Source organism: Flavobacterium ginsengiterrae (assembly GCF_039539785.1).
GTDB classification, from domain to species: Bacteria; Bacteroidota; Bacteroidia; order Flavobacteriales; family Flavobacteriaceae; genus Flavobacterium; species Flavobacterium ginsengiterrae.
In genome coordinates this window covers 831,312-946,654 of record NZ_BAABDU010000003.1, presented here as the reverse complement: position 1 = coordinate 946,654, position 115,343 = coordinate 831,312, and the positions used below count along the sequence as shown (strand labels likewise).

Here is a 115,343-nt window from a genome sequence, read left to right as displayed (position 1 = left end):
TTAATACCAAAGGTGTAATTACGTCTTCAATGAATGAACTTACAATTTTACCAAAAGCAGCTCCTATAATTACAGCAACGGCAAGGTCAACTACGTTGCCTTTCATTGCAAATGCCTTAAATTCTGAAAAAAATCCCATATCTGATTTGTTTAGTTTTACATTAAATGAATATCTAAAATACGTAATTTTCCTTAAAATCCCGTGCTTTATCTAAAAAATACACGTTTTACTCTTTGCGAAATACTAGTCATGATTTCATACGGAATTGTTTTTAAAGCTTCGGCCATTTCAATTACAGTTGGGCTTTCGCCGAAAATAATTACCGAATCTCCTTCTTTACAATCGATATGACTTACATTAACCATAAGCATATCCATACATACACTTCCTACGATTTTTGCTTTTTGGTTTTTAATCATTACATAACCCACTTCATTGCCCCATAATCTAGAAATTCCATCGGCATAACCAATTGGTATTGTAGCAATTTTGGTTTCTTTCTCAGCCATAAAACGACGCCCATAACCTACGCTGTCGCCAGCCGGAATGGTACGAACCTGAGAAATAATAGATTTTAACGTTCCTACATTCTCCAGATATTTTTGTTCTGAAGGATCATTTGAAACACCATATAAACCAATTCCTAATCGCACCATATTGAATTGTGCCTCTGGAAAATTACTAATTCCGGATGTGTTTAAAATATGACGAATTGGGTTTATATTTAGTTCTGACATTAGTTTTGAAGACAGTTTTTCGAATAAAGAAATCTGCTGTCTCACAAAATCAAAATGTTTAGGATCATCGCTTGTTGCCAAATGCGATAAAATACTTTGTACACGAACTGTTGAATTTCCTTTTAGAGTTGCAATTAATTCGTCAATCGTATTGTTTTCAAAACCTAAACGATGCATTCCTGTATCCATTTTAATATGAATTGGATAATCTTTTAAGTTCTTTTCACGTGCAATTTTCAAAAATGCATTTAGTCCTTTTATGCTGTAAATTTCCGGTTCAAGTTTATATTGAATTATCGATGGAAAACTTGTCGATTCTGGATTTAAAACCATTATAGGCAGTTTTATACCGCCGCTTTTTAGTGCAATTCCTTCATCGGCGAAAGCCACGCCTAAATAATTTACTTTATTATGCTCAAGAAGTTTTGCAATTTCCAGCCCGCCGTTTCCGTAACCAAATGCTTTTACCATTACCATGATTTTTACATCATTGGCTAATTTCGATTTATAGTAATTTAAGTTGTGATTAATGGCATCGAGATTAATCTCCAGAACGGTTTCGTGCGTTTTTTCTTCAAGAAGCGAAACAATGTCTTCAAACTGAAATGTTCGTGCTCCTTTTATCAAAATAGTTTCATTATTAAAATCAAACTTTTCTATTTCTCTAATAAAATCGGCAGTATTTTGAAACATTGTGCTATTGGCAAATTTGGCCGCAAAAGAAGAAATTGTTGGCCCAATACCAATTACTCTATTGATTTTGTTATCTGAAATAAGCTGAGCAACTTTAGAATATAATTCTTCGTTAGAAAATCCGCTTTGAAAAATATCTGAAAGAATAACCGTTTTTGAAGCATTTGTTTTTTGGCTTTCCAGAAAATCGAGTGCAATTTTAAGCGATTGAAAATCGGAACTGTAACTATCGTCGATTAAACTGCAATTGTGGATTCCGTTTTTAACTTCAAGACGCATTTCTACCGGATAGAGCATTTTGACACGATTTTGAATTACATCAGAATCATATTTAAACTCCAATAAAACCAACAAACAGGAAATAGCATTTTCTATAGAAGCCGAATCGCTGAACGGAATTTCTAAATTGAAAATTTCATCTTTATACTGATATTTGATTTCTGTTGAATCGTTTTTGGTTTCTTTTTTCAGAATAAAAACGTCAGCAGAAGCATCTGTAAAACTCCAGGAAAATAATGTTCTGTTTTCGAGCGGGAACTCAGCTTTAAAATCGGAAAGACATTTATTTACCAACTCATTTTTTTGATAAATAATAACCGACGACTTTTTAAAAAGCAATAATTTCTCTTTTATTTTTTGTTCGAGATTTTCAAATCCTTCATCATGTGCAGAGCCAATACTGGTTAGAACGCCAATATTTGGTTTGATGATTTTTTCAAGATTTGTCATTTCGTTTACTGTCGAAATACCTGCCTCGAAAATTCCCAGATTATGTTTTTCATTTATAGCAATTACAGAAAGCGGTACGCCAACCTGCGAATTATAACTTTTTGGGCTTCGAATAATGTTGTAATCCGGACTCAGCAAAAAGTTAAGCCATTCTTTTACAATCGTTTTTCCGTTGCTTCCGGTTAAACCAATGATAGGAAAATGGAATAAATCACGATAATACCCTGCTAATTCCTGAAGTGCTTTGAGCGTGTTTTCTACCACTAAAAAATTGGCTTTTCCTTTTACATTTTCGGGAATATACTGCACAACAAAATTCTGAACGCCTTTTTCTATAAGTTCAGAAATGTATAAATGAGCGTCGTTATTGGCTCCGGAAAGGGCAATAAACAAAGTTTCAGATCCGTTTTGTAAAGAACGGCTGTCTATCGAAATATGGTCGACAAAAATATCAGTATCAGAGCCTGTCCATTGTGCATTAAAAACAGGGATCAGGCTTTTTAAATTTATGCTCATTTAGAAAATTCTTTTTGTCAAATTTAAAAAAAGGTTTGCCACGAATGGCAGGAATATTTTGGAATTTATTGTTAAATAAAAAAAGGAGTCTGACGCGAATTACACAAATTATTACATTTAGATTCTAAAAATGACAGAATAAAAATGTACTAAAAATTTGTGAAAGTTTTTTCAATTAATTTCAAAAAGCATTAATTGTTTATATTTGTTTAATACCACAAAAATTACGTTTTGAAAAAAATACTTCCACTATTCTCCTATATTTTTCATCCGATTTTTATATCGATGTACGCGACGTTGTTTTATCTGTTTTATAAGGAAGATATTTTTACTACGCAGGAAAAATATTTTGTTTTGTTTCAGATTTTGGTCATAACGATTATTGTTCCCATTTTGTTCTTTATGCTGCTGCGTTCTACCGGACATGTAAAATCGATGATGCTTCCTGAAAATTCACAACGCAGGATTCCGCTTATTTTACAGTGTTTTTTATATATTCTGCTGGTAAAAAGAAGCATTGTTATTATGCGTTATCCAGAACTTCATTTCTTTTTTCTGGGCGCATTGTTTAGTACCATTCTGGCTTTGGTATGTTCACTTTTTAAAATAAAAGCAAGTCTTCACATGGTCGCAATCAGTGGTTTTACAATTTTTGCAGTGGGCTTAAATATGCATTTGCAAATGCATAATCCGTATTGGGGAGCATTTTTAATTTTAATGAGTGGTATTATCGCTTCATCCCGATTAGAAATGAATGCGCATACACCAAGAGAACTCCTTATTGGACTGTTTATAGGTGTTTTACCACAGGTTTTGTTTTTATATTTGTGGTTATAAAATATAAAAAATCAATCCGGCGTTTAGCGTTTTCATACTCACTTTTTCACCGTTTAATGTAGTGGTGCCGTCTTTAAACAGCGGACTTAATCCGTAATATAAGTACAAATTCCAGGTATTGTATCCGGCAGAAAGATACGGTCCGTATTGAAATTTATTAATTGCATCGTTATTATTTATCCTGTAAGTCGTTTCTCCATCGTCTAAAATAGAAGTATTTGAGAACAGATAGCTCAATTTTACACCTGCGTAAATCCTCCAGAATTTGGTGCTTTCGTAAGTAGAATTACGCCATCTAAATTCGATTGGCAGATCGACAGAATATTGTCGGTAACGATTTGAAACAATTTCTCCGGCATCGACAACATTATATACTACGTTTCCGGTTCCGTCTTTTGAAACCGCAAAATTTTGATAATAGTTTTGATAACTTAATCCTAAACCTGCAGCAATAGCAACAGTTCTTGATTTATTGACAGGCATATCTCGCAGAATTCCTCCCGAAAGTCCAAGAGAAAATTTGTTTTGCTTAAATTTTTGCGGAATATCAGTAAACATATTATAAGTTACAGAGAAATAAAACTGGTCTTCTCTATACAAAGAATCTATTTTAATTATAGGCGGTTTCACTTCTGTTTTTACATCCTGCTGAGCAAAAGCATTCAAAAACGAAACTAAAAACAAACAGCTAAAAAGTAATCGCATATATTTTTTTGGTTTTAAAAGAGATGAATAAAATAAACGTTTATGAGAATCAATTTATTTCACATACAAATATAATATAATGCCAGTTCTGGATGCGATTAGAAAACAATTATTCTTTTTTTGATTATGAATAATTGGTTTTACTGCGCTTTTTTCAAAGATTATGCAGCAGAATTGAAAAAACAGGTTTGTATTTGTGTGATCTTTTATACCTTTGCTGTTCATGAAGAAAAAACAGCTCATATTAAGTTTTTCATTTGCTGTAACAGTATTGTTCTCAATATTGTTTCAGTCAATACACAGTTATGAGCATATTTTAAAACAGCTTTCAGAAAAACAATGTCATCACGATTATAAAGATCCTAATGGCGAAATCACGCATCAGCATCATAATTACGATGTTTGTTTTGTATGTAATTTTGCTTTTGAAAGTTTCATTGTTCCAGATAGTTTTTCTTTTCAATTTCATTCTTTAGACAGCCATATTCCTTATTTTTTACCGCTGTCTGAAAAAATTTACTCTATTTCAAAACCTTCGTATCTGTTACGGGGTCCGCCTGCAGCTATAGTTTCGTAAGCACCATTAAAAAATCCAATTTCTTTTTAAACTAAAATTCAAAACCACATTGAGTTTCCTAATCCTATTTTTTATATTTAGGATCAGAATGCTTTGCTGTTGGTTTTATATTTTCATTTAAAAGGGAAAAAATCAAAATTTAACTATAGCATTTTTCAAATGAAAAAATACATAATTGCCCTAATTTTAGGGTTTTCGGGCATACTTTCTGCTCAAAATTCGGTTTCAGGAACAGTAACCGATAATCAAAACAATGCACTACCGGGCGTTTCTGTTTATGCCCCTGAATTACACAAAGGAACGACAACAGATGCCAACGGAAAATATGAATTAAACAATCTTCCAAACGGAAGCCTTCGTATTGCTTTTACGTATGTTGGATATGCCAATCAAAATAAAACTATCGCAAAATTATTAAAGCAGAACGTTTTAGATATTACTCTTGAAGAATCGATTTTAGAAATGGACGAGGTAGTGGTTTCTACTCCGTTTAACAAACTGCAATCGCAAAACGTAATGAAAATTGAGCATGAAAGCATTAAAACATTACAGCAAAAAGGAACTTCAACTTTAATTGAAGGTTTAGCAACGATTCCCGGAGTTTCGCAGATTTCTACCGGAACTTCTATTGGAAAACCGGTAATCCGCGGACTTAGCGGCAATCGTGTTTTGGTTTATTCACAAGGAGTTCGTATCGAAAATCAGCAGTTTGGAGACGAACATGGTTTGGGTTTAAACGATGCAGGAATTGAAAGCGTAGAAGTTATTAAAGGTCCGGCTTCATTATTATATGGTTCTGATGCTTTGGGAGGGGTTTTGTATTTTAATCCTGAAAAATTTGCCGATGCAGGAACTTTTAAAGCCAATTTCAGTCAAAAATATTTTACCAATACACAAGGAAGTAATTCTTCTATTGGTTTAAAAACATCTACAGATAACTGGAAATTCTTAGCCCGCGGAAGCTACAATACACATTCTGATTACAAAATTGCCGATGGTGATCGTGTAACAAATTCACGCTACAACGAAACTGATTTTAAAACCGGAATTGGATACAGCAACTCAACTTTTTCAAGCGTTTTAAGATACAACTACAACAAACTGGATATTGGAATTCCGGAAGATGGAATCGCTGAACAATCATCAAGTAAAGACACGCAATTTCCAAGACAGGGAATTTTTAATCATTTATTGAGTTTAAACAATACCGTATTTTTTGAAAACTCAAAACTTGATGTTGATTTAGGATATATTTCTAATGACCGAAGTGAGTTTGAAGACAGCAATGAAGCTTCTTTACACATGAAACTGAACACTTTTAATTATAACGCAAAATATCATTTTCCTAAATTCGGAAAAATCGAAACTATTTTGGGAGTTCAGGGAATGCACCAAACGAATAAAAATTCTGGTGAAGAATACTTGATTCCAGATGCCACAACGAATGATTTTGGTGTTTTTGGAACTGCCAACTACGAATGGAATAACAGCGTTATTCAGGCAGGATTACGTTTTGATAACAGAAATGTAAATTCTATTGCACACGGAACTGAAGGTGAAGAAGGTTATTTCCAGGCTTTAGACCGATCTTTTGACAGTTTTAATGCTTCCTTAGGATATAAAACAAAATTAGCAGAACCGTTTACGCTTCGTTTAAATGTAGCGACCGGATTTAGAGCGCCAAACTTAGCAGAGTTAACTTCAAACGGAGTTCACGAAGGAACAAATCGTTACGAAATTGGAAATGCTAATTTAAAAACAGAACAAAATGTTCAAACAGATTTGAACTTAGAATACAAAAACACACATTTTGAATTCTTTGTTAACGGATTCTACAATCACGTAAACAATTATATCTACACTTCGCCAACCGGAGAAGTTCTTGAAGATAATGATGTTTTTGCTTATGTTCAGGATAACGCACAATTGTATGGTGGTGAAGTTGGTCTTCATTTTCACCCTCACCCATTAGACTGGTTACATTTTGAAACTAGTTTTGAAACCGTTACAGGGAAAAAAGACAATAAAGATTATCTGCCGCTGATTCCCGCAAACAACTGGAATAATACATTAAGAACTGAATTTAATATCAAAAACTGGTTAAGCGAAGGTTTTGCTTCTTTAAATGTTTCGTCAACTTTCAGCCAGGATAACGTAAGCGGTTTTGAAACGGCTTCTAAAGGTTATACTTTGGTAAATCTTGGTTTTGGCGGTACTGTAAAACTAGGGAAACATGCGTTTGATGTAAACTTGAACGGAAACAATCTATTCGATAAAAAATACATTGCCCACCTTTCAAGATTAAAAACAGACGGTATTCCAAATATTGGAAGAAATATCGTTTTGGGAGTTAATTTCAACTTATAAGATTTTTGTTTAACCGCAAAGAACGCAAGGATTTTTCGCAAAGTTCGCAAAGGTTTATTCAGTCTTGTGATCATGAAATATCTATAATTTAAAAATCTCGCAAAGGCTCAGAGACGCAAAGTTTTTTTAAATTTCTTTGCGACTTCGCGTCTTTGCGAGATTAAAACTTTACGAGCCTTGCGTTCTTTGCGGTTAAATTCTCAGATCTCACAAAAAGTACTATTTTTGTTACACACAGAATATAAACTAACTATGAAAAAAACATTTTTATTAATGGCCATTACAACTGCAGGAATTTCTTTTGGACAAAATAAAATTCAATACCCGCAAACCAAAAAAGGTGAAACTGTTGACACTTATTTTGAAACTAAAGTAAACGATCCCTACCGTTGGTTAGAAGATGATAAATCTGCCGAAACTGGTGCGTGGGTAAAAGCAGAAAACGAAGTTACATATGCTTATTTAGATAAAATTCCGTTTCGTGAAGAACTTAAAAAGCGAATGGAAAAACTTTGGAACTACGAAAAAATTGGTGCTCCGCATAAAGAAGGAAATTACACTTACTATTCTAAAAACAACGGACTACAAAATCAGTCTGTGGTTTACAGAAAAGATCAAAATGGAAAAGAAGAGGTTTTTCTTGATCCCAACACATTTTCTAAAGACGGAACGACTTCTCTTGGCGGATTAGATTTTTCTAAAGATGGAAACAAAGCAGCTTATGCAATTTCTGAAGGCGGAAGCGACTGGAGAAAAGTTATTATTATTGATGCTGTTTCTAAAAAGGTTTTAGAAGATACTCTTGTTGATGTAAAATTCAGCGGGATTTCATGGCACGGAAATGAAGGTTTTTATTACTCTAGTTATGACAAACCAAAAGGAAGCGAACTATCTGCTAAAACAGATCAGCACAAATTGTATTTCCACAAACTGGGAACTTCTCAAAAAGATGATAAAGTAATTTTTGGTGCCGATCAAAAAAGAAGATATGTGGGCGGTTATGTAACCGAAGACAACAAGTATCTTGTAATTACAGCTGCAAATTCGACTTATGGAAATGAGCTTTATATTAAAGACTTAACAAAACCTAACAGCCCGATTGTTACTATTGTTGACAATTTTAATACAGCAAATAATATTATCAAAAACGAAGGAAGCAAACTGTTTATCGAAACAGATTATAATGCTCCAAACGGACGCGTGGTTACTGTAGATGCTGCAAATCCTAAACCTGAAAACTGGAAAGATTTTATTAAAGAAACAGCAAATGTTTTATCTCCTTCTACCGGTGCAGGTTACTTTTTTGCCAATTATACTAAAGATGCCGTTTCGCTGGTACAACAATATGATTACAACGGAAAATTAGTTCGTGAAATCAAACTTCCGGCTGTTGGAACTGCTGGCGGATTTGGCGGAAAAAAGAACGAAAAAATTCTATATTACAGCTTTACCAACTATACAACTCCTGGAAGTATTTATTCTTTTGAGCCAAAATCCGGCAAATCAGAAATTTATCAAAAACCAAAAGTTGATTTTAAAAGTGAAGATTACGAGTCTAAACAAGTTTTCTATACTTCAAAAGACGGAACAAAAATCCCAATGATTATTACGTATAAAAAAGGAACTAAACTAGACGGTAAAAACCCAACAATCCTTTACGGTTACGGCGGATTCAATATCAGTTTAACTCCTGCTTTCAGCATTGCAAATGCAGTTTGGTTAGAAAATGGCGGTGTTTATGCTGTTGCCAATCTTAGAGGAGGCGGTGAATACGGAAAAAAATGGCATGATGCAGGAACAAAACTTCAAAAACAAAATGTATTTGATGATTTTATCGCCGCTGCAGAATATTTAATCGCTCAAAAATATACTTCATCTGATTATTTAGCTATTCGCGGAGGATCGAACGGAGGTTTATTAGTAGGTGCAACTATGACACAGCGTCCTGATTTAATGAAAGTAGCTTTACCTGCTGTTGGTGTAATGGACATGCTGCGTTACCATACTTTTACAGCTGGCGCAGGATGGGCTTACGATTACGGAACTGCTCAGGACAGCAAAGAAATGTTTGAATACTTAAAAGGATATTCGCCGGTTCAAAACGTTAAAAAAGGAACAAGTTATCCAGCGACAATGGTAACTACAGGTGATCATGATGACCGTGTTGTTCCTGCTCACAGTTTTAAATTTGCTGCAGAATTACAAGACAAACAAGCAGGAGAAAATCCGGTTTTAATTAGAATTGACGTAAAAGCAGGTCATGGCGCAGGAAAATCTGTCGCTGCGACAATACAAGAAAACGTAGACATTCAAGCGTTTACACTTTACAATATGGGTTTTAAAGCTTTACCTTCGAAGTAAGACTTTAAACTAATTTTTTTAGCCGCGAATTCACGAATTATTTTTGTGAATTCGCGGCTATATTTTTTTTCACGCAGATTGAGCTGATTTAATTAAAAAATCTGCGCGCATCTGCTTAAATCTTTTTAAATCTGCGTGAAACAAATTAGTGCAATTTGTGTAATTCGTGGCAAACCTTTTTTAAATTTGAGAAACCTAAAACTTAAACCATGAAAATTATTAAATGGGGAATTATTGGCTGCGGAAATGTTACCGAAGTTAAAAGCGGACCTGCTTTTCAGAAGATTCCAAACTCTGCTTTAGTTGCTGTAATGCGCAGAGACGCGACTCTTGCCGAAGATTATGCCAAACGTCACAACGTTCCGAAATGGTATTCAAAAGCCGAAGATTTAATTAATGATCCCGAAGTTGACGCTGTTTATATTGCTACTCCTCCATCTTCTCATAAAGAATATACGATTTTATGTGCCAAAGCAGGAAAGCCAGTTTATGTTGAAAAACCAATGGCTTTGACTTTTGAAGAATGCAACGAGATGATCAGTGCCTGCAAAGAGCACAATGTTCCATTGTTTGTGGCTTATTACAGAAGAGCTTTACCTCGTTTTTTAAAAATAAAAGAAATAATAGACGAGGGTAAATTAGGAAATATTCGACATGTAAACTGTGTTTTATACCATCCTTTTGAAGAGCGTTATGATGACGAAATTAATCTTCCTTGGACTGTTTTACCTCATATTTCCGGAGGCGGTATTTTTGTTGATTTAGCCTGTCATACTTTGGATTTCCTTGATTTTGTTCTAGGCCCTATAAAGTCTGTCCGAGGACATGCTACTTCTCAATTATTGGCTTATCCTGCCGAAGATTCGGTTTCAATGTCATTTCTTTTTGAAAACGGAATTCACGGATCTGGAATTTGGAATTTTGCAAGTTTTGAGCGTTATGACAATACCGAAATTGTTGGCGATAAAGGAAAAATATCTTTTTCAACTTTTGGAAATGATCCAATTCATGTTCAATATGCAAATGGAGAAAAAGAAAGTATTGCTATAGAGAATCCATTACATATTCAACAGCCTTTTATTGAAACTGTTGTTGCTGAACTTTTAGGACAAGAGGGCGTGTCGCCATCAAAAGGAACTTCCGGAGCAAGAACAACCTGGGTTATTGATGAAGTTTTAAAAGAGTTTAGAAATTCTAAATCTTAATATTGTTATTTTTCCTTTAACTGGAATCCCACATAAAAAAAAGAGAATATTCATTATGAATATTCTCTTTCTAAAAAAACTAAAAAACTTCTATTAAAATTATAGGCTGTATTTAATACCTAATGTTAAACCTAAACCAGAAATTCCAACATAAGAGCTTAATTCATCCATTGGTTTTGAAGAATCAACCCCATTAGGATTTGTTGCTGCATTGTTTGAAGAAGTATTTAAACCATCTCTGTAGTTAGTATGAATTTGAGCAGTAGTTCTAGTTGCTAAAGCATCATTTCCATTTACTTTAAATTCAGTTGTTTCTTTTGTTTTACCATGTACGGTAAAGTTTCTGTATTCTAACTCGGCAAAAGCAGAAAGATGTGAAGTAAGCTTATAAGTTGTACCTAAAGCTGCTGTAAATCCAATAGTAGGATTTGGTTTTACTTTATCAACACTATGAACATTTCCAAAAGCAGTTGGAGTTCCAGTTGGACTGAAAGCGATTGGAGCGTATGCATCAGAAGTGATTTCTAAATCTCCATGAATTGGAACTAAAACACCTACTTTAGTGTAAGGTTCAAATCCTTTATGTTCTCCTAAAAACATTACTACAGCCGGAGCAACATCAAAAGCAGTAATCTGACCTACTGATTTAAAGCTATAAACTCCACTTGGTGTAATAGGCACATCAGAAGTAGTCTGCGCCATTTTCTTGTCATTACTAGTGTAATAATTAACTCCTAACTCAAAACCAATACGTGTAGAAAAACGGTAACCAGCAGTAATACCAGTTCTAAATCCTTGTCCAAAAGAACCAGTAACGCTTTTTTCAGATACTAATTTTCCTCCAACGTAAGTTCTATCCATTGCATCATGTCCTCCAACAGTTGGAAATTCAGTTGAAGCAGTTTGATTAAAATATGATCCACCTAATTTAAAATACCAGCTTTCTGGTTTGTCCGCACTTCCTGTTTGCGCCATAGCTGTCATAGAGCAAACTAATAATCCTAATAAAAATAGGTTCTTTTTCATAATTCTGATTTAATTGATTTATACAAATTTAGAATATCTTAACATATTCTATAATTTGTATTGGTTAGACTTGGTACGAAATCGTTGTAATTTCAAGCAATATTACTAAAAAAGTATTATGCATGCATATTTTTAACATTAAAAAAATACATTATGCGAAATTTTAACTGTTAAAATTTAATTCAATTTAAAATTTATCTGCATTTTTTCCAATTCCTGCAGCAACTCGGCGGAAATTCTTACTTTTAGTCTTCGGCTTGGCATTGTAAGCTTGGTTACTACTTTAATTTCTTCCACTTCATTTACTTCCTGGATTTTTGTATTTTCAGGTCCATCATCTTCATTTTCGGTTTCATCTTCAAAAACGGCATCTTCAGCCTCAAAATCTGTTGGGGTTTCTACCTCAACCAATTTTTTAACTTTTTCTAATTCCATGATTTCAAAAGTCACTGAATTATCTCCCTTATTCTCGTTAAACAAATGACTCAGTTTATGAATAAATTCAGCTTGAATATCTTTAATATTTAAAAGAACAATTAGCTTTTTAGCAAATGCCTCTAAAATATCCTGCAATTGGCGTATCTCAACAAACTGCATTCTTGGATCTGATTTTTTTCCTGTATCGTGATTTACCCAGCCGTCTTTTATTAAAATTTTTAGGAACGCAAAGTTGTTCTGAATCAGGAAATGACGAAATTTTAAATATTCTTCACCAAAAATCTTAAATTCATAACTTTCATCATATCCTTCTAAATTGAAAACTGCCCAGCCTTTTCCATTTTTTGCCACACGATGCTGTACGTTATTAATGATTCCCGCAAAATTTAGATTTTTACCCACATATTCGTTCATGCTTTTCAAGGCTTCTAAACGCGCATTGCAGAAGTATTTCATTTCAAATCTAAAATCATCCAGCGGATGTCCTGAAATATAGATTCCAACAACCTCTTTTTCTTTCGCCAGTTTTTCCATTGTACTCCAGTCTTCACATGGCGGTACAACCGGTTCAGCGATTTGGACTTCACTGGTTTCTCCAAACAAACTTACCTGAGATGAATTTTCGTTTTCCTGAAACTTATTTCCGTAACGCATGGCTTTTTCGTAGAATGTAATTCCGTCTCCATCGTCATGGAAATACTGCGCTCTGGTTGTTCCTTCAAAAGAATCAAAACCTCCGGCAAGTGCTAAGTTTTCAATCGCTTTTTTGTTGGCTGCACGAAGATCAATTCGCTTCGCCAAATCAAAAATCGACTTATATCTTCCGTCTTTTCTGTTTTCTACAATCGTTTCTACCGCACCAGAGCCTACTCCTTTAATCGCTCCCATTCCGAAACGAACAGCGTAATCGTCGTTTACCGTAAATTTATAATACGATTCGTTTACGTCTGGACCTAAAACCTGTAATCCCATACGTTTACATTCTTCCATAAAGAACGAAACCTGTTTGATATCGTTCATATTATTCGAAAGTACCGCTGCCATATATTCTGCAGGATAATGCGCTTTCAAATACGCCGTTTGATACGCAATCCAGGCATAACAAGTCGAGTGCGATTTGTTGAAGGCGTAACTCGCAAAGGCTTCCCAGTCTTTCCAGATTTTCTCCAGAACTTTGGCATCGTGACCTTTTGCTGCCGCTTGTTCAACAAATTTCGGCTTCATTTTATCCAGTACGTCTTTTTGTTTCTTACCCATCGCTTTACGAAGTACGTCGGCCTCACCCTTTGTAAATCCTGCCAAAGACTGAGACAAAAGCATTACCTGCTCTTGGTAAACGGTAATTCCGTAAGTTTCAGACAAATATTCCGCACAGGCATCTAAGTCGTATTTAATTTCCTCGTCACCATTTTTTCTTCGAACGAAAGACGGAATATACTCCAAAGGTCCCGGACGATACAAGGCGTTCATGGCAATTAAATCCCCGAAAACCGTCGGTTTTAGATCTTTCATGTATTTCTGCATTCCAGGCGACTCGTATTGGAAGATTCCAACCGTTTCACCTCTTTGGAACAATGCATACGTTTCTTCATCATCAATTGGGAAAGTATCCGGATCAAGATCAATTCCTGTTCTGTATTTTACCAGTTTTACGGTATCTTTTATCAGCGTAAGGGTCTTCAGACCCAAGAAGTCCATTTTCAGCAATCCGGCACTTTCTGCAACTGAGTTATCGAACTGCGTTACATATAAATCCGAATCCTTCGCAGTCGTTACGGGAACATAATTCGTAATATCCGACGGCGTAATGATTACCCCACAGGCGTGGATACCTGTGTTACGCATCGATCCTTCCAGAATTTTTGCCTGCTGAATGGTTTCTCCTGCCAAATCATCTTCATTGGCAATGGCAATTAATTCTTTTACGTTGTCAAATTCGTCTGAACGAAGGGCTTTTTTAACCTCATCTTCACTCTCTGAAATAAAACGCGCCAGATTCCATTTTGAAGGCATCATTCCCGGAATCAGCTTCGCAATTCTATCGGCTTCAAATAATGGTAAATCCAATACACGCGCCGTATCACGAATTGCCGATTTGGTCGCCATTTTACCATAAGTGATAATCTGCGCCACCTGTTTTTGACCGTATTTATTGATTACATATTCCATTACACGTCCACGACCCTCATCATCAAAGTCGATATCAATATCGGGCATCGATACACGGTCAGGATTTAGGAAACGCTCAAAAAGTAAATCGTATTTAATCGGGTCAATATTGGTAATTCCGAGACAATAGGCAACGGCAGAACCCGCTGCAGAACCACGTCCAGGTCCTACCGAAACGTCCATTTTTCTTGCCTCGGCAATGAAATCCTGTACAATCAGGAAGTAACCCGGATATCCTGAATTCGAAATTGTCATTAATTCAAAATCCAAACGTTCCTGAATCGATTCGGTAATTTCGCCATATCTTCTTTTCGCACCTTCCATGGTAAGATGACGCAGGTATTTATTTTCTCCACGAACACCACCATCTTCCTCATCTTCAGGCACCATAAATTCGTCTGGAATTTCGAATTTCGGAAGCAATACATCTCGATAAAGCGAATATCCTTCCACTTTATCAACAATTTCCTGAATGTTGATAATCGCTTCTGGCAGATCGGCGAAGAGTTTTTTCATCTCTTCCTGCGACTTATAATAGTATTCCTGATTCGGAAGTCCGTAACGGTAACCACGGCCACGACCAATTGGCGTTGCTTGTTTTTCTCCGTCTTTTACACACAATAAAATGTCGTGTGCATTGGCATCTTCTTTATTTAAATAATAAGTATTGTTGGTTGCAATCAGTTTTACATTGTGCTTTTGCGAAAACTCAATCAGGGTTTTGTTGACACGATTTTCGTCTTCCTGATTGTGGCGCATCACTTCTAAGTAGAAATCTTCGCCAAATTGTTCTTTCCACCAAATTAAAGCTTCTTCGGCTTGGTTCTCACCAATATTCAATATTTTACTCGGAATTTCTCCATATAAATTCCCAGACAAAACCATGATATCTCCTTTATATTGCTCGACAATTTTTCGGTCAATTCTCGGAACATAGTAGAATCCATCCGTATAGGCAATCGATGCCATTTTAGCCAAATTGTGGTAACCCGCTTTATTTTTAGCCATTAAAACAACCTGATAACCGTTGTCCTTTTTAGATTTATCTAAATGATTTTCACAAATATTAAATTCACACCCTACAATTGGTTTAATTTCGGTTTCTGTTGGTTCTTCGCCAGCTTCAACTAAAGCTTTATTTTTAGCAGAAGCACCTTTATTGTGGTTCATAACAGCACTCACAAAGTGGAAAGCTCCCATCATGTTTCCAGTGTCGGTCATTGCCACGGCTGGCATTCCGTTTTTAGCTGTAGCTGCTACGATATTCCCAATTCCGATTGTAGATTGAAGAACCGAGAACTGTGTATGATTGTGTAAATGCGCAAATTTCGCTGCTTTAAAATCAGCTTTGGCAGATTCAGAAACTTCAGTTGGTGTATCATCAACTTGTAAAGCTTTTATTTGCTCTCTGATTTTATCAGAAGCCGCTTTTAAATTGATGTGTTTAAGACCTATTAAAGGAAATTCCTGTGGATTTCTTTCTTTAAATTCTTTGAAATATTCTTTCGGAACATCCAGTTCTTCTTTAGTAAAAACCTCTCTTCTCACCAATTCTAAGAAACAACGCGTAGTTGCCTCAACGTCGGCAGTTGCGTTGTGCGCTTCAGCAAAAGGAACGCTGAATAAATATTCGTGAAGTTCGGTCAAAGTCGGAAGTTTGAATTTTCCTCCACGACCTCCAGGAAGCTGTAATAATGAAGCGGTAACTTCGGTACACGTGTCTAAAACCGGCATCGAACTCATTTGAGACTCTACGCCCATTCTATGGAATTCGGCACCCATAATATTAACGTCGAAACCTAAATTCTGACCAACAATAAATTTGGTTTTGCTTAATGCAATATTGAATTTCTCCAAAACTTCGGCCAGCGTGATTCCGTCGGCTTCTGCCAATTCGGTAGAAATTCCGTGAATACGTTCGGCATCATACGGAATATTAAATCCTTCTGGTTTTACCAAATAATCCTGATGTTCGATAAGCTGTCCCATTTCGTCGTGCAATTGCCACGCGATTTGTATACAGCGAGGCCAGTTATCAGAATCGGTAATTGGTGCATCCCAGCGTTTTGGTAATCCGGTTGTTTCGGTATCGAATACTAAATACATATATTTTTATGGAAAAGTCAATTTTTAAAAGCTCCAAATTTCATTTTTTCATATTGTAAATATTTGACAATATGAAACATAACTAAATGCGAAATGAAAAATGGAAGGAAGTCAAATTTACGCTTTTTTTATAGAAATAACGAAATGAAAGTTGTTAACAAAAGCACTTTTAACATCTTGACAAATGTAATTCTTAACAAATTCTACACATAGATTTCAACGCGGATGACACGGATTTGAGATGCAAAAACGCGGATTTAAACGGATTTTTTATTGTATCTCAAAAATCCGTTTAAATCCGCGTCTTCGTGATAACGAATCCGTGTCATCCGCGTTATATTTTTACGTAAAAATCTTCGATTATTCATTTTGGATACTCATTGCACCAAAATGAACACTTTTAAGCTGTAGTGTATCCTGAACTTTGCTTCATCAAATTATAACAATTAAAAAAATAATAATCATGAAAACAATTTTTATCACAGGAGCATCATCAGGTTTAGGAAAAGCAACAGCAAAATTATTTCAGGCAAAAGGCTGGAATGTAATCGCAACAATGAGAACTCCAGAGAAAGAAACAGAACTTTCTAATTTAGCAAACGTAACGCTTTTACCTTTAGACGTTACCAATTACGAACAAATTCAAAGCACCGTTAAAAAAGCGCTTGAAATCAGCGATATTGATATCGTTTACAATAATGCCGGTTATGGCTTAATTGGGCCTTTGGAAAGTTTTAATGACGACCAAATCACCAAACAACTTGATACTAATTTATTAGGCGTAATCAGAGTTACAAATGCTTTTATTCCGTATTTCAGAGAAAGAAAAAGCGGGTTATTTATCTCTACAACTTCTATTGGCGGATTGATTGCTTTTCCTTTAGGATCAGTTTACCATGCTACAAAATGGGGATTAGAAGGCTGGAGCGAAAGTATGGCTTACGAATTGAATCCGTTTGGCGTACACATTAAAACAGTTTCTCCAGGCGGTATTAAAACAGAATTTTTGCACGGTTCTCTAGATACTGGAGCAAAACCTGAATACGAAGCCATGACAAAGACAATGTTTGAAAATGTAGATGCAATGTTTGAAATGGCTTCGACTCCAGAACAAATTGCAGATGTTGTTTACGAAGCCGCAACCGACGGAAAAAATCAACTAAGATATGTAGCTGGCGAAGATGCTAAAGCACTGTACAAACAAAGACTGGAACAAGGCGACGAAATTTTCCGTGAAGCTTTTGGAAAACAGTTTTTAGGCGCATAATAATTTCTAATTACGAATACCTGAAAAGTATTAAACATTTTATTAAGCTCCAGCGGAGCAGAATATTTATAGAAATTCAATCATCCAGATGCAAAAGAGCTCCAGCGGAGCGAAATATTCATTACAATACAAGTATATTTCGCTCCGCTGGAGCTTCTCTCAATAATAAATACGATTTCTATAAATATTTAGCTTCTCCGAAGCTGGTCTTTAAAAATCAAGAAGCCTGCTCAATACTTTTTGGAAAACCTAATTAATCTTTTAATTTTAATACATTTATATCATGGAAAAGAAAAACAATAATCCTGCAAAAATTTCCTCTATCTCACAGTTTCACAGCTTATTGAATCTGCCAAAACCTTTAAATCCGATGATTAGTCTGGTAGATAATACGCAATTGGTTATAAATGAAGATTTAGACAATACCGCTTTTGTGCTTGAATTTTATAAGATCTCTTATAAATTTTCAACTACAGGAAAAATGGGTTATGGTCAGGGTTATTATGATTTTAATGAAGGCGGTATGATGTTTTCTTCTCCCAATCAGCTGATTTATACCGAAAACGAAGAAGGTTCAGAATATGGTGGTTTTACACTGCTTTTTCATCCTGATTTTATCCGCAATTATCCTTTGGGAAAAACCATCAAAAAATATGGTTTCTTTTCTTATGATACGAATGAAGCTCTGCATCTTTCAGATAGTGAAAAATCGATTATTATTGGATTATTAAAAAGCATTGACAACGAACTTCACACTGCGATTGACGAAATGAGTCAGGACGTAATTGTTTCTTATATTGATGTTTTACTCAATTATAGCAATCGTTTTTACAAACGCCAATTTATAACCCGAAAAACCATCAGCCACAATTTATTATTGAAGGTTGAAGAAACTCTCGATAATTACTTTAATAACGCCGAAAGCCTAAAAAGAGGTTTGCCAACAGTTGATTTTCTGGCTTCGAAAATCAATGTTTCTACACATTATTTAAGCGATATGCTCCGCAATTTAACGGGACAAAATGCGCAACAACACATTCATTCTAAACTAATCGAGAAATCAAAAGATTTCCTGATTACAACAAATCTTTCGGTGGCAGAAATCGCCTATCAATTGGGTTTTGAATATCCACAGTCTTTTAGTAAATTATTCAAAAAGAAAACTAATTTAACGCCTTTGGAGTTTAAAAATTCTTTGAATTAATTTTCAAAAAACCAATCAATTTTCTTCTTAAAATTCATAAAAAAACACAAAAATTCACTTCTTGGATGTCGTAGTATTTTAGTCTTTTTTTGATGACATAGAATCATTCTAAAAAGCCTTTTTCGATTAAAAAAAAGCAAAGAAGTGTCTATTTTACAAATTTCCAAAACTGTCAATTATTACTATTTTTATTCATTTTGTTACATATTTTCAAAACAAACACGCTATTTTATAGTGATTTTGAGATAAATTTGCAAACTATTAAAACAAAGAACAATTAAGCAGAATCAAATCTGAAAAAGAAAAACAAAATCAGTTTCTCCATCATTTTTCTGTCAAATTTAAAGTTACAAAAGCCAATTTGCAATTTGTAATTTAGTTTGGGTATCGTATATAATGAAATATTGAAATTGACGCTTTTTGATCTTTTTTTACTTTTGTTTTGCTATTATAATGAACAGGAAGGCTGTAGTTATAAAATTACAATTAAAAAAAAATAAAAATGAGTAAGACATTATTTGACAAAGTATGGGATTCACATGTTGTGCGTAAAATTGAAGATGGGCCAGATGTGTTTTTTATTGACCGCCATTTCATTCATGAAGTTACGAGTCCTGTTGCTTTTTTAGGATTAAAATCAAGAGGGGTTAATGTTTTATACCCTGAAAGAACTTTTGCAACTGCCGACCACAATACACCAACTATAAACCAACATTTACCAGTACAAGATCCTTTATCTGCAAACCAGCTTCAGGCACTTGAAGACAATGCAAACGAATACGGAATTTCGCACTGGGGATTAGGTCACCAAAAAAATGGTATTGTACACGTAGTTGGTCCTGAAAACGGAATTACTTTGCCAGGTGCTACTATTGTATGCGGAGATTCACATACGTCTACTCACGGTGCTTTTGGAGCTATTGCTTTTGGTATCGGAACGTCTGAGGTTGAAATGGTGCTTTCTACTCAATGTATTATGCAGCCAAAACCAAAGAAAATGCGTATTAACGTAAACGGACAACTTAGTAAAGGTGTTGGTCCAAAAGACGTTGCGCTTTATATTATTGCTCAATTAACTACTTCTGGAGGCACAGGATATTTTGTTGAATATGCTGGTGATGTTTTTGAAAACATGACTATGGAAGGTCGTATGACAGTTTGTAACTTAAGTATCGAAATGGGTGCTCGTGGAGGAATGATTGCTCCTGACCAGACTACTTTCGATTTCCTTGAAGGTCGTTTATACGCTCCAAAAGGAGAAGCTTGGACAAAAGCTGTTGAATATTGGAAAACTTTAAAAACGGATGCTGATGCTGTTTTTGATGCTGAATTAAACATCAAAGCGTCTGATATTGAACCAATGATTACTTATGGTACAAACCCTGGAATGGGAATTGGTATCACAAAACATATTCCGAACGCTAAAGAAGTTGAAGGCGGTGAGGAAACTTACAAGAAATCTTTAGCTTATATGGGCTTCAACGAAGATGACGTAATGATTGGAAAACAAATCGATTACGTTTTCTTAGGAAGCTGTACAAACGGACGTATTGAAGATTTTAGAGCTTTTGCTGAAATTGTAAAAGGAAGAAAAAAAGCGGATAACGTTACAGCTTGGTTAGTTCCGGGTTCTCACGTTGTTGAAGCGCAAATTAAAGAAGAAGGAATTTTAGATATTTTGACAGAAGCTGGTTTCGTTTTACGTCAGCCTGGGTGTTCTGCTTGTTTAGCAATGAACGACGATAAAGTTCCTGCTGGTAAATACGCAGTAAGTACTTCAAACAGAAACTTTGAAGGTCGTCAAGGTCCAGGTTCAAGAACGCTTTTAGCAAGTCCGATTATGGCTGCTGCCGCTGCGGTAACAGGAAAATTAACAGATCCGAGAGAGTTATTTTAGATTGAAGATTTTAGATTTTAGATTGCTGTTGTGATCGAATATCTAATCTTCAAATAAAATTCTAACATTATTTAAAACAAAACATTTTAGATTCTATGTTTTAGTTTTCAAAAGAAAATCTAAAATCTAAAATCTAAAATCTAAAATTCCAAAAAATGGCATACGATAAATTTAATATACTTACTAGCAGCGGTGTTCCGTTGCCAATTGAGAACGTAGATACAGATCAAATTATTCCGGCTCGTTTCTTAAAAGCTACAAAACGTGAAGGTTTTGGAGACAATCTTTTTAGAGACTGGAGATATAACGGAGACGATACTCCAAAAGCAGATTTCGTTTTAAACAACCCAACTTACAGCGGAAAAATTCTTGTAGGAGGAAAAAACTTCGGTTCTGGATCTTCTAGAGAACACGCTGCATGGGCAGTTTACGATTACGGATTCCGCGCTGTAGTTTCTTCATTCTTTGCTGATATTTTCAAAGGAAACTGTTTGAATATTGGTGTTTTACCAGTACAAATCAGCCCAGAATTTTTAGCGAACATTTTCGCAGCAATTGAAGCTGATCCTAAAACAGAATTAGAAATCAATCTTCCAAACCAAACCATTACTCTATTGTCAACTGGCGAGCAAGAATCATTTGCTATTAACGGTTACAAAAAGAACAACTTAATTAATGGTTTTGATGACATTGATTATTTACAAGATATGAAAGAGGATATTAAAGCTTTCGCTGATAAACTTCCTTACTAATAGCAATATCATTCAGTCTATTAGACCCGAAAGGCTTCAAAACCTCTCGGGTCTTTCTAGAATATATAGAACGCGGATGACGCAGATTTGCTACCGCAAAAACGCGGATTGACGCGGATTTTTTATTTATCATATATTAAAAATCCGTTTTTATCAGCGTCTTCGCGAAAGCGAATCCGTAAAATCAGCGTCAAATATGCGCAATGAAATATATTTAGCAATTGCGCCAAAACACTAAGAAATTAGAATATCAATATGGAAAAAAGAAAAATTGAAATAATGGATACGACGCTTCGTGACGGCGAACAAACGTCTGGAGTATCTTTTTCTGCTGCAGAAAAATTAACCATTGCGCAATTGTTGTTGGAGGAATTAAATATTGATAGAATCGAAATTGCTTCTGCCCGCGTAAGCGAAGGCGAATTTCAAGCCGTAAAAGGCATTACAACCTGGGCTGAAGAAAAAGGATATATTGACAGAATCGAAGTGCTAACGTTTGTAGATGGCGGTGTTTCGATTGAATGGATGAAAAAAGCGGGTGCGAAAGTGCAGAATTTATTGACCAAAGGTTCAATGAATCACTTAACGCATCAATTGAAAAAAACTCCAGAACAGCATTTTGCTGAAATTGCTCAAATTATCGCTTCCGCTAAAGAAAATGACATTGAGACGAATGTTTACTTGGAAGACTGGAGCAACGGAATGCGAAATTCACCAGATTATGTTTTTCAATTCTTGGATTTCTTGTCAACTCAGCCAGTTAAAAGAATTTTACTTCCTGATACTTTAGGTGTTTTAATTCCGTCTTTGACTTTTGAATTTATTTCAAAAATAAAAGTAAAATATCCGCAGATTCATTTTGATTTCCATGCGCATAACGACTACGATTTAAGTGTTGCCAATGTCATGGAAGCCATAAGAGCAGGAATTGACGGACTTCATGTTACGGTAAACGGAATGGGAGAACGCGCCGGAAATGCACCCCTCGAAAGCACTGTTGCAGTTATAAATGATTACATGCCAGAAGTAAAAATTGGCATAAAAGAAACTTCTTTGTATTCTGTAAGCAAATTGGTTGAAACTTTTACAGGCTACAGAATTCCTGCAAATAAACCCATTGTAGGTGATAACGTTTTTACACAAACTGCCGGAATTCATGCTGATGGCGACAACAAAAACAATCTTTATTTTAATGATTTACTTCCAGAACGTTTTGGAAGAAAAAGAAAATACGCTCTAGGAAAAACTTCTGGAAAAGCCAATATCGAAAAGAATCTTCAGGAATTAGGTTTAAAATTAAACAACGAAGATTTGAAATTGGTTACCCAAAGAATTATCGAATTGGGCGACAAAAAAGAAACGGTTACTAAAGAAGATCTTCCATACATTATTTCTGATGTTTTGGACAGTCATACGTACGAAGAAAAAATCACTATCAATTCTTATATGCTGGTTCATTCTAAAGGAATGCGCCCTTCAACGACTTTGTCTCTAAATTTAAACGGAGAAATCATCGAAGAAAACGCTCAGGGAGACGGTCAGTTTGATGCTTTTATGAATGCTTTATCGAAGATTTACAAAAGCAAAAAATTAACGCTTCCAAAACTGATTGATTATGCTGTAAGAATCCCGCCCGGAAGTAGTTCTGACGCTTTGTGTGAAACGATCATTACCTGGGTAAATAATGGAAAAGAATTTAAAACAAGAGGTTTAGATTCGGATCAAACTGTTGCAGCGATAATTGCAACGCAGAAAATGCTTAACATAATAACTTAATATAGTGACAAAGGTTCAGAGTTGCAAAGTGACAAAGGTTTATACATCACTTTTAAACTTTGAACCTTTGTTACTCTGTCACTTTGAACCTTAAAATAATAAATACTACAAAATGAAATTAAACATAGCCCTTTTAGCCGGTGATGGAATCGGACCAGAAGTAATAAATGAAGCTGTAAAAGTATCTGATGCTATTGCACAAAAATTTGGACATGAAATTACTTGGAAACCTGCTTTAACCGGTGCTGCTGCTATTGATGCAGTAGGCGAACCTTATCCAGATGCAACACACGAAGTTTGTAAAAATGCTGACGCTGTTCTTTTCGGAGCAATCGGACACCCAAAATATGATAATGATCCTTCTGCACCAGTTCGTCCGGAACAAGGTTTGTTAAAAATGCGTAAAGCATTAGGTTTGTTCGCAAACGTAAGACCAACTTTTACATTCCCTTCTTTATTAGATAAATCTCCATTAAAAAGAGAAAGAATCGAAGGAACTGATTTAGTTTTCTTAAGAGAATTAACTGGAGGGATTTACTTCGGAGAAAAAGGAAGAAAAGACGGTGGAGACACTGCTTACGATAACTGTGTTTACACAAGAGCTGAAGTACAGCGTTTAGCTAAAAAAGGTTTCGAATTGGCAATGACGCGTTCTAAAAAATTATGTTGCGTGGATAAAGCTAACGTTTTGGAAACTTCACGTTTGTGGAGAGAAACAGTTCAGGCAATGGAAAAAGATTATCCAGAAGTTGAAGTAAGCTACGAATTTGTTGATGCTGTTGCAATGCGTTTGGTACAATGGCCAAACTCTTATGATGTATTGATTACAGAGAACTTATTTGGAGATATTTTAACAGATGAAGCTTCTGTAATTTCTGGCTCAATGGGATTAATGCCTTCTGCATCTATGGGAGCTGAAGTTTCTTTATTTGAACCAATTCACGGTTCTTACCCACAAGCTACAGGATTGAATATTGCTAACCCAATGGCGACTATTTTATCTGCCGCTATGATGTTCGAAAACTTCGGATTAATGGAAGAAGGAAAAGCAATGAGAGATGCTGTAAACAAAGCTCTAGAAGCTGGAGTAGTTACTGAAGATTTAGCTAACGGAGGAAAAGCATACGGAACAAAAGAAGTTGGTGACTGGTTAGCTGCGAATGTATAATTAGTTCATTTTTGTTTCAGGTTTCAAGTTTCAGGTTGTTGGAACGTGAAACCTGAAACTTGAAACAAAAAAAGGGATCAACGTAAATTGATCCCTTTTATATTTTAGAAAAAAACTTTTAGTAATCTCCTCTGTTACCGCGATCTCCGCCACGGTTGTTTCCGTAACCTCCGCGGTTGTTTCCACCACGGTTGTTATTAAAACTTCTTCTTTCACCTTCTGGTTTTGGTTCAGATTTGTTTACCACAATTGTACGACCAGAAACAACTGCACCGTTCAATTCATCGATTGCTTTTTGAGCTTCGCTATCATTTGGCATTTCAACAAAACCAAAGCCTTTACTTCTTCCAGTAAATTTATCAGTAATAATTTTAACAGAGTCAACTGTTCCATAAGCCTCAAAAGACTCTCTTAAATCTGCTTCCTCAATACTGAATGGAAGGCTTCCAACGAAAATATTCATAGATACTTTTTTATAATAACAACAAATGTAGTCTTATTTTTCTGTAATCTACTATATATTAGTTTATTTATGTTTTTATTTAGATTTTAAAGCTCTTCTCAATAAAATCAGTCTTTGATATAAAAAATTAGTTATGCAAAACGATATCATTCCCTTCAATTGGAACTTTATAAAAAACTCCTTCTGTAAAATTAATCTTATCATTTCCTGCATCTGTATCATCGTTATTTACTGCCGTAAATTTAAATGTACCTGATATAGTATTGTTATCTGCATCGTAATCTGTAATCGTAATCTGCCCATTTCCTATATTCGTTCCTGTAGAAAAAGAAGCCATTTCTGCCGGAAGTGCATTTTCATAAGAAGCTTTAGAATCATCATTAACTCCTAAAGCAAAAGTTTGCTCTGTTGAAGATGCAGCCTGCAAAATGATTTTTTCATACCCTAAAGAACCTTCAATTATAATTGATCCATTTGCGCCAAAATAAGCTTTATATGTTTGTGCTCTCCAAAAGACATTATTTTTTAAAGTTTGAAAAGCCGGATTATTAAATTTTACGTCTTCTGTACAAGACACCAAAAGAAATAAAAACGTCAAAAAATAAAATATTTTTTTCATAAAGGAAATTTGGTACAAAAATATTGCATTAAGAGATAAGTGGTTAAGAAATAAAAGTCAAAAAAATGCTAAAAAACAACTCTTAAATATATTTAATGTCTTTAAAACGAATAATTCACAAAAAAATTATATCTTTGCGCCCTTAATTAACAGAGGTCGAGTACCTCAAAATTTAATCATTAGATTATGTCAGTAAAAATTAGATTACAAAGACACGGTAAAAAAGGAAAACCTTTTTACTGGGTTGTAGCTGCAGATGCACGCTCAAAAAGAGATGGTAAATACTTAGAGAAAATTGGTACTTACAATCCAAACACTAACCCAGCAACTGTTGAGCTAGATCTTGACAGCGCAGTTAAATGGTTACACAATGGTGCACAACCAACTGATACTGCAAGAGCTATCCTTTCTTACAAAGGTGCTTTATTGAAACACCACCTTGATGGAGGTATCCGCAAAGGAGCTTTAACTCAAGAGCAGGCAGACGCTAAATTAGCAGCTTGGTTAGAGTCTAAAGCAGGAAAAGTTGATGCTAAAAAAGATGGTTTATCTAAAGCAAAAGCAGATGTTAAAGCTAACGCTTTAAAAGCTGAAAAAGAAGTAAACGCTAAACGTGTTGCTGCTGCTGCTCAAGCACAGGCTGACGCTGAAGCTGCTGCTACGGCTACAGAAGCTACAGAAGAGGTTGCTGAAGCAACTGAAGAAGCTCCTGCTGCTGAAGAGAATAACGAAACAACTGAAGCATAATAATTTTACTTAGCGAGAATGCGTAAAGAAGAATGTTTTTATTTAGGTAAAATCGCTAAAAAATTTAGTTTCAAAGGTGAAGTCTTAATCTATTTAGATACGGATGAACCTGAGTTATACGAAAACTTGGAATCAGTGTTTGTTGAACACAACAAACACTTGGTTCCTTTTTTTATTGAAACAAGCTCTTTACACAAAAACGACTTTCTAAGAGTTCGTTTTGAAGATGTAAATACCGAAGAAGAAGCTGACGCTATTGTTGGAAATGGCATTTATCTTCCTCTAACCATGTTACCAAAACTTAGCGGTAACAAATTTTATTTTCACGAAGTTATTGGTTTTGAAATCGAAGACAAACGTTTGGGTGTGTTCGGGAAAATAACTTCTATTAATGATTCTTCTGCGCAACCTCTTTTTGAAGTTCTAAATGGCGAGGTTGAAATCCTGGTACCGATGATTGATCATTTCCTTGTAAAAATTGATCGTGAGAATAAAAAAGTCATCATGGATCTTCCAGAAGGTCTTGTTGAAATGTACCTTTAGATTTAAAATTCCAATTTTTTAAATCCCAAATTCCAACTTTAAAAAAAATCCAATCTTGAAATTCCAAATTCCAAGATCAACATTCTTATTTGTTTTATTTGAAAGAAAAAACTTATTTTCATTAAGCAATTTATTCTATTTTTATCATTCGAAATTGGAACTTGGAATTTATTAATTGGAATTTAAAATATGAGTAAACCTTTTGATTTAGAAGAACGAACTTTTTTGTTTGCCAAAGAATGTAGAAAATACATTAAAGCGCTCCCTAAAACAACTTCAAACATTGAAGACAGCAAACAACTTGTAAGATCTTCTGGTTCTGTCGGAGCAAATTATATTGAAGCAAATGAAAAATTAGGCGAAAAAGATCTAATCTTCCGACTTAAAATAGCCAGAAAAGAAGCTAAAGAATCTAAATTTTGGATTCGATTATTACACGAATTAAATCCCGAACAAAAAACAATATCAGAAGCTCTTTTATTCGAAATTGAAGAGTTAAGAAAAATTTTATCTGCAATAATTACCAAAACATCAAAGTAATAATCCCTATTTTAATATTATTTTTGCATCTCAATCCAATTGGAATTTGGAATTTCTTTATTGAAACTTCTTTTAAATGTTGGAATTTGGGATTTAAAAAATTTGGAATTTTATTTTATGTTTACATTCAAACAATTTTCTGTTAACCAGGATAAAACTGCTATGAAAGTTGGAACAGACGGCGTTTTACTTGGTGCTTGGACTCCTGTTTCTCACAATCCATTCAGTGTTTTAGATATTGGTGCAGGAACCGGAATTATTGCTTTAATGATCGCACAGCGTTCTGGCGCAGAACAGATTGACGCATTAGAAATTGATGAAGATGCCTATGAACAAGCGGTAGAAAATTTCGAAAATTCGCCTTGGGGAGATCGTTTATTTTGTTTTCACGCCGGCTTAGATGAATTTATAGAAGAACCTGAAGATGAATATGATTTAATTGTTTCAAATCCGCCGTTTTATGCGGAAGATTATAAAAGCTCAAACGAACAGCGCGATTTAGCTCGTTTTCAGGATGCAATGCCTTTTGACGAAATAGTTGAAGCTGCAGATTTATTGCTTTCTGAAAATGGAATATTAGCTATTATTATTCCTTTTAGAGAAGAAGAAAAATTCATCGCTTTAGCTAAAGAATCAGAATTATATCCCATAAAAATTACACGCGTAAAAGGCACTCCTTCTTCTGAAATCAAACGTAGTTTGTTGGCTTTCAGCCGAAATGAAAATACTCAAACTGAAATCGATGAATTAATTATCGAAATCGAAAGACATATTTACACTCCTGAATATATTAATCTGACTAAAGATTTTTATTTGAAGATGTAAGCTGTATGCTTTCTAATTTGTTTTTCAAGCCTTTAATTTATTCAGTTTTCGAATTATTTTTGAATACTGCAGTTTAAAAAAACTATTTTTATTTATCCCTTTTATATTAAAATAAAAAATATCGGGAATTGGGTAAATTGCTTTTTTGTTTTCACATTTAACTTTATAATCGATCATATCATAAAACAAGCATTCAAACTGGTTTTTAAATATTATTAATCCGTTGTCCCATTTTATTTCATCAGACACTCCCTGAGCAATTATATGATCGAAAAAAACTCTGAAATCACCTTCCATTTCTCCTTTTACAGCCAAATAGGTCATACTCTGAATATTATCCGGATAATCTAAAATAGAGTTTCCCATTTCAATTTCATGGAATAAGAAATTACATTCGTCAAAAGAAAGATATTCATCATTTGTAAAAACATGTTTATAATCTCGGCTTTTCATAAACAGCTTATTCATTTTTTCTATATTTCGATATAAACAAAATGTACCAGTTATAAAATCTACACGGCTGTTTATAATATCATATTCTTCTAACAACTCATTAGTCATAAATCCTCTAATATTGCCATAAACCATATCAATATCTCCGTGTCCCCAAAAATCATAAGAATCAAGAATTTCAGAAAATAAAAACCCATACGCAGGTTTAAAATCACATAATTTATAGGGTTGGTTTACAACAACTTCAAAACCTAATTTTTTACCGGCATTAACTTTAAAATCACCAAGTGTTTTATAGATCACTTTAATATTTTCAGGTTTTTCAGGTATCTCATCTGTATTATCTGTAACGATAATAAAATCAATCGAAGGATTGTATTTACAAGATTTTACAAAATACGGAAAATACCACGGATAGTCTCCATACCAGCAAGTCATTATGGCAATAGAAGGTAAATTTTTCACTTAATAAGACATTTAATTTGATAGACTAAACTTGTTCGAAAATATTTTTAAACTGATAAAGAATTCTTTCAATTAACCTAAGGTCTTCAGTTACGATTTCAGCACTTCCTTTCATTTCCTGCTGAAATAGAATTTGTTTTTTATACGACGTTTCCAATCCGTTTGGAAGCGCCACATCTATAAGCAGATTTCCATCTTTATCCGGAACCAGAGAAATATTCTGAATTTTGCCTTTAAGAACACCAAATTCTTTATCAGGGAAATTTGCCAGACGGATGTTTACTCTTTGTCCTACTTTTATTTTTCCTGAATTTAAGGCAGGTGCTTTTACTTTGCCAATAAAACCATTTTTTGCATCTGGAATTATTGAAAAAACATTATCACCAATATTTATGGTTTGATTTTCTGTCCAAATCTGCAAGAAAGTAACTTTTCCGCTTATTGAAGATTTTAATGCATAGGCTAATTCCCAGTCTTTTATTACCTTTTTAAGCTGAAAAAATGACTGCGCCATATTTCTCCCAAGATTAACTTCTTCTTTAGTACTGTTTACCTGCGAATTCTGGCTCGATTTTGTATTATCTATAAGTGAGGACTTTAATTGCGAAATCGACGATAAAAGACTTCTGTAATTCTTTTGCGCCTGAAGAAAGCCTAGTTTTTTTGCTTCCATTTCCTGAGCCGAAATAATTCCTTTATTAAATAAAACTTCAAAACGGGCAATTTCATTTTTTTGAAGCTGCAATTCACTTTCATTAATTACTTTTTGCTGCTGTAAAATCTCCAGTCTTTCCTTTATCTGAATTTTTTCTGAAACTTGCGCGCGGTTTTCTATCGCAAAGGGCTTTAAATCATGATTGAGTTCCTGAGCCTGATAATCTTTCTGAAAAACGGCATAAGCACTTTCTATTTCTCCTAATTGCGTGTTTTTTAACTTTGAAAACGGAAATTCTGCTTTTGGATCATTAATATTATAATTGTCTGTAATGCTTTTCAGTAAAAAAACATCATTATAATTTGCTGTATTTTCTATAATAGCAAGCGTACTGTTCTTAGGAACTATTGATTTATTTTTTATCAAAATGGCTTCAATTCTTCCTGAGGATTTTGATACAATTTTCTCTGGCGGAATATTGGTTGTAATTACAATTTCGGTATTTACAACATCAGGATATTTTATAAACCATGAAACAAAAAACAACATTACAATAATGGCAAAAATCATTACCGTTCCCCAGCGTATCATCCAGTGAGGTACTTTAGTGAGAATGTCCTGAACTTCTTCACTTCTTAATTCAAATGTATCGTTATTTTCTGCCATAATTAATTCCCAAGCTGTAATTGATTCTTAACCAGTTCGAAGTAGTTTCCTTTTTGTTCCACCAAAGCGGCATGACTTCCAATTTCTATAATTTTTCCTTTATTCAAAACCACGATCTGATCTGCATTCATTACAGTACTCAATCGATGCGCTATTACAATTACGGTTTTATTTTTAAAGAAAATATCCAGTTTTTGCATAATTTCTTTCTCATTATTTGCATCCAGTGCCGATGTAGCTTCATCAAAAAATAATATTTCAGGGTTTTTGTAAACTGCTCTCGCAATTAACAAGCGTTGTTTTTGCCCTGTACTCATTCCTAATCCTTCGGCACCAATTTTAGTGTTATATCCTAATGGAAGTTCGCTGATATATTGCTTTATATTCGCCACATTTGATGCATAAACTAACCGTTCTTTATCAATTTTATCTACTCCAAAAGCTATATTATTGGCAATGGTATCGCTAAAAATAAAACCTTCCTGCATTACGGCTCCAATATTATTTCGCCAGGCTTTTTGCGAAATATTTTTAAGCTGTGAATTCCCAATATTAATTTCTCCTTTTTCTGGTTCATAAAATTTAAGAAGCAGCTTCATAAGCGTTGTTTTTCCGCTTCCGCTTACTCCTACAATTGCTGTTACTTTATTCGCCGGAATAATTAAATTCAAATTATCTAAAACAGGAATATCTGATCCTAAATATCGAAAAGAAACATTTTTTAATTCAATATCTGAATCGTAAGGAACATCATTTGACTGATGAATTTCTTGTTGTACCTCATCTTCTTTTTCATGAATTTCAGATAATCTTGCCAGCGAAATTTTAGCATCCTGAAGTTCTCTCACAAACTGAATGAGCTGCGTAATTGGTCCATTTAAACTTCCTACAATTGAGCTTATAGCAAGCATCATACCGAGTGTTATTGAACCATCGATCACTAATTTTGCTGATAAAAATGTAATAAAAATATTTTTTAACTCATTAATTACAGAAGATCCAATAGTTTGTGACTGTTCTAAAACCAAACCTTTTATTGAAACCCTGAATAATCTTGCCTGAACATATTCCCAACCCCATCGTTTTTGTTTTTCGGCATTATGAAGTTTTATTTCCTGCATTCCGTTAATAAGTTCCATAACTTTTCCCTGCTCGTTTGAAACTTCGGCAAAACGTTTGTAATCTAAAATTCCTCTTCGTTTTAAAAACAGTGTAATCCAGCCAAAATAAAGAAGACTTCCGGCAAAAAAAACAAAGAATATCTTTAGATTAAAATAGGCCAAAACAGCGCCCATTACAAACATATTAATAACCGAGAATAAAACGTTTAGAGATGATGTAGTCAGAATTTTTTCGATTCTGCTGTGATCATTTATACGCTGCATGATATCTCCCGTCATTCTTACATCAAAAAAGGAAATAGGTAGGTTCATTAATTTAATGAAAAAATCTGAAATTAACGAGATATTGATTCGGGTTGAAAGATGCAATAATATCCAGCTTCTAATAAGTTCTAAACCTGTTCTTCCGGCAAATAGAAATAACTGTGCAAAAAGAATCAGATAAATAAAATGGATATTTTGATTTTGTATTCCGACATCGACAATACTTTGGGTTAAAAACGGAAATATCAGCTGTAACAAACTGCTGGCTAACAAACCAATACTTAACTGGAAAAGGTATGATTTATAACGAATTACATACTGTGCCAATAAACCAAATCCTAATCCTTTGTTATCTTCTTTATCAAAATCAGACTGAAAGAATTTTGGTGTCGCATCTAGTAATAATGCTACTCCTTCTTTAGTCAATTCGTCGGCATTGTTGCCAATCCAGAATTTTAAAAAATCTGTTTTATTGTACTGAATCAATCCAAAAGCGGGATCTGAAATATAATAAGTCCCTTTCCTGATTTTATAAAGTACAACGTAATGATTTTTATTCCAGTGCAGAATGCAAGGCAAAGGAGCTTCTTCCAGCCTTTCCAGACTTAATTTTACCCCTAAAGTTCTAAAACCGATTTTCTCTGCGGCATCACTTAAAAAAAGCAAATTACTTCCTTCACGAGTAGTTTCACTGTTATCTCGTAATTCCTGAATTTTGATTGTTTTACCGTAATGTTTTGCAACGATTTTTAAACATGTAGGTCCGCAATCTTTAAAATCTGCCTGTTTATAATTAGGGAATTTTTTCAATTCTAATATTTGGGTTAGTTTACAGCAATATTATACAAAAATTCTTAAAAAATTAAAAAATCCATTTAAATATCTTACCAAAATTTAACTTCTTACTTTCTTATTTTTATGATGTGTTCTTTATTAATTTCTTTTGTTTGTATAAAAAAGAAAGCCCTGCTAAATAAATAGCAAAGCTTTCTATAAAACTATTCAAATTATTTAATCTTTATGATTCTAATGGGCAGTTCTCTTCAATAACTGATGCACAAGTTTCTCCTTCACCAGGATGTATAATACCTGCGAAGATACCTGTACCTGGGCAATAACACGCTTCAATACCTGGTCCGCCTCCGGTAATACTTTTCTTTTCCTGAATGCTTAAAACTTCAACTCCTTCTAGACTTTTTAATTTTTTCATAATTTGATTTTTGTTTGAGGTTAATATAAAATATAGGGTGTTTTACTAATGATAAATTATTCTAGGATACTGCTTTATAATAGTCTGTTGCAGAAGTTTTAATTCATTTTATTATACTTTTTAAATTCTTAACAAAAAAAGAGAGAACCATAATCCTCTCTTCAATATATAATATTTTTAGTAATATCAATTTCTCTAGGAGATGGCACTTGATCAGTCCTAACCAAATAAAACTAATCCAAGTGACCAATTTTCCTGAGAATCCCGACACCAATCATCAATGTTGGGATAAAATGCTCAATGTTCCACGATCGAGCGCCTACAAATTAAAAAAAACATGACTAAATTTTAAAAAGGCTTTATTGTATATTACTTTAAATAATTTTCTAAAAATTAACAGCAAAGACGATTTGTATCGCAAATTCCTGCTTCTGTATTAACCGGACAAACACCTCCGGCTGGTATTAGCACACATCCTGCTTCAATGGCATAAATCCAGCATTCTGGAATTCCTCCTTTTATATTTTTTTGTTCGCTCTTGCTAATGTGCTGTGCGTGTTCCAGATTTAAAATTTCTTTTAACATTACAATCTGTGTATTATAATAATCTCTTTAATTCGTTTTGAATTAATTTTAGTTTGCATTAGCATACGTTAACTCTGGGTAATATTCAGTACAATCTTCATATAACATAGAGTTCCATGAATCACATTTTGATGTTATTTCATTAACATTGGTGCTAAGTATAGTTTTTTGCTCGCTTGCACTTATTTCTTGTGATCCTTCCAGACTTAAAATATTTTTTAACATAACTGTTGTTTTTAGTTTTGGGGATTCCTTTTCAAAAATATTTACTTCATAAAGAATGTAAATATTAGGCCGTCTTTTCGAGAATTGTTGTTTCTTTTTCTTCTACAAAATCATTTAAGAAATATTTCAATTCGCTTAACTCATATTCATTTGGAAACAATTTTTCATTTACAATTTTAACGGGTGTATAATTAAAATCATTTTTAGAACACCACTCATATTGTTTATTGATTTCCTGATTAATCATAATACTTACTGAATCAATAGACCATTTTTTAAGCCATTTTTTCAAACTCATTTTTTTAATATGCCAGTCAGAAATTGCTTCAACCGTTTTTCCTGGAGTCGATCTGTTTATAATTAATAAACGTTCTACAACTGCTTTATAAGGATTATCAACGTTTTCCGGGTTTATATTAAATAAAACATTTAAAAATATTTTATCAGGGAATTTTAAAACTAAATCAAAAGCTTCCTGAAATGTTTTGTGACAATGTTCACAGCTTGGACTTATAATTATTGAAAGTTTTACTACTGCATTTCTGTTACCAAAATTTAAACCTCTTAAATCTTCGAACCCGTTTGTAATTGGCACTTTTTTAGATAAGAAATTAAGCAGAGAATAGTTTCTTTTAAATTTTTTCAATTCTTTTAGAGAATTTTCATTTTCCAGAACATTTTTTGCCGCCGATTTTACCACATACCATATTGGCACAAGCAATAACAGTGAAAATAAGAACGGAAACATGGCATTGAAACTAAAACTTAATGTGAATAGGTCTGATGAAAACCAAATTAAGCTTTGGGTAAAAATCAAAAACGAAACCATTAAACACATAACACACCATTTTTGAAGTTCAAATTTTTGAATCCATATTGAGGATACAATAACAGGTATAGCCAATAAACTCAAAAACCCAACAAAAATGGAAGAACTTAAAGGCTGTACTAGAACTGCGATAAAACTTGCTCCAAAAAATAATAATGGCAAATCAGAGAAACCAATCCATTTGTTTTCGTAATTTCCGCTAAAGTTAATTACTGAACTGCATGATGAATTAGTACTTAAACTGCAAAATTTTGAAATAATACTGTTTTTAAAACCAAGTTTTTCCTGAACAATTAAAATACTCACAACTAAACCAAGCGAAGTAGTTAGTAAAAATGTAAAACTAAACAGATTGAAAGAATGGTAAAAAATAGACAAACCGCCTAAAAGTAAAAATGGAACAAGGTATTTTAACCAGCTCAACTCAACTTTTAAATTTTCTCTTGCCACAACATTATTTGGTTCGATTGCCACAATAACACCGTTCCAGTCTAAAAGAAACTTTTCGTATGATATTTTTTGTGAACCTTTTTTAATTGTGGTGATTCTAACAAATTCTTTTGCTCTTTCAACTAACACTAATTCATCTTTGAAATAAGCAAGAAAATTTGACGGTAAATCTACAATTTGTTCTTTCGGAACTCTTATCGCTGCATTCTCAATTGACAACAAATCGAATGAATCTGTTATCGCAAATAAACTAGGAAAATTCGGGTGAGAAAGAAACAAGTCTTTGAACTCGTTTTTCACTTCCGAATATCGATTTATTTGAAGAAATTTTTGAATAAGTTTTAACATTTTTGGGACCGTTTTAAATCATATTTCCAATGCAAAGATTATTGTTTTTATTCAAAAAATAATCGCAGACGCATACATTTTATTAATTATACTACATACAATTTATAAATTATAGCAGTCACTATTAAAACATAAAATATTGATTTACAATTTATTATCTTTGAAATAAATTCACAAGAAGCTCTAAAACCCAATTCTCGATCAAGGGCATGTCATTTTATTTAGTTTTGACATGTCAGTAACCTTAACACACAAAATGATGGGAAATATTAAATTAAAATTCGAAGATTTTGAGGCAGAAAAATTATCAAAAAATGAAAGAAAAATGGTACGAGGAGGAGAAGAGCCAGGACCTGATAAAGACCCAATTAGAACCGGAGGAGGAACTGTGGGATAATAAATAAAAAATCAATTTCAGCACATAAAATTAACATTAAAATATAAAATTATGACAAGTAAAAAATTAAATATAGAGGATTTTATTTCAGAAAAAATAGATAGAAATAAGCAAAAATCAGTTCGTGGTGGAGATGATCCTGCAACTCCGCCAATTGATGGCAACAAAGATCCTATTAAAGGTGGTGGTGGAACACTTGGATAAAACTCAAATTAAATATTACTCGCAAATTGAGCTGGAGATACTCCAGTTCTTTTGCGAAATGATTTAGCAAACGATACAGCATTTTTAAATCCAACACTTTCTGCAATTGCCTGAGTAGAATACTTTCTATACATGTGGTTTGTTATCATTTCGTTGATAACATAATTGATTTTAAGTTCGTTAGAATATTCTCCAAAAGATTTTCCAAACCGTTTGTTTACCACATAAGACAAATAAGTTGTATTTGTTTTAATCTTTTTAGCAACATAAGACAAAGTAAAATCAGCATTTAAAAATTCTTGTTTACTTTCGAGTGCCAATAATTTTTCTACAATTTTGTTTTCTTTAGCTTCATCAATACTCAAAGGCATATTTTCTTTTTTGAAATGAACTTCTTCATTTTCAAAAACTTCTGCCTCATTTTGCTCAATTACTTCGTTTTCAGCATTATTTTTCTTTTCGATATTAGCTTTAAATTCTTCAATTAAAGCGTTCATTTTTTTATGAGCCTTATTTTTATCTCTTATATTTTTAATAAGCAAAAATACAATTCCAACAACAAGCAGTACATAAAACACCTTAAGAGCTTTATTTAACAATACATCATTTTCATATTTTTTTTGAATCGTGACCATTTCATCGCTAAGGTCACCTGTTCCCAACTTATAATTTACTTCTAAAGCTTCATTATTTAACTTTGCTTCAGATTTTTCATAATTATCAAGATATATTTTTGAATGTTTAAAAGCTTCTTGCGGCTCTTTGTATATATTATATATTTTTGCCTGATAATAGTTTGATTTTAAAAAACTTTCATCTCTCAAATTATCTATCTCTGAAACCGAATCGACTTTCTTGAAAAACACCAGTGCTTTATCATACTTTTTAGTTTCAAAATATAAATTCCCTAAATTATAATTAGCAATTTTATATTCTCTTTTTAAATTATTCTGTTTGGCATAAAACACAATATTATAATACGTTTTTTCAGCATTCGTATAGTCATTCTTCATATAATAAACATTACCCAGACTAATTTTTGCCTTAATATTGTTAATAGGTAAGTTTTGAGAATATGAAACTGTCTTTTTATAAAAAAATGCAGCAGAATCTAAGAGTTTTGTTGATGACTGGTTTTTCATGTACCAGCCTTCATACGATGCAGCCAATGTCAAATTATTACTGCTTTTAACCGTATTAAATTGTTCTTTAGTAAAATAACTCTCGTTATTATCAATAAAGACATTTAATTGTTTAAGATTTTTAATTGCTAACTGATAATTCCCTATTGCTTCATTTATAAAAGCTATGTTACTTTTAAATTTTACAATTTGAATGACATCTCCAATATTTGTAGAGATTTTCATTCCGGTTTGATAATTTTCAAGTGCTTTACTGTAGTTTCCTCTCGCACCTTCAATCAAACCTCCATAATTATATAAATATGCTTTAAGCTGATCTTTATCTTTTGATTCCGGCATTTTTTCCAAATATTGAAATGCCTGCTCATATTTTTCTTTAGATTTTGCCGTATTATCTTTTAGTTGAAGTAAATATGCCTGTGCGACATTTGCAAAAGCCTTATGTTTGTAATTGCCGGACTTAGCCATTTTATTAGCATATACTGTCGCGCTGTCTCTGTCTGCATTCAAATTTAATCGAATCTTATCCTGCAAGAGTAAATATTCCTGCTCTGTCAATTCTTTATTTTGCTGAGAAAAAGAAACATTTAGAACAAAAAAAAGTAAAAAAGAGATGATCAGCCTCATTCAATATATGTTTTTTTGGAATCTCAAAATTAGTTTATATATTATCAATAAACTAAAATTAATTCACCTTATTTGTGATTATTTTTCAACCAACTTATATAAATATAACAATAATGCTTTGTTTTGTTATATTTTTATTGCGTAAATTTGTTTTGCAAAAAACTATCAAAAATGAAACCAGACTTATTTCAGGCCCCGGATTATTACAACCTTGACGATTTATTAACTGATGAACATAAATTAGTTCGCGAATCTGCACGTGCATGGGTTAAAAGAGAAGTTTCTCCTATCATAGAAGAATATGCTCAAAAAGCTGAATTTCCAAAACAAATTATTAAAGGACTTGGAGAAATTGGCGGTTTTGGACCTTATATTCCTGTTGAATATGGAGGTGCAGGATTAGATCAAATTTCATATGGCTTAATTATGCAGGAAATCGAACGCGGAGATTCTGGCGTAAGATCTACTTCATCTGTACAGTCTTCATTAGTAATGTATCCTATTTGGAAATATGGAAATGAAGAACAACGAATGAAATATCTGCCAAAACTGGCAACCGGAGAATATATGGGATGTTTTGGTTTAACAGAACCAGATCATGGCTCTGATCCCGGAAGCATGATTACGAATTTTAAAGATATGGGCGATCATTATCTTTTAAATGGTGCTAAAATGTGGATTTCCAACGCTCCTTTTGCTGATATCGCCGTAGTTTGGGCAAAAAATGAAGAAGGAAGAATTCACGGTTTGATCGTAGAACGCGGTATGGAAGGTTTTACAACTCCAGAAACACATAATAAATGGTCGCTTCGTGCATCTGCAACCGGAGAATTAATTTTTGATAATGTAAAAGTGCCAAAGGAAAATCTTTTGCCAAATAAATCAGGGCTTGGAGCTCCGCTGGGTTGTTTAGATTCTGCTCGTTACGGGATTGCCTGGGGTGCAATTGGTGCCGCTATGGATTGTTACGATATGGCGTTGCGTTATGCTAAAGAAAGAATTCAGTTTGGAAAACCAATTGGAGGAACGCAATTACAACAGAAAAAATTGGCTGAAATGATTACCGAAATCACAAAAGCGCAATTATTAACCTGGCGTTTAGGTGTTTTAAGAAACGAAGGAAAAGCAACGACTGCTCAAATTTCTATGGCAAAACGTAATAATGTCGACATGGCAATTCACATTGCACGCGAAGCAAGACAAATGCTGGGTGGCATGGGGATTACCGGAGAATACTCAATTATGAGACATATGATGAATCTCGAAAGTGTTATTACTTATGAAGGAACGCACGACATACATTTATTGATTACAGGAATGGATGTAACTGGAATTCCAGCATTTAAATCGTAAACAACTATTAAATTATATACAAAAACTATGTAAAAAGCTTCTTCTAACCGAGAAGCTTTTTATCTTTGCACCAAAATTTACCTTAAATGAATATTGAAACTATAAACAATAGCATTCAACCTCAAAAAGATCAGCTTTTAAACCATTCACTTTACAAAAAAATTCAAAGTATAGACGACTTACATAGTTTTGTACAAAATCATGTTTTTGCCGTTTGGGATTTTATGTCCTTATTAAAAGCTTTACAAGCCAAACTTACCTGTACAACAACGCCATGGTTTGCCACTAAAAATCCGGAAACAAGATATTTAATTAATGAAATTGTTCTTGCCGAAGAAACAGATTTAGCAATAGACGGAAGAAGACAAAGTCATTACGAAATGTATCTTGAAGCAATGGAAGACTGTGGTGCAGACACTACAGAAATCAATAAGTTTTTAGCCGAAGTACAATCACTTCACAATATTTTTGTTGCCATTAAACAAAGTTCGCTTCACCCGGAAATCAAAGCTTTTTTAGATTTTACTTTTAGAGTGATTGAAGAAGGAAAACCGCATCAAATTGCAGCCGCTTTTACTTTTGGAAGAGAAGATTTAATTCCTAGTATGTTTACCGAAATTCTGAAAAACTTTCAAAAAAACCTTCCAGATACTGATTTAACGAAATTATTGTATTATTTCGAAAGACACATTGAACTTGATGCCGATGAGCACGGACCAATGGCTATGCAAATGATTACTGATTTATGTGAAGATGATGCTCAAAAATGGAAAGAAGTTGAAGAAGTTTCAATTTTAGCACTTGAAAAACGTATTGGACTTTGGAATGCTATTGAAGAAGAAATTATCTTAAAAGCAGAAATGGTTTAAAAAACCAAAACAATATTTTTAACGTAACTATTTGTTTAAACACGCCAAATTTAAACAAATTATGAAGCCTCAATTTAAACAAGTAGTTACTGTTATTCTTTCCATATTTCTTTTAAGCTGTAATACAGACGAATCCGGCTCTGCCAAAACTATAACGCCGCCTGTAACACCTGCTCCCAATATTCCCATTTCAAAATCTGTAAACTATCTTGCATTGGGCGATAGTTATACAATTGGACAAAGTGTATGCGAAACCTGCCGTTTTCCGGAACAGCTCAAAACTGGTCTTAAAGCACTTTATCCTCAAACCGATTTTTCTTTAAAAATAATTGCTACAACCGGCTGGACAACTTCCAATTTACTTTTAGCAATTAATAACCAAAATCCAGAGCCTAATTATGATTTGGTTACGCTTTTAATTGGCGTTAACAATCAATATCAGCATAAAAACTTTTCTGTCTACGAAAAAGAATTTCCAGAATTGGTCAACAAAGCTATTATGCTGGCAAAAGGCGATCGCAAGAATGTAGTTGTAATTTCCATCCCGGATTATGCTTACACCCCTTTTGGAAAAAATGTTACTTCCAGTCAAAACGCGGCAATTTCAGCAGAAATCGATCAATACAACAGCTTTGCCGAGAATTATTGTACTAATAACAATGTTACTTTTGTTTCTATTACAGATATTACACGACAAGGATTAAACAATCCGAGTCTTGTTGCCTCAGACGGACTTCACCCTTCTGAATCTGCTTATAAAATGTTTGTAGATCGTATGATGCCGAAAGTAAAAATGGCTTTGCAAGATTAATTTTTAAAAATTGAAAATTATTGTCATCCTGTTTTAAAATCTATTTATATCTTTCAAAATCAACCTCAACTTTTGTAAACATTTCTGAGTTTTCTAAAATAGAATTAATCTTCAACAAACCTTTCTGATTATGTTCTGCCGTAATAAAAGCCAATCCCCAAATATCTTTAGAAAGTGTAAACGATCCTATTTCAGAATCGAAACTCATCAATACTTCGTCGTTCATCCACAAATCGAGAATGTCTGTCATTGTGGGATTTAAAACAGCAATCGCATTTAGAAAATCAGAAATAAAATTTTCATTTTCTGCCCCGCCAAAAATGTCAATTAAAAGCTCTTCTGATTTATAGGCCGGACGAAAATAATATTGGTACATTTTTCAATTTATTAAAATCTTATACTAAAATACGTAAGCTTTTAAAACATATAAAATAAAAAAACCGCAATTTCATTTTAAATGAATTGCGGTTTCTTATTTTGCAGAAAGGAAGGGATTCGAACCCTCGATATAGTTACCCATATACTAGCTTTCCAGGCTAGCTCCTTCAACCACTCGGACACCTTTCTATTTTGGTCTGCAAAGAACACAAAAAAAATCGAGTTTACAAAAGTAAATTTAAGATTACTTAAATGCTCTTTTTAAATTCTTCCATAAATAGTTTTACGGCTTTTTTTTGATAACTGCCAATGGTTAACATATATGCTTCTCTTTTAGTTGCAACGCCTGTAATTTGTATAGCTCTCAGATTATCCCAGCCTTTCAGGGCTTTTTCGGCAACTATAGTCGACCAATCGCTGGTTTCAACCATTTGCAATAAAGCATGAATAGAATGTAGTTCGATTGAGATCTTAGGTTTCATATTGAACTTTTGAAATAATTCTTCGACAAATTCTCTTGAATTCGAACCTTTTCCGGGTAGTATCAACGGAATGTCTTCTACTTTCTTAAAAGCTATTTTATCTAAACCCGCCAAAGCATGATTTTTAGAAACTGCCATTACCATATTTGAAGTAAACAAAGGAACTTTTTGAATAGGCAGATCGATAGAATGTGATGGAATTACCAATACAACATCAACATCATTATTAATCAATTTTTGTTCGAGAGATTCTGTAGTACCGTATTCTACAATGATTTTCAGATTTTTATATTGTTTTGCAAATGTGTTGACAACGGGCAGAATCAAAAGTCCAAAAATATACGTAACACCTATTCGAAGTTCACCGCCAATCATTTCGTTTAAATCTACAATGGCTTGTTTTCCGTTTTCGATATTCTCTACAACTTTTTTGGCATGAATTAAAAAAACAGAACCTGCTTCTGTCAATTGTACTTTCTTGCCAATTCGCTTAAACAAAGGCATACCGAGTTCTTCTTCGAGTTTTTTTATTTGCTGCGAAAGTCCCGATTGGGTTACAAAACACAATTCGGCAGCTTTTGTAAAATGCAAAACCTCAGCAGTTTTAATAAAATATTGTAATTGATAAATTTCCATATTGATAAGTTTAAATACTTATTATCAGTAAAATTATTAATTTTTCTAATGAAATCATAATCCCGAACTTTGTATTCAAATAGTATGAGTTATGTTTAAAGCCTTAAAATCAAAAAACTTCAAGTTATTTTTCTACGGACAATCTGTTTCGGTTATTGGAACCTGGATGCAAAAAACAGCCGTGAGCTGGATGGTTTACAGCATAACGGGTTCTGTATTTTTATTAGGGCTGGCTACGTTTTTAAGTATGATTCCGTCCTTATTTCTGGCGCCTTTGGCCGGAAGTATTATTGGTCGTTATGATCGACACAGAGCGATAATTGTTTTACAATCTTTAGCCATGCTTCAGGCAGGAATTCTGGCTCTTCTGATTTATTTTAAAATCTACAATATCAACTTTATTCTGGCGCTGAGTTTAATGCAGGGAATTATTAATGCTTTTGATATGACCTGCCGACAAACTATGATGATTGATATTGTTGACAATAAAGAAGATCTTCCAAATGCTGTCGCTCTAAATTCGACTATGAATAATTTTGCCCGAATTGCGGGTCCGGCAGTCGCAGGAATTATTTTGCATGAATATGGTGAAGATATTTGTTTTATAGGAAACTTTATTAGTTACGTTCCCGTTTTGATTTCGTTGTTTATGATGAAAATCACACCGCACATTAAAGCTGAGAACAAACTAAACATGGTCGACGACTTACTGGAAGGTCTTGATTATGTAAAAAAAGAAACAGAAATGGCAAGAATGCTGTTAATGCTTACCTGCAGCAGTTTGTTTGTGATTTCGTTTAATACTCTAATGCCGGTTTTTGCCAAAGATATTTTTAGAGGAAATGCCGAAACTTTCAGCTGGTTCGAAAGTGCTGCTGGAATTGGTTCTGTTTTATCTGCGGTTTATCTTGCTAACTTAAAATCAGCTGAGAATATGAATAAACTAATGATTGCCGCGAGTTTGCTTTTGGGTTTCAGCATTATTATTCTAGCGGTTTCCAACAGTATGATGATTGCATTAATATGTATGACATTAAGTGGTATTGGAATGATGGGACAAACTTCGTCTATCAACATTTATATTCAAACCCACAGTACCGTTAATATGCGTTCTAGAAGTATTAGTTATTATATGATGGCCTATCAGGGAATGATTCCTGTGGGAAGTTTAATTATTGGTTACGTTTCTCACTCGCTTGGAGTTCGAGCTACGGTTGCCATTCAGGGAATTATTTGTATTCTTTCTGTTTTGGTTTATGTGTATTATAAAAAACATAAAGCAGAAGAAGAATTGGAGACTTGTCCTGTTCCTTATGGAAATTCCAAAAAATAAATTCCAAATTCCAACTTGTTTGAACCATATAAGTTATATAAGTTCATTTAATTAAGCTGGTTGTGTCCGAACAGTTTGTCATTTCGAGGAACGAGAAATCTCCGCGAGAAACTCGACAAAGATTGGATTTTCATTGCGGAGCTACTTGGGGAGATTTCTCGTTCCTCGAAATGACAAACTAGATTAAAATATTAAAAAGAAAAATTCCAAATTCCAATTTTTGTTCGACACAAAGTTTTGGAATTTGGACCCGAGCGATAGCGAACAGGCGAAGCAATTTTTATTATTGGAATTTAAATTTAAGAAATTTCCCCACGCAGAGCAGTTTCAAAAATATCTTTAAACTCATTTTGCGGAATATTATGTCCAAGTAAGTACATTAGTTTTGTAATTGCTGCTTCTGTAGTAATGTCTTTTCCAGAAATAACTCCCAGAGACTTTAAAGCTGTACTGGTTTCGTATTGTCCCATATTCACGCTTCCGCCAGAACATTGGGTTACGTTTACGATATGCATTCCGGATTTAATGGCTTTTTCGATTAAGTTTAAAAACCAATCTTCGGTTGGAGCATTTCCAGAACCGTAAGTTTCCAGAACAATGCCGCGCAAACCAGAAGTTGCCAAGATTGAAGCCAAAACAATTTCGCTCATTCCTGGGAACATTTTTATAATTGCTACGTGATTGTCTAAGTTTTTGTGAACGATTAGTTTAGCGTCTTTATTTACAGGAAGAAATAAATGTTTATTTAGTTTTAAATGAACACCAGATTCTACCAATTCAGGATAATTTGGCGCTGTAAATGCTCTAAAATGTTCTGCATTTACTTTAGACGTTCGGTTGCCTCGGTATAATTTGTATTCAAAATACAAACAAACTTCGGTAATAACTGGTTTTCCGTTTTCTAAAAGTGATGCTATTTGAATAGCTGTAATCAGGTTTTCTTTGGCATCGGTACGCAAATCTCCAATTGGCAATTGCGAACCTGTAAACACAACTGGTTTTGCTAAATTTTCGAGCATAAAACTCAATGCCGAAGCTGAATAAGACATCGTATCTGATCCGTGCAACACTACAAAACCGTCGTAAGATGCGTAGTTTTCCTCAATAATTGCGGCAATTTTGGTCCACATTTGAGGATTCATATTAGAAGAATCAATAGGATGTTCAAATGAAATCGATTCGATTTCGCAGTCCAATTGTTTAATTTCTGGAATCTTCTGAATTAATTTACCAAAATTGAAGGCCTTAAGCGCTCCGGTTTCAAAGTCTTTACTCATACCGATAGTTCCTCCGGTATAAATCAGCAGTATTTTAGCTTTAGATGACATCTTGGTATTTTAATTTATTGACAACAGGATTTGCATACATGGCCAAAAACCCTTGTCTTGTAACAGGATTATCACTTCCGATGCGCATCTCTAAACGACGCTCAAACAATGATTTTTCACTTTCCTTATACTTATCGGCAAAACGGTCTGTTTCGTTCAAAATATCGTACGCAATGAAGTTTGTAGGCCATAATTGATAGTTTTTCAGAATCACATCATCAATAGTTTGAGCCAAAGCCTGAACTTGTTTATTAGCGTTATCATTTTCTGCCACAATCTGGTCGATTTCTGTATCTAAAACATCGCCTACAGAAATGTGTATTCTTTTCTTAGTTCCCATGATACCACTTAAAATGGTCATGAAATCCTCGTTTTTGTCTTTTACGTAAACTTCGTTATTTGCTTCTGCCATTAATTGCGGCATTTTTAGAACATCAGTCGGATCATATTCATAAGAAATAGAAACCGGAACGATTTTTAATTTCTTAAAATAATTCATTAAATCAGTTTCGTCAGAAGCCATTCCAATCATTTTTAAAACTCCCGGATTGGTTTCGTCGTTTCCGTCTTTTGTTCTTCCTTCACGCTGTGCAATCCAAACCGAACGATTTTCTCGAAGCAGTAATTGTCCCATATATTCAGACAATAATTTAGAACTTTGCAGCATTTCGCGAGGTGTTAATCCTCTTAAAACCAAAAAGTTTCTGTTTAGTTTTGCCAAAGTTGCCAGAAAAGCTTTCTTTACCAGATTATCTCCAATTGCCGAAGCTGTCATTACCAAACCATGTTCGAACAAACAAACATTTAATAATGTTGTATCTAAAAGAATATCTCTATGATTGGAGATAAACAAATAAGAAGTATTAGGTTCTAGTTTTTCAAAACCTGAAGTCGTTAAGCCTTCTGAGCTTTTTTCCAGGACTTTTTGAATCGTGTTATAAATAAAATTGCATTGAAAATCACGAATAGAATGTGTTTTCTTTAATTGTTCCTTCCAAACCTCATCTTCTACTTCCGGAAAAGTAAAGTTCATCATGGTTTTCATCATTGGGTGATTTACAACATCATGAAGTGCTTCATTTATTTCGGAATCATAAAAAGGTCGAATGGCATCAAATCTCTGCATTATTTATATCGGTTTTAAGTGGGCAAAAGAACAAAAAAAAAATTAAAGTTTTGTAAGGCTCAGGTTAAATCCCAAAAACGTCTTTTGAATTTTGGGTTGTAATTACTGCTATTTCTTCTGCAGAAACACCATATACATCGCTTAATTTAGCTATTACATTGATTAGATAGCTGCTTTCGTTTCTTTTTCCTCTGTAAGGAATTGGCGCTAAATATGGAGAATCTGTTTCAAGAACGATGTGTTTTAAATCAATTTGATTTAAAAACTGATCGATTTTTCCGTTCTTAAAAGTCACAACACCTCCAATTCCCAATTTCATATTGTAAGAAATAGCTTGTAATGCCTGTTCTAAAGTTCCGGAAAAACAATGAAAAATCCCAAACAAATCTTCAGATTTTTCTTCTTCCAGCACTTCAAAAATTTCATCAAAAGCTTCACGACAATGAATTACGATTGGCAGTTTGTATTGTTTTGCCAATTGAATTTGTCTTTTAAAAGCAATCTGCTGTTCTTTTAAATGGGTTTTATCCCAATACAAATCGATCCCAATTTCGCCTACTGCGTAGAATTTTCGTTTTGATAATTCGGTTTCTACGTGTTTTAGTTCGTCTTCGTAATTATCTTTCACGTAAGTGGGATGCAACCCCATCATTAGAAATACATTATCCGGATAATTTTTTTCTAAATCATACATTGACTGCGTTGCTGCAGCGTCGATTGCAGGAATAAAAAAACGAGTAACTCCAGCGTCTATGGCACGTTGAATCATTTCGTCGCGATCCTGATCAAATTCTTCAGAATATAAATGGGTATGTGTATCGGTGATTGTTATAGTAGGTTCCAACTGTCTTAATTTTTATAGCTGCCAAAATTACGACAATAATAAAAGAATAGCAATTTCCTATTTAAATGCCAATAAAATGAACTTGTTCTGTTTCTCATTATTTTATTTAAAAAGAAAAAAACCTTTGCCAAGCTTTGAACTTGATAAAGGTTTATTGCTTTATATTTTTTGTGAAAAAAATTAATCTAATTGATGCAAAAGTTCTTGTACCTGATCATAACCTTCGTAATCTTCAGAAATGCTTTCTAAAATTTGTTTACAGGCTTCGTAATCTTTTTGTTTTAGTTTAGATAAAGCTAAATACCAGACTGCTTTTTCTTTGTAAACAGAAACTCCGTTTTTAAGCTCGTTAAAAACAGCTTCTGCTTTTAAATAATGACTTTCTTCGAGTAAAGAAACGCCGTAAAAAAACTGAATTTCTGCTGTTTTTTGTTTTTGTAAAACGGTTTCAAAAAGCGGAATTGCTTTATTATATCTTTTCGCATTATACATTTCCTCGGCTTGTTTTAAGCTTTCATTAACCGTTCCTCTTACTGTAAAAGAGGCTTGTTCCGGATTATTGTAATCTGCAAAAACAGGATTTTGGTTATAATTAAAAAAGAACAGCCCAAACAATACAGCAACCGAAGCGGCAACCGCCAGATACCAGGGTTTTAAACCAATTACTTTTGTATTTTTATCAAAATGGTGTTCAGATATATGAGTCAGGTTTTGTTTAAAAGCTTCTCTTTCTGCTTCAATTCCAAACTTATTAGCCAGCTGAAACTGCACCTCTTTAAAAGTTTCAAATTCTGATGCAAATTCTGGATCTTCTAACAATTGTTTTTCAAATTCATTTTTAGCATCAATCGTTAATTCGCCTTGAAGATATTGATCAAATAATATGTAACGTTCTTCATTCATGACTAATTGTTTTTTAAAGATTTAAAGTTTTTTGCTTCCTGAATCCACTGTGTAAGCTGACCTACGCAAAGTGATTTTTTCTTGCGTACATAACCATACGTCACATTTAATTTTTCGGCCACTTCTTCCATAGATTTAATTTCAAAACTCAGTTTTAATAACTCTTTGCATTTGTCTCCCAATTTCTGGAACATAGTATCGAAGAGCTGTTGTTTTTCATCAAATTCTTCGGTGTGGCCAATTAATTCGTGTGCAGATTCATTAATAGATAAAACATCTTCAATAATTGTTACCTCTTTGTTTGATGTTTTTTTGAGTTCGTTAAGCCATTTTCTTTTACACAATAAAAAGAAGTAAGCATCAAACGGACAGGTTAGTTTTAATGAATTGGCTTTGGCCTGATTAAAAAGCAAAATCAAAATTTCCTGAACGATATCCTGAGCCTGATCTCTGTCGCCGGAATTGTTCATAATAAACATGACCACTTTAGGAACAAACTTTTTATAGATAGACTGAATAATTACCGAGTTGTTTTCGGCAAGGCCATCGATATATTTTTGGTCAGGATGTATTTTGTTTTTATCCATAAAAAAACTTTTAATCAGATAAAGTTAAAAAAGAATCTCAAATAAATTTCTACTAATAGGGTAACAATTAACAATTTCAGTTGATATAAGTAAACAAAAATCTTTTAAAACAGTTAAAAATTAAGAGAAAATGGAAACTTATCAATTTACAAACCCAAAGACTTTAGATAAATTCTACAAAATGATTTCGGCTAAAACACGAAATGGTTTTGTAATCGTTGAGCATAACGAAAAACTGCCTTATGTAGTTTTATCGAAGGAAAAAAAAGTGGTCAAACATACTTTTCACCTATTTCTTACCTGTATCACTTTTGGTCTTTGGTCTGTTGTATGGGTCTATTTAATTATTAAGCTTTCGCAGAAGAAAAGCATTCTTGTAGCTGTTGACGAAGACGGAAATCTGTTTGAAGACAAATGTATTTTGGCATGAATAAAAAAAAATTAAAAAACAGGGTAACAAAATTCTAACCCGGAACATCTATCTATATAATAATCATTAAAACCAGAAATTATGAACACAAATTTTAAAACAATCGGACTTTTATTCCTTTTAATATTCTCTTTTGTAAGCTGTGATAACAGCGATGTAGATAACGGCGGCGATATTGTACTGCCTCCAACTTCGGGTGCATTTAAAAGCATCAGCGAAAAAGGAGTAAAAAGAAATACTCAAAATTTTACCATCACAGCAGGAGATGGTGTTGTAACATTAACTTCGGCAAAAGGAGTTAAACTATATATTAACGGAAACTGTCTTACCAAAAACGGAAATCCTGTAACGGGACAGGTTGATATTGAATATATCGAACTTTTTGATAAAGGAAATATGCTGGTAACAAACAAACCAACAATGGGAATTACTGCTGATGGAAAGAAAAATCTTTTAATTTCAGGAGGAGAATTTTTTATCAAAGCAACACAAGGCGGAGTTGAATTACAAACTTCTTGTACTATGAATATGATTGTGCCAACTGCTTTGACAAATGGTTATGACAACTTAATGACGCTATGGACTGGAGTAATCGACGACAAAGGCGAACTTGCCTGGCAGGAAGCTAAAGCAAATGCTGACGGAACCAACGGTAAAGGCGGTGTTCAAGGTGAAGGTGCTAACTATTATGTAACTTTTGGCAACTTTGGATGGACAAATGTTGACCGTTTTTACAGCGATCCAAGACCTAAAACCACTATTTTAGCAAAAGCGCCAGACGGATATGATAACAATAACAGTGCTGTTTATCTTTCTTATGATGGTGAAGGAACAAACGCTCTGGCAAAATTAGATACTTACACGCCTGCAGGATTATTCAGCGAACATTATGGCCAGATTCCTATTGGATTAAAATGCCACGTGATTTTTGTAACAGAATCAAATGGCCAGTGGAGATATGCCATTAAAGCTGTAACCGTTGCTGCCAACGACGTTTACACTTTTACCCTTGCCGAAACAACAGTCGGTACCGAAGCTCAGCTTGTTGCTGCAATTAATGCCATACAGTAACTTAGAAATGCTTTTTTTAAGAGAAAGTGATGATTTGCTCATCACTTTTTTTTACATTTAATCTGTTTTAAAATTGATTTCTAAGATTTTAGAACCCAAAACTATCTAGTTATGAAACCACAACTGTCTATTTTCTTTATTCTATTTTCGATTTTTTCAATAGGACAAACCAAAGTAAAAGACACCATAACCCGAAGAGCCAATATCAGTTTTATTCAAAACGGAAATGCCGTAACGTATAAACCTGAAACACCGCCGTTGATTCCTATTGCCGGTGCGCCCAAACCAAGTTATTCGTATTTATGGGAATTGGGCGATGGACATTACAGTAAAGAAGCTGAACCTAAACATGTTTACAAAAAGAAGGGAAATTACACCACAAGACTTGCTGTAACGAACAATTATGACAACGGAAAACCTCCGGCAACACGCCCGAAAAAAGTCGCCGTAAATGACATTACAGACAATAATTATAAAGACATAGCTTCAATTGCAGATCAAAACGGTTTTGCGATTATTAAAAACTGCGATCCTATTCCAGATCAGGAAATGGTAGTCGTAGTAAGTTATCAAAATCTTGAAAATTATGTTGCAGCCGGTAAGCTTTATTTATTTTATAACGAGAAACAATTTAAACACAATAACTTCGAATTAAGCGATTTTAGAACTTATGCAGAAGAACGTGAGGTAAAAGAAAATTTGGTTGCTTCGGTTAACGATCTCAACGATTCGAATAATTTTGTGGCTTCCGCCGAAGGAAATTTCAAACCTAAAAAATACCGAAATACTACTACTGAAGAAGATTTAGATGCTTCGCTTTTAGACGCTCATAAAACCTATCATAATGTTTCGGTTTTAGAATTTGACAATGCTGATCCGGGCGAAACACGCAATATTTTCTACACGTTTAAAACCACGCCCGAAATGATAAAAGATACCAGCGCAACGGTTACCATGCGCGGAATTTTTGTTCCAAACCGAAGCTACAAAAACCATAAAATTAAAAATCTTGAAATGGAAATTGTAACTTCTCATGACCCAAACAAAATGGGTTCTAACGGAAGTTTTATGAATTACAGATTGGTTCGCTTTAAAAGAGTCAATTTTAAAACCCGTTTTCAGAATAACGGCGAAGGTCCAGCCAGAAAAATCCGTTTAGAAACTGATATTCCGGATATGTTCGACAAAAAAACTTTTCAGATCGAAAGTATGTATCCGGAATGTCCAATTTGTCCAAAAGGCGAAGAACCAACCGTAAGCTGTCTGGATACAATTATCAAGCAAAAGCAGATTATTTTTACGTTTAAAAATATTTATCTGCCGGGAACAGAGCAGAAAAATGTAAAAGAAAAAGACAGTACAAAAGGTTTTGTAAAATATTCGATGAAGTTTGGCGAAGATTTTCATAAAGTAAAAACCAGAAGCCGAACATCGATTATTTTCGACAAAAACGAACCCATTATTACCAACTACGCCACAACTAGATTTCTTCCCGGAATTTCGGTTGGTGTAAAAGCCGGTTACAATTTTTATCCTGATTTAGATAAATCAACCAGTTACTTTTTGGGCGCTACCCTTTCTCCATTTAAATCGTATCGTTTTTACTGGCAGGTAGAATGGGAAAATGCTTTTAATCAATATAACAGCGCTGTTAAGATTGTTGATCAGATAAATACAAATGCAAACGGAACGAGGCAGTTAATTAGAACTACAACTTCAACAGAAAATAAAAATATTAATTGGGAAGTTCCTGTTTTAATTCGGTATAATATTAATAATTATATTGGAGTCGGCGCTGGAATTCAGGCTAATATTAATGTATCTTCAGAGCAGCATCAAAGCATAAAAACAGATACGTATGAGGGCGACAAAGGGAATTTTTTAATTGACACAAGTACTTCATCAAATAAAATAAAAAACACTTTTACAGATGTTAAAACAGGACTTTTATTTGATTTAACAGCTGGTTTTGCCAGAATTGGTCCAAGTTTGGGAGCGCGTTATGTGATGAATTTTGAGCAGAATTTTAATTATTTTCAGGTTTACGGCATCTGGAAGTTTTAAGATTATTCCACAGAGATACGCAGAAGTTTCGCAGAGATGCACAAAACTTTTATCCTTTGCGAATCTTTGTGAATAAACTTTGTAAATCTCTGTGAAATTAAAACAACATAATATGAACTTACATCACTTATATGGTTTAATCTTTCTTTTGATAAATCTGACTCTTTCGGGGCAAAATCAGGAAGATAAAATCTATCATGCGATTGATGTATTCACCGCTCATCCTTCCGCGAAAGCGATACACGATTTATCGAATGCTGAGGCCGATTTCTGGAAAAGTCAAAAACCAAAAACGAAAGATGAATTTTTAGCCATTGTGGTTTTAAACTGCAATAAAGCGTATTATGAAAATTTGTTTGGACGGTCACAAAATGCGGTTTCGAGTTACGAAAAAGCGTGGCAGATTTATCAGAAACACAAACTGAGTGACTATGATATTGTTGAATTCTGCTTAAAACCTCTGGGGAATTTATATACTGTTTTGGGCGATTATGACAGTGCCGAAAATACCATAAAACAATACTTTTTTATTGTTAATACTTCTAAAAATTATCCTGATTCTACAAGGCAGAAATTTGCTGCGATTTTAAATTTATCGAATGTTTATCAAAATTCAGGCAAGATTTCACTAGCGATTGAAGTATTAGAAAATACTTTAAAAACCGACAAATTATCAGATGTTCAAAAAGGTATTTTATTGAACAATCTGGGCAATAATTACTGGCTGGGATCTCAGCCTTTCTTAATGCTTAAAAATGCTCCCCATAATGCAGAAAAAGCTTTTAAAGCTTCGATAAAATATCTGGAGAAAGAGAAAAATCAATTCGAAACTTTGTCTAATTCTTATCGCAATCTGGCTTCAATGCACAGACAATGGCAGCAATTTGATACAGCCAATTTGTATATGCAAAAGGCTGAAGAATTGTTTGTAAAATCAATGAATAAACAGCCTAGAAAAATTGCGAAATTGTATTATGAAAAAGCACTTCTACTTTTTGATGAAAGAAAATATGATGAAAGCACAAAACAGATTTCTTCGGTTTTTAAAACACTGATTCCAAATTATAATTCAAAAATTATTCTGCCGGACGAAAATCAATTGTATGCCGAAACGGTTCTGGTTGATGCTCTCGATTTACAGGCTGAAATTTTAAAAATAAACGATCCTAAAAAAGCACTTAAAGCTTTTGAACTTTCTTTTTACATTGAAGATGTTTTGATGAATGCTCTGGTTTATGAAAATTCTAAAATCCTGATGCAGTTACGATCACGAAACCGTACAGAAAAATGCATTTCGATTTACGATCAATTATTTAAAAAAGAAGGCCGGACTCAGTACATTGAAGAAGCTTTTCAACTCTCTGAAAAAACAAAATCTGGTATTTTAAAAAGCTACAGATCGAATATTAAAAATGCTTCGGCAGGAGAAAAACAGCTTTTACAAGAACTGCAGAATTTAAATAACAGTATTTTAAAAGAACAGCAAAAAGGTGATTCGGCCAATATTTCAAAGATCAATCAGTTTATTAAAAAACAGCATGAACTGCTTATTTCACTGAAAAAAATACAATCTCAAAATCCTGATTTTCTTCCTGAAAAATGCGATATAAAAGCTTTGTTTTCTCAATTAGAAAATGACAAAGCAATGATGGTATATTATTTTATGGGATCTGAAAAGCTGTATTTTTTTGTTTTACAGGATAATAAAATTGTTTTAAACAAAATTAATATTACGCATCTTGGTATTCCTAGAATTGCTCAGTTTATTGATTATTTTAATAGTCCAGATGCTATTACAAATGATATTTCGGGCTATAATCATTATGGAAAAGATGTTTATGATTTGCTGAAATTTCCAAATAATTCGACTTATCAAAATCTTATAATTGTTCCTGACGGAATTTTAAATTTTATTCCTTTTGAGGCTTTAATTACAAAAGAATCCAAGACAACAAATTTTGCCAAAATGCATTATTTGCTGAACGATTTTAAAATTGCGTATAATACTTCAGCTAGTATTTACCTAAACTCAAAACCAATTTCTAAATCTGAAAAAAATGTTTTGGGTGTTTTTCCGGTTTTCGAAAAAACAGCTTTTGAATTGAGTTATTCCAAAAAAGAACTGGAATCTATTCGAAGAAATTTTAAAGGGAAATATTTAGAAAATGCCAAAGCGGGATTTTCAGATTTTAAAAATAATGCGTCTCAATATTCTATTCTTCATTTGAGTACACACGCTTCGTCTGGCGATATTGAAACTCCGGCAAGCATTAAATTTTACGATCAGGAAGTTCTGTATTCTGAATTGTATAACCTGCATATTAATCCTGATTTGGTGGTTTTAAGTGCGTGCGAAACCGGAATTGGCAAATTATACAAAGCCGAAGGCGCTATGAGCATTGCCAGAGGTTTTCAGTTTGCGGGAGCGCAGAATTTATTGTTTTCGTTATGGAAGGTGAACGACTTTACAACTTCGGTTTTTATGTCGGATTTTTATAAAAACATTAAAAATGATGTTTTGTATTTTGAAGCTAATACAAATGCTAAACGCGAATATTTAAATGACAAATCAATTACAAATGCTAAGAAATCTCCATATTACTGGAGTTCGTTTGTGTATTATGGTTCTATTTCGTCAGAAAAAAAATCAGTAAATTATATCTATTACGGGATTAGCTTTTTGATTGTAATTGGCTTATTTTTGGGTTTCAATCATTACCGAAATGGAAAATCTTCACGAAATTCTCAAAAAAGAGAATTATAAAAAAATAAAATTCAAGGTTACTAAAACACAGCATCTTCAAATAAAAGCAAAAATTAACGGCGTTTCCGGAAGTTTTATTCTCGATACGGGTGCATCTAATACCTGCGTTGGTTTTGAAAGCATTGAACGTTTTGAACTAAATGCTAAAAAATCAAAAACAAAAGCTTCGGGTGCAGGCGGGACTGGAATGTTAACGCAGATTTCTTCTAAAAATACGTTACAGTTAGGAAGCTGGAAAAACAAAGATTTCAGCATTGTAATTTTTGATCTTTCTCATGTTAATGAAGCTCTGGAATCGTATAAAGCAAAACCGGTTGACGGCATTATTGGCGCTGATGTTTTACTGGAAGGAAAAGCAATTATTGATTATTTTAACCATTATTTGTATTTAAAGTAATAGAATCTAGTTTTTTAGATATATTTGTTAAGCCATTTTAACAAATTTATACCTATGAAAAAAACTCTACTTTGTTTTCTTTTTTTGTTATTTACCCATTTATTTTATGCTCAGGTCAGCGGTATTGAGCACTGCTATGGAGATACTTCATTTGATTTAACTTCTAAAAACTCTCTTTTGCTGGGAAATTTAAATCCTGCAGAAACTACAATTACTTTTCATTTAAGCGCTGATGATGCTAATAATAATGTAAATGCAATTGCAAATCCATTAAACTATTCCAGTTCTGCTTCTTCTAAAACTATTTATGCCAGAATAGATAACAATGGTACAATTACAACGAACTTTTTTGATATAAAAATATATGAACAGCTTGGGGTTACACCTCTTACAATGCCTGTTCGCTGTAAGGGAATGAACGATGGCCACATAACTGTTATAACATCAGGTGGTAAAGCTCCCTATGCATATCAAATAAATGGAAGTCCTTATACTGTTTATAACGGCGGCTTTAATCCTCTACAATTAGATAATCTACCTCCGGGAGCTTACAATATTCAAGCAAAGGATGCATTGGGATGTCTCAGCGCATTTTATACAGTACAAATAACAGAACCTAATGTTTTGAGTGCAAATATTACAGTTGAAAATCAAAATGTAATAATTGTTCATGCGACAGGAGGATCTGAGGATTATCAATATTCTTTGAATGGTTTAGATTTTCAAAACAGCCCTGTTTTTACAACCGTAAGTCCAGGCAATTACACCGTTAATGTGAGAGATACTTTTGGGTGTATATTTCAAATTCCAGTCGTTATTTATCCGCCGCTAACTTTAGCTGCCAATACAACAACAATTAATTGTAATAATTCAACGGGAACCATTACTGCAATAGCGGCTGGAGGTAAACCTTCTTATACTTATTCTATTAATGGAACTAATTTTTCTGCTTCAAATGTCTTTAATGGCTTAGCAGCAGGAACTTATACCGTAAAGGTTCGAGACGGCCAAAATGCAGAAGCTTCAGTTGTAATTGTAGTTCCTGTTGCTCCTCCAATTTCATATACTTATGAACTTCGAAATGTAACTTGTGTGGGAGCAAGCGATGGTTCTATAACAATTAAAGTATCTGGCGGGCAAGGCCAATATTTATATTCTCTTAACGGTGGAAATTTCCAGCTTAGTAATACTTTTAACGGTTTGAGTGCTGGTACATATCATGCAGTAATCAAGGATGAAAATAATTGTTTATCTGCTCCTTTTAACTTTACAATACAGGAGCCTAATCCAATTACATCTACTGTAGTTGTAAACAATCAAACTATAACTGTAAATGCAGCTGGCGGCACTGGAGATTATTTATATTCTTTGAATTTTTTAAATTTTCAGGACAGCAATATATTTCAGAATGTACCAAAAGGAACTCATGAAGTATACGTTAAAGATTCGAACGGCTGCATAGTTTCAAAATCAGGTATTAATGTAAATCCGCTTACTGTAGTGGCAACGGCAACAGCGATAAACTGCAACATGCCGGCAATGATTACTGTAACAGCAGAAGGCGGCAGTGGTTCTTACCAATATTCATTTAACAACGGTCAGACATTTACAAATTTGAATGTTTATAATACTGCAAATCCAGGGATGTATAACATTATAGTTAAAGATTCTCAAAATAATACAGCCAATGCTTATGTAGAAGTGCATCAGACGCCAGCTCTGGTAATTACAGCTGAGAAGCAAAACATAAGATGTAAAGGAGATTATACCGGAGTTATTAAAGTGAATGCAACCGGAGGCCAGCTCCCTTATAAATATTCTATTAATGGCAGCGTATTTTCAGTACCAGATACTTTTAATAACCTGAGTGCCGGTACATATAATATAATAGCCAAAGATGCTTTTGGTTGTGACGTAATGATAACAGTAATGATAACAGAACCTGCAATGCCTCTTATGGCAAATGTTATAGTTCAGGATCAAACTATAAAAATTGAAACTCAAGGAGGAACAGGAAAAATCGTGTATGCTATTTCTCCAAATTTGGCCGAATTTTCAACTAATAATGTATTTTCAAATTTATCACCGGGAGATTATCAGGTAATTGCGCAGGATGAAAATGGTTGTTTGGTGATGCTTTATGTTACTGTTGATGTTCCAGCTCCATTATTTGAAGGTAAAGAAGAAGTTGTTTTAGAATTTAAATCAGGACAAACATTAGGCGATTTAGTTTTGAATATTCCTAATGTTAAATGGTACAGTTCTCCAGGTTCTGTATCTGGCAAAACACGTAAAAGTGCAGAAACTACTTTGCCATTGTCTACGGTTTTAGTTGATGGTGTTACGTATTATGCTTCGCAGACTATAAACGGAGTTGAAAGCAAAGAACGTTTAGCTGTAACTGCAAAATTAAACGGCTCTCTTTCTACAGACGATTTTGTACTGCCAAATTTCAGATATTTTCCAAATCCTGTACAACATACTTTAAGCCTTAGTAATGCATCAAAAATTGATGAAGTTGAGGTAATTTCGGTTTCAGGAAAATCAATTTTTGCTAAACAAATTAACAATACACACTCTGAAATTGATTTATCAAATATTTCTTCGGGACTTTATTTCTTAAAGGTTAAAGCAGAAGGAAAAATCAAAACAGTTAAAATTGTAAAGAAATAAAGAATAGAATCTCAATAACGAAATCCCAAATTCTCAACTAGGATAAATTTCTTTGAGATAGAACTAATCTCAAATAAAAAATCCCAAACTCCTTTCGGAATTTGGGATTTTTTCGTCTAAAATTAAATCAATTAATGGGTATGTTTAGGATTAAAACCGTCTTCGCTTAATTCTGTATGCTCATAATCAGCAACCATTTCAGCTTCGTAATCGATTTTTTCTCCTTTAGAGAATTTACGCATGATTTTCTCCATAATATCATAAATAACCGGCACCACGATCAAAGTAAGGAATAATGAAGAGATCAAACCTCCAATAATTACCCATGCCAATCCGTTTTTCCACTCAGCTCCTGCTCCAGATGCTAATGCAATTGGGAACATACCAAATACCATCGCAATTGTTGTCATCAAGATCGGACGTAAACGCGCGTGGTTTGCCTGAATTAATGCTTTTCTAATCGATTCTCCAGCCGCTCTTCGCTGATTGGTATAATCGACAAGCATGATCGCATTCTTACACACCAGACCAATCAACATGATGACCCCTAAAATGGTAAAGATATTTAATGTGTTGTTTGTTAATGCCAGTGCAAATAAAACCCCGATAAACGAAAGCGGAATGGCAAACAATACCACAAACGGGTGAACAAAACTATCATAAAGACCAACCATTACAAGGTAAACCAAAATAATAGCCGCTAATAATGCAATTCCTAAAGTACCAAAACCTTCTGATTGGTTCTCTTGGTCACCACCCCAGATGTAATTAACTCCGGTAGGTTTTTGCAATTTGTCTAGTTTTTCCTGCCATTGCGTAACGATTGTTCCCGCCGGCACCCCAACGTTCTGACCTTGTACGGTTACAGAAGCTGTTTTATCTCTACGCTCTAATTTACTTGGTCCTGAACCTTCAGAAATTGTTGCGAATTGGTTTAATTTAATCTGTTGTCCAGCGTTGTTGATGAAAATCAAATTACTAACATCGGTAATGTTTTTTCTATCAAATTCGTTGTATTTGATGTTGATGTCGTATTCGTATTCACCAGCTCTAAATTTACCGTCTGTATTACCACTATAAGCTGTTTGCATGGTTAAACCAACAGTTTGAAGTGTTAATCCTAAAGCAGCCATTTTATCTCTGTCTACCTGAACGTTGATCTCTGGGTTTCCGTCTTCAACTGTTAATTTAATCTCAGTTGTTCCAGGAATTGTACGTAATTCAGCTTCTGCCATTTTAGCAAATTTCATAGCGCTTTCTACATTTGGACCTGTTACAATCAAACCTAAAGTCGCATCTTCTGCTGTACCTAAGATACCTACAGGAACTGTTTTAACTTTTGCTCCAACTAATATTTTTTCAAGTTTACGTTTTGTTTTAGCTGCGTAAACGTTAGCATCGTCTGTACGATCTTTTTGTTCGATCATTTTAACGTCGATCTCTGCTTTGTAAGCTGTTGCCTGCGCCGCTCCTAAACCTTCACTTGTTTGTCCTACCGTTGTAATCTGACTGAAAACATATTTCTCTCCTTTTAAGAAAGCTTCTGCTTTTTGCGTCATAAAGTTAGTCTGCTCTAATGAAGCATCTTTTGGCATTTCGATTTGTACTAAGAACTCACCACTATCAGATGATGCAAAGAATTCTCCTCCAATATATCCACCTCCCATTAACCAGAAGATTGTACCAAAGAACATTACTAATACAACTCCGATAGTTTTAATGTAGTGATCTAAACACCAGTTCAATAAATTAGAAATCCAATCTGTAAAACGAGTTAAATAGCTTTCAAATCCAAGGATAACTCTTCCGAAAAGATTTTTTCCTTCAATATGCTCCAATTTTCCAAAACGTGAAGACAACCACGGAATAATTGTAAATGAAGCTAATAATGAGAACATGGTAGAAATAATTACCGTAACACAGAATTGTGTAATAATATTAGATACCAAACCTGTACTCATTGCAATTGGTAAGAACACCACCACAATTACTAATGTAATGGAAGTTACTGTACCACCAATTTCTGCAGTACCATCGTACGATGCACGAATTCGGCTTTTACCCATCTCCATGTGTCGGTAAATATTCTCCAATACCACAATCGCGTCATCCACAAGAATACCAACAACAAGAGATAAACCAAGTAAAGACATCAAGTTAAGCGTATAACCTAATAAATAGATACCAATAAATGTTGCAATTAAAGATGCAGGAATAGAAACCATTACGATCAACGAGTTTCTAATACTGTGCAAGAAGAACAACATTACGAATGCTACCAGAATAACCGCAATTAATAAATCGTGCACAACAGAATCTGCCGCTTCAAGCGTAAAGACTGTACTGTCTTTCGCAACTTCTAATTTTAATTGAGATGCTTTGTAATCATTCTCTAATGTTTTAATTGTTTTAATCAACTGCTCACTTACCGCTACGGCATTGGCATCTGATTGTTTTACAATTTGAAGTACAATTGCACTTTTTTGATCTACACGCGCAATTTTCTCCGCGATTTTTTGAGTATCCTGAACATCAGCAATATCTCCTAAACGTACTTGAATTCCGTTTTGAGAAGACACTACTAAGTTTCTTAATTCTTCAACATTTTTATATTTACCCGCTAAACGGATTAAGATTTTTTGATTTCTAGTCTGAATGTTTCCTGTTGGGAAATCCAAGTTCGAAGTCAAAATAGTTTGTTGTACTTGCGGAACAGAAAGTCCGTAACCTTGCATTTTTACAGCATCAAGATTCACTTGAATCTCACGCTCCTGACCACCAATAATGTTTACCTGCGCCACACCTTGTACACGAGATAATACGGGTGCAATCTTTTTATCGATCAAATCGTAAAAAGCAGCTTCGTCCATTTTACCATTCGCACCAAGCGTCATAATTGGTAAATCACTCAAAGAGAATTTAGTCAAAGACGGCGGATCGGCATCATCTGGAAGATCACTTAAAATCGCATTAATTTTACGTTGTGCATCGTTCATCGAAATATCTACGTTAGCGGTAGAAAGCAATGTAATCGATACTACAGAAAGTGATTCGTAAGATTTCGAGTCAATTTTCTTGATATTTTCTAATGACGCAATCGCATCTTCAATCTTTTTTGTTACTGTATTTTCAACCTCACTTGGCGAAGCTCCAGGATATACAGTAGAAACCGTAATAACGTTGGTTTCAAATTTCGGGATCAGCTCATAACCTAACTGGCTGTAGCTGAACAATCCACCTAAAATTAGAATTGTAAACAATACAATTACTAACGACGGACGTTTAATGGATATTTCGGCTAATTTCATATATGCTGTTTATTGATTTTACAATCAATTATTTAATAATTTCTACTGTATTTCCGTCTTGTAAGTTGATTTGACCTGTTACAATCACAACTTCTCCATCATTTAAACCATTGATGATTTCAACTTTATCACCTAAAATTCTACCAGCTACAACTTTTTTCAATTTAGCTACATTGTTTTCAACTACGAAAATTTCGTTGCTGCTCACACTTCCTACAAAAGCGTTTCTTGGAACTACTTTTAAGTTTTGTTTTTGGTTGTTAGAACCAAAGTTTGCTGTTCCGTACATACCTGCTTTTAGGTCGTTATTAGCATTGTTTGTAATTTCGATTTCAACAGGAAAATTCAAAGACGCATCTGCTTTTGCAGCGATAAAAGTAATTTTTCCAGAAAATGTTTTATCAGGATAAACACTTGCAGTAATATTTACTTGGTTTCCTAATTTTAAACTTGCAACCTGGCTTTCGTTAACAGTAACTGTCAATTTTAATTTAGAAACATTTACGATATCAAATAAAGCAGTTGCAGGCATTCCAGCTAAAATAGAACCCGGTTCAATGTATTTTTTGTTGATGTAACCATTAATTGGAGCTTTTACTTTAGTATCACCAACATTAATGTTAGCTTGTTTTAAATTTGATTCAGCATTTGTTAAAGCTAATTTTGCCTGATCTAATTGTTGTTTTGTAACACCACCTGTTTTAAATGCATTTTCGTAACGGCTGTAATCTGATTTTGCATTTTGGTAAGCAGCCTGAGCTTGTTGTGCACTTACATTAATAACGTCTCCTCTCACTGTTAATAATGTCTGGCCTACTCTTACATAATCTCCTTCTTTAGCCAAAACACTAATTACTTTTCCAGATTTTTCAGCAGAGAAAGTTAATTCCTGAATTGGAGCAAAGTTTCCGTTTGCAGTAAAACCTAAGTTTACATCTTCTGTTTTTACTGTAGCAACTTTTACAGAAACTGCTGCATTTTTTTCTGCTACAATTGCAGTCTTACCTTCGTTTTCTGCCTTGTTTTTATTTAAAATGTAGTTAATCCCGACAAAAGCCACGATTATGATTACGATCGTTATAATTATTTTCTTCATTGTAATAAGTTTATTTAGTAAGAGATTTTAGTTCGCCTTTTGATTTAATTAGAGATATTTCGGCAATTTTATAATTTAAAACTGCTCTGGTATAGTTATTTTGAGCTTCAAGTGATGCATTTTCTGCGTCAAGCAAATCGGTTAAAGATGCCAATCCCTGAAGATAATTGTTTTTTGTATTGCTTAAGATTTCTGTTGCCAGACGCATATTTTCTTTTTGATTCTCGATAGTAACAAGGTTATTGTTTATTTGAGTAATTGCATTTCTGTAATCTAAATCAAGAGAAAGTTTTGTGTCTTTAATATCTTCCTGAAGCGATCTGATTTCAACATCGGCTTGTCTTACTTTAGCACGAGTTCCGAATCCTGTAAAAATCGGTATATGTAAGTTTAATCCAATTGCCGAGAAATCTGACCAGTAAACTCCTTTTTCTGGTTTTGCAAACCAAGGAAATTCAGGTCCCTGACCAATATAGTTATACCCCGCTGTTAATGAAAGTGTTGGATAATATCCTGCGATAACAGCTTTTTTGTTATATACTAAAAGCTCTTCTTGTTTTTTCAAAAGCAGATATTCCGTTCTGTTTTCAATATTTGGTTCCTGAGTAAGGGCAACTGGAGAAACTTCAAATTCTTCTTTAGGCAATACAATTTGAGATTCAATTGGCATTCCCATATAAAATTTTAAAGCATTTTCCTGTAAAGCAATCTGGTTTTTAATTTGCTGACGTTCTGTATCAATGTTTGACATTTTTACGATAATACGATCAAGATCAATTTTTTTAGCAAGACCATTATCAAATTGTCCTTGTACGATATCACGAACTTTTGTTGTATTTACATAGTTACTGTCTAATAAAACCAATCTTTCTTGTTGTACATAAACAGAATAATAGTTGTTTGCTACTCTTTCTATAACCTGTTCTTCTGTTAACTGGTCGTTGATTTGATAAAATTCGCGAGTTGATTTTGCTGCTTTTAATCCTGTAAAAACAGACTGATCAAATATGGCCTGTGTTAAAGAAACTCCTGCAGTTGAGGTCCATTTTTGACCAAAAGCAGCCTGAATTGCAGTTCCCGGCGCACCAAATGCAGCTCCGTCAATAACGGTAGTCTGAATTATTGGATTATACGTTAAATTTCCGTTAGCACTAATTTGAGGCAATGCTCTTGATCGTACTTCCTGAATTTTATATTCGCTGTTTTCAACCTGAAGTTTCGCTTTTTTAGCATCGGCTTTATTTTGAAGCGCATAGTTGACTGCGTCTTTCAGGGTTAAGGTTGTTTGTGCGTTGACCGACAGGCCAATTGTGCACAAAAATATAAGAAGGATTCTTTTCATAAGTAGTTAAATATTTATTTTTAAATTTTGAGATAGCTTCATCACTCTTCTTAAACTCCCACAGAAGAATGATGATTAATATTTGGATTGATGATTAATAAATAGTCCTTTTAAGTTGTTTTTCTAATTCCTGAACTCCTTTTTCTGTAGCCATTGCACGAGTATGATACTCTAAAGCTTCTAATTCGATTCTTTGTGCTTCACTTTCAGAAACCGTATTTTCATTTATATGAAAAATAAGCGTATAATAAAACTTAACATAAGTCTCTACATTTAAGTCACTTCTGTAAAGTCCTTCTTGAATTCCTTTTTCTATATTATCTCTAAAACATTGTGTACACTGGTCAATTTCATGAGACAAAATGTTTTGATAAATTTCCGGATAATGCTTTTTTAACTGATAAATTGGAGAAGTATCTGTGTTGTTCTTAAACATATCACGAAACATTTCTCTAATCTCAAAATTTTCATGAATCGCATTGTAATTTTTGGCTACAATACTGTCCATAATTTCATGAACCTGTCTATGAACCATTGAGGTGCTTTCTTCGATTAAAACCTCTTTGTTACAGAAGTATTTGTAAATCGTTTTTTTTGAAATACACATTTCTCCAGCAATATCGTCCATTGTAACACTCTTAAAACCAAGTCTTAAAAACAACTCACTTGCTTTTGATATAATTTTCTCTTTCATTTTAATTATCCCGATTGTATTACAAATATAGAAAGGAAACTAAAATCTAAAAAATAGTTTCCATACTATTTGTAATAATTTTACATTAAATTATTCATTATGTAAGATTTATATACTGAATTCTAAATTAGCAATCAGTTTAATGTCTTTTCCAAGAGCTAAACCTCCATTATGATGAAAAGAATTATAGTCCAGACCAAAATCCTGACGTTTAATATCTCCCTTAATTTCAAAAGCAACTTTTTTCTCTCCATTGTAAGTATTAACGCCAATAAACTCAGCATCAAGCTCTACTACTTTAGTCACATCTTTTATCGTTAAATCGCCTTTAAAGAAATTGATATTATTATTTATCTTTTGAAATGAAGTTGATTTAAAACTTATAATTGGATGCTCATCTACATCAAAAAAGTCCTGAAGCTGCAAATTGGTATCAATTTGCTGAAAGCTTTCATTCTTATTATTAATATCCAGTGAAAACTCAACCGAGGCATCTTCAATTTCATTATCTTCAATATTCACATAACCGCCAAATTTGTTTGTTGTTCCTCCCAAATAAGCAATTATCGAATGTCTCATTTTTATTAAAACATCTGATTGAGTAGAATCTAGGGTCCATGTTGTTTTCATAAATAACTGTTTTAGTGGAGTTTAAAATTCTAAAAAACTCTTACGGAAACTTTTTTAGTGTTCTTAGTTTCCGAATAACGGTGCAAATATAGACAGGAAACTATAAATACCAAAAAAGTTTCCAAGTTTTTTAGAAAATATTTTAACATTTTAATTCTGAGTCAGTTTTATGCCCAATTTGAAATGTTTCTTGAGCAATTAAAATTTTGAATCTAATAATTCATAATTGAATTGTATCTTTGAGGCTCGCAAATCAGAATTTCATTATGCACGATATTAGCCAGTACCAGGATTTTTTTATTGATTATTTAAAAAATCAAAACATACACAAGGAACCCAAAAATCTTTACGAACCTATTGAATATATTTTAGGACTTGGCGGAAAACGTATGCGTCCGGTACTTACTTTAATGGCTGCAGAAGTTTTTGACACCAATTATAAAGTGGCTCTTCCGGCGGCAATGGCTGTAGAGGTTTTTCATAACTTCTCTCTGGTTCATGATGATATTATGGATGACGCACCTTTGCGAAGAGGTCAGGTTACGGTCCATGAAAAATGGAATTTAAATACCGGAATTCTTTCCGGAGATGCCATGCTTATCTTAGCTTATCAATATTTTGAACAATATGAGCCTGAGGTTTTCAGGAATTTAGCGAAGCTATTCAGTAAAACTGCTCTTGAGGTTTGTGAAGGACAACAGTGGGATGTTGATTTTGAACAAAGAAACAACGTAACTATTCCTGAATATTTAAAAATGATCGAATATAAAACAGCCGTTTTGGTTGCCGCTGCCATGAAAATGGGTGCAATTGTGGCTAAAACTTCTGAAAAAGAAAGCGATTTAATTTATGATTTTGGATTAAATTTAGGACTTGCTTTTCAGCTTCAGGATGATTATTTAGATGCTTTTGGAGATCCGGAAACTTTTGGAAAACAAGTTGGCGGCGATATTATCGAAAACAAAAAAACATATTTATACTTAAAAGCTTTAGAATTTTCTGCTTCTGAAAAAGCTTCAGAATTACAAAAATTATTCAGCTTACAATTAGAGGATAATTCAGAAAAAATAGAAACTGCAAAAGCAATTTTTAATGAATCAGGAGCTTCTAAAGCAACTCAGGAAGCTATTGAAATGTACACTTTTAAAGCTTTTGAAACTTTAGATAAAATGGATATCAGCACTGAAAAGAAAGATATTCTTAGAACTTTCGGCGAGAATTTAATGGGAAGAAAGGTTTAAGTTTTTTGCCACAGATTAAAAAGATTTTAAGGATTAAATCTGTGAAAATCCTTTTAATCTGTGGTATATTATATATTAGTAAACCCGACAGGTTTTAAAAACTGTCGGGTTTATTATTTTTAGAACTTTAGAATAAATCATCAGGATCAACTAAATCAGATAATTTTTGTTTTAAATCCTCTTTTAAGATTGTTAAACCAAACTGATACGAAGCGTTCATCCATCCAAAACCTTCTTCGGTTATGTAATTAAATTCGGTTCCTACGTTTCCGTATTCTGCGAAAATTTTATGTGAACTTATCGATAAATCAAACTTTTCCGGAATGGTTCCGTTATAATCGACCGCGTTTCTGGTTATAAGCCAAAGCCAGCGATAGACCATTTCCTGCGCTTCATCATTAAAATTATAATTTAATAAACCTTCCCACAAAAGCATTTGATGCGGTGCCCAGCCAAAAGGATAATCCCATTGTCGTATAGGTGCATTTTCATCAACACCTGAAATTGATTCTTTGGTACATCCGGCAATTCCGCCTTTCATTTTAAATTTTGGAAGTGTCTTTTTTATCAAAATTTCCGCTTGTTCCTGCGTACTTATTTTTGCCCAAAGCGGATAAAAAGTTGTCGCTGCTTCAAAAACATGTTGTTTCTCATTCACAAAATTATAATCGTAATAAATTCCATTTACAGAATTCCATAACAATTTGTTTATTTTTTCTTTTCTGGCAGAAGCTTTTAACAGCCAATAATCGCTTGTAAAAGATTTATCTTCAAAAAACTGAAATTCATTTTTAAAGTATTTCTTAATCAAAAAAGCAATATCGGTTTCATATTTATAAAGTAAACTGTTAATAGCGACCGTATTTAAATTGGCGCAAACTCCAACTAATCTGTTGGTTGTATCGTGGCCGCTTTCGCGCATGCTTCGATCGTGAATAAAATATTTGTCGAGTTCTTCATCAACCACTTCTCTTTCCAGATATTTCTTTTCGAATTCGCGTGTCGACAAATTGTATTTGGGAGCATATTGTTCCAGAATATCGTCAAAATGTCCTTCTTCAACTTCAAACGGAAGTCCGATTCCTTCTGCTTTATAACGATTTAAACCGTTTGCCGTAAGTCGTTTTCCTTCTTCCATCCAAACCGTCAGATATTCTTTTATAGCGGTTTTTAAATGTCTTTCAATCCAAAAAATATCAGGATTTGACTTTTCTAAAACATCCATAATCAGCGATGTGTATAACGGCGGCTGTGTGCGGGTTAAATAATAACTTCGGTTGGCGTTTAGAATTTTTCCGTAATGATCGATCTGATATTTAAAATTTTCGGCAATGCCCAGAGCAAGTTCAATTTTGTCATCGATCAAAAGTCCTTTAGCAATAAAATAACTGTCCCAGCCGTACATTTCATTAAATCTTCCGCCAGGAACCACAAACGGAACGCCAGAGATTTCATTGTTTTTAATTTGAAGTGCCAAAGCCAGAATACCGGGTTTTTTATTCAGCGATAAAACATATTTCGGAGAAATATTTTTAGGCAATTGCACCACTTTTAATTTGGGTGTTACGGCTTCTAATTTTTTGAAATAATCAAAAACAATTTCGTCTCCAAATGGTACATATAAATAAGCAAATTCGTTTTCGATTTTATCGTCTTCGAGAATTTTCTTTACACCGGCAGCGTCAATCGTTCGCGTAAGACCTTTCCAATACAAATCTTTAATTTTTCTTGAAATTCTTTTTACAGGATCTTCCGTGATTTCATTTAAGTCTATTACAGCAAATTCGGTATTATTTTTCTTCGCCAAAGCCAGTTCCTGCAATAGGTTTGAAAGCTGATATGTTCCTTCAATTATGGCAGTATTTCCGTTTTCATCATTCAATAAAAACTTTTTAGGACCGTTGTCATCAATTGTGATTTTTTTATCGCCGTCAGTATCTTCCTGAAGCAGTAATTTTTCGATGGTTTGGGTTATATGGAGTTTAAATTTCATCTTTTGCAGTAATTTTTTTTAGGATAAAAAAGGAAATCAATAATAATGTCATTGGAATTAAAGTAAAATAAAAAGCCTTTTCCGGTCCTTCATTTTTAAACAGCCAGCCTGTTATTCTGGAACCTAATGTGCCTCCAAGAGCAGAAAAAATAACAATTAATCCGGTCATGGAACTTTGCAGGTTTTTAGGCAGAGCACTCAATACAATGGAGTTTAATAACGGATAAATTGGCGCAATAAAAAGTCCTATTAAAGGAAATGCAAACCCAATTAACGGAATATCTGAAAGGGTTTCGATGTTTTTTACTTCTAATCCAACGGTTTTTGGAAGTACAAATGTGACCAAAAGCATGGCCGAAATGATGCAGAAACTTAATACCCAAATCCAGTTTATTTTTTTGGTTACAATGCCGGCAATTAATCTTCCAACAGCTAATGAAACTGCCAGAATACTTGCCATCATAATACTGATATTTTCAGGCAGATGAAGCACTTTTGTGTTAAATGTAGGAAGCCACGAAAGTATTCCCTGCTCGATCATTACGAATAAAAACACGCTGATAACAAAAATAATGGTGAGCAGTTTTGCCATTAATTTGAACATCTGCAAAAAGTCATCTTTGAGATTTACTCCGGCCGAAATTTCTGTTTCTTCAAATTTTACAAAGAACAAAAACAGAAAGGATAAAAACGATAATCCTGCCAATAACCAATATACATTGAGCCATGAATTTGGATCGTTTTCGTTATTAAAAGCTGGAAAGAGAAAATAAGCCAATGCAATTCCTACCATAAAAAAACCTTCAATACTGCTCATTAAGGCGTTGTGTTCTTTTTTGGTTTCGGTAACGGTTCCTATTAACGAATAAACGGAAACTTTTATTAAAGCAAATGAAACTCCGACGGTGGCAAAAAGGATTTTAGCATTGTCGAATGAGTTTCCAAAATACATAGAAATACAGGCTAAAGTAACCAAAGCTAATCCTGTAAGCATTGCTTTTTTATAGCCTATTCGGGGCAAAAAAGAGGCTATAAAAAAGGATACTATGGCAATAGGCATATCTTTAAAAGCCTCTAAAATACTCGCCTGAACTTCATCGACTCCATAATTTTTCTGCGATTTTAAAATCACAATTCCTACGCTGTTTAATAAAATGGCGAAGACAAAATAATTGAGATAAAGAGAGATTTTAATTCCTATGTTTTTCATTTTTTTCTATGCTTTGTGGTTACTGTGTGGGAGACGCACTGCTGTGTGTCTCTACAGTGCTGTACGTTTCCTCTACCTGAATTATGTAAAGACGCACTGCAGTGCGTCTCTACTATAAATTTAGAAATTAATCGCTACAGAAAATCTAAAGGCACGTCCCAAAATAGGTCTCGCCATAAATACATCGCTCGCTGCAGATGTCGTTTGTCTTGGATCTCCTTCTGTTAAACCAATTTCATTGAATAAATTCGAAGCATCGACTGCAAAACGAAGATTGTTATACGTATAATTTAAACCTGCTCCCACTTCTTTGTAAGCCGGTAAAACTTGTTTGTTATCCTGATTCGTGTATTTTTTATCGTAATAAGAAAACTGAACGTATGCGGTAAAATCTTTTGTAATATCAACTTCTGGTCTTAAGTTGCAGAAAAATTTAGGGATTCTTCGTGCTGTATTTCCGTTAAAATCAAAAGTAGAACCATCTGCATTTGTTCCTGTAAAGTTGTCGTATTCTGGTTTTTGAACCGTGAATGTAAAGTTTAGTTTTGCAAATTTATATCTCGCATTGGTTTCTACTTCCAGACCAATATTGTTTACATCGGCAAATTTATTTTCTGAAGATCCGTCAGATAAAATATCAGTAAAAGCAACATTCTTTAAATTCATGTGGAATAAGTTCGCATTTACAGAGAAGAAAGAACTTGAATATTTATAACCTAATTCAAACTGATTTACTTCTGTATTCTCTAATTTGCTCAAATCGGCTGCATTATCATAAAATGATTCTTCAATTGGCGATCTAAAACCGTGGCTGTAACGCACGTAAGAAGCCATATTACCATTAAATTTATAATTCCCCGCTGCTGTATATGACCATTCGCTTACATCATATCTCCAGTATGTGTATGGATTTCCTTTTACGGTTGTTACCGCATCATCAGCTGTATTATTGTCTAGAATTCCTAAGTTTTCGGCAAAAAATCTGGCGTTGTCTCTGTATCCCGAATATTTGTCTTTATTGTATCGTAAACCGGCATTAAAAGTCAGTTTATCTGATGCTTTAATTTCCGCGTCAGCGTAAATATCATTCAAAAGACCTTTTGTCTGCGCGTCTCTTTCTAACCATGTAATTCTTTCTACACCATTCCAAGTATGCTCAACTCCAGTTGTATTATCGGTTACATTTAATAATCTCGGATTGTCTGAAACACTTACTAAATACGAATTCCAGTTCCAGTATTGATTTGATTTCCAGTTCGAATAGTAGTAACCCGCTGTTAGTTTTACAGGATCTAAATCAAAAGAAAAAGAGAAATTATTAGCAAAATTGCTCATCTTTTTCTCAATATGCCAAAGATCTGCTCTCATAATCAAAGCGTTTGGATCTAGAGTCTCTCCGTTGTCTACGTAGCTGTAGGTTAAATTACTTGCTGTTGTATTTTGAACTCCTGTTGCGTAAGCTTCTTGCGTCCAAGGTCCCCCATTAGGGAAAATAGCATTGTAATTTAAATCGATACTGGTTTGTTTGAATGCGTTTTTGAAAGTAACTTTTTCTGAAATTTTCTTTTTAAACTCAGCTCCAATTGAATTGATAATCGGATGTGAACCATCTTCTAAATCAGCGCTGAAAGTTCCTCCGCCATATTGAGGAACATTTAAATGACTTAAATTTACTGAAGTCAATGTTCCGTAATTTGGATTAAATCCTGGAATTCCCTCTACTTTTCCGTTGTTGCTTTTTAACGGAATTGGTAAATAGAACGTATTTCTGTCGTCAAGATGTTTAAAGTTTACTCTTAAATAATCGTTGTCGTCAAATTTATACGTGATGTTTCCTTTAATCTGTCCGCCTTTATTGGCTGTAAAACCTGTGTTTCTTACTCCGTTATCGGTTCTGTAAAATCCGCCTACGTTAAAAAACAATTTATCCTGAACCAAAGCACCAGATAAATTAAGGTCGGTTCTGAACATTCCGTAATCAGAAGTCGTGAATTTTGCTCTTCCCTGAAAATCATTTTGACCCGTTTTAGAAATAAAGTTGATGATTCCACCCGGAGCATTGTTGGCAAAAATTGACGCCGAACCTCCACGAACTGCTTCCATTTTACTTACTGTTTCGTCAAGTCGGTAAAAAGTATCGGCATTGGCAAATTGTAAAGCACCATCTTCAAAAACCGGTAATCCGTCTTCCTGAATTTGTACATATTCGTAAGCTCCCGCAGACGGAATACCTCTTGCGAAAAGGTTGTTTCCAATTTCTCCTCCAGATGCTTCAACCACAAATCCCGGAATCGTCTGCAATAATGCTGCAGTACTCGACGGCGCTCTGTCTTCGATTGCTTTGGCTCCCATTGTAGTAATGGCAACACTCGATTCTAATTTTGATCTTGGCGCAGATGAACCCGTTACAACCACTTCTTTTAAACTCTGCGATTCGGTTTCTAAAAGTAAATCTACGGTTACTGATTCTCCTTCTTTTACTGAAATTTCTTTTCGGTACGTTTTGTATCCCACATTTGTGGCTTCTACAAAATAGTTTCCGGCAATTACATCAGTAAAAATATAATGCCCGTTTTCATCTGTTATGGTATTTTTTCCCGTGTCTTTTAAAGATACGTTAGCCCCCGGAATCGATTGTCCGGTTTCATCTACTACTTTTCCCGATACTGTGTTTTTTGCCTGCGCAAATGCTTTATTTTGAGCAGTAATCAGGCATATTATCAAAAATAATAGCTGTAAATAATAATGCTGTTTTTTCATTTTGGTTTGGTTTCGTTAGTAAAACTTTCATTTCATAGATGTAAACTTAAAGACTAATTAATTTTGAATTTAAGAATTAAAAATCGAAAACGTTTTCGAAATCACCTAAAACGTTTTCGAAAATTTATTTTTAGATTATGAAATTTATTTTTTAGTACATTTATTTTATGAATGACACTAAACTAATAGATATAGCTTCGGCATTAGGAATATCGGTTACGACTGTTTCAAAGGCTCTTAAAGGGTATACAGACATTAGCAAATCGACTCGTGCTAAGGTTCTTGAAATGGCCGAGACAATGAATTATACTCCGAATTCTGTTGCGGTTAATCTTCGAACCAACGAAACAAAAACTATTGGGGTCATTATTCCGGCAACGGTTCATCACTTTTTTTCGAGTGTTTTAAACGGCATTTTAGAAGAAGCCGAAAAAAGAGGTTATCTGGTTATTATTCTGCAGTCGAATGAGAAATACGAACTCGAGAAAAAACAGCTTGCTTTATTAATTCAAAAACGTGTTGACGGCGTTTTAATGTCTCTTTCTAATGAAACGGATGATTTCTCACATATCAATGATGCAATCCGAAAAAATACTCCGGTTGTTCTTTTTGATAAAATTGCCAAACGAGTAGACTGCTCTAAAGTGGTTATTAATGATGCTAAAGCGGCTTTTGATGCAGTTTCTTACCTTATTAATAAAGGTTATAAAAAAATCGCTCATTTTAGAGGTTCGTATGTTCCTCAAAATTCAATTGACCGTTTTTTAGGTTATAAAAGAGCGCTGGAAGCTCACGGATTTGAATATGATTCGAAACTCGTTTACGTGTGCGACAATAATACCGATTTTGAAGACGGCTACGAGAATGCACAAAAAATCATGACTGAACATCCTGATATCGATGCCATTTTTGCCATTACCGATTTGGTTGCCATTGGTATTATTAAATATTTTAATGAAGCGGGAATAAAAACGCCCGATCAGGTAGCGGTTTTTGGTTTTAGCAACTGGTTTATGAGTACCGTAATTTCGCCTAAATTAACGACAATTGACCAGCCCGGATTTGAAATGGGGCACACGGCAGTTTCTATTTTAATTGATGAAATTGCCGATATAAAAGAAAACAGAAAAGTAGAACATCAAATTATAGAACTTCCAACGAGAATCATAGAACGAGAATCGACTGTTAAATGATTTTTTAGTTTTAACTTTGCGCAAATTCTTAAAAAGCATCAATGTTTCCGATTCCTGAAAATACCGATTTTTTATTGGCTGATGCCGAAAAAGAAAATTTATATTTAAGCTTGATTGAGCAGATTAATAAAGATTTTAATCTGGCAAATGAAGGCATCGATTTCCCGTTAAGTATTTCGCCAAATGAATTAAAAATTCAGCTGCACGAAAAAATCTACCGCATGATTCAGTACAAATTTGCTGAATATTTAAACCTGCTTTACATTATTGATGTTCCAGAAAACGAAATCAAAAGTCTAGACGGTTCTGATTTGGTAATTCTTGCTGAGCAAGTTGCCTTTTTGATTCTAAAAAGAGAATGGCAGAAGGTTTGGTTTCGAAATTATTACAAATAAGTTTCTGAGATACTAAGATGCTAAGCTTCTAAGGTTTTTTCTTTTTGATTAACAAAAAGGTCTCTCATAAAAACACTTATTTTAAAACAATCCTGTATATCTTGAGTATCAAAACAAGACCAATAGTAAATTGTATATTCATGAATCTGAAAGTCTTGTTTTAATAATTCTTGTACAATTAACCAATATTTCAAAAATTGTTCTTGTTGCTTTTGATCTTCGGCAGCTTGTATAATAGCCTGCATTAGAACGAATTTTTCATCATCGTCTGTTACTTTTCGATAATGGCTAATGTACTTTTCAATTTCTTCTGAATTGGCAACTTCATAAGGCCAATCCTGCATCCATTCATCAAAAGGCATATTTAATTCTGTTGCCAGCTTATTTATTGCTTCTCTTGTGCCGCACCTAAATTTTGGCTCTATCATCATCATAAAAACATTTAAGAAACTTAGAAATATACTCTCACGAAAGGCATAAATCCAGAGCCATACAGACTTTTATCAGGATCGTATAAAACATCGTATCGGGCGCCAATTGTAACGTTTCCGGTTCTGTAACCGGCTCCAAGATACAAGGCTGTATTCCAATAACTATCAGAAAAAGCCGGCCTGTTGATATTAGCATCATATCTTGTATCAACCCTTACCTGCTCTAGTTCTGCAGATAACTGAACTTCTCTAATTGGGTTTACGAGTGCGATTAAACTACCTCCGTAAACATAGGATTCATAATAGTTTTTAGATGATAAATAGCCAAATTGCAAACCAACTCCGGCAGCAAAAATTTCGTTAACATTATAAATTGCACTTGGCATAACTGAGATATCGGTATATCCTGAGCCAATACCCAGTCCTAAACCACCTCCAAACTGAACTTTATCCCAAAAATGATTGCTGTTGTCTATGACATATTTTTGTTGTGCAATAGAATAACTTGAGAATAAGACTGTCAAAATCACAAAATAATATTTGCAATCGATTGAAAATTGAATTTTATTCATAGTTAACGTTTATTTTAACAAATTTTTACGTAAAAGTACGTAAAAAAAAGATTTAAATAAATGTGATTGTTGTACTTTTGCCTTTCTATATAACAAAAAGTATATTCACTCATATTATGGATAGGTTTTCATTTTTAAACGCAGCGCATACCGAGTTTTTTGCACAATTATACGATCAATATTTAGTAAACCCAGACAGCGTAGAGCCTAGCTGGAGAAGTTTCTTTCAAGGTTTTGACTTTGGACAAACGACTTATAACGACGAAAACCCTGTGCAAACGATCGTTGAGTACGTGACTAGCGACAACACAGATTATAGTCAGGTTTCAGAAAAACTAAAAAAAGAATTCAGCGTTCTTAAATTAATTGACGGATACCGTACGCGCGGGCATTTATTCACGAAAACAAATCCTGTTCGTGACCGTAGAACTTCTTCTCCAACTTTGGATATTGAAAACTTCGGATTATCTTCAGCAGATCTTAATACTGTTTTTGATGCTGCACAAACAATAGGAATGACGCCTTCTTCTCTTGAAGCAATTGTAAATCGTCTTAAAGCAATTTACTGTCAGCATATTGGTATTGAATATATGTATATTAGAAATCCTGGCGTTGTAAAATGGATTCAGGATAAATTGGCTGTAAATGTTAACCAGCCTAATTTCTCTACAGAAGAAAAGAAAACAATCTTAAATAAACTTAACGAAGCTGTATCTTTTGAAAACTTCCTTCATACTAAATATGTGGGTCAAAAACGTTTCTCATTAGAAGGTGGAGAATCAATCATCCCGGCTCTTGATGCTTTAATTGAGCAAGCTGCAGAAAAAGGTGTTGAACAATTCGTAATGGGAATGGCTCACCGTGGTCGTTTGAACGTTTTAGCAAACATCTTCGGAAAATCTACTCAGGATATTTTTGGTGAGTTTGACGGTAAAGATTACGATCAGGAATATTTTGATGGTGACGTAAAATACCACTTAGGTCTTACTGCCGACAAAAAAACAAGAACTGGAAAAAGCATCAATATCAATTTAGCGCCAAACCCTTCTCACTTAGAAACTGTTGGAGCTGTTATTGAAGGTATTACCAGAGCAAAACAAGATAAATATTATGCTGACGATTTCTCTAAAGTTTTACCAATCGCTGTTCACGGTGATGCTGCAATTGCAGGACAAGGTATTCTTTACGAAATCATTCAGATGGCACAGCTTGACGGTTACAAAACTGGAGGAACTATCCACATTGTAATCAACAACCAGGTTGGATTTACAACAAACTATTTGGATGCTCGTTCTTCTACATATTGTACAGACGTTGCAAAAGTGACGCTTTCACCAGTATTACACGTAAATGCTGATGATGCTGAAGCTGTTGTACATGCTGTATCTTTTGCATTAGATTACAGAATGCAATTTGGACGTGACGTATTTATTGACCTTTTAGGATATAGAAAATACGGACACAACGAAGGTGACGAACCTCGTTTTACGCAGCCAGTTTTATATAAAATCATTGCTAAACACAAAAACCCAAGAGACATTTATGCTGAGAAATTACTTTCTGACGGCGTAATCGATGCTTCTTATGTTAACGGTTTAGAAAAAGAATACAAATCTAGACTTGAAGAAAACTTAGAAGCTTCTCGTAAAAAAGATTTGACTATCATTACTCCATTCATGAAAAACGAATGGGAAGGATTTGTTCAGGTTACTGATACACAAATGCTTCAAAAAGTAGATACAACTTTTGACAAAAAAGGATTGGATTCTATCATCAATACAATCTCAACTTTACCAGAAGACAAAAAATTCATCAACAAAATCACTAAAATTGTATCTGACAGAAAAGCAGGTTATGATAACAATACTGTTGATTGGGGAACTGCAGAAGCTCTGGCTTACGGCTCACTTTTAACAGAAGGATTTGATGTTCGTATTTCTGGTCAGGACGTAGAAAGAGGAACTTTCTCTCACCGTCATGCAGTTGTAAAAGTTGAAGATTCTGAAGAAGAAGTAATTTTATTAGACGCAATCGAAAACAAAAAAGGTAAATTTGGAGTATTCAACTCTCTTTTATCTGAATATGGTGTTCTAGGTTTTGATTACGGATATGCTTTAGCAAATCCAAAAGCCTTGACAATCTGGGAAGCACAATTTGGAGATTTCTCTAACGGAGCTCAAATTATGATTGACCAGTATATTTCTTGTGGAGAAGATAAATGGAACAACCAAAATGGTATCGTGATGTTATTGCCTCATGGATATGAAGGTCAAGGTGCTGAGCACTCTTCTGCAAGAATGGAGCGTTACTTACAACTTTGCGCAAGACATAATATGTATGTTGCAGATTGTACAACGCCGGCAAACTTCTTCCACTTATTGAGAAGACAAATGAAAACGAATTTCCGTAAACCTTTGGTAGTTTTCTCTCCAAAAAGTTTATTGCGTGATCCAAGATGTGTATCAACAGTTGAAGAAATCGCAACAGGAAGTTTCCAAGAAACAATTGACGACAATACTGTAGATAAAAAGAAAGTTAAAACTTTAGTTTTCTGTACAGGTAAATTCTATTACGATATTGTTGCTGAAAGAGAAAACAACGGAAGAAATGATGTTGCAGTTGTTCGTATCGAGCAATTATTCCCTTTCCCAGCAGAACAAATCAAAGAAATCATTGCAAAATATCCAAATGCAGATGATTATGTTTGGGCGCAAGAAGAGCCTAAAAACATGGGAGCTTACAGCTTTATGTTAATGAACTTTGATTTCATCAAATGGAGATTAGCTTCGTTAAAAGCATATTCTGCTCCAGCATCAGGAAGTTATACACGTGCAAAACGCCGTCATGCTGATGCTATTAGAATGGTATTCGATAAAAATTTATTTAGATAATTAAAAATATGTTTCAAGTTTCAATCCCGATAGCTATCGGGATTGAAACCATAAAAACCTTAAACAAAAACAAGATGATTTTAGAAATGAAAGTCCCATCACCAGGGGAATCAATAAAAGAAGTTGAAATTGCAACTTGGTTAGTAAAAGACGGTGATTATGTAGAAAAAGATCAGGCTATTGCTGAAGTTGATTCAGATAAAGCTACTCTTGAATTGCCTGCTGAAATGAGCGGTGTAATTACACTAAAAGCTGAAGAAGGCGATACAGTAGCAGTAGGCGCTGTAGTTTGTTTAATCGATACAGATGCTGCTAAACCAGCAGGAGGATCTGCTCCAGCAGCTGAAGCTCCTAAAGCAGAAGCGCCAAAAGCGGAGGCTCCAAAGGCAGAAGCACCGAAAACTGAAGCACCAAAAGCAGCTCCGGCAGCTACAAGTTATGCAGCAGGAACTCCATCTCCAGCAGCAAGAAAAATTTTAGACGAGAAAAATATTGCTCCTGCATCAGTTTCTGGAACTGGTAAAGGTGGTAGAATTACTAAAGATGATGCTGTAAATGCAGTACCGTCTATGGGAACTCCAACTGGTGGAAGCCGTGGAACTGAGCGTACTAAATTATCTATGTTACGTCGTAAAGTAGCTGAAAGATTAGTTTCTGCTAAAAACGAAACAGCGATGTTGACTACTTTCAACGAAGTAAACATGACGCCAATCAACCAAATCCGTAACGAATACAAAGATGCTTTCAAAGCAAAACATGGCGGATTAGGTTTAGGATTTATGTCATTCTTTACAAAAGCAGTTACAAGAGCTTTACAATTATATCCAGATGTTAACTCTATGATGGATGGTGATTACAAAATCGCTTACGATTTTGCTGATATCTCTATCGCAGTTTCTGGACCAAAAGGTTTGATGGTTCCTGTTGTTCGTAATGCTGAATTGTTAACTTTCCGTGGAATTGAAGCTGAAATCAAAAGATTGGCTTTAAGAGCTCGTGACGGTCAAATTACAGTTGACGATATGACTGGAGGAACTTTCACAATCACTAACGGTGGTGTTTTTGGAAGTATGTTATCTACTCCAATTATCAACCCTCCACAATCTGGAATCTTAGGAATGCACAACATCATCGAGCGTCCTATTGCAGTAAACGGAAAAGTTGAAATTCACCCAATGATGTACGTTGCTCTTTCTTATGACCACAGAATCATTGACGGACGTGAGTCTGTTGGTTTCTTAGTGGCTGTTAAAGAAGCTTTAGAAAACCCAGTTGAATTATTAATGAATGGCGATGCTAAACGTGCTTTAGAATTGTAATCAAAATAATTTTCTATACATACACAAACCTGTTCATTTATTTGGACAGGTTTTTTTATTTTTAAAACTAAGAAAATATTTACCATTCTGGTTTTAAAAAAAATATCTGCTGATTTTTTTAAATTATTTATTTAGAATAAATAAGAACAACTTGTTTTGTTTGAGTTCAAAGTATACATTTGCACTATCTAAAATAATTCCAAACAACAAGCTTCTAAATTCTAAAATTATGATTACAATTGCCAGCCTTATCGTCTTTTTAGCTTTTTACACCTTATATTATACTTCAAAAAGAGCGGTTTTATCGTATGATTTAGGTTTTGAAAAATGGATGAAACAAAATCCAAAACAAACCAAAATTACCGGATTAATTTTGCTTTTAACAGCCTATGCTATGTGGCTTTCTACACAATCTTTAGGTTCAGGCACCTTGATGTTTTTTATTCAGCTAATGACAATTGGAAGTTTAATAATCATTCTTATGCCATTAAAAAAAGTAAGCAATAAAGCACTTCTGGCACTTTTTGTAATTACTGCCTTATTAGAATTTTATTATAACTAAATCATATTTGACCAATGCCGGCAAATCCAAAATATTTAAATCCATCTTTCTGGCCTCGTTTTTCCAAGATTACTGCAGCTATTTTAGGCGGTTACTTCGTTTCTGTCTCTTTTCATTTAGCTTTAGCTTCATGGTTTAGCCGCCCGGAAGTATTAATAACGACTGCTTTTACGGGATTTATTTTGTGGGTGGTTTTAATGATTCTTGCATTTCTGGCAAAAAGCGGATGGAAAGTCTGGGGTATCTATATTTTGCTGACTCTGTTTTTTTCACTTCTTATTTATCTTGGTCAAAACTATAATCCTACCGCGTAATACTTATGAATAACCGTCATTACAATATTTATTTTCATACACATACTGTCAGCGGTATAGTTATCAGCGTTGTCCTTTTTGTGATTTTCTTTGCTGGATCCTTTTCTTTTTTTAGAGATGAAATTATCAATTGGGAAAGAAGTGAATCTACTGCCGTTACAAGAGAAATTCAATTAGACTACAATGCAGCTTTAGAAAATCTTGACAAAAAATACGTTTTACACGGAAGAAACATAACCATATCAAAACCATCTGTCGAAAACAGAGTTGCCGTTTACATGGAAGGTTCCAGAGATACTTTGGCTCCAAAAAAACAAAAAGAAGGATCTTTTTTTTACCTTGACAATAAAAATTTTAAATCTTACACCTATGAAGAATCCTATTCTTTAGGTGAACTTTTATACCGTCTGCACTTTTTAGCACAAATTCCTTATCCTGCCGGATATTACCTTTCCGGATTTACAGCTTTATTTTTCCTGTTTGCTATCATTACAGGGCTTTTATTGCATTGGAAAAAAATCGTTTCTAACTTTTATGTTTTCCGCCCGAAGGAAAAATTAAAAACGTTATGGACAGATGCACACACTGCGTTAGGAATGATTGGACTTCCTTTTCAGTTTGTTTATGCAGTAACCGGAGCATTTTTCATGATTAAACTTTTAATTGTAGCTCCAGCGGTTATGGCGTTATACAAAGGCGATCAGGATAAACTTTACAAAGAATTAGAATATAATGATACCGATTATAAATTTGAATATAAAAAACTGGCTGATCCATTTGATGTAAATCAGTTGGTAAATAAAGCAAAAAGCAACTGGTCTGATTTCGAAATCACGCGTGTTATTATTCAAAATTATGGCGATATAAATATGCACCTTTTAATTGAAGGCGAACTGCCAAGTCATCAAAGATTTACCGGAATTGGAAAAGTTGTTTATCGTGTTGCTGACGGAAAAGAAATTGCACGCAAAAATCCGGTAACTCAAAATGGATATCTGGATGTTGTAAAAAATGTTCTATACAGAATTCATTTTGGAGATTACGGTGGTTATGCTCTAAAAATCGTAAGTTTCGTTTTAGGAATAATTACTTGTTTTGTTATTATTTCCGGAGTTATGATTTGGCTTGTGGCAAGACAAAAAAATAATCTGCCTGAAAAGAAAAGACGTTTCAACGCTGCTGTTGTTCGTATTTATCTGGCTATTTGTTTGAGTATGTATCCCATTACAGCACTTGCTTTTATTGGCTCAAAAATATTCTATCCTTTAAGTAAATCGAATTTGTTTGCCCTTTATTTTGGCGGATGGCTTTTGCTGACGATATTTTTTATCATTAAAAAAAATGATGGTTTTACCAATAAATTCTGTTTGATTTCTGGAAGTATTTTAGGTTTTCTAATTCCAATTACAAACGGAATTGTTTCCGGAGATTGGTTTTGGACCTCTTTTATGCACAACAAAATTCAGATTTTCTTTATTGATGTATTCTGGATTTTCCTGGCATCAATATCACTTTATACGGCTTATCATTTAAAACCTAAAAAAGCGGTTTCTTAAAAATTAGCTTAAATAATTTGCCCTCTATTGATTTTGCGTATACTTTTACGCTTTTTATCAAGAATGAGCTTCAAAACAAAAATACGTTTCCTGCATAAATGGCTCGGATTAATTTCCGGGCTTATTGTTTTTATTGTGTGTATTACCGGATGTATATTTTGTTTTCACGACGAAATAAAAGACATTACCCGCAAAGAATGGCGTTTGGTCGAACCTCAAAATAAAGCTTTTCTTCCGCCATCTGTATTAGAAGAAAAAGCAAAAGAAATTGTTCCAAAGAACAAAGTCAGCATGGTTGCTTATTATGGCAAAAAACGTTCGGCAATTGTTTATACGTATTCAGACACCGAAAATTTATACCTATACTTTAATCCATATTCCGGACAATATCTAAAAACCGAAAATCCCGAAACTGATTTTTTCATTATAGTCGAATACATTCATTTGTATTTACTCCTTCCTGATTATATAGGAAAACATATTATTGGCGGGGCAACCATAATCTTTATTCTGCTTCTGATTTCAGGAATTATTCAATGGTGGCCAAAGCGTAAAAGTGATATTAAAAGAAGTTTTACCATTAAGTGGAATGCTAAATGGCGTCGCGTAAATTATGACTGGCACAACACCTCTGGATTTTATATTGCTTTAATTGCAATTATTCTGGCAATAACGGGTTTAACTTTTACATATGAATGGGTTGGCGACGGCATTTACAAGACTTTTAATTTTGGAGGAGATAAAGCTGCCGAAACAAAAACACCCGTAATCGACACTACAACATTTAAAACAAACTCAATTACCGCAGTTGACAAAGCTTTTGTGCAAACCATGAAACTACAGCCAAAAGCCGAAATGTTTTTTGTAATGATACCGCAGCAAAAAGGCGACATTGTAAGCACAGGTGCTTATCCGCATACACTTCGATTTGATCAGCAGAGTAATTATTACTTTCATCCTTATGACGGAAAATTAATCGAGAGCCAGACTTTTGATGAAAAATCATTAGGACTGCAGGTTGTCGAAATGAATTACGGCATTCATACAGGACAAGTTTTAGATTTACCCGGAAAAGTTATTGCTTTTACAGTTAGTCTTCTAGCGTCTGCACTTCCCGTAACCGGTTTTATAATTTGGTTTGGAAGAAGAAATAAATCTAAAAAGAAGAAATAAAAAAAACCGCCCCAAAGTATTGGGACGGTTTTTTTATAATTGTCGAAACTTAGTTAGTTTCTGTTTGCTAAAGCATTTTTCTGTAAACTTTTAACTGAAGCAACTTTATTGTCAACATAAGCAACTTCACTTAAATTCTTTTCATTAAAATAAATCCAATTTCCGGTTTTAATTCCGTTTGTGTATTCTCCAACAGCTTTTTTATTTCCTTTTTCGTCATAAGATACCCAAACACCATCTAATTTACCATCCTTAAAAAAGCCTTCCTGCTGTACATTTCCATTTTCATAATAATAAGTAGCTTTTACTTTGTTTCCAACAGCTTCTAATTCAGGTTTTACTTCTTGTGCAGCTAATATTCCAGAGAACAATACCGCTGCTAAAATTACACTCTTTTTCATATCTTTAGGTATTAATGTTAAGAAATCATTATCAAATATAGTTAATTGTTTACATTAAAAAAACTTTTGCTTAACAATTTGGTAACATTGAGTAAAAACTTAACATTGGAAATTTTCCTAAAACAAAAAAACCAGCGCTCAGGCACTGGTTTTACTGATATTTTGATAAAAAATACAATCTACGATATCGTTTTCAATTTTCGTAAATAATTTAATTCAATAATGTATCTAATTGCTTTTGGAGCTCTGGCGAAGAAGGTCTTTCCGCATCAGAATTTAAAATATTTCCTTTCGGGTCAATTAAAATAAATCTAGGAATTCCGGTAACGCCGTAATTAACAACAAATTCTGATTCCCAGTCTTTATCTGCAAACAACTGAACACCGCCAAGATTTTTATCGGTTACAAATTTTTTCCATTTAGCATTATCCTTTGCTTTATCAATAGAAATACTCACAAACTCAATATTTTTTCCGTGATATTTTTCTTCAATCTTTTGTAAATAAGGAATTTCAGCTCTGCAAGGTGCGCACCACGTTGCCCAAAGATCAATATAAATATATTTTCCTTTTAAATCAGAAAGCTTTGTTTTTCCTCCTTTAAAATTTTCGTAATCAAATTGAGGCGAAGCTTTTCCAATCATTTTTCTGGCTTTTGAAGTTCTTTCATATTCCTGAGCCGCATATTGGTTAAAACTTTCGAAACTCATTTTTAGACCCGTTTTAAATTCTGGATCATAATCTCCTTTTTCAAGGCTTTCTAAATCTGTTTTTTTCTTTGTTTCTAAAAGCGTCGCAAACTCGGCAGATTCTTTAGCAAAAGCTTCATTTTGGAACTTTTCATCTTTTAAGGCCTGCTGCGCCAAAAAGTTGCTTTCATTTACACCTTTACCCTTATAAACAATAGTTTCGTCAAATTCTTTGGCGTTCATTGTTAAGTTAATTTCAGAATCTGGTTTTAAATAAATATTAGAAGATTCTACACCATCAGAAAACATATAAAATCCTTTTGGAGCTTCAAATGAAGCTGCAAAAACTCCGTTTTTATCAATTGGAATTACTTGCTTAAAATTATTTCTTCCTTTAATTACTAAAGTATCGCTGTTTCTATTCTCAATTTTAGCTGTAAATTTTATTTGATTTTTGGCTTGACCTATAACATTCAAGGCGCTAAAAATCAACAGACCCGTAACAAAAAGTTTTTTCATACTATTAAAGTTTGTTTTTAGTGATTCAAATCTAAAGAAATAACGGCTTTGAAATTTCAGAATTAACAAAATATTTAAAATTATATACATCAAGTTTATCACTTTACTATATTATCTTGAATTTTGTATTTACTTTTGCAGTCTAAAATTGAGATTATGTATAGAAGTCATAATTGCGGCGAATTAAACGCTTCAAATATTAATACCGAAGTTACACTTGCGGGCTGGGTTCAAAAATCACGTGATAAAGGATTTATGAATTGGGTCGATTTACGCGACCGTTATGGAATTACACAACTTATTTTCGACGAAAGCCGTACCGATAAAACCGTTTTTGAATTGGCTAAAACTCTAGGAAGAGAATTTGTAATTCAGGTAAAAGGAACTGTTATTGAGCGTGAAGCTAAAAACAAAAATATTCCAACGGGTGAAATCGAAATTTTAGTTTCTGAATTAACAATTTTAAACACTGCTCTTACTCCTCCATTTACAATTGAAGACGAAACTGACGGCGGAGAAGATATCAGAATGAAATACCGTTACCTGGACATTCGTAGAAATCCGGTAAAAAACAGTTTATTATTCCGTCACAAAGTGGCAATGGAAGTGCGTAAATATCTTTCTGATTTAGATTTCTGCGAAGTTGAAACTCCTTATTTAATTAAATCTACTCCAGAAGGAGCGAGAGATTTCGTCGTGCCAAGCCGTATGAACGAAGGACAGTTTTATGCTTTACCACAATCTCCGCAGACTTTCAAACAGCTTTTGATGGTTGGAGGTATGGATAAATATTTCCAAATCGTGAAATGTTTCCGTGACGAAGATTTACGTGCAGACCGTCAGCCTGAGTTTACTCAAATTGACTGCGAAATGGCATTTGTTGAGCAAGAAGATATTTTAAATGTTTTTGAAGGATTGACAAGACATTTACTAAAAGAAATTAAAGGCATTGAAGTAGAGAAATTCCCAAGAATTACTTACGACTATGCTATGAAAACATACGGAAATGACAAACCGGACATTCGTTTCGGAATGAAGTTTGGAGAATTAAACGAATTTGCACAACACAAAGAATTTCCTGTATTTAATGCAGCAGAATTAGTTGTGGGAATCGCTGTTCCCGGAGCTGGAAATTACACTCGTAAAGAAATCGACGGATTGATTGACTGGGTTAAACGTCCTCAGGTTGGTGCATCTGGAATGGTTTACGTAAAATGCAACGAAGACGGAACATACAAATCATCTGTAGATAAATTCTATGACAACGACGATTTGGCAAAATGGGCAAAAGCTACAGAAGCAAATCCTGGCGATATGATTTTTGTACTTTCTGGTCCGGCAAACAAAACTCGTGCGCAGCTTTCTGCTTTACGTATGGAATTAGCTACTCGTTTAGGATTACGTAATCCTGAGGAATTTGCACCTCTTTGGGTTGTAGATTTCCCTTTACTAGAACTTGACGAAGAAAGCGGTCGTTACCACGCTATGCACCACCCATTTACTTCTCCAAAACCAGAAGATATGGCTTTGTTAGAAACAGAACCAGGAAAAGTTCGTGCCAATGCATACGATATGGTTTTAAACGGAAACGAAATTGGCGGTGGATCTATTCGTATTCATGACAAGGCTACACAACAGTTAATGTTTAAATATTTAGGATTTACCGAAGAAGAAGCAAAAGCACAATTTGGTTTCTTAATGGATGCTTTCCAATTTGGAGCGCCGCCACACGGAGGTCTTGCTTTTGGTCTTGACAGACTTGTTGCAATTCTTGGCGGACAGGAAACAATTAGAGATTTTATTGCTTTCCCTAAAAATAATTCTGGACGTGATGTTATGATTGATGCTCCGGCAGCAATTGATGACGCACAATTAAAAGAATTACATATTAAAGTTGACTCTATATAATTCATAGAATTGAAATATTAAAAAAGCAGCTGATATCTTTCAGCTGCTTTTTTATTTTATTGAAATCTGTAAAAATAATCCTAAAACAGTTTTTTTTGATTTATCAAATTCTTACAACTGGCTCTTTTTTATATTCTTACAATTAATGATTCTCAAATATTGGTGTTTTATAAACAAATTGACGCAATAAACCACGTAAAAACACTGTAAATCAATAATTTTTACAAAATTTTAACAGGTATATGTCTTTTGTATGAATTTAAATATTACATTTGTTTCATTATAAATTATTATTACAATTACAATGCGTACAGGTACAGTAAAATTTTTCAATGAATCTAAAGGTTATGGATTCATTACAGACGAAGAAACAGGAAAGGACATCTTCGTTCACGCTTCAGGAATTAACGCGGAAGAATTACGCGAAGGTGACCGTGTAAGCTATGAAGAAGAAGAAGGAAGAAAAGGGAAAGTTGCTGCTAAAGTAGCAGTAATCTAAGAAAAATATAGCAATTTATTTTTTTTGCCTCTGAATGGTTTTAAAAACGTTTCGATTAATTTCGAGACGTTTTTTTTTGCCCATTTCTTAAAAAAATATTAAAAAAACCGAATGTTATTTATAATCAATAAAAATTACATATAAACACGGTTTCATCTACTACTTATCTCCCCCTTTAGTTTGTATTTACGTCGTTGAAAGTTATCTTTGTGGCTTATTCTTTAAGTAAAAAAGTTAAGCTTATGCAATCTGATCAATACAGTTACATTCCTATCTTAATGCAGCTTATTCTGGCTGTTGGTTTTGTGGTAGGAACAATCATTATTTCTGGAAAATTAGGCCCAAAAAGAAACTCAGAAGTTAAAGATAAAAACTTTGAGTGCGGTATCGAATCTGTTGGTAATGCCCGTATTCCTTTTTCTGTAAAATATTTCCTTGTAGCGATCTTGTTTGTGCTTTTTGATGTAGAGGTTATTTTCCTTTACCCTTGGGCAATAAACTTTAAAGATCTTGGCGTAGAAGGAATGTTAAAGATGATTGTTTTTATGTCATTGCTTTTAGTTGGATTCTTTTACATTATCAAAAAGAAAGCATTAGAGTGGGAATAAGAAATTTTAGATTTTAGATTGTTAATTTTAGATTTATCTAATTGCTGCGATTTAAAACTTGAAATTAAAATTAAACTGATTTAAAAAATTGATTTTACTTTTTACGATTTCAAAAATCTAAAATCTAAAATCAGAAATCTAAAATAAAAATGAGCGATTCAAAAGTAAATATGGTGTCTCCTCCAGAAGGTCTTACTGGCGAAGGTTTCTTCGCTACAAAACTAAATGATGTAGTAGGTTTGGCACGCGCGAATTCTCTTTGGCCTTTACCATTTGCAACTTCTTGCTGCGGAATTGAGTTTATGGCAACAATGGCGGCACATTACGATTTAGCACGATTTGGTTCTGAGCGTGTAAGTTTCTCTCCTCGTCAGGCAGATATGTTACTTGTAATGGGAACTATTTCTAAAAAAATGGCGCCGATTTTAAGACAAGTTTACGAACAAATGTCTGAACCACGCTGGGTAATTGCTGTAGGAGCCTGTGCTTCTTCAGGTGGTGTTTTCGACACTTACTCAGTTCTTCAGGGAATTGATAAAGTTATTCCGGTAGACGTTTACGTTCCTGGATGCCCTCCTAGACCAGAACAAATTGTTGATGGAGTAATGAGATTACAAGAGTTGGTAAAAAGCGAATCTGTTAGACGCAGAAGCTCACCAGAATACCAGGAATTATTAGCTTCCTATAATATTTCATAAGATGGCTTTAGAAAATACCCAGATTCAAAATAAACTTACGGAGACATTTAATAATGATGTTTTCAACTTTCACGAAGAAAGAGATATTTTTACTTTAGAAGCTTCTGCTGATAAAATTACAGCATTAATTCTATTCTTAAAAAATGATCCTGAACTGCAATTTCACTTTTTAACAGATTTATGCGGTATTCATTACCCAGACAATGAATCAGAACGTCAGTTTGCAGTTGTTTACCACTTACATAACTGGTTTGAAAACAAACGTATCAGAATCAAAGTTTATCTAAACGGAGAAAAACCTGAAATTAAAACTATTTCAAATATTTTCTTGAGTTCAAACTGGATGGAAAGAGAGACATACGATTTCTACGGAATCGATTTTATCGGTCACCCACAATTGAAACGTATTTTAAATATGGATGAAATGGTGTCTTTCCCAATGAGAAAAGAATTCCCAATGGAAGACAGCGGAAGAACTGACAAAGACGACAGATTCTTCGGAAGAACAGTATCAAATTGCTAAATAATTCAACATTATAAAATGTCAGAACTATTACTACCACCAGAGCATCGTTATGCTAAAATAATTAAGGAGCGACACAATGAAGACGGAAGCGAGCTTTCGGTTCTTAATTTAGGTCCAACTCACCCTGCTACTCACGGTATTTTCCAAAATATCTTATTGATGGATGGTGAAAGAATTTTAGAAGCTGAACCAACTATTGGTTACATTCACAGAGCTTTTGAAAAAATCGCCGAAAATCGTCCCTTCTATCAAATTACACCTCTTACAGACCGTATGAACTATTGTTCATCTCCTATCAATAATATGGGATGGTGGATGACATTAGAAAAACTATTAGGTATTGAAGTTCCAAAAAGAGCGCAATATTTAAGAGTTATCGTAATGGAGCTGGCTCGTATTACAGACCACATTATCTGTAACTCAATCTTAGGGGTAGATACAGGTGCGTATACTGGTTTCTTATACGTTTTTCAATTTAGAGAAAAAATTTACGAAATCTACGAAGAAATTTGTGGAGCTCGTTTAACTACAAATATGGGAAGAATTGGTGGTTTTGAAAGAGACTGGTCTCCAGAAGCTTTTAGAAAACTAGACAAATTCCTTGAAGAATTCCCACCAGCTTGGAAAGAATTCGAAAACTTATTCGAAAGAAACAGAATTTTCCTTGACAGAACTGTAAACGTAGGTGGAATCACTGCCGAAAAAGCAATGGCTTACGGATTTACAGGACCAAACTTACGTGCGGCCGGAGTTGATTACGACGTTCGTGTGGCACATCCTTACTCATCTTACGAAGATTTCGATTTTATTGTTCCAGTTGGAAAATCAGGAGATACTTACGATCGTTTCTGTGTTCGTAATGCCGAAGTTTGGGAAAGTTTAAGCATTATTCGTCAGGCATTAGAAAAAATGCCGGAAGGAAACGAATATCATGCAGAAGTTCCTGATTATTACCTTCCTCCAAAAGAAGATGTATATAACTCAATGGAATCTTTAATCTACCACTTTAAAATTGTTATGGGTGAAGTTCCGGTTCCGGTTTCAGAGATTTACCATGCAGTTGAAGGAGGAAACGGAGAACTTGGTTTCTATTTAAGCACAGACGGAAGCAGAACTCCATACAGATTACATTTCAGAAGACCTTGTTTTATTTACTATCAGGCATTCCCTGAAATGATTAAAGGAGCATTACTTTCTGATGCAATTATTATTTTATCAAGTTTAAATGTAATTGCGGGAGAATTAGACGCGTAAAAATTGTAGATTTTAGAATTTAGATTTTAGATTGCTTTGCAGATTTTAGAATTTAGATTTATAAATCTCTCCACAAATAAAGATTGAAGAATCTAAAACTTAGAATTAAGGATTGAAGAATATAGATGAGGACAAAGATTTAAAAAATCTAAAATCTAAAATCTAAAATCTAAAATAAAAAATGGAACGTAAACATTACAAACAAGAAATAAACATGACTGAGGCATTGATCGCTCGTATCAATGAATTAATCAGTCATTATCCGGAAGGCAAACAAAAATCAGCTTTACTGCCTGTTCTGCACGAAGTACAGGATGCGCACAACAACTGGCTCAGCATTGAACTGCAGGACAAAGTTGCTGAGATTCTTCAGATAAAACCAATTGAGGTTTATGAAGTGGTAACTTTTTATACCATGTTCAACCAAAAGCCTATTGGGAAATATATGTTTGAGTTTTGCCAGACGTCTTGTTGTTGTTTAAATGGTGCCGAAAATATAATGGATTATACTTCTGAAAAATTAGGCATTAAAATGGGTGAAACAACTCCAGACGGAATGTTTACCATTGCTGGTGTAGAATGTTTAGGCGCCTGCGGATACGCTCCGATGATGCAGTTAGGTGATTTCTACAAAGAGAAATTGACAGAAGAGAAAATCGATCAGATTATTGCTGATTGTAGAGATGATAAAATAATATTACACGATAAATAAGATGTCACAAAAAATATTATTAGATAAAATCAATATTCCTGGAATTAAAACCTACGAAGTATATCGTCAAAACGGCGGTTATGCATCTGTAGAAAAAGCTTTAAAAACACTAACTCCGGACGAAGTTACTGAAGAAGTAAAAAAATCAGGTCTTCGCGGACGTGGTGGTGCAGGTTTCCCTGCTGGAATGAAATGGAGCTTTATTGACAAAAAATCAGGAAGACCAAGACACTTAGTTTGTAATGCCGACGAATCTGAGCCGGGAACATTCAAAGACCGATTTTTGATGGAATATATTCCTCACTTATTGATCGAAGGAATGATTACTTCCAGCTACGCTCTAGGCGCTAACCTTTCGTATATCTACATTCGTGGAGAATATATGTGGGTTTTCAAAATTTTAGAAAGAGCAATCGCCGAAGCAAAAGCTGCGGGATGGTTAGGAAAAAATATATTAGGATCAGGTTATGATTTAGAACTTCACGTACACTGTGGAGCTGGAGCATATATCTGTGGAGAAGAAACAGCATTAATTGAATCATTAGAAGGAAAAAGAGGAAATCCTCGTATTAAACCGCCTTTCCCTGCAGTTTCTGGTCTTTGGGCAAACCCAACAGTAGTTAACAATGTAGAAACTATTGCAACGGTGCCTTGGATTGTAAACAATTCTGGTGATGATTATGCTAAAATTGGTATTGGACGTTCTACGGGAACTAAATTAATTTCTGCTTCTGGACACATTAAAAATCCTGGTGTTTACGAAATTGAATTAGGTTTAAGTGTAGACGAATTCATGAATTCTGATGAGTATTTAGGAGGAATGTCTTCAAGCCGACCTTTGAAAGCATTTGTACCAGGAGGTTCTTCTGTGCCAATTTTACCAGCTGAATTGATTTTCAAAACAGCAAATGGTGAAGATCGTTTAATGACTTACGAATCTCTTAGTGACGGTGGTTTTGCAACCGGATCTATGTTAGGTTCTGGAGGATTTATAGTTTACAACGATACGGCTTGTGTTGTAAGAAACACTTGGAACTTTGCTCGTTTTTACCACCACGAATCTTGCGGACAATGTACACCATGTCGTGAAGGAACAGGATGGTTAGAAAAAATCTTATGGAGAATCGAAAACGGCCAAGGTCGTGAAGAAGATATCGAATTATTGTGGAGCATTCAAAGTAAAATTGAAGGAAACACAATTTGTCCGCTAGGTGACGCCGCTTCTTGGCCTGTGGCTGCAGCAATACGTCACTTTAGAGATGAATTTGAATATCACGTTCGTTTCCCTGAAAAAATTAAAAACAGAGATCACTTTGTTGCTGAACCTTTTTCACAAGTTAAGCATTTAGTTGGCGGTAAAGTAATCGTATAATAATAAAAAGCAGAAAGTTATAAAGTTCATAATGTTAAAAAGGACAGCAATTCTTTTCAATATTTCGACTTTCAACATTCAAATCATATAGAGATGAAAGTAACGATAGACGGTCAAAGTATAGACGTAGAGCCAGGAACAACAATCCTTCAGGCTGCACGTATGATTGGCGGAGATTTGGTTCCTCCAGCCATGTGCTATTACTCAAAATTAAAAGGCAGCGGCGGAAAATGCCGTTGTTGTTTAGTCGAAGTTTCGAAAGGAAGCGAAGCTGACCCAAGACCAATGCCAAAACTAATGGCATCTTGTGTAACAGGATGTATGGACGGTATGGAAGTTAACAGTAAATCTTCTGCCAGAGTTATGGAAGCCCGTAAATCTGTAACAGAATTTTTATTAATCAACCACCCATTAGACTGCCCTATCTGTGATCAGGCTGGTGAATGTGATCTTCAAAATTTAAGTTTTGAACACGGAAACCCAAAATCACGTTATATTGAAGAAAAAAGAACATTTGAACCAGAAGATATTGGTCCAAATATTCAACTGCATATGAACCGTTGTATTTTATGCCAAAGATGTGTACAAGTTGCAGATCAATTAACAGACAACCGAGTTCACGGAGTATTAGACCGTGGTGACCACGCTAATATTTCTACCGGAATTTCTAAAGCAATCGACAATGAGTTTTCTGGAAACATGATTGACGTTTGTCCGGTAGGAGCTTTAACAGATAAAACTTTCCGTTTTAAATCAAGAGTTTGGTTTAACAAACCTTATAACGCACACAGAGAATGTACAACTCCAGGATGTTGCGGTAAAACTACTGTTTGGATGTTTGGTGGTGAAATTCAGCGTGTAACTGGTCGTAAAGACGAGTATCATGAAGTAGAAGAATTCATCTGCAACAGCTGTCGTTTTGATCACAAAAATGTGAATGACTGGGTTATTGAAGGTCCTAGAGAATTTGAAAAAGATTCTGTAATCAACCAAAACAATTACACTCAAAAACTAGAGAAAGTAACTATCGATACTGAAAAGAACATTCTTTTAGGCCGTGATATTGACCGTAAAAAAATTAGTATGGCAGCAATTCCATTAACTGATAAAGATAAAAAATAGTAAGAAATGGAAAGTGCATTTATTATAGAAAAGAGTGTTGTTATTGTTGTCGTTTTTGCGGTAACAATGATTATGGCAATGTATTCTACTTGGGCAGAACGTAAAGTTGCTGCTTTCCTTCAGGATCGTGTTGGTCCAAACCGTGCCGGATGGGGAGGTTTATTACAACCGCTTGCTGATGGTATGAAATTATTTTCTAAAGAAGAATTTTTTCCAAATACACCAAATAGATTTTTATTCGTTGTAGGTCCGGCTATTGCCATGAGTACAGCTTTAATGACAAGTGCTGTAATTCCGTGGGGAGACAGATTACATCTTTTTGGAAAAGACATAATTCTTCAGGCAACAGATGTTAATATTGCTTTATTATACATTTTTGGAGTTCTTTCTGTTGGAGTTTACGGAATCATGATTGGTGGATGGGCTTCTAACAACAAATTCTCATTAATGGGAGCTGTTCGTGCCGCATCGCAGATGGTTTCTTATGAAATTGCAATGGGATTGTCAATGATCGCATTATTGATGATGACTGGAACAATGAGCTTAAAAGAAATCTCATTACAGCAGCAAGGAATGAACTGGAATGTTTTCTATCAGCCATTATCATTCTTAATCTTCTTAATTTGTTCTTTCGCAGAAACTAACAGAACACCTTTTGACTTAGCAGAATGTGAAAACGAATTAATTGGAGGTTATCATACGGAATATTCATCAATGAAAATGGGATTCTATTTATTTGCTGAATACGCAAGTATGTTTATCTCTTCTACTATTATCTCTGTTTTATTTTTTGGTGGATACAATTATCCTGGAATGGAATGGATGGTAAATAACGTTGGTGTAAATACCGCTAACTTATTAGGAATTGCAGTATTGTTTGTAAAAATATGTTTCTTCATATTCTTTTACATGTGGGTTCGCTGGACGATTCCAAGATTTAGATATGACCAGTTAATGAACTTGGGCTGGAGAATTTTAATTCCGCTTTCGATTATTAATATCATGATTACAGGTGCTGTTATCTTAAGACACGATATCGCAGCAGCTTTAGGATTCTAAGAACTGTAATTCAGAGAAAATAAAAACAAAATAGATTTGAAATTGATTCATCAAATTTTGAATCATAAACTATAATAGTAAAAATGTCAATAGAAACTATATCATTATCGGGTAGAAAAAAGGTGGTCTCTAACAAGGAGATGACTTTTATTGAGCGATTGTATCTTGTGGCGATTGTAAAAGGTTTGGCAATTACGCTTAAACACCTTTTTAGAAAAAAAATTACCATTCACTATCCAGAGCAGGTTCGTGAAATGAGCCCTGTTTACCGTGGTCAGCACATGCTGAAACGTGATGAGCAAGGCCGTGAAAACTGTACTGCCTGCGGATTATGTGCTTTGTCTTGTCCTGCAGAAGCCATTACAATGAAAGCTGCAGAACGCAAACCAGACGAAAAACATTTATACAGAGAAGAAAAGTATGCTGAAATCTATGAGATTAACATGCTGCGTTGTATTTTCTGCGGATTGTGTGAAGAAGCATGCCCGAAAGATGCGATCTATTTGACAACATCAAAAGTGTTAGTTCCTGCTAATTATGACAGAGAAGATTTCATTTTTGGAAAAGACAAATTAGTGATGCCTTTAGAAATGGCAATTAAAAATACTCAACTTAATAACGCTAACTAATGATACACATTCCAGATTTTGCAAACGCAACTCCTGTAGGAGTGATATTTTGTATTTTAGCGTTTATTACAGTAATCACTGCTTTCCTGACTATTTTTAGTAGAAACCCAATTCACTCAGCAATTTATTTAGTGATTTGTTTCTTCTCAATTGCCGGTCATTATTTATTATTGAATTCTCAATTTTTAGCTGTCGTACATATTATTGTTTACTCTGGAGCAATCATGATTTTGTTCCTGTTTACGATTATGCTTATGAACCTAAACGAACAAAAGGACGTTCACCGACCAAGAATTACACGTTTAGGAGCTATTGTATCTTTCTGTTTAATTGTTATTGTTTTAATTGCAATCTTCATTAATTCTAAACCAATAGTGGGAGATTATGATTCAACAGGAGAAGATTTCCAGTCTATTGAAGTATTGGGTAAAATATTATTAAACGAATATATGGTGCCGTTTGAATTTGCTTCGATCTTACTTTTAGTAGCAATGATTGGAACTGTATTATTGTCTAAAAAAGAAAAATTAAATAAGTAATGGGTAATATATTAAATCAAATAGGTATTGAAAATTACATCTTTTTAAGCGTTGTACTTTTTTGTATTGGTGTTTTTGGTGTGTTATACAGACGAAATTCTATCATCGTTTTTATGTCAATCGAGATCATGTTAAATGCAGTAAACCTTTTATTCGTTGCTTTTTCAACTTATCATCAGGATGCGCAAGGACAGGTATTTGTATTCTTCTCGATGGCTGTTGCCGCCGCAGAAGTTGCAGTTGGATTAGCGATTCTGGTTTCTATTTTCAGAAACATTGGCTCAATTAGTATCGATAACTTAAAAAATTTAAAAGGATAAAAAGAAATGGATATTAATTTAGCTTTACTTTTAGTATTAACTCCTTTTTTAGGATTTTTAATCAATGTTTTCTTTGGAAAAAGCTTAGGCAAAACTGTTTCAGGAGCAATCGGAACTGTTGCTGTAGCAATTTCTTTCATCGTTACTCTTATTCTTTTTAATCAAATTACTTCAACTGGAAAAGCAATTGAAGTTACTTTATTTGATTGGATTCAAATTAGTAACTTAAAAATTAATCTTGGATTTTTATTAGATCAGTTATCTGTTCTTTGGTTACTTTTCGTAACCGGGATTGGATCACTTATTCACCTATACTCTATCAGTTACATGCATGACGATGAGAATATGCACAAGTTTTTTGCGTATTTAAATCTGTTCGTTTTCTTTATGATTACACTTGTAATTGGAAGCAACTTATTAGTGTTATTTATTGGATGGGAAGGCGTTGGACTTTGCTCTTACTTACTTATTGGTTTCTGGCATAAAAATCAGGATTACAATGATGCGGCAAAAAAAGCTTTCATTATGAACAGAATTGGAGATTTAGGTCTTTTAATTGGTATGTTCATTATTGGATCAATGTTCTCTACTTTAGATTACGCAACATTAAAAACGGCTATTGCCGGAGCAGCAAACTTAGATATATCATTACTTTCACTGGCAGCTTTATGCTTGTTTATTGGAGCTTGTGGTAAATCTGCTCAAATTCCATTATACACTTGGTTACCAGATGCGATGGCAGGACCAACTCCTGTTTCTGCATTAATTCACGCGGCTACAATGGTAACAGCGGGTATTTTTATGGTAACAAGATTAAATTTTGTTTTTGATTTAGCAGTTGATGTACAAACTGTAATTGCAGTTATTGGAGCTATTACTTCATTAGTTGCGGCAACGATTGGTTTAGTACAAAACGATATTAAAAAAGTATTGGCTTACTCTACAGTCTCACAATTAGGATTAATGTTTTTAGCATTAGGATTTGGAGCTTATGAAGTAGCTGTTTTTCACGTAATCACTCACGCTTTCTTTAAAGCTTGTTTATTCTTGGGTTCAGGTTCTGTTATTCACGGATTACATGGCGAGCAGGATATGCGTAATATGGGAGGTCTTCGTAAAGCAATGCCAATCACTTTCTGGACAATGTTAATTTCTTCATTAGCAATTTCAGGAGTTCCGTTTTTCTCTGGATTTTTCTCAAAAGACGAAATCTTATTAACAGCTTTCCACCACAGTATTCCATTATACGTTGTTGGATCTGTTGCTTCAATCATGACGGCTTTCTATATGTTTAGATTAATGTTCTTAACTTTCTTTAAAGAATTTAGAGGAACTGAAGAACAAAAACATCATTTACACGAAAGCGGTTCATTAATTACTATTCCGTTAATCATTTTAGCAATTTTAGCAACTTTTGGAGGATTAATCAGTTTACCAGGAAACAGCTGGTTAAACCAATATTTAGCTCCTTTATTTACTAAAGCAGCTGGTGAAGAACATCATCTAGGTGCAACTGAATATACTTTAATGGGAGTTGCTGTTTTAGGCGGATTATTAGGAATTTTAATTGCTTACATAAAATACTTTAAACAAGATAATGTTCCGGAAGCTGATGAAAACATTACCGGATTAACAAAAGTATTATACAACAAATATTATGTAGATGAAATTTACGATGCGATCTTTGTTGGTCCTGTAAATGCATTGTCAAGATTTTTTAGAGACTATATTGAAACTGGTTTATCTGCTGTTGTTTTTGGATTAGGAAAAGCAGCAAACGAATTAGCTTTTCAAGGTAAAAAACTACAAACCGGAAGTATTGGATTATATCTGTTCGTTTTCGTTTTAGGTCTTTGCGCCATTGTTTCTTATATATTTTTAGCTCAATAATTTTATAACTATGAACGTTTCTCTTATATTAATTATTCTTTTAGTTGGTGCATTTATCACCTATTTTGCCGGTGACAAACTCGCTTCAAAAGTAGCTTTGTTCTTTAGTTTGGCAGCTCTTGGCTGTTCGGTTGTATTGTTAAACCATTTTAATGCTGGAGAAAACATCAGCCTTATAAATGCATGGATCAATCAGCCTAAAATTTCATTTGCGCTTAATGCTGATGGATTAGCTCTTGCAATGCTTTTATTGACAACAGCTTTAACACCGATTATTATATTCTCTTCTTTTGGAAATGAATATAAAAATGCAAAAGCTTTTTATGCTTTAATTTTATTTATGGCCTTTGCAATGACAGGAACTTTTCTTGCTGCAGATGGTTTATTATATTATATTTTCTGGGAGTTAGCTCTTATTCCTATTTACTTTATTGCTCTTATCTGGGGTAATGGTGACGCTGAAGAACGCAGAAAAGCAGTGGTTAAATTCTTTATTTACACACTTGCCGGTTCGTTATTCATGTTAACTGCATTTATTTACTTATACCAAAAAGCAGGAAGCTTCTTAATTGAGGATTTATACAAAGTACAATTATCAGCATGCGAACAGCTTTGGATTTTCCTTGCCTTCTTCCTTGCTTATGCTATTAAGATTCCTATTATTCCTTTCCATACATGGCAGGCAAATGTGTACCAAAAAGCACCAACAGTTGGAACAATGCTTTTATCTGGTATAATGTTGAAAATGGGACTTTATAGTGTTATTAGATGGCAATTGCCAATTGCTCCTCTTGCCGCAAAAGAATACATGAATATTTTCATCGTATTAGGAATTGCCGGAGTTATCTACGGATCTATTGTAGCTTTAAAACAAAAAGATTTGAAGAAATTATTAGCATATTCATCTCTAGCTCACGTTGGATTAATTGCTGCAGGATCTTACACTTTAACTCTTGATGGTTTACGTGGATCTGTTTTACAAATGATCGCTCACGGTTTTGTTGTAGTTGGATTATTCTATGCAGCAGAAATTATCTACAGAAGATTTGAAACAAGAAATATTGCTGAATTAGGCGGAATCCGTACTCAGTCTCCAAAATTTACTTCTATGTTTTTAATTTTGGTTCTGGCTTCTGTGGCGCTTCCAAGCACATTTAACTTTGTTGGAGAGTTTACTGTATTATATAGTTTATCACAAGTTAATATCTGGTTTGCCGTTTTAGGCGGAACAACTATTATTTTAGGAGCTTATTATATGCTTAAAATGTTCCAAAATGTAATGTTAGGCGAAACCAATTCTAAAACTTTTGCAGATGTTTCTGTAAACGAAGGAATTTCTATGGTGGCAATTATTGCTGTTTTAATATTCTTTGGATTCTATCCAAAACCAATTACAGATTTGATTACTCCAAGTTTAGAAACGATTTTAAACGTTATCAATAAAAATTAATATTTTAAATAAAATAAATTAGGGCGTTTTAGATTTCCTAAATCAAAAAAACAAAAATGAATACATTAATAGCTATAACAGGATTGGGTATTTTTTGCCTATTGTTTGAAATTCTAAATTTTAGAAAAGGCATTGTTCCATTTACCATTTTGGGTTTATTGGGTGTCTTAGCACTTAATTTCTGTGAATTTGGAACAACAGCAAGTTATTACAATAATATGATTACAGTAAGTAAATTCTCTACTGCTTTTTCATCATTATTTATTATTCTAACCATTTTCCTTGTAGCATTAAGCCATAATTTTTACGAAAATCATCAGACAAAAATTTCTGATTATGTTGCTATAAAAGTATTTTTATTGGCTGGTGGTGTTGCTATGGTTTCATTTGGAAACTTAGCAATGTTTTTCCTTGGAATCGAAGTTTTATCAATTGCACTTTATGTTCTTGCAGCAAGCGATCGTTTAAATATTAAAAGTAATGAAGCGGGTATGAAATATTTCTTAATGGGATCTTTCGCTTCAGGAATTATTTTATTTGGAATTTGTTTGATTTATGGAGCAATGGGAACTTTTGATATTGCAGAAATCCACGAAAGCTCTTTATCTGCAGAGTTACCAATCTGGTTTCCTATCGGGATGATTTTAATGACTATTGGTATGCTTTTTAAAGTCGCAGCGGTTCCATTTCACTTTTGGGCTCCAGACGTTTACGAAGGTTCTCCTGCTTTAACAACTGCTTTAATGAGCACATTGGCAAAAGTTGTCGCTATTGCTACACTTTACAAATTAGCAGAAGGAATGAATTTAATTCCATCTCTTGAAAACCAAGACCTTTCAAACACATTTGTAAATGTTGTTCTTACTATTTCTATTGCTTCTATGACAGTTGGAAATATAATGGCTTTACGTCAGGTAAATGTAAAACGTATGCTTGCTTTTTCTGGAATCTCTCACGCAGGTTTCATGTTAATGACATTTTTAACGATTGCTTCTTCTGCCGGAGTTCTTTTATATTATACAGCAGCTTATGCTCTAGCAGGTATCGCAGCATTTAGTGTTATTTTATATGTTTGCAAAAATCAGGAAAACGAAGACATTACAAACTTCCACGGTTTAGGAAAAACAAATCCTTTATTAGCGGCAATATTAACTGGTTCATTGTTATCAATGGCTGGTATTCCTGTTTTTTCAGGTTTCTTTGCCAAATTATTCTTGTTCGATCAGGCAATTCACGCTGGTTATGTAGCTATTGTAATTATTGCAGTAATTAACTCTATTATAAGTGTTGGATACTATTTCAAATTAATTTTAGCCATGTATTCTAAAGAGCCAAACGAAGAGCGTACAGGAAAACCATTCCTTATTTATGCCGTTGCTGTAATTTCAATTGGTTTAAACATTGCTTTAGGTTTATTCCCTTCATTAGTACTAGATTTATTGAAATAGAAATACATTAAAATATATTCAAATCCATCAAGAGTTTCTTTTGATGGATTTTTATTTTACGGCATTTTTCAAAAGAAAATTTCATGTTAAAAATTTCAAGTTAACTTATAGACTTCAAAAAAACTCCATATATTTGGGTTCACTAAAAGCATAAAAACTATGGCCTTTAATTCAAAAAATCCATTTTTAAGTAACAAGCGTTTTTCATCTAATGCTGTTTCAAGAGCTGAGGAAGTACACGAAGCAAAGATTATTGATTACAATCAGGAAATGACTTTGTCTGGTACAATAAATAAAACAGCTATTTTATTTTTAATTTTATGCGGATCTGCTATGGTAACATGGTGGATGGCATTTAACGGAATGAATATTATGCTTCCAGCTATAGGAGGTGCAATCGTTGGTTTTATTTTAGTACTTATTTCTGCATTTAAACCACAGGCTTCTCCATATCTTGCACCGGGTTATGCCTTGTTTGAAGGATTATTTATAGGTGGAATTTCAGCTATTTTCGAAGCTATGTATCCAGGAATCGTAATTAATGCTGTTGGAGCAACTTTAGTTACTTTTTTAGTTTGTCTGGCTTTATATAAATTTAGAATCGTAAAAGTTACAGAACAATTCAAATCGGTTGTAATTGCAGCTACTTTAGCAATTGCTACTTATTACTTAATTTCATGGATTGTTTCTATGTTTACAAGCTACACTCCTGTTCATCATGGAAACTCTTTAATGAGTATTGGAATCAGTGTTTTTGTAATCGTTATTGCAGCATTAAATTTATTCTTAGATTTTGATCAAATAGAAAAAGGCGTACAGCAAAGAATGCCAAAATTCATGGAATGGTACGGCGCAATGGGATTAATGATTACTTTAGTCTGGCTGTATATCGAATTTTTAAGATTGTTATCTAAATTCGCAAGCAGAGATTAATTTCCTCTAATATAAAAACTTAAGCCTTTTTGAAATTCAAAAAGGCTTTTTTTATGCTCAAATCTTTATATAGCAGACAATTTTAATCTGTAAAAACCACATGATATTTCAAAATCGAAAAATTTCACAAAAACAAAATAAATAAGTAGAAAAATAACATTTAAGAATTGTTTACTATTTGTAAGTAATAAAACTCAATAAAATCAATAGTTTCGGTTAGATTTTAAATTATGTAATAAATTACAATTCATGCAATTTATTACATTTTAACTAAAATAAATAAAATATTTTTTTCATATATATTTTTTTAGACACTTATTAATGAGAATATGTAAATTTTACATAGTTTTGTGTAATCGATTACAATCAACTTGTATCGACAATCACAAAAAACCACAAAAACTATTATTAATGTCTAACTTAAACAATTATGAAAAAAAACCTACTTTTTCTGACTATGTTTCTACTTGCTTTTCAAACATGGTCACAACAGATTAATGAAGCAAGCGGATGGCTTGAGTCGGTATTTGTAAAATGGCAGCCCGTTAGTAACGCGCAAACCTACAATGTTTATTACACCGGAAACGGAGTCGTAGATCAAAAAATTGACAACGAACTTATTAGAAGCTACGGGACTTACTTTCGTGCCGACATTCCGGGTTTAAAAGCAGGACCATATACTGTAAAAATAAAACCTGTTATTTCCGGCGTAGAAGGAACTGGAACCACAACCAGTTCACTAACCGTTAAAGCCCACGACAGATCTGGATTTGCATTCTCAAATTCTCGTGTTCCCGGAGCTTACAATGCAGATGGAACACCAAAGAGCAATGCCGTAATCCTGTACATTACACAGCAGACAAAAAACACAATTTCCCTTACTGTAACGGGAGCATCAGCAAATCCTTGTGTGGGGCTGCAGACTATTCTTGACGCGTACAAAAAAGGAAAAGATACAAGACCATTAATTATTAGAATGATAGGCCAAATCACTGATTTAAGTTATATGATGAATGGCGATCTTGTTATTGAAAACAACAATAACGCTGCAAGTTATATAACCCTTGAAGGAATTGGAAACGATGCTACTGCTGACGGATGGGGAATTAGAGTAAAAAATGCATCTAATATTGAAATTCGGAATATTGGAATTATGAACTGCGACAGCGGTGAAGGTGACAATATTGGCTTACAGCAGAATAACGATTATGTTTGGGTTCATAACTGTGATTTCTTTTATGGAAAACCGGGAAGTGATGCCGACCAAATAAAAGGTGACGGTGCATTAGACTGCAAAAAATCAACGTATGTTACTTTTTCATACAACCATTTTTGGGATAATGGAAAAAGTAATCTTTTAGGTTTAAGCGAAGGAACTACAGAAGGTTTATATATTACGTATCATCATAACTGGTATGATCATTCAGATTCACGTCATCCAAGAATTCGCTATTATTCTGCTCACGTTTACAACAATTATTATGATGGAAATTCTAAATACGGCGTAGGATCAACATTAGGTTCATCTGTATTTGTTGAAGCTAACTTTTTTAGAAATTGTAAATATCCAATGCTTACGTCAATGCAGGGAACGGATGTCTATAACGGTGCTGCAGGAACTTTTTCAAGTGAAGACGGCGGAACCATTAAAGCTTTTAACAATACAATGAGCGGACAAACCCGTTTTGTGGGATATAATGCCACAACATATCCTGTAGAATTTGATGCGTATGTAGCTTCAACGAGGAGCGAAACCATCAGCAGCAGTATTAAATCAAAAAAAGGAGCGAAAACTTATAACAACTTCGACACAAATTCGAGTGTGATGTATTCGTATACGCCAGAAACTCCGGAAAATGCAAAAACTACCGTAATGCAATATGCAGGACGTGTTTCGGGCGGTGATTTGCAATGGTCTTTCAATAATGCGGTTGACGATACTGCTGATGGTGTAAATACAGGTTTGAAAGCAGCGCTGGATAATTATCAAACGAGTTTAGTTGCTGTACAAGGCGGAACAAACCCTCCTGCCGGAAATCAAACTTTAACCTCAACTTCTAACAATAATCAAACTGTTACAAGCGGAACTGCTATTGGAACAATTGTTTTTACATGGGGAGGCGACGCAACAGATGCAACAGTAACAGGTTTACCTGCATCTGGCTTATCTTTTGTAAAAAATACTTCGGCTAAAACAATTACCATTACAGGAACTCCAACTGCAACAGTAAATTATTCAATTGCTACAACTGGTTCAGCAGGAACTCCCGCAACAGGATCTGGAACCATTACCGTAAATGCTGCAGGAAGCCAAACCCTAACTTCAACAAACAATAACAGCCAGACTGTAACAAGCGGAACTGCGATAAACAGCATTGTATTTACTTGGGGCGGAACTGCCACTGATGCTTCTGTAACAGGATTACCTGCTTCTGGTTTATCTTTTGTAAAAAACACATCGGCTAAAACCATTACAATCAACGGAACACCAACAGCAAATGTTTCGTATTCTGTTACCACAACAGGAACAGGAACTGCAGCAACAGCTTCCGGAACAATTACCGTTACAACTGGTACACCGGCTGGAGATGAAGTGCATAACTTTACAACTTCAGATAAAACAAGTACATTTTATACCATTACAGGAAATCTTTCAGCATCAAAAGGAACAGTTACTTATAATGGTTTAACACTTACACAGTGTTTAAAAATAGAATCTTCTACAAGTATCACTTTTACAACTTCACAGCCAAGTACTTTAACTCTTGTATTTGTTGAATCTGCAGCAACTATAAAAGTTGATAATGTAGATAAAACGGCTTCAAACGGAATTGTTACTGTATCGCTTGCAGCAGGAAATCATACAATCACCAAAAAAGATACTTCGAATTTATTCTACATGGTTACAGCGTATAATACAACAACGCTTAAAACTGTTCAGCCTGATTCGTTGCTTGCTGTAGATAATTCTAAACCATTTTTATATCCAAATCCTGTCTCAGGAACTTTATATGTATCTGATCAAAATCAAAAAGTAGAAAAAATCATGATTTATAATGTTTTAGGAACTTTAGTAAAAACATCTCAAAAAGGAAATGAAACTATTGATTTAAACCACTTATCTGCGGGAACATATCTTGCTAAGATTTTCACTGCAGATGGCTTGATTAATCAGACTATTGTAAAAAAATAAATATTCTATTTTATTTAAAAGAAAGGCTTCCAGATTTTGGAAGCCTTCTCTATTTTTATATTATCTTTTTCTATTTCTAAATTCCTTCTGTTCGCTCAATTTTCCAAATTCTTTAAAAAAGCTTTTAATCGTTTCAAGATTAAACATCACAAACAAAACCATACCAATAAAGATAGCAATCCAGCTGTAAACAATTTTTACTCCCGAAATATCCAAAGCCACAACATAGAAAACAATCGTAGGCAGAATTGATACAAAAAGCGTTAATCCCAAAGACAGCATTAAAGGATTTACAACAAAGCTGTTTATAGTATTTAAACCGATCTTTCTTAACAATATGGCAAGAAAAAGCAATGCCAGAATACCAAAAATTATTCCTGCAAAACCATAAATTAAAACCTGATCCTGTAGGTTGTTAATTTCATTTTCGTAACCAAAAAAAGTATTAAAACTGAATCCCATCATATTTCTTTTCTTCGGGTGAAACATCAAATAAATGCTGGGTTTTATATCCTGCAATTCTAGCTAAAATAAAATTAGGAAACTCCTGAATTCCCACATTATAAAGATTCACGCTGTCATTAAAAAACTCACGTCTGTCTGCAATTTTATCTTCCATCTGCGAAACCCTTTTCTGCAATTCAAGGAAATTTGAATTAGATGAAAGAGCCGGATAATTTTCAGAAATCGCAAATAGATTTTTCATTGTTTTTGAAAATTCATTGGCATTTTCGATTTTTTCATCGACTGTTTTCGAATTCAAAAAATCCGTTCGTAGTTTAGTTAAACTGGTAAGCATTGCTGTTTCATGTTCCATAAATTTAGAAGCCACTTTTACCAGTTCCGGAACTTCATCTGCTCTCTGCATTAAAATAACATCGATATTTCTAAAAGCCTTTTCATAGTTATTTTTAAGCATTACAAGCTTATTATATATTCTGATAAATAAATTGAAAAATATAATCAGTAGCAGAATTCCGGCAATTAGTGCGATATTTTGAACAGTCATAATGTGTTAATTTAAAATGATGTAAATGAGTACAAGTGTTATAAAAAACAAAGTTGTTAGAAAAGAATCTAACAAGGGTTTATATTTATTTCTAAATGAAATATTTCTGGGCAGAGCAACCCCAAAAACAGCATCAGAATCGCCTTTTTTTATTAATACATTTCCATTATCTGAAGAAGCATAACCAATAAGAAGCATATAATCGTTAGTTCTTAAATAAGTTTCCGAATATCTCGTTTTGCCGCCTTGCTGATTATCAACTCTGTCGAAATAATATTCAAGTCCTTCACCGTCTACTATAAGCGATCCCGTCTCATCCTTAATCTTAAATTTACCTGTTTTGCATTCTTCAAATACTGTGCTGTAGGTTGTTCTGCCGTCATCATCTGGTTTGCTTTCTTTTTCGATTTTATAATAATAACCAATGCACGGTTTGCTAAAATAAGGAGAAACTATAGGTTCTATTTCTTCTAAATCTCCAACAACTTCCACTTGTCCCATTGCGGCTGCACTTATTTTTGAAGTCGGCAGAATCGATTGAAGCCTCATAAACTGAGACTTTTTGCTTGGAAAAAAAATATTATTGATTATAATAAAACCCGGAATAATAAGAAATAAAAGTTTGAGATTACCGCTTTGTGCAAGATAAAAGAAAGCACCAATAAGACAAGCTCCAACCAAAAAACCGAGAAGTTTTTTATCTAAAGGTGTTTTTTGAATAGCATGTTTTCTACGGAACTTTTCTCTTTCTTCTTTCTCCTGTTTACGACTTTGAATACCTGAATAAATCATACCAATAATGGCAAAGAAAAAAACAGAACCAAACAAAAGCAATACAACCGCAAAAGGATAATGTGAATCTACAAAAAAACTTCCTCCAATTAAAAGCGGACACAAAACAAAAAAAAGCCAGTTTGGAAATTTTAAATTAAATAAACCCGAAAATATAACGGTTTGAAACAAAGCAATTCCTAAACTAAAAATCATTAGGAATATAACGCCCGCGCCGTCTATTTCGTTTTGAGTAAGAAAATCCAAAAATTCATTCATAATTTAAAGGTTACATTTATTCTATAAAAGAGAAATCTCTAAAATACAATTTCAACTTCGTTTGAAAGTAGTTTACGAATCTTACTTCTTTCAACATCCGAAATAGGATTATTGCTTAAATCGAGACCAATAAGTTTTTGTAGTTTATTAATATCATTCGGAATTTCGCTGATTTCATTATGGCTGAGAATTAGAAATTTTAAATTTTTAAAACTCAGTATTTCTACAGGAAATGCCGTTAATTTCGATTTAGATAAGTCCAATTCTATAACAGATTCCGGCTTTAGTTTGGCATCTTTTAAATTGTAAAAAGTTGTTTTTTGCTTTTTCGTTTCTTCTTTGTTTTTATTTAAAAGACCAAATCCTGCCAGAATAAGGGTTGCAAGGAAAAAGATACAAAGGAGCGCAGGCCATACAGGATCTTCATTTTTCTCAGCTGTAAAAAGTCTTGCGTAAACATAATAAGCCATTCCAAAAACCAATACCAAAAACAAGCCCAGCACTATCAAATAAAAGAAGTATTTAAAAAACGTAAAAATCATTTTCTTTACGCTTGTTGTATCTTTTGCAAATCGAAAATACAAAATCAAAACAATAATTAAAACCCAGAAAACCGCTGCTCCTATTTTAGCGGCTTGATTTCCGTTTTCAATAATTGAAAAGGTAATAAAAGTGGGAAACATCAAGACGAACCAAATTAAAAGAGCCACAAAACCAACTGACAAACAGCCAATTTTTTCTGTTTTCTTAGAAGATTTAAGCCCCAAATAAGCCAGCAGAAAAGACACAATAAGCACTCCTATAAATCCGTATCCAAAAGGTGTAAGTCCGGCTAAAAAAATTAAATTCATTGAGATTATTTTCGTCTAAAGATTCTTTACAAGGGAATTTCTTCAAATTAAAGAAAAATACTATAAACAAAAAAACGCTTTTTCATTATTCTGAAAAAGCGTTTTAATATATAAGATATATTGATCTACAAATCGAATTTAATTCCTTGTGCCAAAGGAAGATTTGTCGTGTAATTAATTGTATTTGTCTGACGTCGCATGTAAATTTTCCATGCATCAGATCCAGATTCGCGTCCGCCTCCGGTTTCTTTTTCACCTCCAAAAGCACCGCCGATTTCTGCTCCAGATGTTCCAATATTTACGTTCGCAATTCCACAATCAGAACCAGTAACCGATAAAAATCTTTCGGCTTCACGCAGATTATTCGTCATAATAGCAGAAGATAATCCCTGAGCAACACCATTTTGAAGATCGATTGCATTATCTACATCTCCAGAATATTTAATTAAATATAAAACCGGAGCAAATGTTTCATGTTGTACAATTTCAAAAGAATTTTCGGCTTCAGCAATCGCCGGTTTCACATAACAGCCGCTTTCATAACCTTCTCCAGAAAGAACACCGCCTTCAACAAGAATTTTACCACCTTCGGCAACAACTCTGTTTAAAGCAACAGCATACATTTCAACCGCATGCGTATCGATAAGTGGTCCAACGTGATTGTTTTCATCAAGCGGATTTCCAATTCGTAATTGTTTGTAAGCCGCCACTAAAGCATCTTTAACTTTGTCGTAAATGCTTTCGTGAATAATTAATCTTCGCGTAGAAGTACAACGCTGTCCTGCTGTTCCCACAGCGCCAAAAACAGCACCAATAACGGTCATTTTAATATCGGCATCCGGAGTTACAATTATGGCATTGTTTCCTCCTAATTCTAATAAAGATTTTCCTAGTCTACCCGCAACGGTCTGCGCAACGATTTTACCCATTCGTGTAGAACCTGTTGCAGAAATTAACGGAATACGTGTATCTTTTGTTAACAGCTCTCCTATTTGGTAGTCTCCGTTTATTAAACAAGAAATTCCTTCCGGAAGATTGTTTTCTTTAATGACCTGAGCAATTATGTTTTGACACGCAATACCGCAAAGTGGTGTTTTTTCAGAAGGCTTCCAAACGCAGACATCACCGGAAATCCAAGCTAAAGCTGTATTCCAAGACCAAACGGCAACCGGGAAATTAAATGCCGAAATGATGCCGACAACTCCTAATGAATGATATTGTTCGTACATTCTGTGTCCCGGTCTTTCAGAATGCATCGTTAATCCGTGTAACTGACGTGACAATCCAACTGCAAAATCGCATATATCGATCATTTCCTGAACTTCGCCGTAACCTTCCTGCAATGATTTTCCCATTTCATAAGAAACCAATTTACCAAGAGCTTCCTTGTTCTGACGTAATTTTTCTCCAAACTGACGTACAATTTCACCGCGCTGAGGCGCAGGAATTAATCTAAACGTTTTAAAAGCTTCTGTTGCCGAACGCATCACTTTTTCGTAATCTTCAAGTGTAGAAGTTTTTACTGATGCAATCAATTTTCCGTCTACCGGAGAAAAACTGTCTAAAATTTCACCCGATGAAAAATTTTCTGTCCCTGTTGAAGTTCCTTCGTTAACCAGTTTAATTCCTAGTTGTTCCAAAGCTTCATTCATGCCAAATTGTGATGCTATTGTTGTCATTGTAACTTTTTTAGTTAAAATTGTTATATTTTTATGTAAAGATATTGTTTTAGAATTAATTTCAAATTGATTTGAATTATTAAAAACAAAGTAAATTTAGCGTTATTTTATAAGTACTAACGCAAACTCAGGGTGATTTATTCAGTAAATTTCATGAAATTTGCATTTCTAAAAATTGATATTATGAGTCATTTCGGCCGTTTTTTACTTTGTTTTATTTTAATTTCATTAAATGCATTTTCGCAAAAAGAACAAAAATCTTCCTTTCAGGTTGTCCCTCTGGGTATAAAAGGCGGTATCGACGAAAAGAATCTTTCGGCTTATTTACTTGCTCCAACTGATACAAAAGATTTTATTTGTTTAGATGCCGGAACTGTAAATGCTGGAATCGAAAAAGCAATTCAAAACAAAGTTTTTAAAGTTTCTACAAGCGAAGTTCTTCGCAAATACATAAAAGGTTATTTGATTTCTCACGCGCATTTAGATCACGTTTCGGGCTTAATTATTAATTCTCCTGCCGATTCTTCAAAAACGGTTTATGCAACTCAAAAATGCATGGAAATGATGGAAAACCATTATTTTAACGACCAAACCTGGGCAAATTTTGGAGATAAGGGTCCTGGATTTCCGTTAAAAAAATATCATTTTCAAACTTTAAATTTAGGTGAAGAAATACCGCTTTCTCATACTTCAATGACGGTGAAAGCTTTTCCTCTAAGTCATGTTAATCCGTTTGAAAGCACTGCTTTTTTAGTTAAAAACGGCGATACTTATGCTTTATATTTAGGAGATACTGGTCCTGATGCTGTAGAAAAAAGCGATAAATTAAATGCTCTATGGACTGCTGTTGCTCCTTTGGTAAAAAACAAACAATTAAAAGGCATTTTTATTGAAGTCTCATTTCCTAATGAACAGCCGGATCAGTTTTTATTTGGTCATTTAACGCCAAATTATTTAATGAAAGAACTTCATGTTCTGGAAGATTTAGCGGGAAAAGGTACTTTAAACAATTTTAAAGTTATTATTACGCATTTAAAACCGCCTGCAAAGAATATTATCAAAATTAAAGAGCAGTTAAAAACCCAAAATGATCTAGGCTTAAATATTATTTATCCTGAACAAGGGAAAAAATTTGAGTTGTAAAAATTCGATTGTTTGTAAGTTTATTTTTATAAATTTGTAAATAATTTGAATTTTTCTGATGAGAATTGTTTGGACAAAAAAAGCTAACCATACGTTTTATAATATTAAAAATTATCTTGAACAATACTGGACTTTATTAATATCTAAAAAATTTATTAATGACGTATTACATATTATTGTTCTATTAGAAAAAAATCCACAATTGGGTAAATATAATGTAGAACTATCATGTCGAGAAATAGTTGTTTCAAAACAGGTTAAACTATATTATGAGATAAAAGAAAATAATTTAATCTTAATTGCTTTTTCAAATAATCGTCAAAAACCGATGAGTTTTATTAATCTACAATCTTAGATGATTTTTTTACTTTTTAATTCTGCAAGCATTTCTTCATGAGTGATGTAATCTCCATTTTCAAAATCACGTTTGCCCTGTTCAATATCCGCTTTTAACTCAAGCATAAAATTTTCCTCTGGAGAAATAATTTTCGCTATTGATAACATCTCGTCTGGTGTAAAAGTCTGTGTTTTTAACTTGCGATAAAATGTCGGGCTTGGAATACCAACCTTCTCAATAATATAGTTTTTTTTATATGGAGAATCATTCATTAATGTCTCCAGATTATTTACAATATTCTTATATGTGATAATTTCAGCTATCATATTTAATACTTTTTTATATCAAAATTGATACAAATATAGGCGTAATTAAAGAAAAAAGCAATATTTGAATGAAAATTCATCGAAAAAACCCGACGAGTTTTTTAAAAACTGTCGGGTTTGATATTTTAATACTAATAAATTATTTCTTAGCTGTAAATCTTGGATCAGTTTCCATTACAGTTCCGCATTTATCGCAGGTTCTTAATTCTTCTGAATTATAAAAATGTTCGAAATGCGGCAGAAAGTCTTTTTCGATATTATGAAGTTCAAAATACACTTCGTATAACTTGTGATTACAGTTGTCACAATGCCAAAGCAACCCGTCTGTATAACCAAGTCCGGCACGTTTACGCTCAATTACCAATCCTATAGAACCTTCTGAACGAACTGGCGAATGAGGAACTTTAGCAGGATGCAGATACATATCACCTGCATTTAATTCCATTTCCTTACGATCGCCATCTTCCTGAATTACCACTTTTATACTTCCTTCTAATTGATAAAAAAGTTCTTCGGTTTCGTTATAATGATAATCTTTTCGTGCGTTTGGACCGGCAACAATCATTACAATATAATCGCCTGAGTCTACATATAAGTTTTTATTTCCAACTGGTGGTTTTAGTAATTGTCGGTTGTCTTCAATCCATTTAGTAAGATTGAAAGGTTTTGCTATAGCCATTTTTTAGAATCTAAATTTATGAAAAGCTAAGGTAGTGAATTTGTAGAGATGCGCTGCAGTGCATCTTATTGGTTTTGATTATAGAAGCGCAGACGCACTTTCTTCTCTACCTCGAAAATTCTTTTATTAGATAAACATAAACTGCAAAATGATCACTGAATCCAGCTTCTGCAATTGTATTTCGTAACGGATACCCCTTGTATCTTCCAGAAGTCTGAATTAGATAAGGCGGATTAAAAATTCCGGCTTTCCAAAATTTAAAACTTGAAAAATCAGGATCAATAAACGATTTCGTCATTATAATTTGATCAAATATATCCCAGGAATCCCTAAAAGCTAATGTCCCTAATCCTTTTTGAGCCATTTCTTCAAACGGATTATAAACTCCAAAATCTGGAACTTCTGTCTTTTTAGACTTTGCACCTAAAGCTGTTTTTACACTTTTATTAAAAGGTCCGTCATTTAAATCTCCCATTGTTAACACTTTAGCCTGTGGATTAATTTGCTGGAGCGAGTCGATTATTTTTCGGTTTAATCTTCCGGCAGCTTCACGAAACGGACTGCTGGCTTTTTCTCCGCCAGATCTCGAAGGCCAATGATTAACAATAATATGAATTTCTTCATTTTCAAGAAAACCAGTTACCAAAAGCTGATCTCTCGTAAAAACTCTGTTTTTATTTTCTGCCTTAATTTCAACATCCCCTAAATCTTCATTTCTATTTTCCTCAGGAACGGTTTTGTTTTTATAGATTAATAGAGGAATGTTCGAATATGATGTGGGTCTGAAATATTTCTTTTGATACAAAAGCGCAACATCAATTCCACGTTGATCGGGCGAATCAAAATGAATGATTCCATAATCATAACCTGCGATTTTTTCTTGTTTAATTAGATCTTCGAGCACTCCTCTATTTTCAACTTCAGAGCAGCCAATTAAAGTTGGCGCATTTGAATTTTCCGGTGTTCCAATTTCTGAAATTACACGCGAAAGATTTTTAAGTTTTTGTTCGAATTTTTCTTTTGTCCATCGTTGTGTACCACTTGGTGTCCACTCGTCATCATTTTTACTAGCATCATCATAAATATCAAACAAATTTTCGAAGTTGTAAAAAGCAACGGTATGTACAACATATTTTTTTGATTGTGCGTTTGAATTAAAAACACAAAAAACGAGAAGATAAAAACTAAAAATAAGGCGCATAACATTCATAAAATTTAAAAAGCCAATTTATAAAAACTTATCTATTTGTAAGAATTTTCTAAAATATTTATTATCTGTTTTCTTTTTTATTTTCAAATTGTCATGTAACTTGCTGACTCAATCTGCCACATCATAAAAATGAAAAAAATTCTTTTATACGTTGTCTTCACTTTATTCTTCAATATTATTTACTCACAAAAAAACAGCAGATTTGTTGACAGTATCAGAATAAAATACAATATTCCGGAAGTGGCTTATGCAGTAGTTTCTTCTGATTCTGTTTTAGAAATAAATGCATTAGGAAATAAAAGAATTGGTTCTGATTTAAGAGCTGATTTATCAGATAAATTTCGTTTGGGTTCAATTACTAAAACTATAACAAGTTATATCGCTGCAGTTTTAGTTAAAGAAGGAAAAATAAACTGGGACACAAAATTTTTTGACTTGTATCCGGAGTTGAAAGCGAAAAGCGATCCTAAAAATTATAATTTAACTTTAAGAGATTTTATAATCTTTAGAGCGCATATTCCAACATGGTCTTATGGAAATGAAACGCCGACTCAAAAAGAGATTAAAGGAAATGATCAGCAGCAGCGTTATGAATTTATGGCGTGGTTTTTTAAACAAAATAAAGCCATTTCTGAAAAACAAGATGTGTACTGGTCAAACCCAAGTTATGTCGCTGCGGGACTTATGCTTGAAAAAGCAACCGGCAAAAGTTATGAAACGCTGGTAAAAGAATTAGGGCAGAATTTAAATATTGATTTTGGTTTTGGGCAGCCAAATATCATCAACGAAAATCAGCCGTGGGGACATGATGAAAATTTAAAACCAGAAAAACCAGCCTTAAATTATAAGCTGAACTGGCTTTCATCTGCAGGAAATATCAATGTTAGTCTGCCTGATTATTGTAAATTTACACAAATGCAGTTACAAGGTTTATTAGGAAAATCGAAGATTTTTAGTGCTTCAGAATTTGATTTGATGTACAATGGTTTACCTGAGTTTTCTTATGGATGGTATTCTAAAATTGATCCTAAATCAGGTTTGAAATATTCTTTTCATAACGGAAATCCCGGAACATTTTTAACCAAAGTATATATTTGCAAAGCCATAAACAAAGCTTTTATCATCTTTGCCAATGTACAATCTGAGGAAGCAGATAAAGGATTAATGCTTATCTTAGATGAAATGAAAAAGCAGTATAAAGGCTAAATATTAACTAAAAAATACAATTAAGCAAAAGAAACCATGAAACTAAAACCATTACAAGACATAAAGAAACACTTTACTATTTGTAAACTGGCATTTCTTATTTTTGCTTTTCAATCATTCACCTGTCAATCTCAACAAATCATGATAACACCGCCTTATTTACAAAAAGGAGATACTGTAGCCCTTGTAGCAACAGCCAGAAAAAACATCGACGATAATTTAAAACCAACTATAGATTTACTTAAAAGCTGGGGTTTAGAAGCCGTAGTAGGAAGTTCTATTGGTTTAGATTACCATCAATTAGCAGGAACAGATGAACAGCGTGCTGCCGATTTTCAAAAACAGTTAGACAATCCCAATATAAAAGCAATCTGGTGCGTGAGAGGCGGTTATGGAACCGTTCGAATGTTAGATTTACTTGATTTTACAAAATTTAAACAACACCCAAAATGGGTTATTGGTTTTAGCGATGTTACCGTTTTGCATAACCATTTAAATACAATGGGCTATAAATCTATTCATGGTGTTATGCCGGTTACAATTCCGCGTGCAACTCCTGCCGCTATCAGCTCCATGAAATCAAGTTTATTTGGCGAGCCGCTTTCGTATTCAATTCCTCCTCATGCCATGAACCGTTTTGGAAAGGGAACTGGAGAAATCGTGGGCGGAAATTTATCTATATTATATAGTTTATTAGGATCACCTTCAGCAATTGACTGTAAAGACAAAATTTTGTTTATAGAAGATCTTGATGAATACTTGTATCATATCGATCGTATGATGATGAATTTACGCCGAAACGGCTGTATAGAAAGCCTAAAAGGAATCATGGTAGGCGGTATGACCAAAATGAAAGATAATGAAGTACCTTGGGGTAAAAACGCATTAGAAATCATTGATGATGTAACTAAAAAATACAATATTCCGGTTATTTATAATTTCCCAGCCGGACATATTCAGGACAACAGAGCTTTGATTATGGGAAGCACGATTTCTATTGATGTAAATGCTTCCGGAAGCACTGTTACTTTTCAAAAATAAAACACTTATCCTTTTCTTTTAAAAGGAAGTCCAAAATACCACAAGACGCGAAGACGCAAAGTTTTAATTTATACTTTGTGACTTCGCGTCTTTGCATACAATATAAAATCAACTAACGCTGTAAATTGAAACTGAGACTGTAAACTAAAAAAAATGGCAGAACATAATGAGTTAGGAAAAAAAGGCGAAGAATTAGCTGTAGAATATCTTCAACAAAACGGTTATGAAATTCTGGATCGCAACTGGGTATTTCAAAAAGCCGAAATTGACATTATTGCTAAAAAAGACAATATCCTTGCCGTGGTAGAAGTTAAAACAAGATCGAGTTTAGATTTTGGTTCTCCGCAGGATTTTGTGAAACCAAAAAAAATAAATCTGCTTATTAAAGCAGTAAATGCCTACATAA

At 33.9% G+C, this 115,343-nt stretch carries 101 protein-coding genes and 1 tRNA gene (2 of these 102 cut by a window edge); 59 read left to right on the top strand and 43 right to left on the bottom strand.

The features are described 5' to 3' along the window. Both mscL and ABD859_RS06965 read right to left on the bottom strand, forming a co-directional pair. Positions 1-139, bottom strand: partial view of a large conductance mechanosensitive channel protein MscL gene (gene mscL, locus ABD859_RS06970; RefSeq protein ID WP_345142090.1) — the beginning only. The gene continues 245 nt to the left of window position 1, outside the view; only the first 139 of its 384 coding nucleotides appear in the window; it begins with the start codon at positions 137-139; its stop codon lies beyond the left edge, outside the window. A 68-nt stretch (positions 140-207) separates the two neighbouring features. Then, positions 208-2,676 (bottom strand): bifunctional UDP-N-acetylmuramoyl-tripeptide:D-alanyl-D-alanine ligase/alanine racemase, encoded by a 2,469-nt coding sequence (locus ABD859_RS06965; protein ID WP_345142088.1) that lies wholly within the window; start codon positions 2,674-2,676, stop codon positions 208-210. Positions 2,677-2,907: 231 nt separating this feature from the next. Between ABD859_RS06965 and ABD859_RS06960 the strand changes: the two genes are divergently transcribed. Then, entirely contained in the window at positions 2,908-3,513 is a 606-nt protein-coding gene (locus ABD859_RS06960; RefSeq protein WP_345142086.1) for a hypothetical protein, read from the top strand. Here ABD859_RS06960 and ABD859_RS06955 read toward each other — a convergent pair. Next, positions 3,508-4,218 (bottom strand): porin family protein, encoded by a 711-nt coding sequence (locus ABD859_RS06955; RefSeq protein WP_345142083.1) that lies wholly within the window; start codon positions 4,216-4,218, stop codon positions 3,508-3,510. The two genes, ABD859_RS06960 and ABD859_RS06955, sit on opposite strands and share 6 nt — an antisense overlap. A 223-nt stretch (positions 4,219-4,441) precedes the next feature. On the opposite strand from ABD859_RS06955, the gene ABD859_RS06950 reads away from it, so the two are divergent. From ABD859_RS06950 to ABD859_RS06935, 4 genes are all read left to right on the top strand, one after another. Then, entirely contained in the window at positions 4,442-4,795 is a 354-nt protein-coding gene (locus ABD859_RS06950; RefSeq protein WP_345142080.1) for a hypothetical protein, read from the top strand. 159 nt (positions 4,796-4,954) lie between these two features. After that, a complete protein-coding gene (locus ABD859_RS06945; protein ID WP_345142078.1) occupies positions 4,955-7,162 on the top strand; it encodes a TonB-dependent receptor in 2,208 nt (735 codons plus the stop codon). A 252-nt stretch (positions 7,163-7,414) separates the two neighbouring features. Continuing rightward, entirely contained in the window at positions 7,415-9,523 is a 2,109-nt protein-coding gene (locus tag ABD859_RS06940; protein ID WP_345142074.1) for a prolyl oligopeptidase family serine peptidase, read from the top strand. Between the two features lie 209 nt (positions 9,524-9,732). Further along, on the top strand, positions 9,733-10,728 hold the full coding sequence (locus ABD859_RS06935; RefSeq protein WP_345142072.1) for a Gfo/Idh/MocA family protein: 996 nt from the start codon (positions 9,733-9,735) through the stop codon (positions 10,726-10,728). A 99-nt stretch (positions 10,729-10,827) separates the two neighbouring features. Here ABD859_RS06935 and ABD859_RS06930 read toward each other — a convergent pair whose 3' ends face one another. Then, entirely contained in the window at positions 10,828-11,754 is a 927-nt protein-coding gene (locus ABD859_RS06930) for an outer membrane beta-barrel protein (protein WP_345142068.1), read from the bottom strand. Positions 11,755-11,931: 177 nt separating this feature from the next. Then, entirely contained in the window at positions 11,932-16,467 is a 4,536-nt protein-coding gene (gene dnaE, locus ABD859_RS06925; protein WP_345142066.1) for a DNA polymerase III subunit alpha, read from the bottom strand. A 463-nt stretch (positions 16,468-16,930) separates the two neighbouring features. Between dnaE and ABD859_RS06920 the strand changes: the two genes are divergently transcribed. The 6 genes from ABD859_RS06920 to leuB all read left to right on the top strand — a co-directional run bounded on the left by ABD859_RS06920 (position 16,931) and on the right by leuB (position 24,531). Next, on the top strand, positions 16,931-17,734 hold the full coding sequence (locus ABD859_RS06920; protein WP_345142063.1) for an SDR family oxidoreductase: 804 nt from the start codon (positions 16,931-16,933) through the stop codon (positions 17,732-17,734). Positions 17,735-18,017: 283 nt separating this feature from the next. Next, positions 18,018-18,938 carry a helix-turn-helix domain-containing protein gene (locus ABD859_RS06915; protein ID WP_345142061.1) on the top strand — a complete coding sequence of 307 codons (921 nt, stop codon included), beginning with the start codon at positions 18,018-18,020 and terminating at the stop codon, positions 18,936-18,938. 502 nt (positions 18,939-19,440) lie between these two features. Then, positions 19,441-20,835 (top strand): 3-isopropylmalate dehydratase large subunit, encoded by a 1,395-nt coding sequence (leuC, locus tag ABD859_RS06910; protein WP_057121561.1) that lies wholly within the window; start codon positions 19,441-19,443, stop codon positions 20,833-20,835. Positions 20,836-20,990: 155 nt separating this feature from the next. Beyond that, entirely contained in the window at positions 20,991-21,587 is a 597-nt protein-coding gene (gene leuD / locus ABD859_RS06905; RefSeq protein WP_345142058.1) for a 3-isopropylmalate dehydratase small subunit, read from the top strand. A gap of 255 nt (positions 21,588-21,842) precedes the next feature. Then, positions 21,843-23,363, top strand: coding sequence for an alpha-isopropylmalate synthase regulatory domain-containing protein (locus ABD859_RS06900; protein WP_345142057.1), 1,521 nt, complete (start codon positions 21,843-21,845; stop codon positions 23,361-23,363). A gap of 112 nt (positions 23,364-23,475) precedes the next feature. Continuing rightward, the gene (gene leuB, locus ABD859_RS06895; protein WP_345142054.1) at positions 23,476-24,531 is read left to right on the top strand and encodes a 3-isopropylmalate dehydrogenase; all 1,056 of its coding nucleotides are present in this window, start codon (positions 23,476-23,478) and stop codon (positions 24,529-24,531) included. Positions 24,532-24,649: 118 nt separating this feature from the next. Here leuB and ABD859_RS06890 read toward each other — a convergent pair whose 3' ends face one another. Together ABD859_RS06890 and ABD859_RS06885 are read right to left on the bottom strand one after the other, a co-directional pair. Beyond that, positions 24,650-24,994, bottom strand: a complete 345-nt coding sequence (locus ABD859_RS06890; RefSeq protein WP_345142051.1) for an RNA-binding regulator — start codon at positions 24,992-24,994, stop codon at positions 24,650-24,652. Positions 24,995-25,121: 127 nt separating this feature from the next. Then, positions 25,122-25,613, bottom strand: coding sequence for a DUF6252 domain-containing protein (locus ABD859_RS06885; RefSeq protein WP_345142049.1), 492 nt, complete (start codon positions 25,611-25,613; stop codon positions 25,122-25,124). 186 nt (positions 25,614-25,799) lie between these two features. On the opposite strand from ABD859_RS06885, the gene ABD859_RS06880 reads away from it, so the two are divergent. The 4 genes from ABD859_RS06880 (at position 25,800) to ABD859_RS06865 (ending at position 28,268) form a co-directional block, all read left to right on the top strand. Continuing rightward, a complete protein-coding gene (locus ABD859_RS06880; RefSeq protein ID WP_345142046.1) occupies positions 25,800-26,360 on the top strand; it encodes a 30S ribosomal protein S16 in 561 nt (186 codons plus the stop codon). An 18-nt stretch (positions 26,361-26,378) separates the two neighbouring features. After that, complete coding sequence (rimM, locus tag ABD859_RS06875; protein WP_345142044.1) at positions 26,379-26,903, top strand: ribosome maturation factor RimM; 525 nt, start codon at positions 26,379-26,381, stop codon at positions 26,901-26,903. A 189-nt stretch (positions 26,904-27,092) separates the two neighbouring features. Next, on the top strand, positions 27,093-27,443 hold the full coding sequence (locus tag ABD859_RS06870) for a four helix bundle protein (protein ID WP_345142042.1): 351 nt from the start codon (positions 27,093-27,095) through the stop codon (positions 27,441-27,443). A 117-nt stretch (positions 27,444-27,560) separates the two neighbouring features. Further along, complete coding sequence (locus tag ABD859_RS06865) at positions 27,561-28,268, top strand: tRNA1(Val) (adenine(37)-N6)-methyltransferase (protein WP_345142040.1); 708 nt, start codon at positions 27,561-27,563, stop codon at positions 28,266-28,268. A gap of 24 nt (positions 28,269-28,292) precedes the next feature. Here the strand turns inward: ABD859_RS06865 and ABD859_RS06860 are convergent, their stop codons facing one another. The 7 genes from ABD859_RS06860 to ABD859_RS06830 form a co-directional block, all read right to left on the bottom strand. Then, entirely contained in the window at positions 28,293-29,186 is an 894-nt protein-coding gene (locus tag ABD859_RS06860; RefSeq protein WP_345142038.1) for a DUF6625 family protein, read from the bottom strand. Positions 29,187-29,211: 25 nt separating this feature from the next. Then, on the bottom strand, positions 29,212-30,507 hold the full coding sequence (locus tag ABD859_RS06855) for an HlyD family secretion protein (RefSeq protein WP_345142035.1): 1,296 nt from the start codon (positions 30,505-30,507) through the stop codon (positions 29,212-29,214). Between the two features lie 2 nt (positions 30,508-30,509). Continuing rightward, a complete protein-coding gene (locus ABD859_RS06850; RefSeq protein WP_345142032.1) occupies positions 30,510-32,702 on the bottom strand; it encodes a peptidase domain-containing ABC transporter in 2,193 nt (730 codons plus the stop codon). A gap of 208 nt (positions 32,703-32,910) precedes the next feature. Beyond that, positions 32,911-33,102: a hypothetical protein gene (locus ABD859_RS06845; protein WP_345142029.1), complete on the bottom strand. Its 192-nt coding sequence runs from the start codon at positions 33,100-33,102 to the stop codon at positions 32,911-32,913. Positions 33,103-33,495: 393 nt separating this feature from the next. Then, entirely contained in the window at positions 33,496-33,687 is a 192-nt protein-coding gene (locus ABD859_RS06840; protein ID WP_345142027.1) for a hypothetical protein, read from the bottom strand. A gap of 48 nt (positions 33,688-33,735) precedes the next feature. After that, the gene (locus tag ABD859_RS06835) at positions 33,736-33,912 is read right to left on the bottom strand and encodes a hypothetical protein (RefSeq protein WP_345142024.1); all 177 of its coding nucleotides are present in this window, start codon (positions 33,910-33,912) and stop codon (positions 33,736-33,738) included. 64 nt (positions 33,913-33,976) lie between these two features. Further along, positions 33,977-35,539 (bottom strand): vitamin K epoxide reductase family protein, encoded by a 1,563-nt coding sequence (locus tag ABD859_RS06830; protein ID WP_345142021.1) that lies wholly within the window; start codon positions 35,537-35,539, stop codon positions 33,977-33,979. 232 nt (positions 35,540-35,771) lie between these two features. Here ABD859_RS06830 and ABD859_RS06825 point away from each other — a divergent pair, with 232 nt between their 5' ends. Both ABD859_RS06825 and ABD859_RS06820 read left to right on the top strand, forming a co-directional pair. Continuing rightward, positions 35,772-35,936, top strand: a complete 165-nt coding sequence (locus tag ABD859_RS06825) for an rSAM-modified peptide (RefSeq protein ID WP_345142018.1) — start codon at positions 35,772-35,774, stop codon at positions 35,934-35,936. 51 nt (positions 35,937-35,987) lie between these two features. Further along, positions 35,988-36,140 carry an rSAM-modified peptide gene (locus ABD859_RS06820; RefSeq protein WP_345142015.1) on the top strand — a complete coding sequence of 51 codons (153 nt, stop codon included), beginning with the start codon at positions 35,988-35,990 and terminating at the stop codon, positions 36,138-36,140. A gap of 8 nt (positions 36,141-36,148) precedes the next feature. Here the strand turns inward: ABD859_RS06820 and ABD859_RS06815 are convergent, their stop codons facing one another. After that, complete coding sequence (locus ABD859_RS06815) at positions 36,149-37,909, bottom strand: helix-turn-helix domain-containing protein (RefSeq protein WP_345142012.1); 1,761 nt, start codon at positions 37,907-37,909, stop codon at positions 36,149-36,151. A gap of 171 nt (positions 37,910-38,080) precedes the next feature. On the opposite strand from ABD859_RS06815, the gene ABD859_RS06810 reads away from it, so the two are divergent. From ABD859_RS06810 to ABD859_RS06800, 3 genes are all read left to right on the top strand, one after another. Beyond that, entirely contained in the window at positions 38,081-39,262 is a 1,182-nt protein-coding gene (locus ABD859_RS06810) for an acyl-CoA dehydrogenase family protein (protein ID WP_345142009.1), read from the top strand. Between the two features lie 86 nt (positions 39,263-39,348). Further along, a complete protein-coding gene (locus ABD859_RS06805) occupies positions 39,349-40,131 on the top strand; it encodes a DUF3050 domain-containing protein (protein WP_345142006.1) in 783 nt (260 codons plus the stop codon). Between the two features lie 61 nt (positions 40,132-40,192). Continuing rightward, complete coding sequence (locus ABD859_RS06800; RefSeq protein WP_345142004.1) at positions 40,193-40,942, top strand: SGNH/GDSL hydrolase family protein; 750 nt, start codon at positions 40,193-40,195, stop codon at positions 40,940-40,942. A 40-nt stretch (positions 40,943-40,982) separates the two neighbouring features. Here the strand turns inward: ABD859_RS06800 and ABD859_RS06795 are convergent, their stop codons facing one another. From ABD859_RS06795 to ABD859_RS06785, 3 genes are all read right to left on the bottom strand, one after another. Then, the gene (locus tag ABD859_RS06795; RefSeq protein ID WP_345142001.1) at positions 40,983-41,318 is read right to left on the bottom strand and encodes a hypothetical protein; all 336 of its coding nucleotides are present in this window, start codon (positions 41,316-41,318) and stop codon (positions 40,983-40,985) included. A 104-nt stretch (positions 41,319-41,422) separates the two neighbouring features. Continuing rightward, positions 41,423-41,509 (bottom strand) — tRNA-Ser (locus ABD859_RS06790). A 59-nt stretch (positions 41,510-41,568) separates the two neighbouring features. Further along, positions 41,569-42,438, bottom strand: a complete 870-nt coding sequence (locus ABD859_RS06785; RefSeq protein ID WP_345141998.1) for a LysR substrate-binding domain-containing protein — start codon at positions 42,436-42,438, stop codon at positions 41,569-41,571. Between the two features lie 91 nt (positions 42,439-42,529). On the opposite strand from ABD859_RS06785, the gene ABD859_RS06780 reads away from it, so the two are divergent. Further along, entirely contained in the window at positions 42,530-43,771 is a 1,242-nt protein-coding gene (locus tag ABD859_RS06780; protein WP_345141995.1) for an MFS transporter, read from the top strand. 299 nt (positions 43,772-44,070) lie between these two features. On the opposite strand, the gene ABD859_RS06775 is transcribed toward ABD859_RS06780, so the two are convergent. The 5 genes from ABD859_RS06775 to ABD859_RS06755 all read right to left on the bottom strand — a co-directional run bounded on the left by ABD859_RS06775 (position 44,071) and on the right by ABD859_RS06755 (position 48,559). Beyond that, entirely contained in the window at positions 44,071-45,099 is a 1,029-nt protein-coding gene (locus ABD859_RS06775) for an asparaginase (protein ID WP_345141992.1), read from the bottom strand. Continuing rightward, positions 45,089-46,225 (bottom strand): 1-acyl-sn-glycerol-3-phosphate acyltransferase, encoded by a 1,137-nt coding sequence (locus tag ABD859_RS06770; RefSeq protein WP_345141989.1) that lies wholly within the window; start codon positions 46,223-46,225, stop codon positions 45,089-45,091. The genes ABD859_RS06775 and ABD859_RS06770 overlap by 11 nt, the downstream gene beginning before the upstream one ends. 64 nt (positions 46,226-46,289) lie before the next feature. Beyond that, positions 46,290-47,057 (bottom strand): TatD family hydrolase, encoded by a 768-nt coding sequence (locus ABD859_RS06765; protein ID WP_345143883.1) that lies wholly within the window; start codon positions 47,055-47,057, stop codon positions 46,290-46,292. 192 nt (positions 47,058-47,249) lie between these two features. Further along, the gene (locus ABD859_RS06760; protein WP_345141986.1) at positions 47,250-47,972 is read right to left on the bottom strand and encodes a tetratricopeptide repeat protein; all 723 of its coding nucleotides are present in this window, start codon (positions 47,970-47,972) and stop codon (positions 47,250-47,252) included. A 2-nt stretch (positions 47,973-47,974) separates the two neighbouring features. Next, positions 47,975-48,559 carry an RNA polymerase sigma factor gene (locus ABD859_RS06755; RefSeq protein ID WP_345141984.1) on the bottom strand — a complete coding sequence of 195 codons (585 nt, stop codon included), beginning with the start codon at positions 48,557-48,559 and terminating at the stop codon, positions 47,975-47,977. A 130-nt stretch (positions 48,560-48,689) separates the two neighbouring features. On the opposite strand from ABD859_RS06755, the gene ABD859_RS06750 reads away from it, so the two are divergent. The 6 genes from ABD859_RS06750 to ABD859_RS06725 all read left to right on the top strand — a co-directional run bounded on the left by ABD859_RS06750 (position 48,690) and on the right by ABD859_RS06725 (position 57,958). After that, complete coding sequence (locus ABD859_RS06750) at positions 48,690-48,989, top strand: hypothetical protein (RefSeq protein ID WP_345141981.1); 300 nt, start codon at positions 48,690-48,692, stop codon at positions 48,987-48,989. Positions 48,990-49,070: 81 nt separating this feature from the next. Further along, positions 49,071-50,060, top strand: coding sequence for a hypothetical protein (locus ABD859_RS06745; protein WP_345141979.1), 990 nt, complete (start codon positions 49,071-49,073; stop codon positions 50,058-50,060). 111 nt (positions 50,061-50,171) lie between these two features. Continuing rightward, on the top strand, positions 50,172-52,124 hold the full coding sequence (locus ABD859_RS06740; RefSeq protein ID WP_345141976.1) for a PKD domain-containing protein: 1,953 nt from the start codon (positions 50,172-50,174) through the stop codon (positions 52,122-52,124). 112 nt (positions 52,125-52,236) lie between these two features. Further along, positions 52,237-54,888 (top strand): CHAT domain-containing protein, encoded by a 2,652-nt coding sequence (locus ABD859_RS06735; RefSeq protein ID WP_345141973.1) that lies wholly within the window; start codon positions 52,237-52,239, stop codon positions 54,886-54,888. Next, complete coding sequence (locus ABD859_RS06730; RefSeq protein WP_345141969.1) at positions 54,848-55,285, top strand: retropepsin-like aspartic protease; 438 nt, start codon at positions 54,848-54,850, stop codon at positions 55,283-55,285. Before ABD859_RS06735 ends, ABD859_RS06730 begins: the two co-directional genes overlap by 41 nt. A 54-nt stretch (positions 55,286-55,339) precedes the next feature. Next, positions 55,340-57,958 (top strand): T9SS type A sorting domain-containing protein, encoded by a 2,619-nt coding sequence (locus ABD859_RS06725; RefSeq protein ID WP_345141966.1) that lies wholly within the window; start codon positions 55,340-55,342, stop codon positions 57,956-57,958. Positions 57,959-58,089: 131 nt separating this feature from the next. On the opposite strand, the gene ABD859_RS06720 is transcribed toward ABD859_RS06725, so the two are convergent. The 5 genes from ABD859_RS06720 to ABD859_RS06700 form a co-directional block, all read right to left on the bottom strand. Next, positions 58,090-61,266: an efflux RND transporter permease subunit gene (locus tag ABD859_RS06720; protein WP_345141963.1), complete on the bottom strand. Its 3,177-nt coding sequence runs from the start codon at positions 61,264-61,266 to the stop codon at positions 58,090-58,092. A gap of 28 nt (positions 61,267-61,294) precedes the next feature. Further along, positions 61,295-62,362: an efflux RND transporter periplasmic adaptor subunit gene (locus ABD859_RS06715; RefSeq protein ID WP_345141960.1), complete on the bottom strand. Its 1,068-nt coding sequence runs from the start codon at positions 62,360-62,362 to the stop codon at positions 61,295-61,297. 10 nt (positions 62,363-62,372) lie between these two features. After that, on the bottom strand, positions 62,373-63,704 hold the full coding sequence (locus ABD859_RS06710; protein ID WP_345141957.1) for a TolC family protein: 1,332 nt from the start codon (positions 63,702-63,704) through the stop codon (positions 62,373-62,375). Between the two features lie 94 nt (positions 63,705-63,798). Continuing rightward, the gene (locus ABD859_RS06705) at positions 63,799-64,398 is read right to left on the bottom strand and encodes a TetR/AcrR family transcriptional regulator (protein WP_345141954.1); all 600 of its coding nucleotides are present in this window, start codon (positions 64,396-64,398) and stop codon (positions 63,799-63,801) included. 108 nt (positions 64,399-64,506) lie between these two features. Next, complete coding sequence (locus ABD859_RS06700; RefSeq protein ID WP_345141951.1) at positions 64,507-65,028, bottom strand: YceI family protein; 522 nt, start codon at positions 65,026-65,028, stop codon at positions 64,507-64,509. Between the two features lie 266 nt (positions 65,029-65,294). On the opposite strand from ABD859_RS06700, the gene ABD859_RS06695 reads away from it, so the two are divergent. Next, positions 65,295-66,269, top strand: coding sequence for a polyprenyl synthetase family protein (locus ABD859_RS06695; protein WP_345141948.1), 975 nt, complete (start codon positions 65,295-65,297; stop codon positions 66,267-66,269). A gap of 127 nt (positions 66,270-66,396) precedes the next feature. Here the strand turns inward: ABD859_RS06695 and ABD859_RS06690 are convergent, their stop codons facing one another. From ABD859_RS06690 to ABD859_RS06680, 3 genes are all read right to left on the bottom strand, one after another. Next, complete coding sequence (locus tag ABD859_RS06690; protein ID WP_345141945.1) at positions 66,397-68,262, bottom strand: trehalase family glycosidase; 1,866 nt, start codon at positions 68,260-68,262, stop codon at positions 66,397-66,399. Then, entirely contained in the window at positions 68,252-69,472 is a 1,221-nt protein-coding gene (locus tag ABD859_RS06685) for an MFS transporter (protein ID WP_345141942.1), read from the bottom strand. The genes ABD859_RS06690 and ABD859_RS06685 overlap by 11 nt, the downstream gene beginning before the upstream one ends. Before the next feature lie 120 nt (positions 69,473-69,592). Further along, positions 69,593-72,232 (bottom strand): TonB-dependent receptor, encoded by a 2,640-nt coding sequence (locus ABD859_RS06680; RefSeq protein ID WP_345141940.1) that lies wholly within the window; start codon positions 72,230-72,232, stop codon positions 69,593-69,595. 167 nt (positions 72,233-72,399) lie between these two features. Between ABD859_RS06680 and ABD859_RS06675 the strand changes: the two genes are divergently transcribed. Beyond that, the gene (locus ABD859_RS06675) at positions 72,400-73,425 is read left to right on the top strand and encodes a LacI family DNA-binding transcriptional regulator (protein ID WP_345141937.1); all 1,026 of its coding nucleotides are present in this window, start codon (positions 72,400-72,402) and stop codon (positions 73,423-73,425) included. Between the two features lie 41 nt (positions 73,426-73,466). Beyond that, complete coding sequence (locus ABD859_RS06670) at positions 73,467-73,820, top strand: hypothetical protein (protein ID WP_345141935.1); 354 nt, start codon at positions 73,467-73,469, stop codon at positions 73,818-73,820. Positions 73,821-73,840: 20 nt separating this feature from the next. Here ABD859_RS06670 and ABD859_RS06665 read toward each other — a convergent pair whose 3' ends face one another. Further along, positions 73,841-74,254, bottom strand: a complete 414-nt coding sequence (locus ABD859_RS06665) for a hypothetical protein (RefSeq protein WP_345141932.1) — start codon at positions 74,252-74,254, stop codon at positions 73,841-73,843. Between the two features lie 17 nt (positions 74,255-74,271). After that, positions 74,272-74,823: a hypothetical protein gene (locus ABD859_RS06660; RefSeq protein WP_345141929.1), complete on the bottom strand. Its 552-nt coding sequence runs from the start codon at positions 74,821-74,823 to the stop codon at positions 74,272-74,274. A gap of 116 nt (positions 74,824-74,939) precedes the next feature. Here ABD859_RS06660 and ABD859_RS06655 point away from each other — a divergent pair, with 116 nt between their 5' ends. From ABD859_RS06655 to ABD859_RS06630, 6 genes are all read left to right on the top strand, one after another. After that, entirely contained in the window at positions 74,940-77,714 is a 2,775-nt protein-coding gene (locus ABD859_RS06655) for a 2-oxoglutarate dehydrogenase E1 component (RefSeq protein WP_345141926.1), read from the top strand. 74 nt (positions 77,715-77,788) lie between these two features. Further along, the gene (odhB, locus tag ABD859_RS06650; protein ID WP_345143880.1) at positions 77,789-79,033 is read left to right on the top strand and encodes a 2-oxoglutarate dehydrogenase complex dihydrolipoyllysine-residue succinyltransferase; all 1,245 of its coding nucleotides are present in this window, start codon (positions 77,789-77,791) and stop codon (positions 79,031-79,033) included. Positions 79,034-79,262: 229 nt separating this feature from the next. Further along, positions 79,263-79,595: a hypothetical protein gene (locus ABD859_RS06645; protein ID WP_345141923.1), complete on the top strand. Its 333-nt coding sequence runs from the start codon at positions 79,263-79,265 to the stop codon at positions 79,593-79,595. A gap of 14 nt (positions 79,596-79,609) precedes the next feature. Further along, complete coding sequence (locus ABD859_RS06640; RefSeq protein ID WP_345141920.1) at positions 79,610-79,909, top strand: hypothetical protein; 300 nt, start codon at positions 79,610-79,612, stop codon at positions 79,907-79,909. A 5-nt stretch (positions 79,910-79,914) separates the two neighbouring features. Continuing rightward, a complete protein-coding gene (locus tag ABD859_RS06635; protein ID WP_345141917.1) occupies positions 79,915-81,465 on the top strand; it encodes a PepSY-associated TM helix domain-containing protein in 1,551 nt (516 codons plus the stop codon). 63 nt (positions 81,466-81,528) lie between these two features. Beyond that, positions 81,529-82,638 carry a PepSY-associated TM helix domain-containing protein gene (locus ABD859_RS06630; protein ID WP_345141914.1) on the top strand — a complete coding sequence of 370 codons (1,110 nt, stop codon included), beginning with the start codon at positions 81,529-81,531 and terminating at the stop codon, positions 82,636-82,638. A gap of 53 nt (positions 82,639-82,691) precedes the next feature. On the opposite strand, the gene ABD859_RS06625 is transcribed toward ABD859_RS06630, so the two are convergent. After that, on the bottom strand, positions 82,692-83,039 hold the full coding sequence (locus ABD859_RS06625) for a toxin-antitoxin system YwqK family antitoxin (protein ID WP_345141911.1): 348 nt from the start codon (positions 83,037-83,039) through the stop codon (positions 82,692-82,694). 211 nt (positions 83,040-83,250) lie between these two features. Beyond that, positions 83,251-84,246, bottom strand: coding sequence for a TlpA family protein disulfide reductase (locus tag ABD859_RS06620; RefSeq protein WP_345141908.1), 996 nt, complete (start codon positions 84,244-84,246; stop codon positions 83,251-83,253). 156 nt (positions 84,247-84,402) lie between these two features. Here ABD859_RS06620 and aspS point away from each other — a divergent pair, with 156 nt between their 5' ends. From aspS to ABD859_RS06530, 18 genes are all read left to right on the top strand, one after another. After that, on the top strand, positions 84,403-86,154 hold the full coding sequence (aspS, locus tag ABD859_RS06615) for an aspartate--tRNA ligase (RefSeq protein WP_345141906.1): 1,752 nt from the start codon (positions 84,403-84,405) through the stop codon (positions 86,152-86,154). A 304-nt stretch (positions 86,155-86,458) separates the two neighbouring features. Further along, complete coding sequence (locus tag ABD859_RS06610) at positions 86,459-86,653, top strand: cold-shock protein (RefSeq protein WP_007137066.1); 195 nt, start codon at positions 86,459-86,461, stop codon at positions 86,651-86,653. A gap of 242 nt (positions 86,654-86,895) precedes the next feature. Continuing rightward, a complete protein-coding gene (locus ABD859_RS06605) occupies positions 86,896-87,261 on the top strand; it encodes an NADH-quinone oxidoreductase subunit A (protein WP_345141904.1) in 366 nt (121 codons plus the stop codon). A 149-nt stretch (positions 87,262-87,410) separates the two neighbouring features. Continuing rightward, positions 87,411-87,959 carry an NADH-quinone oxidoreductase subunit B gene (locus ABD859_RS06600; RefSeq protein WP_012023327.1) on the top strand — a complete coding sequence of 183 codons (549 nt, stop codon included), beginning with the start codon at positions 87,411-87,413 and terminating at the stop codon, positions 87,957-87,959. Position 87,960: 1 nt separating this feature from the next. Beyond that, positions 87,961-88,482: an NADH-quinone oxidoreductase subunit C gene (locus tag ABD859_RS06595; RefSeq protein WP_345141900.1), complete on the top strand. Its 522-nt coding sequence runs from the start codon at positions 87,961-87,963 to the stop codon at positions 88,480-88,482. Positions 88,483-88,500: 18 nt separating this feature from the next. Continuing rightward, on the top strand, positions 88,501-89,739 hold the full coding sequence (locus ABD859_RS06590) for an NADH-quinone oxidoreductase subunit D (RefSeq protein ID WP_345141897.1): 1,239 nt from the start codon (positions 88,501-88,503) through the stop codon (positions 89,737-89,739). A 181-nt stretch (positions 89,740-89,920) separates the two neighbouring features. Then, positions 89,921-90,451: a complex I 24 kDa subunit family protein gene (locus ABD859_RS06585; RefSeq protein ID WP_345141894.1), complete on the top strand. Its 531-nt coding sequence runs from the start codon at positions 89,921-89,923 to the stop codon at positions 90,449-90,451. A gap of 1 nt (position 90,452) precedes the next feature. Further along, the gene (nuoF, locus tag ABD859_RS06580) at positions 90,453-91,823 is read left to right on the top strand and encodes an NADH-quinone oxidoreductase subunit NuoF (RefSeq protein ID WP_109191391.1); all 1,371 of its coding nucleotides are present in this window, start codon (positions 90,453-90,455) and stop codon (positions 91,821-91,823) included. A gap of 93 nt (positions 91,824-91,916) precedes the next feature. Continuing rightward, a complete protein-coding gene (locus ABD859_RS06575) occupies positions 91,917-92,945 on the top strand; it encodes an NADH-quinone oxidoreductase subunit G (RefSeq protein ID WP_345141889.1) in 1,029 nt (342 codons plus the stop codon). 6 nt (positions 92,946-92,951) lie between these two features. Continuing rightward, positions 92,952-94,004, top strand: coding sequence for an NADH-quinone oxidoreductase subunit NuoH (nuoH, locus tag ABD859_RS06570; RefSeq protein WP_345141887.1), 1,053 nt, complete (start codon positions 92,952-92,954; stop codon positions 94,002-94,004). 83 nt (positions 94,005-94,087) lie between these two features. Then, positions 94,088-94,633, top strand: coding sequence for a NuoI/complex I 23 kDa subunit family protein (locus ABD859_RS06565; protein WP_345141885.1), 546 nt, complete (start codon positions 94,088-94,090; stop codon positions 94,631-94,633). Beyond that, positions 94,633-95,172 (top strand): NADH-quinone oxidoreductase subunit J family protein, encoded by a 540-nt coding sequence (locus ABD859_RS06560; RefSeq protein ID WP_345141882.1) that lies wholly within the window; start codon positions 94,633-94,635, stop codon positions 95,170-95,172. The genes ABD859_RS06565 and ABD859_RS06560 overlap by 1 nt, the downstream gene beginning before the upstream one ends. After that, the gene (nuoK, locus tag ABD859_RS06555; protein ID WP_012023318.1) at positions 95,172-95,492 is read left to right on the top strand and encodes an NADH-quinone oxidoreductase subunit NuoK; all 321 of its coding nucleotides are present in this window, start codon (positions 95,172-95,174) and stop codon (positions 95,490-95,492) included. Before ABD859_RS06560 ends, nuoK begins: the two co-directional genes overlap by 1 nt. Positions 95,493-95,498: 6 nt before the next feature. Then, a complete protein-coding gene (gene nuoL, locus ABD859_RS06550) occupies positions 95,499-97,382 on the top strand; it encodes an NADH-quinone oxidoreductase subunit L (RefSeq protein WP_345141877.1) in 1,884 nt (627 codons plus the stop codon). Between the two features lie 10 nt (positions 97,383-97,392). Further along, entirely contained in the window at positions 97,393-98,832 is a 1,440-nt protein-coding gene (locus ABD859_RS06545) for a complex I subunit 4 family protein (RefSeq protein WP_345141874.1), read from the top strand. A 56-nt stretch (positions 98,833-98,888) separates the two neighbouring features. Beyond that, positions 98,889-100,280 carry an NADH-quinone oxidoreductase subunit N gene (locus ABD859_RS06540; protein WP_345141872.1) on the top strand — a complete coding sequence of 464 codons (1,392 nt, stop codon included), beginning with the start codon at positions 98,889-98,891 and terminating at the stop codon, positions 100,278-100,280. A gap of 159 nt (positions 100,281-100,439) precedes the next feature. Then, positions 100,440-101,213, top strand: coding sequence for a Bax inhibitor-1/YccA family protein (locus tag ABD859_RS06535; RefSeq protein ID WP_345141870.1), 774 nt, complete (start codon positions 100,440-100,442; stop codon positions 101,211-101,213). Positions 101,214-101,643: 430 nt separating this feature from the next. Continuing rightward, on the top strand, positions 101,644-104,406 hold the full coding sequence (locus ABD859_RS06530; protein WP_345141868.1) for a pectate lyase family protein: 2,763 nt from the start codon (positions 101,644-101,646) through the stop codon (positions 104,404-104,406). A gap of 60 nt (positions 104,407-104,466) precedes the next feature. Here ABD859_RS06530 and ABD859_RS06525 read toward each other — a convergent pair whose 3' ends face one another. From ABD859_RS06525 to amaB, 5 genes are all read right to left on the bottom strand, one after another. Continuing rightward, the gene (locus tag ABD859_RS06525; protein ID WP_345141865.1) at positions 104,467-104,871 is read right to left on the bottom strand and encodes a hypothetical protein; all 405 of its coding nucleotides are present in this window, start codon (positions 104,869-104,871) and stop codon (positions 104,467-104,469) included. Continuing rightward, the gene (locus ABD859_RS06520; RefSeq protein WP_345141862.1) at positions 104,852-105,325 is read right to left on the bottom strand and encodes a LemA family protein; all 474 of its coding nucleotides are present in this window, start codon (positions 105,323-105,325) and stop codon (positions 104,852-104,854) included. The genes ABD859_RS06525 and ABD859_RS06520 overlap by 20 nt, the downstream gene beginning before the upstream one ends. A gap of 96 nt (positions 105,326-105,421) precedes the next feature. After that, a complete protein-coding gene (locus ABD859_RS06515; protein WP_345141860.1) occupies positions 105,422-106,465 on the bottom strand; it encodes a hypothetical protein in 1,044 nt (347 codons plus the stop codon). Positions 106,466-106,503: 38 nt separating this feature from the next. Further along, positions 106,504-107,316, bottom strand: a complete 813-nt coding sequence (locus ABD859_RS06510; RefSeq protein WP_345141857.1) for a leucine-rich repeat domain-containing protein — start codon at positions 107,314-107,316, stop codon at positions 106,504-106,506. A gap of 125 nt (positions 107,317-107,441) precedes the next feature. Beyond that, the gene (amaB, locus tag ABD859_RS06505) at positions 107,442-108,995 is read right to left on the bottom strand and encodes an L-piperidine-6-carboxylate dehydrogenase (protein WP_345141854.1); all 1,554 of its coding nucleotides are present in this window, start codon (positions 108,993-108,995) and stop codon (positions 107,442-107,444) included. 183 nt (positions 108,996-109,178) lie between these two features. Here amaB and ABD859_RS06500 point away from each other — a divergent pair, with 183 nt between their 5' ends. Beyond that, positions 109,179-110,138 carry an MBL fold metallo-hydrolase gene (locus tag ABD859_RS06500; protein WP_345141851.1) on the top strand — a complete coding sequence of 320 codons (960 nt, stop codon included), beginning with the start codon at positions 109,179-109,181 and terminating at the stop codon, positions 110,136-110,138. Positions 110,139-110,196: 58 nt separating this feature from the next. Next, positions 110,197-110,493: a type II toxin-antitoxin system RelE/ParE family toxin gene (locus tag ABD859_RS24160; RefSeq protein WP_425554232.1), complete on the top strand. Its 297-nt coding sequence runs from the start codon at positions 110,197-110,199 to the stop codon at positions 110,491-110,493. Here the strand turns inward: ABD859_RS24160 and ABD859_RS06495 are convergent. The 3 genes from ABD859_RS06495 to ABD859_RS06485 form a co-directional block, all read right to left on the bottom strand. Next, positions 110,490-110,801, bottom strand: a complete 312-nt coding sequence (locus ABD859_RS06495) for a hypothetical protein (RefSeq protein ID WP_345141849.1) — start codon at positions 110,799-110,801, stop codon at positions 110,490-110,492. The genes ABD859_RS24160 and ABD859_RS06495 overlap by 4 nt on opposite strands. A gap of 139 nt (positions 110,802-110,940) precedes the next feature. Next, positions 110,941-111,480 (bottom strand): 3-hydroxyanthranilate 3,4-dioxygenase, encoded by a 540-nt coding sequence (locus tag ABD859_RS06490; protein WP_345141846.1) that lies wholly within the window; start codon positions 111,478-111,480, stop codon positions 110,941-110,943. Positions 111,481-111,586: 106 nt separating this feature from the next. Beyond that, the gene (locus tag ABD859_RS06485; RefSeq protein ID WP_345143877.1) at positions 111,587-112,681 is read right to left on the bottom strand and encodes an endonuclease/exonuclease/phosphatase family protein; all 1,095 of its coding nucleotides are present in this window, start codon (positions 112,679-112,681) and stop codon (positions 111,587-111,589) included. A gap of 138 nt (positions 112,682-112,819) precedes the next feature. On the opposite strand from ABD859_RS06485, the gene ABD859_RS06480 reads away from it, so the two are divergent. The 3 genes from ABD859_RS06480 to ABD859_RS06470 form a co-directional block, all read left to right on the top strand. Next, positions 112,820-113,896, top strand: a complete 1,077-nt coding sequence (locus ABD859_RS06480) for a serine hydrolase domain-containing protein (RefSeq protein ID WP_345141843.1) — start codon at positions 112,820-112,822, stop codon at positions 113,894-113,896. 141 nt (positions 113,897-114,037) lie between these two features. Further along, complete coding sequence (locus ABD859_RS06475) at positions 114,038-114,937, top strand: S66 peptidase family protein (RefSeq protein ID WP_345141840.1); 900 nt, start codon at positions 114,038-114,040, stop codon at positions 114,935-114,937. A 153-nt stretch (positions 114,938-115,090) separates the two neighbouring features. Then, a protein-coding gene (locus tag ABD859_RS06470; protein WP_345141837.1) for a YraN family protein crosses the window boundary here: on the top strand, positions 115,091-115,343 show its 5' portion. Its footprint extends 119 nt past the window's final position; 253 of the gene's 372 nt are visible here — the first part of the coding sequence; its start codon is at positions 115,091-115,093; the stop codon falls past the right edge of the window.

Bases quoted from the DNA above. Each gene is read 5' to 3' on its own strand.
- ABD859_RS06965 (WP_345142088.1), bottom strand. From the start codon at position 2,676: ATGAGCATAAATTTAAAAAGCCTGATCCCTGTTTTTAATGCACAATGG.
- ABD859_RS06955 (WP_345142083.1), bottom strand. From the start codon at position 4,218: ATGCGATTACTTTTTAGCTGTTTGTTTTTAGTTTCGTTTTTGAATGCT.
- ABD859_RS06950 (WP_345142080.1), top strand. From the start codon at position 4,442: ATGAAGAAAAAACAGCTCATATTAAGTTTTTCATTTGCTGTAACAGTA.
- ABD859_RS06945 (WP_345142078.1), top strand. From the start codon at position 4,955: ATGAAAAAATACATAATTGCCCTAATTTTAGGGTTTTCGGGCATACTT.
- ABD859_RS06940 (WP_345142074.1), top strand. From the start codon at position 7,415: ATGAAAAAAACATTTTTATTAATGGCCATTACAACTGCAGGAATTTCT.
- ABD859_RS06935 (WP_345142072.1), top strand. From the start codon at position 9,733: ATGAAAATTATTAAATGGGGAATTATTGGCTGCGGAAATGTTACCGAA.
- ABD859_RS06930 (WP_345142068.1), bottom strand. From the start codon at position 11,754: ATGAAAAAGAACCTATTTTTATTAGGATTATTAGTTTGCTCTATGACA.
- dnaE (WP_345142066.1), bottom strand. From the start codon at position 16,467: ATGTATTTAGTATTCGATACCGAAACAACCGGATTACCAAAACGCTGG.
- ABD859_RS06920 (WP_345142063.1), top strand. From the start codon at position 16,931: ATGAAAACAATTTTTATCACAGGAGCATCATCAGGTTTAGGAAAAGCA.
- ABD859_RS06915 (WP_345142061.1), top strand. From the start codon at position 18,018: ATGGAAAAGAAAAACAATAATCCTGCAAAAATTTCCTCTATCTCACAG.
- leuC (WP_057121561.1), top strand. From the start codon at position 19,441: ATGAGTAAGACATTATTTGACAAAGTATGGGATTCACATGTTGTGCGT.
- leuD (WP_345142058.1), top strand. From the start codon at position 20,991: ATGGCATACGATAAATTTAATATACTTACTAGCAGCGGTGTTCCGTTG.
- ABD859_RS06900 (WP_345142057.1), top strand. From the start codon at position 21,843: ATGGAAAAAAGAAAAATTGAAATAATGGATACGACGCTTCGTGACGGC.
- leuB (WP_345142054.1), top strand. From the start codon at position 23,476: ATGAAATTAAACATAGCCCTTTTAGCCGGTGATGGAATCGGACCAGAA.
- ABD859_RS06890 (WP_345142051.1), bottom strand. From the start codon at position 24,994: ATGAATATTTTCGTTGGAAGCCTTCCATTCAGTATTGAGGAAGCAGAT.
- ABD859_RS06885 (WP_345142049.1), bottom strand. From the start codon at position 25,613: ATGAAAAAAATATTTTATTTTTTGACGTTTTTATTTCTTTTGGTGTCT.
- ABD859_RS06880 (WP_345142046.1), top strand. From the start codon at position 25,800: ATGTCAGTAAAAATTAGATTACAAAGACACGGTAAAAAAGGAAAACCT.
- rimM (WP_345142044.1), top strand. From the start codon at position 26,379: ATGCGTAAAGAAGAATGTTTTTATTTAGGTAAAATCGCTAAAAAATTT.
- ABD859_RS06870 (WP_345142042.1), top strand. From the start codon at position 27,093: ATGAGTAAACCTTTTGATTTAGAAGAACGAACTTTTTTGTTTGCCAAA.
- ABD859_RS06865 (WP_345142040.1), top strand. From the start codon at position 27,561: ATGTTTACATTCAAACAATTTTCTGTTAACCAGGATAAAACTGCTATG.
- ABD859_RS06855 (WP_345142035.1), bottom strand. From the start codon at position 30,507: ATGGCAGAAAATAACGATACATTTGAATTAAGAAGTGAAGAAGTTCAG.
- ABD859_RS06845 (WP_345142029.1), bottom strand. From the start codon at position 33,102: ATGAAAAAATTAAAAAGTCTAGAAGGAGTTGAAGTTTTAAGCATTCAG.
- ABD859_RS06840 (WP_345142027.1), bottom strand. From the start codon at position 33,687: ATGTTAAAAGAAATTTTAAATCTGGAACACGCACAGCACATTAGCAAG.
- ABD859_RS06835 (WP_345142024.1), bottom strand. From the start codon at position 33,912: ATGTTAAAAAATATTTTAAGTCTGGAAGGATCACAAGAAATAAGTGCA.
- ABD859_RS06830 (WP_345142021.1), bottom strand. From the start codon at position 35,539: ATGTTAAAACTTATTCAAAAATTTCTTCAAATAAATCGATATTCGGAA.
- ABD859_RS06825 (WP_345142018.1), top strand. From the start codon at position 35,772: ATGTCAGTAACCTTAACACACAAAATGATGGGAAATATTAAATTAAAA.
- ABD859_RS06820 (WP_345142015.1), top strand. From the start codon at position 35,988: ATGACAAGTAAAAAATTAAATATAGAGGATTTTATTTCAGAAAAAATA.
- ABD859_RS06815 (WP_345142012.1), bottom strand. From the start codon at position 37,909: ATGAGGCTGATCATCTCTTTTTTACTTTTTTTTGTTCTAAATGTTTCT.
- ABD859_RS06810 (WP_345142009.1), top strand. From the start codon at position 38,081: ATGAAACCAGACTTATTTCAGGCCCCGGATTATTACAACCTTGACGAT.
- ABD859_RS06805 (WP_345142006.1), top strand. From the start codon at position 39,349: ATGAATATTGAAACTATAAACAATAGCATTCAACCTCAAAAAGATCAG.
- ABD859_RS06800 (WP_345142004.1), top strand. From the start codon at position 40,193: ATGAAGCCTCAATTTAAACAAGTAGTTACTGTTATTCTTTCCATATTT.
- ABD859_RS06795 (WP_345142001.1), bottom strand. From the start codon at position 41,318: ATGTACCAATATTATTTTCGTCCGGCCTATAAATCAGAAGAGCTTTTA.
- ABD859_RS06785 (WP_345141998.1), bottom strand. From the start codon at position 42,438: ATGGAAATTTATCAATTACAATATTTTATTAAAACTGCTGAGGTTTTG.
- ABD859_RS06780 (WP_345141995.1), top strand. From the start codon at position 42,530: ATGTTTAAAGCCTTAAAATCAAAAAACTTCAAGTTATTTTTCTACGGA.
- ABD859_RS06775 (WP_345141992.1), bottom strand. From the start codon at position 45,099: ATGTCATCTAAAGCTAAAATACTGCTGATTTATACCGGAGGAACTATC.
- ABD859_RS06770 (WP_345141989.1), bottom strand. From the start codon at position 46,225: ATGCAGAGATTTGATGCCATTCGACCTTTTTATGATTCCGAAATAAAT.
- ABD859_RS06760 (WP_345141986.1), bottom strand. From the start codon at position 47,972: ATGAATGAAGAACGTTACATATTATTTGATCAATATCTTCAAGGCGAA.
- ABD859_RS06755 (WP_345141984.1), bottom strand. From the start codon at position 48,559: ATGGATAAAAACAAAATACATCCTGACCAAAAATATATCGATGGCCTT.
- ABD859_RS06750 (WP_345141981.1), top strand. From the start codon at position 48,690: ATGGAAACTTATCAATTTACAAACCCAAAGACTTTAGATAAATTCTAC.
- ABD859_RS06745 (WP_345141979.1), top strand. From the start codon at position 49,071: ATGAACACAAATTTTAAAACAATCGGACTTTTATTCCTTTTAATATTC.
- ABD859_RS06740 (WP_345141976.1), top strand. From the start codon at position 50,172: ATGAAACCACAACTGTCTATTTTCTTTATTCTATTTTCGATTTTTTCA.
- ABD859_RS06735 (WP_345141973.1), top strand. From the start codon at position 52,237: ATGAACTTACATCACTTATATGGTTTAATCTTTCTTTTGATAAATCTG.
- ABD859_RS06730 (WP_345141969.1), top strand. From the start codon at position 54,848: ATGGAAAATCTTCACGAAATTCTCAAAAAAGAGAATTATAAAAAAATA.
- ABD859_RS06725 (WP_345141966.1), top strand. From the start codon at position 55,340: ATGAAAAAAACTCTACTTTGTTTTCTTTTTTTGTTATTTACCCATTTA.
- ABD859_RS06720 (WP_345141963.1), bottom strand. From the start codon at position 61,266: ATGAAATTAGCCGAAATATCCATTAAACGTCCGTCGTTAGTAATTGTA.
- ABD859_RS06715 (WP_345141960.1), bottom strand. From the start codon at position 62,362: ATGAAGAAAATAATTATAACGATCGTAATCATAATCGTGGCTTTTGTC.
- ABD859_RS06710 (WP_345141957.1), bottom strand. From the start codon at position 63,704: ATGAAAAGAATCCTTCTTATATTTTTGTGCACAATTGGCCTGTCGGTC.
- ABD859_RS06705 (WP_345141954.1), bottom strand. From the start codon at position 64,398: ATGAAAGAGAAAATTATATCAAAAGCAAGTGAGTTGTTTTTAAGACTT.
- ABD859_RS06700 (WP_345141951.1), bottom strand. From the start codon at position 65,028: ATGAAAACAACATGGACCCTAGATTCTACTCAATCAGATGTTTTAATA.
- ABD859_RS06695 (WP_345141948.1), top strand. From the start codon at position 65,295: ATGCACGATATTAGCCAGTACCAGGATTTTTTTATTGATTATTTAAAA.
- ABD859_RS06690 (WP_345141945.1), bottom strand. From the start codon at position 68,262: ATGAAATTTAAACTCCATATAACCCAAACCATCGAAAAATTACTGCTT.
- ABD859_RS06685 (WP_345141942.1), bottom strand. From the start codon at position 69,472: ATGAAAAACATAGGAATTAAAATCTCTCTTTATCTCAATTATTTTGTC.
- ABD859_RS06680 (WP_345141940.1), bottom strand. From the start codon at position 72,232: ATGAAAAAACAGCATTATTATTTACAGCTATTATTTTTGATAATATGC.
- ABD859_RS06675 (WP_345141937.1), top strand. From the start codon at position 72,400: ATGAATGACACTAAACTAATAGATATAGCTTCGGCATTAGGAATATCG.
- ABD859_RS06670 (WP_345141935.1), top strand. From the start codon at position 73,467: ATGTTTCCGATTCCTGAAAATACCGATTTTTTATTGGCTGATGCCGAA.
- ABD859_RS06665 (WP_345141932.1), bottom strand. From the start codon at position 74,254: ATGATGATGATAGAGCCAAAATTTAGGTGCGGCACAAGAGAAGCAATA.
- ABD859_RS06660 (WP_345141929.1), bottom strand. From the start codon at position 74,823: ATGAATAAAATTCAATTTTCAATCGATTGCAAATATTATTTTGTGATT.
- ABD859_RS06655 (WP_345141926.1), top strand. From the start codon at position 74,940: ATGGATAGGTTTTCATTTTTAAACGCAGCGCATACCGAGTTTTTTGCA.
- odhB (WP_345143880.1), top strand. From the start codon at position 77,789: ATGATTTTAGAAATGAAAGTCCCATCACCAGGGGAATCAATAAAAGAA.
- ABD859_RS06645 (WP_345141923.1), top strand. From the start codon at position 79,263: ATGATTACAATTGCCAGCCTTATCGTCTTTTTAGCTTTTTACACCTTA.
- ABD859_RS06640 (WP_345141920.1), top strand. From the start codon at position 79,610: ATGCCGGCAAATCCAAAATATTTAAATCCATCTTTCTGGCCTCGTTTT.
- ABD859_RS06635 (WP_345141917.1), top strand. From the start codon at position 79,915: ATGAATAACCGTCATTACAATATTTATTTTCATACACATACTGTCAGC.
- ABD859_RS06630 (WP_345141914.1), top strand. From the start codon at position 81,529: ATGAGCTTCAAAACAAAAATACGTTTCCTGCATAAATGGCTCGGATTA.
- ABD859_RS06625 (WP_345141911.1), bottom strand. From the start codon at position 83,039: ATGAAAAAGAGTGTAATTTTAGCAGCGGTATTGTTCTCTGGAATATTA.
- ABD859_RS06620 (WP_345141908.1), bottom strand. From the start codon at position 84,246: ATGAAAAAACTTTTTGTTACGGGTCTGTTGATTTTTAGCGCCTTGAAT.
- aspS (WP_345141906.1), top strand. From the start codon at position 84,403: ATGTATAGAAGTCATAATTGCGGCGAATTAAACGCTTCAAATATTAAT.
- ABD859_RS06610 (WP_007137066.1), top strand. From the start codon at position 86,459: ATGCGTACAGGTACAGTAAAATTTTTCAATGAATCTAAAGGTTATGGA.
- ABD859_RS06605 (WP_345141904.1), top strand. From the start codon at position 86,896: ATGCAATCTGATCAATACAGTTACATTCCTATCTTAATGCAGCTTATT.
- ABD859_RS06600 (WP_012023327.1), top strand. From the start codon at position 87,411: ATGAGCGATTCAAAAGTAAATATGGTGTCTCCTCCAGAAGGTCTTACT.
- ABD859_RS06595 (WP_345141900.1), top strand. From the start codon at position 87,961: ATGGCTTTAGAAAATACCCAGATTCAAAATAAACTTACGGAGACATTT.
- ABD859_RS06590 (WP_345141897.1), top strand. From the start codon at position 88,501: ATGTCAGAACTATTACTACCACCAGAGCATCGTTATGCTAAAATAATT.
- ABD859_RS06585 (WP_345141894.1), top strand. From the start codon at position 89,921: ATGGAACGTAAACATTACAAACAAGAAATAAACATGACTGAGGCATTG.
- nuoF (WP_109191391.1), top strand. From the start codon at position 90,453: ATGTCACAAAAAATATTATTAGATAAAATCAATATTCCTGGAATTAAA.
- ABD859_RS06575 (WP_345141889.1), top strand. From the start codon at position 91,917: ATGAAAGTAACGATAGACGGTCAAAGTATAGACGTAGAGCCAGGAACA.
- nuoH (WP_345141887.1), top strand. From the start codon at position 92,952: ATGGAAAGTGCATTTATTATAGAAAAGAGTGTTGTTATTGTTGTCGTT.
- ABD859_RS06565 (WP_345141885.1), top strand. From the start codon at position 94,088: ATGTCAATAGAAACTATATCATTATCGGGTAGAAAAAAGGTGGTCTCT.
- ABD859_RS06560 (WP_345141882.1), top strand. From the start codon at position 94,633: ATGATACACATTCCAGATTTTGCAAACGCAACTCCTGTAGGAGTGATA.
- nuoK (WP_012023318.1), top strand. From the start codon at position 95,172: ATGGGTAATATATTAAATCAAATAGGTATTGAAAATTACATCTTTTTA.
- nuoL (WP_345141877.1), top strand. From the start codon at position 95,499: ATGGATATTAATTTAGCTTTACTTTTAGTATTAACTCCTTTTTTAGGA.
- ABD859_RS06545 (WP_345141874.1), top strand. From the start codon at position 97,393: ATGAACGTTTCTCTTATATTAATTATTCTTTTAGTTGGTGCATTTATC.
- ABD859_RS06540 (WP_345141872.1), top strand. From the start codon at position 98,889: ATGAATACATTAATAGCTATAACAGGATTGGGTATTTTTTGCCTATTG.
- ABD859_RS06535 (WP_345141870.1), top strand. From the start codon at position 100,440: ATGGCCTTTAATTCAAAAAATCCATTTTTAAGTAACAAGCGTTTTTCA.
- ABD859_RS06530 (WP_345141868.1), top strand. From the start codon at position 101,644: ATGAAAAAAAACCTACTTTTTCTGACTATGTTTCTACTTGCTTTTCAA.
- ABD859_RS06525 (WP_345141865.1), bottom strand. From the start codon at position 104,871: ATGATGGGATTCAGTTTTAATACTTTTTTTGGTTACGAAAATGAAATT.
- ABD859_RS06520 (WP_345141862.1), bottom strand. From the start codon at position 105,325: ATGCTTAAAAATAACTATGAAAAGGCTTTTAGAAATATCGATGTTATT.
- ABD859_RS06515 (WP_345141860.1), bottom strand. From the start codon at position 106,465: ATGAATGAATTTTTGGATTTTCTTACTCAAAACGAAATAGACGGCGCG.
- ABD859_RS06510 (WP_345141857.1), bottom strand. From the start codon at position 107,316: ATGAATTTAATTTTTTTAGCCGGACTTACACCTTTTGGATACGGATTT.
- amaB (WP_345141854.1), bottom strand. From the start codon at position 108,995: ATGACAACAATAGCATCACAATTTGGCATGAATGAAGCTTTGGAACAA.
- ABD859_RS06500 (WP_345141851.1), top strand. From the start codon at position 109,179: ATGAGTCATTTCGGCCGTTTTTTACTTTGTTTTATTTTAATTTCATTA.
- ABD859_RS24160 (WP_425554232.1), top strand. From the start codon at position 110,197: ATGAGAATTGTTTGGACAAAAAAAGCTAACCATACGTTTTATAATATT.
- ABD859_RS06495 (WP_345141849.1), bottom strand. From the start codon at position 110,801: ATGATAGCTGAAATTATCACATATAAGAATATTGTAAATAATCTGGAG.
- ABD859_RS06490 (WP_345141846.1), bottom strand. From the start codon at position 111,480: ATGGCTATAGCAAAACCTTTCAATCTTACTAAATGGATTGAAGACAAC.
- ABD859_RS06485 (WP_345143877.1), bottom strand. From the start codon at position 112,681: ATGCGCCTTATTTTTAGTTTTTATCTTCTCGTTTTTTGTGTTTTTAAT.
- ABD859_RS06480 (WP_345141843.1), top strand. From the start codon at position 112,820: ATGAAAAAAATTCTTTTATACGTTGTCTTCACTTTATTCTTCAATATT.
- ABD859_RS06475 (WP_345141840.1), top strand. From the start codon at position 114,038: ATGATAACACCGCCTTATTTACAAAAAGGAGATACTGTAGCCCTTGTA.